A 115,343-nucleotide genomic window follows, 5' to 3' on the forward strand; every position below is an offset into this window, starting at 1 on the left:
ATTCGCTCCCTCTACGGAATTGCTGAACAGCCAGTTCTTCCGGCCTACTGCGAATGGACGGATCGCATTCTCGCTGAGATTATTGGTAAAGCTGCACCGCCCGTCTTCCAGATAGGTCTCTGCTGTATCACGCCGGTTGAGAACGTAATTCACGGCTTTATCCATCCGGGTATTCCGGACTGGCTTCTGCTGATCGAGCCACGACCAGAAAGCCTCCAGAACAGGTTTTTCCTTCTCGAGACGCAGCTGCTTCCGCTTTTCATAATCACCGGGATACTTTTTGTTAATGGAGTCCTCAATGGCGAATAACCGGCTGCAGTACTGGACTCCCTGCACTGCCGGCTGGCTGTAGTCATACTGTTTCCCTTTGGGAACGGCATCGATAAAGTATCGACGGATATGCGCCCAGCAAGAACAGCGTCGGATCCCTGGAAGATTGTTGTATCCCTGATATCCATCCGTTTCCAGGTATCCGCTGTAGCCTTCCAGGAACTCCCTTGCATGGCTGCCGCTCCTGGTCGGGGAATAGCCATACAGGATGATCGCCGGAAGCCCGTCCTCGCCGCTTCGGAACAGCCACATGAATGATTGGGTCTGTGCCCGGCGCCCTTCCTCGTTCAATACCTGAACCCGGGTTTCATCTGCCATTGCAAAGCTCCGTTTCAGCAGCTCACGGTGGAAGTAATCATACATTGGCTGGAAATAGTTCTGTGAACAGCAGATGATCCAGTTGGCAAGGGTGGTCCGGCTGATCTGAGCCCCATACTGTTTCCAGTCTTTCTCCTGCCGGTAAAGGGGAAGCCCGTTGGCATACTTCTGATACATGGTCCATGCAACAGTGGATGCTGAGGCAGGACCTTTCCCTACCAGAGCCGCCGGAACTTGAGACTTTATGATCACAGGCTTTTCTGTATCGCCGAGTCCTTCCTTGCAGGATGGGCAGCCATAACTCTGGCTGTAGTATTCAATCACTTTACAAGTAGCTGGAATGAATTCCAGTTCCCGGCGGACATACTCTTCGCCGATCAGGACCATCTGCGTGCCGCATACCGGGCAGACCTGGTCTTCTTCCGGAAGAGGGATCACTACTTTTTCAACCTTCAGGCCTTTGAAGAGATCCTCATGGGCTGCCTTCTTTTTACGGGTATGCTCCCGGATCACGGTCTCTTCTTCCGGTAAAGAGGGGTCTTGTTCCATTTCCGCTTCATCGAAGAGATTCTGTTGTCCCGGAATATCATCGGATCTTTTTTCGCTGGATGAGCCGAAAAGCTTTTTGGTCAGATAATCTACCTGTTCCTGAAGCGCTTTCTCGTGACCGGATTTTTCGTCAATAATAAGACGGAGAGACCTGATCAGCTCAGTCTGTTCAGATACCATTGTTTTCAGTTGTGATACTGTATCTTTCAGCTCTCGGAGCTGGATATCTTTTGCACTGGAAGCCATCGTTTCTCTCCTCGGATTTGATACCTTTATTGTACCAGAAACGAAACTTTTACTAAAGGGAAATGGCTCCTGAAAAATGCCGAATTTAAAAGGAATTTCTGGATTTTTCTGTGCAGGATTTTTATTGGAATCCAGATACTTTTCACTCTGCTTTGAGGGCTTTGGGCTGGTCAAGATCGATCCCCGACATCAGCCAGTCAAACTCCCGCCAGGAAAGGTTCCGGACCTCCGACTGCTTCCTGGGCCATTGATAGCCGCCGCGGACAGACAAACGCTTATAGATCAGGACGAAGCCGTCCGGTTCCTTGAACAAGGCCTTGATCCTGTCCCGTCTTCTTCCACAGAAAAGGAAGAGAGCACTGGACGAGGGATCCATCTTAAGCTGGTCCTCGATAACAGCACAGAGTCCGTCAATGGATTTGCGCATATCGGTGTAGCCGCAGACAATGTAGATCTTCTCAAGTCCGGAGATATCGCCTAACATGAGAGCTCCTGAAGCAGGCGGAATGTCCTGGTGAGCAGGACAGGATCTGCATCATTGCTGATGCGGACCGTGATCTCCTTCATAGCAACTTCGATCGTATGTGAATTGTCAAGGTACGGGGTTTGCATCCGTGATGCTGTATGCTGTTCCGGAATGTGATCCGGCACAATGTCAATGGGGACCACGTCCTGTTTCGGGCGGGGAACCGGGGGATGACCGTAATTCGCTGCCGGGATCTGATCCGCTGCGGCTTTCCGGCAGCGGCTGACCCAGTTGTAAAAAGTGCTTACTGCAATGTTATTTTCACGACACCAGTCAGCATCTGTCATGCCGCTCTGTCGGCATTCATTGATAAGCCTGATCTGTTCCGCCATTGGAACGCGGGCTTTGCGAGTACCTGCCATAACCTATCCTCCATAATTGTAGTGAAATAGTCTAAATATCTATCGACTACAATTATAGGCAAAACTTGAGGATCTGGAAATCCGCAGGAATATTTGGCGCTTACTTTTCAAGTGTTAATGCAATTAGCCATTGACCTTAGCCAAAAAACTTATACTACCGATACTTAATAACCATATCCCTAAAGCTTTCTACAAAATCAGAAACCGCTTCTTCATTGGTAACCCAGGAAGTGCAGAACCGAAGGCAGGTATGGTCCGGATCCGGCTTGCACTGGAAAGTGGTCAGATACTTACTGTTGATTTCCTCAGCCAGTTCATTGGGGAAAATGGGGAAAATCTGATTGGTAGGAGCATCGCACAGCAAGGGGATTCCGGTTTCCGCAAAGACTTCCTTGATAGGCTCCATGCGCCGGATACTTTCCTTTCCCAATTCTATGTAAAGATTATCTTTAAACAATTCTCCAAACTGAACGCCGATCATCCATCCTTTTGCCATAATAGCTCCCCGCTGTTTCATGTTAAAGCGGAAATGATCTTTAAATTCCTCCCGGATAAGGACCAGGGCCTCTCCAAACATGGCTCCTGACTTGGTACCTCCGATATAAAAGGCATCACATAATTTAGGCAGGTCCGGGAAGGTCAGGTGAGAGACCTCTTCTGCTGCCAGTGCAGCAGCCAGACGGGCTCCGTCCATATACAGATACAAATGATGGCGCTGACAGAATCCGTAGAGAACTTCCAGCTCTTCTTTTGTATATACGGTGCCGATTTCTGTAGGATTTGATATATAAACCAGCCTGGGCTCTACCCAGTGCTCATTTTCATGAAGGTCCAGAACCGGACGGATCAGGTCGGGTGTTAATTTGCCGTCTTCTGTGGAAATAGAGAAGACTTTGTGTCCGGTAGCTTCGATAGCGCCTGTTTCATGGGTGTTGATGTGCCCTGTCTGAGCACTGATCACTGCCTCATAAGGCTTTAATACATGAGAAATAAAAGTGAGATTCGTCAGAGTCCCGCCTGAGATAAAGTGGATATCTGTGCTGTAATCTTCCAATGCCTCTTGAATCAGTTCCCGGGCAGCATTGGAATGTTCATCCAGTCCGTAAGAGTTATTTTGGTGATAGTTAATGGTTTCCAGGGCCCTGAGAATATTCGGATGGGCGCCTTCGCTGTAGTCGTTCTGAAAACTATACATGAGTATACCTCTCTTCCTGTGTGAAAATTCCGGAAACTACTTCCGGATAGCCCAAAAGACAAGCTGTAGATACATTTTAACATAAAAAATCTTTTCTGCACAGAGGAAATTCTCTCCTTTGGAAACCTTCAATCCTGTATTTGACAGTCCAGGGCTCAGTGTATAAAATAACTATATCAGATATTAAAGAAAGGAATCATCTATGGAATTTTATAAATATCACAGTCTGGGAAACGATTATCTGGTATATGATATCCGGAAAAATCAGGAGGAGCTGGACCAGGAAAAAATCGTCCGGGTTTGCAGCCGGAACTTTGGTATCGGGTCTGACGGTATTGTGGCAGGTCCCTATGAAAAAGACGGGAATATGTATGTGCGGGTTTTTAATCCGGACGGCACAGAGGCGGAGCAGGGAGGAAATGCCCTGAGGATCTTTGCCCATTATCTGAAAGCTATTGGAGATATACAGAAAGAATCTTTTGAATTATACACCAAGAGCGGGATTTCCCAGATCAGATATCTGAACAGAGAGGGGAACCGGATCCAGATGACCATGGGAAAACTCCGCTTTTCCAGCAAAGCCCTGGGACTTTCAGGCCCCGACAGAGAGGCAGTCCATGAATTTTTTAATTTCGGAGGGGAAGAATATGACTGTACCTGTGTTTCCGCAGGAAATCCTCACTGTGTCATTGTGCTGGAAGATACGGACAGAGAGACCGTATGCCGGATAGGAAAATATTCTGAAAGGGCAGAATGTTTTCCTGAGGGAATCAATACCGAAATCGTGAAAATATTAGATAAAAATAATATTGAAATTGAAATCTTTGAACGAGGAGTAGGCTATACCCTGGCCTCTGCTACCGGCGCCTGTGCTGCAGCGGGAGCGGCATATAAGCGGGGGCTCATTGATTCTGACGTTATGGTCCACATGCCGGGAGGAAAACTCTGGACTCAGATTGACGAAGACTGGGAAGTAAAGATGATCGGAAGCGTAAAGCGGATATGTAAAATCCAGCTGTTTGAGGACTTTTTTCAGGGAATCTAAGTTGTTGGGGACTTGTTTTTTGAAAAAGATGTGATATACTAGCCACAGCGGGATGGTTTTAGAAACCACCGAAGAACATTGAAGTATACAGCAGTAAGGGGCGGGAGCAGTACTTTCGTCCCCTTTTCCCATGTATAAACTGCACATATCATAGCAGAAAGGAGATTTCACAATGACAAAAATTGATATTTTTTCTGGATTTCTGGGAGCCGGAAAGACCACACTGATCCAGAAGCTTTTAAAAGAAGCTTATAAAGGAGAGCAGGTCGTGCTGATTGAAAATGAATTTGGAGAAATCGGCATTGACGGCGGATTTTTGAAAGAAGCAGGCATTGAGATACGGGAAATGAATTCCGGCTGTATCTGCTGCTCTCTGGTAGGAGACTTTGGAGAAGCTTTAAAGGAAGTAATCGGAAAATACAGCCCGGACAGGATTATCATTGAGCCTTCAGGAGTAGGGAAACTTTCCGATGTGATCAAAGCTGTGCAGAAGATTGAAGATTCAGTTGACATAAAGTTGAACAGCTTTACCACTTTGGTAGATGTAACTAAATGCAAAATGTATATGAAAAATTTTGGAGAGTTCTTCAGCAACCAGATTGAATATGCAGGAACCATTATCCTCAGCCGTACAGACACAGAAAAGGCAACTCAGGAGAAAGTAGAGGCGGCAGTAGAGCTGATACGTTCCTTAAACAAGACTGCAGCTGTGATCACCACACCTATAGCACAGCTTTCAGGGGAAAAGATACTGAACACTATGGAGAATAATACTTCCCTGGAAAAAGAGCTGATGGAAGAAGAAACCTGCCCGGTATGCGGCGGCCATCACCATCATCACGACCATGAGCATCATCATGAAGGATGCGATCATGATCATCACCACCATGACCATGAAGAATGTGACCACCATCATCATGACCATGAGGAATGTGATCACGACCACGACCATCATGATCATGAGGAATGTGGCCACGACCATCATCATCACGACCATGAAGGCTGCGGCCATGACCATCATCATGGACATCACCATGCAGATGAAGTCTTTACAAGCTGGGGCAAAGAGACTGTAAAGGCTTATTCTCAGGAGGAAATCCAGAAGATTCTGGATACTCTGTCTGAGGATGGATCTTATGGAATGGTGCTGAGGGCCAAAGGCATGGTAGAAGGCAAAGACGGACAGTGGATTTATTTCGATATGGTTCCCGGTGAGGCGGATATCCGTCAGGGCGCTCCAGATTATACAGGAAGGCTTTGCGTCATTGGTTCCAAGCTTGCAGAGGATAAACTGGCCGAGCTCTTTGGCGTATAATAATTATAGAAGGGATTGGACAAAGATATGGAAGAAGAAATCAGAGTTCCCATATATTTTATGGCAGGATTCCTGGAAAGCGGCAAGAGTACCTTCCTGGATTTTACGATTGATCAGGATTATTTTCAGATAGATGGTCCCACGCTTCTTATCCTCTGTGAAGAGGGAGAGGTGGAATTTGACCCTAAAAAACTGAAGAAAAGCAGGACCAGCGTAGAAGTTATCGATAAATTTGAAGACCTGACGCCAGAGCGCCTGGTGGCTTATGATGCATTCTATCGGCCAGAGCGGGTGATCATTGAATACAACGGTATGTGGCAGGTAAGCAAGTTTGAAGAGATGCAGCTTCCAAAGGACTGGGGCCTTGTACAGCAGATCGTTACTGTAGACGCCAGTACCTTCCAGATTTACATGAACAACATGAAGTCTCTGTTTGTAGAAATGGTAAGAGGAGCAGATATGGTCCTCTTTAACCGCTGTACAAAGGACATGCCCCTGGCTTCTTTTAGAAGAAGCGTGAAGGTAGTGAATCAGTCTGCTGAAATTATTTTTGAGGATGATGAAGGTGAGATTGAAGACATTTTCGCTGAGAAAATGCCTTTTGATGTGGAAGCAGATGTCATTGACATTATGGATGAAGACTATGGTATCTGGTTTATTGACGCCATGGACCATCCGGAGACTTATGAAGGCAAAAAAGTATCCTTTACTGCCATGGTGCTGAAATCTAGAGAACTGCCCAAAAATGTTTTTGTGCCCGGAAGAATGGCCATGACCTGCTGTGCAGATGATACCAGCTTTATTGGATATATCTGCAGAACACCAGAGGCCAAAAACCTGAAAACCGGAAAATGGGTGAAGCTGGTAGCTGAGGTAGGATATGAATATGTAGAGTCTTATCATAAGGAAGGACCGGTGCTTACTGCCATTTCTCTGGAGCCTGCAGAACCTCTGGCTCAGGAGCTGGTATATTTTAATTAAGGAGAATCATATGTTTTTGATAGCAGGCCTTGGAAACCCAGGGAGACAGTATGAAAAGACCAGACATAATATGGGATTTGACACCATAGATGAATTAATTGAACGTCACAGGATTCCTCAGGGAGGGATTGCCCATAAGGCTATGTACGGCAAGGGAATTATCAACGGAGAAAAGGTGATTCTGGCAAAGCCCCTTACCTACATGAATTTAAGCGGAGACTCCCTCAGGGAATTCGTAAACTATTATAAACTGGATCCGGAATCAGAGATGATCGTCATTTATGACGATATCGATCTGGAGCCGGGGCAGATACGTATCCGCAAAAAAGGCAGTGCCGGAGGCCATAATGGAATTAAGAGCATTATCGCCCAGCTTGGCACTCAGAACTTTTACCGGGTGAAAGTCGGCGTGGGAGCGAAACCTAAGGGATGGGACCTGGCAGATTATGTGCTGGGCCGTTTTTCACCTCAGGAAAGAGAATTGGTGGATCAGGCCGTTGTACAGGCGGCAGAGGCGGTGGAGATGATTCTTTCCCAAGGGATAGAAGCGGCTATGAACCACTATAACGGAGCTGCCAAAAAGAAAAAAGCAAAAACCCAGGAAGAGGCGGAAAGCCCGCAGGAGTAGATTATGCAGGTATTTATGCAGCCATTGGAAAATTTAACAGAGTACCGGGAGATACGGTCAAGACTTCCGAAAAACCGGGGAGTCCTTCAGCTCTCCGGCTGTGTGGAATCACAGAAAGCCCATATGATGTATGGGCTTTTTCGCGGTATGCAGAAAGATGCTAAAAGAGAAAATATGAATTGTCTCATCATAGCGGAGAACGATCTGAAAGCCAGGGAAATCTACGAAGATTACCGGATGTATGACCAGGAGGTTTACCTCTATCCGGCCAAGGACCTGATCTTCTTTCAGGCCGATGTACATGGAAATCTGCTGACAAGAGACCGGATGAAGGCGGTGGCTGCCCTTTTGGAGAAGAAAGGGGTTACTGTGATCACCAGTATAGGCGGCTGCATGGACTATCTTCTTCCTCTGGAGGTTATAAAGGACCATACTCTTGTCTTTAAAAGCGACAGTCCGGTAGAACTGGGGAAACTGAGAAAACAGCTTCTGGGTATGGGATATGAGGGAAACGCCCAGGCAGAGGCTCCGGGACAGTTTTCTGTCAGAGGCGGCATCATAGATATTTTTCCTCTGACTCTGGATAATCCGGTGCGGATCGAGTTGTGGGGAGATGAGATTGATTCTATACGAAGTTTCGACCCGGAAAGCCAGCGTTCTATAGAAAATCTGGAAGAAGTTACTATTTACCCGGCAGCAGAGATGGTCCTGGACCAGGAGGTCCTGGAAAAAGGTCTGAAGGCCATCGAAAAAGAGAAAAAAGCCATGGTAAAAAAATTCCGAGATGATTTTCTGACCGAAGAAGGGGCCAGGCTTACCCGGATGGTAGAAGAGGCTGTGGATAGCCTGAAAGAGTATCAGGACTTTTCAGCAGCAGAACATTTTGTACGGTATTTTTATAAGAATGCGGTAACTTTTCTGGATTATTTTCCCGCAGAAGATACTCTGGTATTTCTGGATGAGACCAATCGACTGACGGAACAGGGGAATGCCATTGAAACAGAATTTCGGGAGAGCATGGAGCATCGGTTGGAGAAAGGATACCTTCTGGCCGGACAGACAGACCTGCTCATGCCCTGCCGCCAGGTGATCCAGAACATAAATAAGAAAAACTGCGTATCTCTGTGTACCATGGAACAGCAGAGAGGAGACTGGGATATCCGGGAGCAGTTTTATACTACAGTAAAATCTGTCAGTCCCTACAACAACAGCTTCGAGCTGCTGGTTAAGGACATGGAATACTTTAAGAAAAATGGATATCAGGTTTTACTTCTTTCTCCTTCACGTACCAGAGCTGCCAGACTGGCAAAGGACTTAAGCCAGGAAGGACTGAACAGCTTTTACACAGAAGATATGGACCGGACCATTGCTCCGGGAGAAATCATGACAGCTTTTGGCCACGCCAGGAGAGGCTTTGAGTATCCTCTCATCAAGTTTGTGCTGATCACGGAAACAGATATCTTCGGACAGGAAAAGAAGAAAAAGAGGAAGAAGACAGAATACAGCGGCAAACGTATCCAGAATTTCAGCGAGCTGAGCGTTGGTGATTATGTGATCCATGAAAATCATGGACTGGGAATCTATAGAGGAATTGAGAAGATTGATGTAGACCGGGTAGCTAAGGACTACATTAAGATTGAGTATGGAGATAACAGTACCCTGTATATCCTTCCCAATCAGCTGGACCTGCTTCAGAAATATGCAGGAGCTGACGCTAAAGCCCCTAAGCTGAATAAACTGGGAACCCAGGACTGGAATAAGACAAAGACAAAGGTAAAAGGCGCAGTCAAGAATATCGCTAAAGATCTGGTGGCCCTTTACGCTGCAAGGCAGGCCCAGTCCGGCTATCAGTATGGAAAAGATACCGTATGGCAAAGGGAATTTGAGGAAATGTTTCCTTTTGAGGAGACAGAAGACCAGCTGGCAGCCATAGAGGCCACCAAGGGAGATATGGAGAGCACTAAGATCATGGACCGTCTGATCTGCGGAGACGTGGGATACGGCAAGACGGAGATTGCCATCCGGGCTGCCTTTAAGGCGGTTCAGGAAAGCAAACAGGTGGTATATCTGGTGCCCACTACCATTCTGGCCCAGCAGCATTACAATACCTTTGTCCAGAGAATGAAGGATTTTCCTGTGCGTATTGACCTTCTGTGCAGATTCCGTACTCCGGCAGAACAGAAGAAGACCATTGAAGACCTTAAGAAAGGCCTGGTGGATATTGTCATAGGCACCCATCGTGTCCTTTCCAAAGATATAAAGTATAAAGATCTGGGACTTCTGATCATTGACGAGGAGCAGCGTTTTGGGGTTACCCATAAAGAAAAGATTAAAAAACTAAAGGAAAATGTAGACGTTCTCACACTGACTGCCACACCTATTCCCAGAACCCTTCACATGAGCCTGATCGGTATCCGGGACATGAGCGTACTGGAAGAAGCACCTATGGATAGAATGCCTATCCAGACATTTGTTATGGAATACAATGAAGAACTGGTCCGGGAGGCGATAACCAGGGAGCTGGCCAGAGGTGGTCAGGTGTATTATGTATACAATCGGGTGAATGACATTGACGAGATCGCCAACCGGGTGGCAAAACTGGTACCGGAGGCTAATGTGGCCTTTGCCCATGGGCAGATGCGGGAGCACCAGCTGGAGAAGATCATGTATGGCTTTATTAACGGGGATATTGACGTACTGGTATCCACTACTATTATTGAGACAGGGCTGGATATTTCCAATGCCAATACCATGATTGTCCACGATGCAGACCAGATGGGACTTTCTCAGCTTTACCAGCTTCGTGGCCGTGTGGGCCGCTCTAACAGAACAGCCTATGCCTTCCTTATGTACCGCAGAAATAAAATGCTCAAAGAAGTTGCAGAGAAAAGGCTCCATGCTATTCGGGAATTTACAGATCTGGGCAGCGGATTCAAGATTGCCATGCGGGACCTGGAAATCCGTGGAGCGGGAAATCTTCTGGGTGCTGAGCAGCATGGTCATATGCAGGCAGTGGGTTATGACCTGTACTGTAAAATGCTGGACGAGGCAGTGAAAGAGGCAAAAGGCATTAAACAACAGGAAGACTTTGAGACTGCCATTGATCTGGAACTGAACGCCTTTATCCCGCCGAAATATATTCCCAATGAATATCAGAAGCTGGATGTATATAAACGTATTGCAGCTATTGAGTCGCAGGAAGAGTATGAAGATATGCAGGAAGAACTTATGGACCGGTTCGGAGAGCCTCCTAAAGCAGTGGAGAATCTCCTGGCAATAGCAGCCCTTAAGGCTCTTGCCCATAAGGTTTATATTACAGAAATCAAGCAGACAGGAAAAGACGTAAAAATTACAATGTTTAAACGGGCAAAACTGGACCCTGCAGGATTTCCTGGAATATTGGAAAAATATAAGAATAATCTGAAGATGCATTTGGAAGAGCCGCCTTATTTCCAGGTTTTCCTTAAAGGAAGAAAACCAAAAGAAACCCTGGATGTGCTGGTGCTTCTGAAAAGTATCCTAACAGATTTTCTTCCATTGGCGGAGGAATAAGGCTTTCACAGTATGTTCACATTCTTCGGGGAAAATGGCTCTTGCCCCGGAGAATAAAAGCGTCTATAATGGGAAAAGGACATTTTTTGTAACTACAGGAGGAGATTATGAATAAAGCAGCTAAGAAAATAACAGGTGTTCTTCTGGCGGGAGCATTGGGAGCAGCGGCTCTGGCAGGATGTAATACTCCTATGGATGGGACCCAGCCTCTCCTTACTTCCGGGGAAGATACCATAACTGTAGGAACCGGAAACCTGATGCTGAGGATGAATCAGGCGACTATGCTATCTTATTATTCTATGATGGGAGGCAGCACCACTGGAATCTGGTCTCAGGATTCAGGAGAAGGAGAGACCTACGGAGATACGACCAAGGCAAATGTGCTGGATGAACTGGAGAACATGCTGGTCCAGAAACAGCATGCGGCAGATTATGATGTGTCCATTTCAGAGGAAGAGCAGAGTAAGATTGAAGAGGCGGCCAAGGCCTTTATGGATGCCAATACAGAAGAAACCATCCAGACTTTATCAGTTACTCAGTCAGATGTGGAGACACTTCTGGAGCTTTATACCTATCAGACAAAGATGTATGACCCGATGGTAGCAGATGTAGATACAAATGTAGAAGATTCTGAGGCTGCCCAGAGCAGGATTACTTACTGCAGGATTGATATCAGCGATACCCAGAATGACGACGGAACTACAACACCTCTTACAGACGAAGAAAAACAGGCCAAGAAAGACCAGGCCCAGGCTATCCTGGATCAGCTTCAGGCCTCTGCAGATCCGGCCAGTGCAGATATGGACGCTATTGCCAAAGGTGTCAGCGAGGACCTTAATGCAGTAGACAATACTTTCGGTGATGATGACACACTTCTGGATGATAAACTGAAAGAAGCAGCAAAAACCCTTCAGGACGGACAGGTTTATGGTGAGGTAGTGGAAGGAGAGAACGCATATTTCGTAGTAAGAATGGACAGCGTTCTGGACAGAGAGGCTACAGACCAGGAGAAAGAATCCATTGTATCTGAAAGACAGCAGGAAGCATATAATGATCTTCTGGACCAGTGGAAAGAAGAGACAGATATAACTGTTAATAACGACCAGTGGGAGAAAGTCACGCTTACAGATACAGAGCAGTATACCATTAAACAGCCTGAGACAGAAGAAACTACAGAAGACAGTACCGCCGATACCACAGAGAGTACAGGCGATACTGAGGCCGCAGAGGATACAACAGGTGAGACAGAAGAAGCTGCATCTGAAGAGAGCCAGACAGAAGGTTCTGCAGATACCCAGACAGAGGCTGGAAGTTCAGAAGACGCAGCAGCTTCTGAATAGGAGGCTTGGGCATAGAGTAGGAACTCTGACAGATATATATAGGTAATGATTATGAAAAAATTTGAAAAGCTTGTCCGGGATAGAATTCCAGAGATAATGGTTCAAAATGGACAGAACCCTCATATTCGCATTCTTGATGAGGAAGAGTACCAGAGAGAATTGGAAAAGAAACTGCAAGAAGAGACAGAAGAGTACATAATGGATAAGAATGAAGAAGAGTTAGCAGATATTCTTGAGGTTATAGATGCCATTATTGAATCTAAACATTTTTCTATGGAAGATATTTTGAAAATAAAAGAGTCAAAAAGAAAAAGCCGAGGAGGATTTCAGAAAAAAATATTTCTTATTAAGTAAATGTAGAGAAAACCTTCTCATGGCTATATAGGATAAAGTTAAAATTTTATAGATTGCCTAGTTGTATATTAAGGGCATGTACCTTACGTATGGAATTTTATTCCTCCCAGGTACATGCCCAATAATTTTATATATGATTGCGAGATTTTTCAAAAGCATGGATCCAGTCAGACTTCAGAAAATAAATTAAAAATACAATAGAGCTTAAGGTCCAGGTTAAAGGATAAGCCCAGAAGATCACCCTTATATTGGGAATCAGCCTTACTGTGACAGTTATGTAAGTTACCCGGATGATGCACCAGCATGCCAGCATGACCAGCATCGGCACGGTGGACTTTCCTGCACCCCGTAAAATTCCGGCCATACAGTGGGAAAAGGCAAGGAGAAAATAAAATAAGGTGACTACACGGGCCTGAGCTGTGCCATAGGAAATTACTTCCGGAGTGCTGCTGAAGGCAGAAATCAGCACAGGGGCCAGTCCATAAATCACCAGGCCAATAAGTTCCGCAAGGGTAATAGAACAGACAACCCCAAAGACAGCACCTTTTTTGGCCCGCTGGTATTCCTTTGCTCCTAAATTCTGGCTGATAAAAGTGGTAAGGGCCAGGGCAAAGCAGGTGATAGGAAGAAATCCGAAGCCTTCTACTTTAGAGTAGGAACCGCAGCCGGCTACAGCCATTTCTCCGAACTTGTTAATGTTGGACTGGACCACAACATTTGCCAGAGAAATAATAGAGTTCTGCAGTCCTGCCGGAAGGCCGTTTGCGATGATCTGCCGCAGGACCAGAAAATCCAGACGGATTTTGGAAAGGCGTACCCGATATTCTTCAGGACTTCTCATAAGCTGCCACAGACAGAGAAAAGCACTGATAAACTGGGAGATAATGGTGGCCAGAGCTGCAGAGCCTACTCCCAGGTGAAAGACGCCTACAAAAAGCAGGTCCAGCACAATGTTCACTATAGAGGAAATTACCAGGTAGATCAGAGGATGACGGCTGTCTCCTACAGACTGGAGGATTCCCACCATAAAGTTATACATGACGAAAGCCAGGGAACCGCTGAAGTAGATCCGGAAGTAGGTAATAGAATTGGGGAGGACTTCTGAAGGCGTACCCATAAGGACTAAAATCTGAGGCGCCGCCAGAACGCCTACAACAGTGAGAAGAATTCCGGAAATAAGCCCCAGAGCCATAATGGTATGGATGGCTCTCTGGACAATATGAAATTTCTTGGCGCCGTAATACTTGGCTACCACTACGCCTGCACCGATAGCAAGACCGTTAAAAAATCCCACCATGAGAAAGATCAGATTTCCTGAGGAGCTTACCGCAGCCAAAGCGGTGCTGCCCAGGAATCTTCCCACAATGAGAGAATCCGCTGTATTATAAAGCTGTTGGAAGAGATTGCCGAAGAAAAGCGGTATGGCAAAAAAAACGATCCTTTTCCAGATAGGACCAGTGGTCATAGAAACTGCTGAAGAATTACTGCTCATGATATAAATATCCCCCTTCTGTCTTAATAGTTCAGCTATGCATAGTATAGTTCTGCACAAGAAAAAAAGCAATCCAAAGTCATAGAATCTTGCCCCTATCCCGACGGGAGGAGTATAATATTATAAATGTTTTGAGGATTGCGGGAGCACATAGTGCGGAGCAATCAGGTATCATAATATTAAGAAAAGAAGGTTATATTCATGTATATATCAGATTTACATATTCACTCCAGGTTTTCCAGGGCTACCAGCAAGGAAGGAGACCCGGAACATCTGGAACTTTGGGCCAGGAAAAAGGGAATCCATCTGGTGGGAACGGGAGATTTTACACACCCTCAGTGGAGAGAAGAGCTTAAAGAAAAACTGGAACCTGAAGGAAACGGTCTGTACAGGCTGAAAAAGGAATATCAGATTCAGGACGGCATGACGCCGGATAACATAGAACCGCGATTTGTGGTAACCGGGGAAATCAGTTCCATTTATAAAAAGAATGACAAGACTCGAAAGGTACATAACCTTCTGATACTTCCTGGCCTGGAAGAAGCAGACCGCCTCTCTGCCAGGCTGGAAGAAATTGGAAACATTCATTCTGACGGACGGCCTATTCTGGGCCTTGACTGTCGGGATCTTTTAGAGATTATGCTGGAGACAGCAGAGACGGGAATCTTCGTTCCAGCCCACATCTGGACTCCTCATTTCGCTATGTTTGGAGCTTTCTCCGGATTTGATACCGTGGAGGAGTGCTTTGAAGACCTGACCCCTTATATTCATGCAGTGGAGACCGGTCTTTCTTCAGATCCGCCTATGAACTGGAGAGTTTCTGCCCTGGACAGATACCAGTTGATTTCTAATTCAGATGCCCATTCTCCGGGAAAACTGGGAAGGGAGGCTAATCTGATGGATACAGAGCTTTCTTATGAAGGTCTTTGGAAGGCTATTCAGACAGGAGAAGGCCTGGAGGGAACCATCGAGTTTTTTCCGGAAGAAGGAAAATATCATTATGACGGCCACAGAAAATGTCATCTCTGCTTTTCCCCTGCTCAGACCAAAGAATATCAGGGCCGCTGCCCGGTATGCGGAAGAAAACTGACGATTGGAGTGGAACACCGGGTTGAAGAGCTGGCAGACCGTCCGGAAGGCTTTATCAGGGAAAACGCCAGGGCTTTTGAATCCCTTATGCCCCTGCCTGAGCTGATCGCCCAGGCCACAGGCCACTCTGCAGGAAGCGCCAAGACTGAAAGGCTCTATGGAGAAATGTTAAAGACCCTGGGGCCGGAGTTTGAGATCCTGCGGAATGCGCCGGTGGAAGATATCCAGAGGCAGGCAGGATACTTTATAGGAGAAGGTATCCGGAGACTTCGTGAAGGCCAGGTGGAACGTCATCCTGGGTTTGATGGAGAATACGGGACCATTAAACTTTTCCGGGGAAGAGAACTTGAAGATACCCAGGGCCAGATAAGCCTTTTTGACGGCTTCGGGCTGGAAGTATCCTCCCAGACAGAAGGGGAGCAGGAGGAGAGCAAGACAGCTCTTCAGGCTGAACCAGAACAGAATCCAGACCAGTTACAACCGGCCAAAAGTTCCTCAGCCATGGAAGAAAACAGAGTGACTGGAAAAGGTGTGGAAGCCCGTCCTGTATTAAATGAGCGGCAGCAGGAAGCAGTGGAAAGTATTCATCCAGTTACTGCGGTTATTGCAGGACCAGGTACAGGAAAGACCAAGACTCTGATCGAAAAGATACTTTATCTTATAGAGAGAAGGAAAGTAAAACCCTCGGAGATTACAGCGGTGACTTTTACAAATAAAGCTGCCCAGGAGATGAGGGAACGTCTGGAGCGGGAATTGGGAAATAAAAGAGCCCTGAAACAGATTCAGATCGGAACCTTTCATTCCATCTGCCTGGATATCCTTAAAGAAGAAGGAGAAAACTTTACTCTTGCAGATGAGATTCAGGTAAAGGAACTGGCTCAGGAGACCATAGATACCTGGAATATGAGGATATCCGTAAGAGACTTTCTTTCTGAAATCTCCCTGTACAAATCTGCGCCGGAAGAACGAGGATTTAATGACCGGGTCTGGGAAGAGGCTTTTAGCCATTACCAGAAACTTTTAAAAGACAGAAATCTGGCTGATTTTGATGATCTGCTCCTGAGAGCTTTGAGCCTGGCCCGGTTTTCTGAGGATCAGGATTATAAGAAAAGATTTACATATCTCCTGGTAGATGAATTTCAGGACGTGAACCCTGTCCAGTACAGCCTTATGCTGGAATGGGCAAAAGGAGGCAGGGAGCTTTTTGTTATCGGCGATCCTGACCAGGCTATTTACGGCTTCCGTGGTTCAGATTCCCAGTGCTTTAACCGCCTCAGAGAGGACAGGCCCGATACCAGAATGATCTGCCTGGAAGAAAACTACCGGTCTGTTTCCGCAGTAGTAGATGCTGCTATGGCAGTGATTTCCCGCAATCCAGGAGAGGCAAGACATCTGAGGGCTTACAGAGGAGAAGGAGAAAAAATCCGGGTGGTGGAAGCTGCCTCAGATTTCTCAGAAGGAATCTTTGTGGCAAAAGAAATTAACCGTCAGACCGGCGGTCTGGACATGCTGGACGTTCAGAGTGGATTTCAGGCTGAGATAGAACGGAGACAGAGAAGCTTTTCCGATATTGCCGTTCTCTGCAGGACCCATCGGCAGTTCCGAATCCTGGAAAAATGTCTGTCTCAGGAAGGGATTCCCTATATGACAGTGGGAAGAGGGGATTTTCTGCTGGATTCCGCAGTAAGAGGAACAGTCAGTTTTTTCAAAAGCCTTGAGGAAGAGGAGCCTCAGACAAAGGAACTTGCATTAAAACTCCTCTGGGACTTATCTGACACAGAGGTGGGGGACAGTGTATACCAGGAGGCAAAGAAAAAATATCTGCCCCAGATAAAGAAACATAAGCCGGAAAAAATCCTGAAATCCTGGCAGGAGGACATGAACCTGAAGAAAAATGCCGCTGTGACCAGACTTTATCAGACCGCCCTTCAATATTCTACTATGGAGGAATTCCTCCGTGACCTGTCTCTTGGGGAGGAAGGAGACCTTATCCGCCGGCCTCAAAAAAACTACAGTGCCGGGGCTGTTACCCTTATGACGCTTCATGGCTCTAAGGGTCTGGAATTTCCCCTTGTATTTCTCTGCGGAACACAGGAAGGAACCCTTCCGCTGGAAAAGGCAGACTACCCCACAGACCTGGAAGAGGAGAGAAGACTTTTCTTCGTAGGCATGACAAGAGCAAAAGACCAGCTGATCCTCACTTATGCAAAAGAACCTTCCCCCTTCCTGGAAGATATACCGGAAGAACTTGCTTTAAAAGAAAAGGCAGGGAAACAGAGACAGGAAATCTCAGGGGAACAGATGAATCTCGTCGATTTTCTGAAGGAGTAAATAGATCATAAACGCAAAAGGCTGCCCCATTAAGCCGGAGTCCGGAATATTTAATTCCTGACATAGGCTTAATGGGACAGCCTTTCATCTCGTGCAGCTGAAAGAGCAGACTCTGAATTACTGCTCTGCTTTTGCCAGTTCTAGAGCTTTGGCAAGCTGGTCCGGACAGGAAGTACCTCTTCCACCGCAGTCAGTGCCCTTTAGTCTGGCAATCACATCATCAATTTTCATTCCCTGGACCAGGCTGGCAATGCCTTTTGTATTTCCGTTGCAGCCTCCGTTGAATTTTACAGATTTTATGGTATCGCCGTCCAGCTCAATATCGATAGAACGGGAACAGACCCCTTTTGTTTTATAGACCATGTTTTATACCTCCTTACCCGCATTCTTTTGACCAAGTCATTATAGCATGTGCGGAAAGAAATGTAAAACGGCTGTGGAAAAACCAGAGGAAAAAGTGTAAAATAGGTTACAGTTCACAAAGAAAATAAGAAAGAGGTATATACAATGAAAGTCATAGGAATTATCGGAGCCATGGAAGAAGAAGTGGCTATGTTAAAGGAAAAGATGACAGAGGTGACGGTTAAAGAAAAAGCCGGTATGGAATTTTTTCATGGACAGTTAAAGGGACATGAAGCTGTAGTAGTGCGTTCAGGTATCGGTAAAGTAAATGCAGGTATCTGCACCCAGATCCTGGCAGATGATTTCCAGGTAGATGCTGTGATCAATACAGGAATTGCAGGTTCTCTCAGGGCTGAGATCAATATTGGAGACATTGTCCTGTCCACAGATACCATGCAGCATGATGTAGATGCCAGAGAGTTTGGCTATCCGGCAGGACAGATTCCCAGAATGGATACTCTGGCCTTTCCGGCAGATGAAGGACTGCGGAAACTGGCGGCTAAAGTCTGCTCCCAGGTAAATCCGGAAATCGGCGTCTGGGAAGGACGGGTAGTCAGCGGGGACCAGTTTATCGCTGACAAAGGGAAAAAAGAAGAGATCATTTCCATTACCGATGGAAGCTGTACAGAGATGGAAGGGGCAGCTATCGGACAGGCTGCCTACCTGAACCATATTCCCTATCTGGTAATCCGGGCAATCTCTGACAAAGCTGACGACAGCGCCCAGATGGACTATCCCACCTTTGAAAAACAGGCCATTCTCCACAGCGTTCGCCTGGTAGAGAACATGATGGGACTGCTGGATTAGGAAAGAATTTGTCGAGCGATTTTTGTTTTCAAAAGGAATCAGGCGCTATATAATGAAACCAAAGGCCTCCCCTTACAGCCGGCCAGGGGACAAGCCTAAAAAGAGCGGACAGAGATTGGAAAAAGGGATATATCCGCCAGTCTGCCGCCGAAATCAAGGAGGAATTATGGAGCGCCTGTTTTTTTACTGGGGTGCCTGCCTTATGGGACTTTTCTGTCTTATAAGTATGCTGGCAGTTTATAACAGCAACAAAAGAGTATTGAAGGATTTGAAGCAGCCTGGAGAGGAAAAGGACAAGTGGCTGCTGGCTTTTATGCTGGAACACCAGAAACTTCTGAAAGAAAACACAAGAATACAGAACCCTTCGGTTTATGTAATAAAAAGAATGAGAGGACGAAAGATAGGAGCCTGGAGCATCCGTCAGATGAAGAATATATCCTGGGGAACTTTCATCCTCTCTTTTTTATTTGTGGGACTGCAGATTCTATATGCCTGGCCGCCCCAGACCGGACTGGAGCCCATAGCTTTTCTGGGGCGGGAGACCACAGTATTTACTTTTTCCATGGTAGCAGGAATCTGCACAGAGGTTTTTCTCCTGGCTGTGCGGCTGGTACTGGGTACAGGCTACCAGGAAGATGTAATAGAGACAAGCCTTCTGGACTATGTGGAGAACCGGTGGCGGGAGCCGGCAAAGATTATTCCCCTGGAAAATGCCCGGAATTCCGGTACTCGTGAGAACCGGACCCAGAAAAAGAAGGAAAAGGAGAAAGAAAGCCAGGCTCCCAAAGACAGCCGTGACAAGGCTGCCAGGCAGATGGAACAGGGGATCCTGGAAGCTGCCGCTGCAGACAGCAGATACAGTCATCTGCTGAATAAGGAAGAGGAGGCCATTGTAAAGGATGTAATTAAAGAATTTCTAACTTGATAAACAGATAGGGATTTGCTAAACTAAAGAAAGAAATATTTTTCGCAAAGGAGAAGATGAAAATGGGAAATAAGGTAATATTTGACTACTCTAAGGCAGCAAACGTTGTCCGTGAAGAAGAAGTAGCGGCAATGAAGAAGATGACAGAAACAGCGAAAGAAGTTCTGGTATCAAAGACAGGACTGGGAAATGATTTTCTGGGCTGGATAGACCTTCCAGTAGATTATGACAAGGAAGAGTTTGACAGGATTAAAAAAGCCGCAAAGAAAATCCAGGAAGATTCAGAAGTACTTCTGGTTATCGGAATCGGAGGTTCCTACCTGGGCGCCAGAGCAGCCATTGATTTTCTGAGCCATCCTTTCTACAACAATCTGAGCAAAGAGAACAGGAAAACTCCGGAAATCTATTATGTAGGAAACAATATCAGCGGCGCATATGTGAAGGGCCTGGCAGAGGTAGTCGGGGACAGAGACTTTTCCATTAACGTTATCTCCAAATCCGGTACTACTACAGAACCGGCTATTGCGTTCCGTTTCTTTAAGGAAATGATGGAAAACAAATATGGCAAAGAAGAGGCGGCTAAGAGAATCTATGCCACCACTGACAAAGCAAAGGGAGCTTTGAAGACTCTGGCCAACGAAGAAGGATATGAGACCTTTGTAGTGCCTGACGATGTAGGAGGCCGTTTCTCTGTACTTACCGCAGTAGGACTTCTTCCTATCGCAGTGAGCGGTGTTTCTATAGACAAGCTTATGGAAGGCGCTGCTTCAGGAAGAGAGCTGGCTTTAAATACTCCATATGAGGAGAACGATGCTATGCTTTACGCCGCAGTTCGGAATATCCTTCATAAAAAAGGCAAATCTGTAGAAATCCTGGCAGATTATGAACCTACTCTTCATTATGTGGCTGAGTGGTGGAAACAGCTCTATGGAGAAAGCGAAGGTAAAGACCAGAAGGGTATTTACCCTGCATCTGTAGACTTTACTACAGACCTTCATTCCCTGGGACAGTTTATCCAGGACGGATCAAGGATCATGTTCGAAACAGTTCTTGCAATTGAAGAGCCCAAGACAGATGTAGTGATCAAAGAAGAGGCCAGTGATCTGGACGGCCTGAACTATCTGGCTGGAAAGGGCCTGGATTTTGTAAATAAGAGCGCTATGAATGGAACGATTCTGGCTCATACAGATGGAAATACACCGAACCTTATGGTGAAAATTCCAGAGCAGAATGAGTTCTATCTGGGACAGTTATTCTATTTCTTTGAGTTTGCCTGTGGTATCAGCGGATATCTTACAGGAGTGAATCCATTTAATCAGCCTGGAGTAGAAAGTTATAAGAAAAATATGTTTGCTCTTCTGGGCAAACCGGGATATGAGGAAAGAAGAGAAGAGCTGTTAAAGAGACTGTAATTTAAGGCGGTATAAAGGTGTAAGGTTTCCTGGAAGAGATTTCTGCAGGAGGACGCTCACCCTTATCTAAAAAAATACGGGGCTGCAGTATAAAATGAAAGATCCTAAGGGATTTTACATTTTATACAGCAGTCCCGTATTTCCTATGGAAAAGAGAATGCTCAGCGACAAAGCAGAAAGGCCTCAATAGCCTTTACAGCCATATCTTCGTCTGGGCCCTCTGCAATGATATCAATAGATGTTCCCGGTGAGAGGTTAAAAGCCATTACTCCCATGATGCTCTTGGCATTTATCTGTGTTTCGCCGCATGACAATAAAATCTTGCTCTGAAACCGACAGGCAGTACCAACCAATTCAGAAAATGGGTGTTTACAGGATTTTTCTAAATCGGATATGGTGATGGTCTGTTTTTTCATCTGTTGTCCCTCCTTTTACTGGCTGCATAAATATACATTTTGCCTGTATTATATAGCAAACATCTAAATGTTTCAAGAAAAAAACTTAATCTGCATCCGTACTTTACGGATATGGATTATTATAATTTGTTATTTCCGTGGCTAAAATATCTCTGTGTAGATTTAAAGGAGGAAGACATGAGTATTGACTACAAATCTATAGGAAGGCGGATTAAAGCTGCGCGCATAAGCCTGGATATGACCCAGGAACGCCTTGCAGAGAAGGTGAATCTGTCTCCCAGTCATCTCAGTAATATTGAGACCGGTACCACAAAGGTAAGTCTATCTACCATTGTGAAGCTTGCAAATGCTCTCCATGTATCAGTAGACAGTCTGCTGGCAGATAGTGTTGTACAGTCTAAGGCAGTATTTGAACAGGATATACAGACCATTCTCAGCGACTGTGATGACTATGAAATCCGGGTGATCGCGGATATTGCAGCGGCCACTAAAAAGACGCTCCGAAAAGAAGCAAAATTAAAGAGCGCATGGAAAAAGCCGGGGTGTTGATTCCTTTGGGAAACAGTCCCGGCACATTTCTGCTCTCAGTCCTCTTCTATGATTTCCAGCTGGAAATAATCAAAATCCAGTACCTCTATAAAATTGTCCTGAGAAAACCTCACCTTGGAAAATCTCTGAAAATCTTTAATATTGGCATCCAGCCAGATGGGGGAACCAAGATCAAATTCATGACAGATCGTATCCAGGGCATGAAAAACCTTCTTAGTCCGGCTGTCCTTGGTATCATCACAGACTACCAGGCTTTTCAATATATGTGTATCTTTATAAATTGTACCCATTATGCGAAACATAGCATTTCCTTTCTTCTTTGCTTTTTCGGCTATATTATAAAAAACTGAAGGTAAAGTGTAAAGCTTCTTTGCAGTTTTTATAGCTGATTGTGCAGATTGCTTACAGAAATTACAAAAAACTGTCAAAATGACAAGGGGGCGGAGGTTTTTGTCCATGCTTACTAAGAGTCACCTCAATCTTTGTTGAATTGAACTATGGAAAAAAAAGACGGATAGGGGTATACTGAGTACAGTTCAAAAGCAGGACATATAACTATTTTAGGAGGAAATGAAAAATGGCAAGTTTATCATTGCAGCATATTAACAAAACTTACCCAAACGGATTTGAAGCAGTTAAGGATTTTAACCTTGAAATCGCAGATAAAGAATTTATCATCTTCGTAGGACCTTCAGGATGTGGTAAATCCACAACCCTTCGTATGATCGCCGGACTGGAAGAGATTAGTGGCGGTACATTAAAGATTGGCGATAAAGTAGTAAATGATGTAGAGCCAAAAGACAGAGATATCGCAATGGTATTCCAGAACTACGCTCTGTATCCTCATATGACAGTTTATGATAACATGGCATTTGGTCTGAAACTGAGAAAAGTTCCAAAAGATCAGATTGACAAAATGGTTAAAGAAGCAGCTAAGATCCTTGACCTGGAGAAACTGTTAGACCGTAAACCGAAAGCTCTTTCCGGTGGTCAGAGACAGCGTGTTGCTATGGGTCGTGCTATCGTACGTGAGCCTAAAGTATTCCTTATGGACGAGCCTCTGTCAAACCTGGATGCAAAACTTCGTGTTCAGATGCGTACTGAGATTTCCAAACTGCATGAGAGACTGGGCGCTACAATCATCTACGTAACCCATGACCAGACAGAAGCTATGACTCTTGGTACAAGAATCGTAGTTATGAAAGACGGTGTTGTTCAGCAGGTTGATACACCTCAGACATTATACAACGCTCCTTGCAACCTGTTCGTTGCAGGATTCATCGGATCTCCTCAGATGAACTTCTTAGATGCAACTGTTCATGTAAAAGGCGATGATGTTCAGCTTCAGATTGGCAAGACTGTTCTTCATGTTCCAGCTTCCAAGAAGAAAGCTCTTATTGACGGCGGATATGACGGAAAGACAGTTGTTATGGGTATTCGTCCAGAGCATGTATACGATGACGAAGCTCGTATCCAGGCATTCCCGAACAGCGTAATCGAAGGAAAGATCACTGTTTACGAATTACTTGGCGCTGAAGTTTACCTGTACTTTGATACAGAAGGATTCTCTATGACAGCAAGAGTTAATCCTCGTACAACAGCAAGATCTGGCGATACAGTTAAATTTGCTCTGGATATGGAAAAAATCCACATCTTCGACAAAGAGACAGAGCAGGTTATCACAAACTAAAAAAGAATATGGATACCAACGGGGAATTCCGTTGATGCCAATAGAGAAGGGAAACAGGATGCTCAGGCATACCTGTTTCCCTTTTTATATTTTTTTAATCTTCCAGGAGCAGGGAGCTGGGGAGAGTAGGATTGAAATTTTTCCCCATACTTTTTACAGAATGGGAGGTAAGTATATAGTTTTCGGGAAGCTCCCTGGGAGAAAAACCGGTCAATTCCCGGAATACCCGGTTAAAATGCCGGATAGTATCGAATCCGCAGCAGGAGGCAATATCAGTAATAGAGAGCTGCCTGGTATTGTGGTTTAAAAGATAGATGGCTTTTTCCAGCCGGATGATGTTCAGGTACTGAGAAAAAGTCATACCGGAAACCGTCTTAAAAAAACGTGAAAAATAGGGCTTTGATAATCCCATAAAGGCAGCGGCGTCCTCAAAAGTGATGTAGCTGCATTTTTCTTCAATCTCTCCCAGGAGATTCTTGTAATTTTCCATGGAGGTGTTGTCTCTGCTTTTTCCCCGGTGGACCAGAGGCTCCTTTCTGAAGATATCCAGCATCAGCAAGGTCAGCAGGCTGCGGACCCTCAGGTCAAAATACCGTTCCTGAAGAGAGAGTTCTTTTTTGATTTCTCGATAATAGTCTGCTATAAAAGGATGGGGAGAGAACTGAGGATGCTGGGGCCTGTGGCCAGGAGCAATCTCTTCCAGGATTCTGGAGTCAAACATGATGATTTCTGTAATACTGGATGGACTTCCCTTGATATAGTGGATTTCTCTGCTGTCAATAAAGAAAGCATTTCCTTTTTTTAGCTCATAGACAGTATTATTCAGAGAAACTGTAACCTGTCCTTTTTCTATATACAACAATTCACATTCCATGTGCCAGTGGGGAAGATTGTGGAGGTTTTCATATCTTCCTGCCCATACGCTGTCCCGGCCTTTGTTTTCCCTGAGTTCAAAATTAGCCAGCATAAAAAGATACCTGCCTTTCTGAAAATTTGCCGCTCTTTACAAAAAGGGCAGAAACGGATGCCCTGAATAGATAGGTTAAGTTCACTGTAACAAAAAAGATAATAAATGTCCATAAACAAGTAACAGATTTCTTTTCTTTTTTTCAGCAGGAGATATACTGAAATCATATCAAGGTACGTTGTGATTTTATAAAAGAAATGGGAGGTACAACATTATGTTAAAAATGAAAGAGTACAAATTCTGGTTCTGTACAGGTTCACAGGATTTATATGGCCAGGCGTGCCTGGACCATGTGGCAGAACATTCTAAGATTATTGTAGACAGGCTGAATAAGTCAGGGGTATTGCCTTTTGAAGTAGTATGGAAACCTACCCTGCTGACAAATGCTATGATCCGCCAGACTTTCAATGAGGCTAATGCCGATGAAAACTGTGCTGGTGTTATTACCTGGATGCATACTTTCTCCCCGGCAAAATCCTGGATACTGGGACTTCAGGAGTACAGAAAACCTTTACTCCATCTTCACACCCAGTTTAACAGAGAGATTCCTTATGACACCATTGACATGGATTTTATGAATGAAAACCAGGCAGCTCATGGCGACAGAGAGTACGGACATATTGTGAGCCGCATGGGAATTGAAAGAAAAGTAATCGTAGGATTCTGGGATGACAAAGAGGTTCAGGAGAGAATCGCATCCTGGATGAGGACTGCTATCGGTGTTATTGAAAGCAGCCATATCCGTGTTATGAGAGTTGCAGATAACATGCGTAATGTAGCTGTTACTGAAGGCGATAAAGTAGAAGCCCAGATCAAATTTGGCTGGGAAGTAGACGCTTATCCGGTAAATGAGATTGCAGAAGCAGTGGAAGCTGTGTCTAAAGCAGACACAGATGCTCTGGTTGAAGAATACTACAGCAAATATGATATTCTCCTGGAAGGAAGAGATCCGGAAGAATTCAAAAAACATGTTGCTGTTCAGGCTCAGATTGAGCTGGGATTTGAAAGATTTCTGGAAGAAAAGAATTATCAGGCCATTGTAACCCACTTCGGAGATCTGGGCAGCTTAAAACAGCTTCCAGGTCTGGCTATCCAGAGACTGATGGAAAAAGGCTATGGATTCGGCGGCGAAGGAGACTGGAAGACAGCAGCTATGGTACGCCTGATGAAGATCATGACACAGGGCAAGAAAGATGCCAAAGGAACTTCTTTCATGGAAGACTATACTTACAATCTGGTTCCGGGAAAAGAGGGAATTCTGGAAGCCCATATGCTGGAAGTCTGCCCGACCATCGCAGACGGCCCTATCAGCATTAAATGCCAGCCTCTTTCTATGGGAGACAGAGAAGATCCTGCAAGACTGGTATTTACTTCTAAGACAGGCAAAGCAGTGGCTACTTCCCTGATCGACCTGGGAGACAGATTCCGCCTGATCATTAATGATGTAGACTGCAAGAAAGTAGAGAAACCAATGCCGAAACTTCCAGTAGCTACAGCTTTCTGGACACCACAGCCCAACCTGCAGACAGGAGCCGAGGCATGGATACTGGCCGGCGGAGCTCATCACACAGCTTTCAGCTATGACCTGACTGCAGAACAGATGGGTGACTGGGCAGCCGCAATGGGTATCGAAGCAGTATATATTGACAAAGACACAAATATTAGAGATTTCAAAAATGAACTCCGCTGGAATGCAGCAGCATTCAGACTTCATATCTAGAAAATATAAGTACATTACAGACCGGGAGACTGCCTGCATAAAGGCGGCCTCCCGGTACTGTGTATAAATGGACAGATATTGGATTGATATGAAATCTGAGATTTTCTCCTCAGGTTCTGTTGCGATTTCAAAAAAAATACGGTATTATTATAAGTAAAAAGATTCGTGAAAAGCCAGATAAAGGAGAAAAACATGATTTCAAGTCAAATTATACAGAAAACATTAGATGAATTACGGACGATTACCAGAATAGATTTGTGCGTTATGGACGTTGACGGGAAAGTAAATTCTTCAACTTTTCCTGTGGAAAATGAAGACTTCGGAGATGTGAGAGCATTTGCAGATTCTATGGCTGACAGTCAGGTGATGAGAGGATACCATTTCTTTAAGATTTTTGACAATCAGGCGGTAGAGTACGTGCTTATTGCAAAGGGAAGCAATGAGGACGCATATATGATCGGCAGGGTTGCGGTTGCTGAAATCCAGAACCTGATCGTAGCGTACAAAGAGCGTTTTGATAAGTCAAACTTTATTCAGAATCTTATACTGGATAACCTGCTTTTAGTAGATGTTTATAATCGGGCAAAAAAGCTTCACATTGCCGTTGAAGCAAAACGGGTGGTCCTGCTTATAGAGACCAAAAATGAGAAGGACCAGGATTCTATGGAAATCCTGAAAAATCTTTTTGTTTCCAGAACAAATGATTTTATTACTGCCATTGATGAAAAAAATATCATTATTGTCCGCAGTTTGGAGGAAAACGAGGGATACGAGGAAATCGACAAGATTGCCAATACCATTGTAGACATGCTCAATGCTGAAGCCATGTCCCAGGTCCGTGTTTCCTATGGAAATATTATCCATGAAATCAAAGATGTATCCAGATCCTACAAAGAAGCCAAGATGGCTATGGACGTAGGAAAAATCTTCTATGTAGACAAAACAATCGTAGGATACAACAATCTGGGCATTGGACGACTGATTTATCAGCTTCCTATGCCCTTGTGCGAAATGTTTATAAAAGAGGTATTTGGAGGAAAGCTGCCAGACGCTCTGGATGACGAAACACTGAATACTATCAACAAATTCTTTGACAACAGCCTGAATATTTCTGAGACTTCCAGGCAGCTGTTTCTTCACAGAAATACGCTGGTTTACAGGCTGGAGAAAATCCAGAAAAGCACAGGTCTTGATATCAGAGTATTCGATGATGCCTTGACATTTAAGATTGCCCTTATGGTGTCCAGTTATATGGACTTTATGAAAAAACAGGATATGTAACCAGGAAAACAGCTCGGAGACAGGGGAGTTCTGCTTTCGGGCTGTTCTTTATCCCTGACGATTGTACTATTGTATACAAATGATTTATTGTGCTAAACTGCTTGCTTTTTAAAGCAATAGATTCTATAATAGTAGAAAACCTTTGAAATTGGAGGAAAGTATCATGATAAAATTATACGACGGTGGTGCGTGGCTGATCGATGGCAAAGAACTTCTGCCTGACAGCCCTCAGGCCGGAGAAATCATTCAGAATAAATATGGTAAAACAGCCCTGGATAAGAAGGAGGCTGCTAAGAATACCATTGCCTATTCTATTTTAAAAGCTCATAATACTTCAGACAATATGGACGAACTGAAGATTAAATTTGACAAGCTCACCTCCCATGATATCACTTTCGTGGGAATTATTCAGACAGCCAGAGCTTCAGGCCTGGAAAAATTCCCGATTCCCTATGTATTGACCAACTGCCATAACTCTCTCTGTGCAGTAGGAGGTACAATTAATGAAGATGACCATATGTTTGGTCTTACCTGTGCAAAACGATATGGCGGAGTTTACGTACCCCCTCATCAGGCGGTTATCCATCAGTTTGCAAGAGAAATCCTGGCAGAAGGCGGAAAAATGATCCTGGGCTCTGACAGCCATACCCGTTACGGAGCTTTGGGTACTATGGCCATGGGAGAAGGGGGACCGGAGCTGGTAAAACAGCTGCTGGGAAGAACCTATGATATTAAATGTCCTGAAGTAGTGGGAATCTATCTCACCGGAAAACCGGTTCCCGGCGTAGGACCTCAGGATGTGGCGCTGGCCATTATCGGTGCTGTTTTTGCAAACGGCTATGTGAAAAATAAAGTAATGGAATTTGTAGGCCCAGGCGTAGAAAACCTCAGTGCTGATTTCCGTATCGGCGTTGATGTTATGACTACAGAAACTACCTGTCTTTCCTCTATCTGGAAGACAGATTCCGCTGTGAAAGACTTCTATGATATCCATGGAAGAGGCCAGGATTACAAAGAACTGAATCCTGGGGCAGTGACCTATTACGATGGTCTTGTATATGTGGAATTGGATAAGATCCGCCCAATGATCGCCATGCCTTTCCATCCAAGCAATACCTATACAATAGAAGAGCTGAACGCAAATCTCATGGATATTCTGGATGATGTGGAGAAGAAAGCCCAGGTCAGCCTGGACGGCAAGATTCCGTATACATTGAAAGATAAAGTGAAAGACGGAAAACTGTATGTAGAGCAGGGAATCATCGCCGGCTGTGCGGGCGGCGGCTTCGAAAATATCTGTGATGCAGCAGATATCCTCAGAGGAGCAAGCATAGGTTCCGATGCCTTTACTTTAAGCATTTATCCTGCAAGTACGCCGATTTATATGGAGCTGGCCAAGAACGGGGTTCTGGCTGATCTGCTTCAGACAGGAGCAGTAGTGAAAACTGCTTTCTGCGGTCCATGCTTTGGAGCAGGAGATACACCTGCCAATAATGCACTGAGCATTCGTCATTCTACCAGAAACTTCCCTAACAGAGAAGGCTCTAAGATACAGAACGGCCAGATTTCTTCTGTGGCCCTTATGGATGCCCGTTCAATCGCCGCTACAGCAGCAAATAAAGGGCGGCTTACGCCAGCTACAGAATTCGCAGGAGAATACAGACATCCCCAGTATTTCTTCGACAAGACTATTTATGAAAACAGAGTGTTCGACAGCAAAGGAAAGGCAGATCCTACAGTAGAGATTCAGTTTGGTCCCAATATTAAAGACTGGCCGGAAATGCCTGGACTTACAGATAATCTTGTACTGAAAGTCGTTTCCGAGATTCATGATCCGGTAACAACTACCGATGAGCTGATCCCATCTGGTGAAACTTCTTCTTACCGTTCCAACCCGCTGAAGCTGGCAGAGTTTGCTCTTTCCAGAAAAGACCCGGACTACGTAGGGCTTGCCAAAGAAGTTCAGGTGGCAGAAAAAGCCAGAGAAGCAGGAGAGAACCCGGCAGATGCTTTTTCAGAGCTGAAACCGGTGTGGGACAAGATTGCAGAGTCTTATCCGGATGCCGATAAGGACAATACAGGAGTGGGAAGTACGATTTTTGCAGTGAAACCTGGAGACGGTTCTGCAAGAGAGCAGGCAGCTTCCTGCCAGAAAGTATTGGGCGGATGGGCCAATATTGCCAACGAATATGCGACAAAGCGTTATCGCTCAAACCTGATCAACTGGGGTATGCTTCCTTTCCTGATTCCGGAAGGAGAGCTTCCATTTAAGAAAGGGGATTATCTCTTTATTCCGGATATCCGCAGAGCGGTAGAAGAGGGAAGAAAAGAGATCAAAGCCTATACAGTAGGTGATCAGATGAAAGAATTTACACTGGCCCTGGGAGACATGACAGAAGATGAGAGAGAAATCATCCTGGAGGGATGTCTGATCAACTATTACAGATCCGGCAAATGATTTTCAGACTGACCGTAAAACAATAAACAAAAGAGTGCCGCCGTATAAAGCAGAGCTGGAGCAGAAGAACTTTCAGCAGCATTTATGCGGCGGTTTTCTGTTGATGGAAAGAAACTCCCCAGGGACTTCTTTTTGAGATAGTTCAGCATTTTCTCAAAAATTATAATTGTGCATATAATTTGAAGAATTACATTTAATTTACAGCATAAATTAATATAAAAAAGATAATATAAAAAAATAAAACTTTTTTTGAAAAATAGGTTGACAAATCTCGGACTGTGTTGTATTATAATATCAACAAAAAACAAAACACCAAATCAAAACTTCATAACCATTTCAAAATTAGAAACGAGAAATCAATTTTGAAGATGGCCACAAGGAATAAAGATTAAAAAGTAATTGTTGTTTATAAAACTTTAGGTGTATGGAGAATACAAAATAAGACTTATAGATAATAATTAAAAGTTAATCGTCCAAGGAAAAAAAGTAAAAGTTTGGTGAAAGGTTTTTTAATAAAGATAAGGAGGTTTAGTCCAATGGGAACGGATGAATCAAATTATCAATATGAGAGTGGTAAGACATTACTCCCCTAAAGAAAGACCTGAAATAGAGAATAATCAGAAGAATCCTTAAAAAGCAGAAATGAGATAGGATAAAAAGTTTCAGGTAAATATATCAAGGATGTCCTCATATTGAATATTTACCACAAAAATAATAGAAAGATTTTAAAATATATGTAAAGAAATATATTTTAAAAAAACAAAGTATTTATATATCAATTGAAAGTGTATAGAAGTTGAAGAGATAAGAAGATATGATGAGTTGTATTCGTAGAAATAAGCCTGTTGTATTCGAGAATCTTAGGGAAAAAGATTCGATACACTGATAAGAAATATATAAAGAAATGTTTGAAAAACAAAATAGCCCGAACTATTTGTTGGAAACTTTTTATTATCCTATATAGAGATTGATATAAAACTTTCAATAAGTTCTGAATAGAATTTATCAAGGGGATAAAAATAAAGATACATGGTAACTAAAAACCATACAAATGATACTGATATTAAAGAAAATTTAAAAGAGCATCAATCAGAATATTGATACTGAATAAAGAAAATATCTTTAAAGAAAAGTATCAGAAAAGAAAGCAAGAAAACGAGGTTTAAAAATTGAATAAAGAAGAGCATTAGGACAACCGTTGTATCGGAAAAAATTTGAAGATATGGCGGTTGTTCCTTTGTGAAAAAATAGTTGTATAAGAGGTATTATGGGAAGGCTAAGTATCGAAGAAACAATTTTATATGAAGACAAAGATATTATCGTATGCAGGAAACCAGGAGGAGTACCAGTTCAGACCAGAAGAACGGGAATGATGGATTTGGAAAGCTGGATAAAAAATTATCTGGCTGCAAAAGGAGAGGATAGTTATCTGGCAGTTATTCACAGACTGGACCAGCCTGTTCAGGGAATCCTGGTATTTGGAAAAAATCAGAAAAGTGCCGCCGGCCTTAGTCAGCAGGTGCAGACAGGGCAGATGAAAAAAACTTATCTGGCCTGTGTCCAGGGAGTGCCAGAAGAAAAAGAGGGAACACTGGAAAACCAGATGGAGAAAATCCCTGGGAGCAATTTTTCCAGGGTTGTGGAAGAGAAAACAAAAAACAGTAAAAAAGCTGTGTTGAAATATAAAGTTTTGAAAGAAAAGGAAGGCCAAAGTCTTTTGGAAATTGATTTAAAGACCGGAAGACATCATCAGATCAGGGTACAGTTAGCTCATGCTGGCTTTCCAATCATAGGAGATACAAAATATAACGAAAAAGAAGATGGCAAAGGTGAATGGAAGGAAATGGGGCTGTGTGCCAGTAAGCTGTCTTTCCGTCATCCCCAGACCGGGAAAAAGATGGAATTTCAGGTAAACCCAGATGGGAATTTTCCTATAGTATAAGTATTTGCTCTTTCCCCATACTAAGAAAAAAGAGATGGGGTGAGGGTCAGATGAAAATAAAGAAACTTGCTTTGCAAATGGGAGTTATAGCAGGAGTGATTTTGGGCATGAAATATGTCTTTCCTGTAATGCTCCCTTTTTTCATGGGCTGGCTTTTAGCAGAGGCTGTCCATCCTCTGGCCCGATATTTTGCGGAAAAGAGGTGGAGTAAAAAACTCCATATCAGAGAAAGCGGATTCGGCGGCTTTTTTATCCTGGTTTTTACAGTTATAGGAATAGGACTGTTACTTATGGGAGCCCAGTATGTAACCAGTAAAATAGGGGATTGTATGAAATACTATCCTCAGATAAAAGCCGAAGCAGTAGAGCTGGTGGGGCAGTGCTGCCAGGGTGTGGAAAGTCTTACCGGTATACCGGCTGTGGAAAGCAGAGATTTTATTTTCAGGCAGGTGGGAGAGTTTCAAGACTATCTTATGGAAGATGGGATAAGCATGAACCATGCAATGGATTCAGTAAAAATCTGCATTACAGTTTTGAGCGTATTTATCGTAGGAATTGTTTCTGCTATTTTATTTCTCCAGGAAAGAGAGAAAATCAGGAGTGTTTTAGAGAAAAAAAGATTTTTTCAAAAGGCGGGAAAACTGGGAAGAGAATTACTGGAGGGGACCAAAGGGTATTTAAAAGCCCAGTTTAAAATTACCTCTTTGATCAGTCTGATATGTATTGCCGGATTCTGGATGCTGAAAGTCCCATACTTCTTTGGCTGGGGGCTGGCAACGGGAGTCATGGACGCCTTGCCGATACTGGGGACTGGGACATTTCTTATACCTGGGGGGATATTTCTGCTTTTTCAGGGGAAAACGGCTGTGGGCATTGGATTTTTTCTGCTTTATATCCTTACGGCAGGAATCCGGCAGATCCTGGAACCAAGACTTATAGGAAGCCAGGTGGGACTTTCTCCCCTGCTGGTCCTTCTTTCGGTATATTTGGGAGTAATCCTATACGGGGGATTAGGATTTGTGCTGGGGCCACTGTCCGCCCTGCTTTTATATGGAATATTCAGGGAATGGGATTTGCTGCGGGAATGAATAATTACAAAGACTTTTCTAAGACTTTAAAAAATTTTTATAAACAATGTGAAATTTTATAGACTAATAAAAAGTTTCGTGTATAATGAAAGCGTAGTTTTGAACAGGATGATAAACATGTAAAGGCAGGGTAAAAACATGAAAAAGGCAATAGCGGCCTTTCTGTGTATCATGCTGACCACAGGAATGATCAGCGGCTGCGCAGAAAGGGAACCGGAATCTGAAGCTGCTCAGGAAAATACTGGGGCAGAAGAATCCCAGGAGACACAGGATTCCCAGGAGGAACCAGAAGAGAGCCAGGAAGAAACCGCTGAAAAGGAAGAAAATGCCCAGGTCGCAGAAAGTACTGGAGAAGAGGATCAGGAAGCCGGAGACCAGGAAGACAGCCAGGATCGGGATATGACAGAAGACCTGACTATGTCGGTTCTTAAAGACCAGGCAGGAACCGTGGACTATACATCACTTGAAGAATTGACGCCAGAGGCAGGGAGCAGGATTGCTGTAGTGCTAAAGAGTACCAGAGATGAATTCTGGACAACTGTCAGGGACGGAATAGAGGATGCTGTAAAAGCTCTTAACGAAAAAATGGGGTATACGGGAGAAGATCAGATAATGGTTTCTTTTGACGGACCCACGGATGACTCAGATGTAGAAAAGCAGATTGACTTGATCGACACAGTGCTTTCCGAGAATCCTACAATTTTATGTATTGCAGCGATTGACAGACAGTCCTGTGAGGCCCAGCTGGAGATGGCAGCGGAAAATGATATTCCAGTAGTGATGTTAGATTCAGGAGTGGAGAGCGGACCTATCTCGGCACTGTGCGCTACGGACAATTATGCAGCGGGCACAGAAGCTGCCAAGAAGATGGCGGAAGCAATAGGAGATGAAGGCCAGATAGCAGTGATGACGCATACAGAAAGCACTCAGACCAGTCAGGACAGAGAAAAGGGATTTACTGATGAGATCAGCAAGAATCACCCCAATATAGAAATTGTAAATATTTCCCATGAAAATGATGATTTTACCATGGAAAAGATGGCAGATGCTGTTTTTACACTTTATCCTGAAGTGGAAGGATATTTCTGCACCAATGAAGATGCGTCAGGGGCTGTGCTGGATGCGTTAGACGCTGCAGGAAAAGAGATTACAGTAATTGGATTCGACTCCGGTGAGCAGCAGCAAAACGCAGTGAAAAATGGCACGGAATTGGGATTTTTTGCCCAGAATCCTTACGGCATGGGATATGCAGCGGTGATAGCAGGCGTTCGCGCAGACCAGAATCTGGAGGTGGATACTTTTATCAACACCAGTTACCAGTGGATTGACAGCAGCAATCTGGAAAATGAGGAGTACAGCAATTATTTATATGGGTAATCCGTTAAAGTATATAGAAAAATTGAGAGAGATTGAAAGAAATTGTTCAATCTCTCTTTTTAAATGGGTAAAAAACGTCGGTTGAGGGATAATAGTAGTGGAAAATGCCGCAAAAAACTGTTAATAAATTGACAAAATGCATAATCCATAGTAATATCAGGTTATATGAAGGTGGTGATATTTTGGTAAAGGACACGATTCAGGTGATCAAGGACACTGAGCAGAAGGCAGAAGAACTTATAGAAAAAGCCAAAAAAGAGGCTGCTAAAATGACAGAATCTGCCAAAACAGAAGCTGCCCAGATAAAAAACGATATGATTGCCAAAGCCAGCCGACAGGCAGAAGAAGCTTTAAAAGAGGCTGAAAGCGCCGCTGCAAAAAAAATGGAGGCAGCAAAGAAAGAAGCGGGAGAAGAAGCCGGACGGCTGAGAGAAAAGGCCAGTGAGCTGGAAAAGACAGCAGTAGATGGTGTAATACAGAAACTGCTGTGATGAAAAAACGGTAAGTAAAGGAGGGATGCAAGTATGGCAGTTTTGCAGATGCAAAAGGTAAGTATCTGCGCACTGAAAAGAGACAGAAAAGCCATTTTGGAAAAAATACAGGCTATGGGAGTAATGGAGGTGTCCCAGATCCAGGAGGATATGGATGGCCTTGAAAAAATGAATACCCAGACGGCAAGGAGCATGTTTGAGAAAAATGCGGCTTCAGCGGATATGGCATTAGGGATTCTGGCAGAGTATGTGCCGGAAAAGACCTCTATGTTTGCCGGCCTGGAAGGAAAGAAGCTGGTGGACAAAGATGTGTTTGAGCAGGCAGTGGAACGAAAAGATAAGGTCATGAGTGTGGCCGCTACTGTGATCAGCCAGCAGAAAAAAATCGGAGAATACAGGGCAAATATCCAGAAGCTGGAAAACCAGATTGAAAGCCTGGAACCCTGGATGAACCTGGATGTGCCTATGGCTTACCGGGGAACCAGGACAACCGCTTTTCTTTTGGGAACTTTCTCCCAAGAGCTTTCTCTGGAAGAAATTTATGGGATGATCCTGGAGGGAGACGCTGAAGGGGCAGGAGCAGATGTGACAATCCTGTCTGCCGGAAAAGATGGTACTTACGTGGCTGTTCTGTGCCTTAGAGAAGACGAAGAAAAGGTAGAAGAAGCTCTGCGAAAAGGCGGCTTTTCCAAACCCTCGCAGCTGACAGCACAGGTTCCTGCACGGGCAAAGGAAAGCCTTCTGAGCCAGATACAGGGACAGAAGGCAGAAATTGAAAGCTGTCAGGAAGAGATACGGAGATACGCCTATGAAAGGACGAATCTGAAGCTGGTTTCTGACTATTTCAGAGCCAGAGCGCAGAAGTATGAGGTTTTGGGCACCTTACCTCAGTCCAAATCAACCTTTCTTATCAGCGGATATGTGCCGAAAAAAGCAGTAGGGGTTCTTGATAAGGCTCTTAATGAAAAATTTGTTATGAGTATGGAAGTGGAGGAAATACCTGAGGAGGAAGACGCACCGGTTCTTCTGAAGAACAATAAGTTTACAGAGTCAGTGGAAGGAATCGTGGAATCCTTCGGACTGCCGGCTAAAGGAGAGATAGATCCTACGGCCATTATGTCCTTTTTCTATGTGTTTTTCTTTGGACTGATGCTTTCCGATGCAGCTTATGGACTTCTGGTCTTCCTAGTGTGCTTTATCCTGGTAAAGAAATTTCCGAGGATGAGCAGCTCCATGAGGAAATCACTGAAGCTGTTTATGTATGGGGGAATTTCCACTTTGATATGGGGTATTCTTTTCGGAGGATATTTCGGAGACGCTATTGATGTGGTGGCAAGAACCTTTTTCCATGTGGATGTTCCCGAAGGAGGCTTAGTAAAGGCTCTGTGGTTTGTTCCTTTGAACGACCCCATGAAGCTGCTTCTGTTTTCTATGGCCTTTGGTCTGATACACCTTTTCACCGGATTGGGAATCAAGGGATATCTCCTTGTGCGGGATAAGAAATATCTGGACTTTTTCTGTGACGTAGTGCTTTGGTTTGTATTTTTGATCGGTCTGCTCCTTATGCTGATACCGAGCAGCCTGTTTGCTTCTATTTCACAGATGGACCCCAGCGTTTTCCCGCCGGTCATGAGCAGTGCAGGAAAAGTATTGGCAGTTATCGGTCTCGTGGGACTGGTCCTTATGTCAGGACGCTCCAGTAAAAATGTGGTGATACGCCTGGCCCTGGGACTTTATGACGTGTATAACGTAACAGGCTGGCTCAGTGATGTACTTTCCTATTCGCGTCTGCTGGCCCTGGGACTTGCCACAGGTGTTATCGCCTCTGTGGTAAACCAGATGGGAAGCATGTTTGGAGACGGCATCCTGGGAGCGATAATATTTATTTTAGTATTTATTATAGGACATGCCATGAATCTGGCAATCAATCTTCTGGGGGCGTATGTGCATACAAACCGTCTTCAGTACGTGGAATTTTTCGGTAAATTTTATGAGGGCGGCGGAAGGCCCTTTGAACCATTTTTTGCAAACACCAAATATGTAGATGTTAAGGAGGAAACACAGTTATGAGTCAGTTAGGAATTGTTTATGCATTATTGGGAGCTGCATTGGCAGTGTTTTTGGCTGGAGCAGGTTCTGCTATCGGCGTAGGTATTGCCGGTCAGGCGGCTTCAGGCGTAGTATCTGAAGATCCATCTAAATTTGCAAAGGTGCTGGTTATCCAGCTGCTGCCTGGTACACAGGGTATTTACGGACTGCTGGTAGGATTTATCACTCTGTCCAAGATCGGACTTCTGGGAGGCGGAGTTTTGGATTTAACTCCTCAGCAGGGACTTCTGGTCCTGGCGGCCTGCCTGCCTGTTGGTATCGTCGGCCTGATTTCAGGAAGAGCCCAGGGCCAGACAGCTGCAGCTGCTATCGGCATTGTAGCAAAGAAACCGGATCAGTTTGGTAAAGCCATGCTTTTCCCGGCAATGGTAGAAACTTATGCTATTCTGTCCCTTCTGATCTCTATTCTGGCTGTAACGAACATTCAGCTTTAAGCAGTCGGCGGAAAGACGGATAAAAGAAATGTTCAGGAAAGGGAGAATGAGAGAATGACTGGATTGGAAAAAATGAAGAGCCAGATTCTTGATGAAGCCCAAAAGAATGCAGATGAAATCCTGGAAGAGGCGAAGAAAGAAGCGGTGGAAATCAGAGAAGCGGCTCAGGAAGAAGCTCAGGCAGAATGTACCCGCATCCTGGAAAGATCCAGGGCAGAGGTAAAGAATGCTGAAGAGCGGTCCGTATCTTCCTGTGCTCTTCAGAAGAGAAAAGTACTTCTGGAAACCAAACAGGAGATCATTGCTCAGGTGCTGGAGAAAGCCTACAATACCCTGGCAGAGGCTGATGAGGAAACTTATTTCCGGATCATCCGGAAGATGATCGGAAAATACGCAGCCAGCCAGGCGGGAGAAATCTGCTTTTCGAAAAAAGATCTGGAGCGAATGCCTAAGGGCTTTGAAGAGGAAATTCAGAGGATTGCCAAAGAGAATGGAGGGGCCTTGGTCCTTTCAGAGGAAACCAGAGATATAAACGGCGGTTTTATCCTGATATATGGAGGAATCGAAGAGAACTGCAGTTTCCAGGCAATGTTTAATTCCAGAAAAGATGAGCTTTCGGATAAAGTTCATGAAGTATTATTTTCATAAGCGGTAACCGCAGAAGGAGGAATCGATTTGAGTAATACCAAATACACCTATGCGGTTGCGCGAATCCGGGCTTTGGAGACAAAGCTGTTTAACCAGGCGGTGATCGATCAGTTAATAGGCTGTGCCACAGAGGAAGAGTGCATCCAGTTTCTGGAAGAAAAAGGCTGGGGAGATCAGGAGACTTCCGGAAACGGAGAGGCTATTCTGAACAGAGAGGAAGAGAAGACCTGGGAGACTATCCAGGAGATGGGCGTAGATATGTCGGTATTCGATGTGCTGTCCTACCCCAATCTTTTCCATAATCTGAAAGCGGCTATTAAAGAAGCCTGCACCCCGGAAGGGAGCCGGCCTACGAATATTTATTATGAGGATACCAGTATTCCTCCCCAGGAGATGCTGGAGATCATTCAGAATAAGGAATTTTCCAGGCTGCCTCAAATCATGGCGGAACCTGCCAAAGAAGCCTATGAAGCCCTTCTTCATACCAGAGATGGGCAGCTCTGCGATGTGATCATAGACCGGGCGGCGCTGGATGCTATTTATCAGGCGGGGCAGAAGGCCAGGGACAAGATCATTAAAGATTATGCAGAATCGGTAGTGGCAGTGGCAGACATCCGGATTGCCGTCCGTTCCCAGAAAACCGGGAAGACAGTGGAGTTTATGAAGCGTGCAATGGCAGAATGTGAATCATTAAATGTAGATCAGCTTGCCAGAGCTGCAGCAGGGGGCATAGAGGCGGTGACAGAATATCTGTCTCAGACAGCCTACGCCCAGGGTGGCCAGGCTATTGCAGAGTCCCCCTCAGCTTTTGAGCGGTGGTGTGACAATCGTCTGATGCAGGATATGCAGCCGCAGAAATATGAGGTGTTTTCTGTAGGCCCTCTGGTGGCCTATGTGCTGGCAAGGCAGAATGAGATTAAAACGGTACGGATCATCTTGTCAGGAAAGCAGAATGGTTTTTCTGATGATTCTATCCGGGAAAGGGTAAGGGATATGTATGTATAAGATTGCAGTGATCGGGGATTACGACAGCATTTACGGTTTCGCCGCACTGGGTCTTGACATTTATCCAGCAGCCAACCGTAAAGAAGCGGAAGAAAAATTAGAAGCTCTGGCAGGGAAAGGATATGGGATCATCTATATCACAGAAGCCCTGGCAGCAGAGTGCAAACAGACTATCGAGAAATATCAGGAACAGGTACTGCCGGCTATTATCCAGATCCCCGGAGTTTCCGGGAATACGGGAATGGGAGTTCAGGGTGTGAAAGACTCTGTAGAGCGGGCAGTAGGTTCTGATATTTTATTCAGTAATAATTAGAAAGCAGGTGATTCGTTCCAATGAGCAAAGGTACGATTAAGAAAGTGGCGGGGCCGTTGGTTATCGCAGAGGGCATGCGGGACGCAAATATGTTTGACGTGGTCCGCGTAAGCAGCCAGCGCCTTATCGGTGAGATCATTGAGATGCATGGGGATGAAGCCTCTATCCAGGTATATGAGGAGACTTCAGGACTGGGACCGGGAGAACCGGTAGAGTCTACAGAAGCGCCTCTGTCCGTGGAACTGGGACCGGGCCTGATCACCAGTATCTATGATGGAATCCAGCGTCCCCTGGATGATATTATGAAGATTTCAGGAACCAACTTAAAAAGAGGAGTTGAGGTTCCTTCTTTAAAGAGAGATTTAAAATGGAATTTTGTTCCCACAGCGCAGGTGGGAGATGAGGTAGAAAACGGGGACGTGATCGGAACCGTTCAGGAAACCCAGATCGTGAACCACAAGATCATGGTGCCTTACGGAATAAAGGGAAAGGTAAAGGAGATCAAAGCAGGAGAGTTCACCGTGGAAGAGGTAGTGGCAGTGATCGCTACGGACCAGGGGGACAGAGAACTGACTTTGATGCAGAAATGGCCGGTACGCCAGGGCCGTCCTTACCTGAAAAAACTGCCTCCTGAGAAACCATTGATCACAGGACAGCGTGTAATTGATACCTTCTTCCCTATTGCAAAGGGAGGAGTTGCTGCCGTTCCGGGACCTTTCGGAAGCGGCAAGACCGTTATTCAGCACCAGCTGGCAAAATGGGCGGAAGCGGATATTGTGGTTTATATCGGCTGCGGAGAACGCGGAAATGAGATGACCGACGTTCTTAACGAGTTCCCGGAACTGAAAGACCCCAAGACCGGACAGTCCCTGATGCAGAGGACGGTGCTTATCGCCAATACCTCAGATATGCCTGTGGCAGCCCGTGAGGCTTCTATCTATACAGGTATCACCATTGCAGAGTACTTCCGCGATATGGGATATTCGGTAGCGTTGATGGCTGATTCTACATCTCGTTGGGCAGAGGCTCTCCGTGAGATGTCAGGCCGTCTGGAAGAGATGCCCGGTGAGGAAGGCTACCCCGCATACCTGGGTTCCCGTCTGGCACAGTTCTACGAGAGAGCAGGCCACGTAATTTCTCTGGGCAAGGATAAGAGAGAAGGGGCCCTGTCCGTAATCGGCGCCGTGTCTCCTCCGGGAGGAGATATTTCCGAGCCGGTATCTCAGGCTACCCTTCGTATTGTAAAGGTATTCTGGGGACTGGATTCTTCCCTGGCTTATAAGAGACATTTCCCGGCTATTAACTGGCTGACCAGTTACTCTCTGTATCTGGACAATATGGAGAAATGGTTTAATGAGAATGTAGCTTCTGACTGGATGTCTGACCGCCAGAAAATGATGAGTCTTCTTCAGGAAGAGGCAGAGCTGGAAGAAATTGTAAAAATGGTAGGTATGGATGCCCTTTCTGCCGGTGACCGGCTGAAGATGGAAGCAGCCAGATCCATCCGTGAGGACTTCCTTCACCAGAACTCGTTCCATGAGGTAGATACCTACAGTTCTCTGAAAAAGCAGTATCTGCTGATGAAGCTGGTGCTGGCATACTATGACCATGGTGTGGAAGCCCTTAACCAGGGCGCTTCCATTCAGGATCTGGTGAAACTGGAAGTAAGAGAAAAAATCGGACGTTTTAAATATACTTTAGAGGATAAGCTGGATGAGGAATACAAGAATATCATGGACCAGCTTGCCAAGGAAATATCCAATGTATTAGGAAAGGAGGGCTTCTAAATGCCAAAAGAATATAGAACCATACAGGAAGTTGCCGGCCCTCTGATGCTGGTACGGGGAGTTGAGAACGTACATTACGATGAACTGGGAGAGATCGAGCTGGCAAGCGGAGAGACCAGACGATGCAAGGTGCTGGAGATTGATGGAAGCAATGCCCTGGTACAGCTCTTTGAAAGCTCTACAGGTATCAACCTTTCCAACAGCAAGGTACGGTTCCTGGGAAGGAGCATGGAGCTGGGCGTATCGGAAGATATGCTGGGCCGTGTATTTGACGGCCTGGGCCGTCCCATTGACGATGGTCCGGAAATCCTTCCTGATGAGAGAAGAGACGTAAACGGCCTTCCTATGAACCCGGCAGCCAGAAGCTATCCGGAGGAATTTATCCAGACAGGGGTTTCCGCCATTGACGGTCTGAATACTTTGGTAAGGGGCCAGAAGCTGCCGATCTTCTCAGCTTCCGGTCTGCCTCATGCCCAGCTTGCAGCCCAGATTGCCAGACAGGCCAAGGTAAGAGGTTCAGGAGAAAACTTCGCCGTAGTATTTGCAGCTCTTGGTATTACTTTCGAGGAAGCTAACTTCTTTACAGAAAGTTTCAAGGAAACCGGAGCTATTGACAGAACTGTGCTTTTTATCAATCTGGCTAACGACCCGGCAGTTGAGCGTATCGCCACTCCGAAAATGGCCCTGACTGCTGCAGAGTATCTGGCTTTTGAAAAGGATATGCATGTACTGGTCATCCTGACAGATATTACTAACTATGCAGACGCTCTCCGTGAGGTTTCTGCAGCCCGCAAAGAAGTACCGGGACGCCGTGGATATCCGGGATATATGTACACAGACCTGGCGACCATGTATGAAAGAGCCGGAAGACAGAAGGGCAAAAAGGGAAGTATTACCATGATCCCTATCCTGACCATGCCTGAGGATGACAAGACCCATCCGATTCCTGACCTGACAGGTTACATCACAGAGGGACAGATCATCTTAAGCCGTGAGCTTTACAGAAAGGGTGTCACACCGCCTATCGATGTACTTCCTTCCCTGTCCCGTCTGAAAGATAAAGGTATCGGTGAAGGGAAGACAAGAGCAGACCACTCTAACACTATGAACCAGCTGTTTGCAGCCTACGCAAGAGGAAAAGAGGCCAAGGAGCTGATGGTGATCTTAGGAGAAGCGGCCCTTTCCGACATTGACCTGATCTATGCTAAATTTGCAGACGCCTTTGAACAGGAGTATGTATCCCAGGGATATAATACGGACAGAGATATTGAGGAGACCCTGAATATTGGCTGGAAGCTGTTATCCATTCTTCCAAGAAGCGAGCTGAAACGTATTGACGACAAATTCCTTGATCAGTACTATGGGAAATAAAGGAGGTGACGGCTTTGGCAGCTACCCAGGTGAATCCTACCAGGATGGAGCTTACCAGGCTGAAGAAAAAGCTGGTAACGGCTACCAAGGGACACAAACTTTTAAAGGATAAACGGGATGAGCTGATGCGTCAGTTCCTGGATCTGGTAAGAGAGAATATGGCTCTCAGACAGAAAGTGGAGGCAGGGATCCTGTCTGCCAATAAGAACTTTGTCATTGCCAAAGCTGGAATGTCAGAGCAGATCCTGAACACGGCTCTTATGTCTCCCAAACAGGAGGTATATCTGGAAGCCAGTAAGAAAAATGTTATGAGCGTGGATATTCCGGTGTTTAAGACCAGGACCAGGACCGCAGACGCAAACGACATTTATTCTTACGGATTTGCTTTTACTTCCGGAGATCTGGATGATGCAGTAAAATCTCTGGCAGATATCCTTCCGGATATGCTCCGCCTGGCCGAGGTAGAGAAATCCTGCCAGCTTATGGCGGCGGAGATCGAGAAGACCAGAAGAAGGGTAAACGCTCTGGAACATGTGATCATTCCGGAGACCCAGGAGAATATCAAATATATTACCATGAAACTGGACGAGAATGAGAGAAGTACCCAGATCCGTCTGATGAAGGTAAAGGATATGATGCTGGAAGAGGCTCATCATTATAAAGATAGAGAATACTAAAATTGATAAAATTTTGTCCGGATACGAGACAGTAGGACTGGGACAAAAATGAAAGAGCTGTTGCATTAAAGTCGAGAATATTCTTAGTTAATGCGGCGGCTCTTTTTATCCCCAAAAATATGCTGCAGGAACTTTATTGGAAAGAGTTCTTCATAGCTAGTTTGAAGTTTGCACTCATTCACAGCCCTAATCATGTGTTTGCCGTAACTTCATGGCTGGAAGATATTGAGGGCAGGGGAATGGTATGCTAATATAATGAATAACAGAGCGGAAATCTTTTAATTTGATATTGAAAAGTACAGGGGACGTTTTCTATATATAAATGGGGGGATCAAAGGAAAATATGAAAAATACTAAATTGGAAATTACCATAGCGATATTAGGAGCTTTACATGGTCCTTCGTTTGGCTTAGGGACAGATTCGGAAGTTAAAAATCTAAAATTATATGAAGGGAGAAGACTATGAAAGGATATCAACTAAAGATAACGATTAAGGGCAGTTCCCCTCCCATCTGGAGAAGAGTGATCGTGCCGGAGAAAATAAGTTTTGAAGATCTGGACAATGTGATTGAATACATATTCGGCTGGACCCATGACCATCTTTTTAGTTTTGTGATCCCCAAGGAAAGAATTTATTTTAATGGTCCTTCGGAAGCCGGAGATGAAGAGGCCGTACAGGAAGGGATTGACCGGTGGTTTTATGAGAAGGCTAAGATTATTTATACATATGATTTTGGAGATGACTGGGAGCATACCATACTGGTGGAAAAAATCCTGGATTATGATAAGCGTTATCCCCAGGTAGTGAAATTTAAAGGCCCCAATATGATCGAGGACTGCGGCGGGATCTGGGGTTTTTATGACGTGATAGACCAGGCGGAGCCTTTTGAAATGGAAAAGGTCAATGAATATTTAAAGGCCCATATGAAATTCTCGAAGTTTGAGGGAAGTACGTATCCGGAAGATTATGGTCTTCCTTATAGTGAAAAGGAAATGTACGAGGAACTCCGGAAATACCTGAAAACTATGGCAGGGGCCGGAGGAGAAGAGAATTTTGAGGACTTTGGAGAGTTAGAGCCGGAAGAGTCTCTGGAGGAGGTTTTCAAAAATTATAAAAAGGATGATCTTCTGGAAATCGCACGAGACGCCAATCTGCCAAAACCGGCAAGATTCAAAAAGGCAGAGCTGGCCCAGTGGCTGAAAAACAGTCTTCTGGAGTCCGGACAGTTCAGGAAAGTACTGACGGAATCAACCCAGGAGGAAGTGGGATTTTTCCAGGAGGCGATAGAGGAAAAAGGGATTTATATCCAGGCAGAACTGGTTTCCGTATCACCTCTCCTGTCTTTTTACTGCGGCCTTAGAGACGGAGAGTTTCTTACAGTGCCAAAAGATGTAGAAGAAAAGTTCCGAAAAATTTATACGGGAAGTTTTCAGAGGGAATTGGAGAGACACTGGGAGCTTTCCGGATACTGTAAAAGCGCTGTATATCTTTACGGAGTGATAAGCCTTGAAGATCTGGCGAAGATTTACCGGGGATATGAGCATAAGAAGATCACAGCAAAAGAACTGGCAGATATAGCTGCCCGGTATCCCGGGGAAATGACAGTAAAAGACGGATATCTTATGGAAGAAGAATTGGAAGAAGTGGATCTATATGTACGACTTTTAGAAGACCAGGAGAAGTTGCCTTATTATTTGCCCATGGATAAAGAAGACTTTCTTCGGTACGGAGAAGTAGAATGCCAGGAACCAGACGAACATACCCTGCCTATGCTGGAATTTTTTTCTGAGGAGATGGATCAGGATATGCCTCACAGTCTAATTCTATACTATGCGGTTCTGGATTCCCTGCAGAAGAATGGAGAGCCGGAAGAATGTGCTTCTCTGGCTATGGAATACTGTAAAGAAACCAGGAAAGGCCGGAAGATAAAGCTGACAAAGATCATTAAAAATCTGCAGCCATATGTCCGCACCTGGGAGAACCGGGGATTTACGGATTATGAGGTGGAAGCAATGAGAACGGAAAAACAGGATGCCAGCCGTGTGCTGGCAGATTCTAAGAAAGAGACGGATAAGGATTGTAAGGTAGTCGCTTTTCCCGGAACAAAAAAGATCTATCCCAATGATCCATGCCCCTGCGGAAGCGGGAAGAAATATAAGTACTGCTGCGGCAGAAAGAAAAAATAAAGAGAAATTAAAATCGGACAGAAAGGGCCAGACGGCTGCCTTTTCTGTCCGGTTTTTCTACGATATCGAGGTGAGCTCTAGGCCTTGCACCTACTTATGAGAAAGCTCAGATGATACAACAGGTTTGCCATCTTTGTCAAGCAATGGTGTTAAACCTGATGCATTTCCATTTCGGTGAAACAGATAATTGACACCTGTCTCGGTATCGACCCAGATTTCAACCACTTCAATAGTGCCCTGCCGGTACACTTTCTTAAAACGATCCATCGGTAGTCCTCCTTAATGAAAATTTTAATAAAATCCAGCCTTTTGCTGCCGGTAAAGATAAAAGCAGAAACTGGACAGGAGGGAAATCTTATCTGCTCAGTTTTTTCCAGTATTTCCAAAACTGACGGCCAAGTACCAGAAAAAGAAAGAGATACAGGATAAAAAGTATCCAGAATCCCCAGTTCAGCGCATACCCTGCTAAGGAATGATTCGTACTTTGGGTATACAGGTTGGGAATAATCAGCAAAAAGAAAATGGCTATAAGGGGAACCATACGGCTGAGAAAAATCCGCTTTACCATCTCCAGCCTGGATTCGTCATCACAGAAGATTTCTTCATCCCCGGCCATTTCAGAAGCCGGCTTCCGGAAATAGCTGTAGCCGAAATAATCCTGGATATATTCCCAGCCGCAGTCCCGGAACATCTGGACATATTGTTCTTTGTGAGCAATTCCGTCAGGATTATAGTCCAACTGATAAACCACGTCTTCTGGCTCGCATTTCTCAAAGTGATAGATCCCCAGTAATGTGGCTTTTGTAAAACGCCAGCCTTTTAATCCCTCCTGGCGGAGGAAGTCCTGCTCTTTTTCCCATTCCATAATAGTAAAATACCGGAATTTTATTTTACGATCTTTCATTTTCACGCACCTCCATCATATTCTGATACAGCCGTTCTATCCGTTTCATTTCCAGGTCCAGGACCTGTCTTCCTAAATCTGTAATCTTGTAGATCTTCCGTTTCTCTTCCTCCCGTATGAATTGGATCAGGCCGTCTTTTTCCATTTTGGAGAGACTGCCGTAAAGGGTTCCGGGACTTAAACGTATTTCTCCGTGGGTCAGAGACTCTACCTTCTGGACAATGCCGTATCCATGAGATTCTTCCAGAAGACATAGCAGGATATAAAACCCGGTCTCGGTCATAGGTACATAGACTTTTTTGATATGTGTATTCATATAGGGTCACCTCGGAGATTAGATAAATAGTTTTTAGTGCGATGTATCGCACTGCGATATTATAATTTTAATATAGCACTGGGATATATAGATGTCAACTGAAAATGGAACTTTTCTGATCTGAGCAGCTGCTTTCTCCGGCTTTTTCCTGTATGGACAGAGAAAGGGATTTTCGATATACTGAATTTTATATAAGTAAATTTGTGAGCAAAACATCGGAAGTTTACCAGGAGAGAAGGAGGACGCATATGAATATAGAAAACTTTACCGTTTATCAGAAGACCGTGCCAGAGCGAAAGGCAGTTTTTCAGGAGTTTCCATCTTCTCTCCATCCGGATATCCGGGAGTTTCTGAAACTGGAAGGAATTCCCAGCCTGTACAGCCATCAGGCAGAAATGTTTGAGAGGGCCCGGGAGGGAAAGAACGTGGTGATCACCACTTCCACGGCCAGTGGGAAGACCCTCAGCTTTCTTTTGCCGGTACTCCAGGAGATTTTAAAGAATCCTCTGACCAGAGCAGTTTTTGTCTATCCTACCAAAGCCCTTGCCAGCGACCAGTACCGGGCGTTGCAGCCTGTTCTGGAATATTTCGGAAATGGACGGATCAACGCTGGGGTTTATGATGGAGATACTATGCAGGCGGAACGGAGCAGGATACGGAAAAGTGCCAACATTATCCTTACCAATCCGGAAATGCTGAATTCTGCTTTTCTTCCAAATCACAGCAGCTATGGGTTCGACTTTATTTTCTCCAATCTGAAATATGTGGTCACTGATGAACTCCACACCTACCGGGGTGCTTTCGGGGCTCATCTGGCCAATATTTTCCGGCGGATGAAGCGTGTCTGCGGCTACTACGGATCAAAACCTCAATTCCTGTGCAGTTCGGCCACCATTGCCAATCCCGCAGAGTTGGCGGAGAGGATCTGCGGGGAAAAATTTGTTCTGGTGGATAAGGACGGGTCAGCCGCTCCAGAAAAAGAATACCGGCTGCTCCTTCCACCGGAAATTAAGGGAAAGAATGATAAGATTTACGGCAGAAGGCCGGCCTCCTGGCTGGCAGCGGAGTTGGTACCGGCTCTGGCAGCAGGGAATCATCATTTTATTGTGTTTGGAAAATCCAGGAGAAATGTGGAGGTTATCCTGAAGGAAGCCAGAGATAAAATGGAGGAAAACGGGATTTCCAGGAAAATTGCCGGGTACAGAGGGGGATATACCCCTGTGGAGAGGAAGAGCATTGAGGAGAAAATGATCACAGGAGAACTGGCCGGCCTGGTATCTACCAATGCCCTGGAACTGGGGATTGATATTGGCAGTCTGGACTGTACGGTACTGGCAGGGTATCCGGGAACACGGGCTTCATTCTGGCAGCAGACGGGAAGAGCCGGAAGAAACGGGGAAAAATGCGTAAACTATCTTATCCTGGAAAATCAGCCTTTTGACCAGTATATTGCTCTGGACCCGGAGTGGCTGTTTTCCAAAAGCAGCGAAAATGCTATTGTGGACCCGGACAATCTTCTCATTGAACTGGCCCATATCCGGGCGGCTGCGGCGGAGATGCCCCTGTCTTTAGATGATGCGGGCCTTTTTCCGGATCTGGGGGAGATTATCCCGGTGCTTTTAAATGCAGGAGAAGTGGAGAGTATGGCTGGACGTTTTGCCTGGACGGGAGAGGTATTTCCAGCAGGGGACTACAGTCTGCGGAATATGGACAAGTCCAGATATAAGCTGCTTCTTGAAAAGGAAAACCGGGAGATTACTCAGATGGATGAAACCCAGGCTTTCCATGAGCTTTACCCGGGAGCGGTATATATCCATGAAGGGGAGCTGTATGAGGTGCTGAAGCTGGATCTGGAGTCCAGGACCGCCTATGGAGTTCCCTTTTCCGGAAATTATTACACGGTACCCTCAGGGACCCAGGAGACCAGGATCCTTCAGACTTTCAGAGAGGAAGAGCTGGGAAGGTGCAGGATCCATTTTGGGGATATTAACGTGGAGGAAGTCATCTCCATGTACAAGAAGCTCCAGTTCCATAATCATCAGAATCTGGGCTATGTAAGCCTCCTAAGGCCTTTGCGGAAGGATTATGATACGGAGAGTACCTGGATCCATATTCCGGAGAATGTCACAAGAGTTTATCGAAATCTGCTGGTGCCTGCGAAAAGTGGGGAGCTGATGCTGAATAACCATTTTGAGGGACTGGCCTTTGCGGTAAAGAATGCTGCCATGATGGTGACTATGACAGAAAGTTCAGATATTGATACAGTGATTTCCAACAATGCCAGGATACCGGATATTTTCCAGGAAGAAAAGGTGTCCCTCTTTATCTATGACCGGTATGAGGGGGGACTGGGATACTCGGAAAAAATTTATGATCTGGTACCTGAAATCCTGGAAAAGGCCATTCATATGGTAAAGGGATGTTCCTGCGAGGATGGCTGCCCCGCCTGCGTGGGAGATTATACCCTGGATAAAGCCATGGTTCTGTGGGGCCTGGAAAATCTCCTGGAGGAAAGCCTTCCTCCGGAACAAGTAAAAGTGCCGGAACAAGAGGCCAGGCCGGTAATGGAAAAGGAATATTCGTTCTTTACCCTTCCTATACAGTGGCAGGAGTTCTGCCAGAGCGTGAAAGAAAACGGAGAGAAGGGGGGAGACTTTTTAAAAACTATCCAGGAGGTAGGAGTGGAGGACCATACTCTGGTACTTACGGTGAAAAATGGATTTTACCGGGACTGGCTTCTGGAAGGAGAGAATCTCAGGGAACTGGAGAACACCCTGAGATGGCATGCAGTGTGCCCCTCTGATATGAAAATAGAAGTCCGGGCAGAGGAAGACCGGGAAAATGCAGAAAAGATAAAAGGAAGGCTGCGCAGAAAATATGGAGACAAGGGAGAATAAGGACTGGGAAAAACTTAATGAATACCAAAAGGAGGCAGTGCTGGATGACAGTCCGGCCTGTGTGGTAAATGCCAATGTAGGCAGCGGGAAGACCACGGTGCTCATTGCAAAGGTTTTGTATCTTTATTTAGAGAAAAAAGTGCCTCTGGAAGATATGCTGGTGCTGACTTTTACTAACAAGGCAGCCCAGGAGATCCTCAGCCGCCTTTTGCTCAGAGAGCCAGAACTTTCTCCGGAGCAGAGAGCCGGGTTCGGAACCTTTCACAGCGTGGCCCTGAGGCTTTTAAAAGAAAAGCTCCCTGTGGAAAAAGCCGGCTGGGACAGGGACTTCTCTGTAATGGAACCTGAAGAAGAAACAGAGCTGGCCCAGAGGATCATTAAAGAAGAAAAATTGAATATCAAATATAAGAACCGGCTGAAAAAGCGCCTGGAGCAGGAATACAAGGCTTATCTGGAAGGAAGAGAAGCTTCCAGGTATGGGGACGACCTGTTCCGGCTGTACCCTCTGCTGAAACAGGAGAAACAGCGGGAGAACAAAATGAGCTTTTCGGACTTGCTTCTGGTAAGCACCGAGCTGATAAAAGAGGAAGGGTTTCACCCCGCCTGGGTGATCGCAGATGAAATCCAGGACAGCGATAACCTCCAGCTGGAATTTCTGGAAGCTCTGGTGGGAGAGGAGACCAGGCTTTTTGCCGTGGGGGACCCAAACCAGGTAATCTACAGCTGGAGAGGTTCCAGCGACAGTACCTTTTTTGCCCTGAAAAGGAGGTTTTCGGCAAAAGAACTTTCCCTGCCGGTAAATTACCGTTCTAACGCAAGGATTCTGGAAGCGGCTAACCATTTCCGGCAGTTTGGAACCAGGATCCAGGGCTGCCGGGAAGAGGGAAAGCTTATTAAGGTAAAACGGCAGTATGACCCTTTTACAGAGGCAGAATATCTGGCGGAACAGATTGAAAGTTTACATAAAACAGGAGAGAGCTATGAGGATACCGCAATCCTTTACCGTCTTCAGAGGCAGGGGGAGCTTCTGGAGAAGGTTTTTGAAAAGAGGGGAATTCCTTATCAGATTTCGGTAAAACAGACGGTAAAGGATATTCCTGCCCTGGACTGGGTGGTGAAAATCCTTCGGTTTTCTGTAAATCCCAGAGACCGGCAGACAGGGGAAGAGGTGCTGCTGAATCCGGGATTCGGGGAGAAGCTTACGAAAAAGAAAGTCCGGGACCTTCTGGAGGAGGGAAAAGGGAAGAGTTTTTTATATGAGCAGATGAGAAGCTTTCAGGCCTGGTCTTCCAGCCAGACAAAGATTCCCAAGTGGAGGGAAATCTTTGATTATTTCGGTCTTGGAGAAGCCTTTGGTCCCACTTCGGCTGGCTATAAGGAAAGAGAAGAACAGGCAGGGAAACTTCTGGAATGGCTGAGAGTGTACTGTGAGAAAAAAGAATTGTCTCTCTGGGAAGGGACCAGAGCTTTTTTAAATGATGGGGCCCTCTATGGCATGGACCTTGGAGAAATCATGGGGGAGAGAGAAGAATCTTTAAAGGGCGTCCGGCTGATGACCCTCCACGCCTCAAAGGGACTGGAGTTTCACCGGGTATATCTGATCGGTGTGAATCAGGGGCTGATTCCTCTTCGCTGTAAAACTATGGAGCAGGAGGAAGAGGAGCGGCGGCTGTTTTTTGTAGGCATGACAAGGGCAAAAGAGGAGCTGGAACTTTCTTATTATGTCAACCCAAGAGAGCCGGGAGTTTTCGGAGAAGGAAGCCGGTATCTTCTGGGCATCCCTCCGGAGCTTCTGGACTGGGAGGAAGACGTCAGGAGAGAAAAAGGGGAAGAAAATCTCCGAAAACTGGGAAGAAAAGTCCGGGAAGAACTGCGGAAGAAGAAAGAAGCAGAAAAGGAATTGGCTCCAGACAAGAGGAATACAGATGCTGAGCCAGAGGGCAGAAGAGAAGAACTTTCGGAGAAACCAGATGAAAGGGAAACTGGAAATGTGGTACCTGGCCCAAGGGTCCGTCACAGAAAGTATGGGGAGGGAATACTGCTCTCTCAAAATGAACTGACTGTAGAGGTGGAATTCCCTGGCTATGGACGGAAACAGTTTTTGAAAGCTCTGGGAGAGATAGAGTTCCTTTCTCAGGAGACAGGTGAGACTTATGGAAAGTAAAATGGATTTTTATAAAAGAGGAGCCCTGGTATTAAAAAGCATTCCTCAGGGGAAAGTAGCCACTTACGGACAGATTGCCCTGCTCTGCGGAAAACCGGGAAATTCCCGGCAGGTGGGATATGGCCTGGGGAGAAATCTCATGGGGGAGGATATTCCCGCATATAAAGTGGTAAACGCCCAGGGGATTCTGTCAGGAGCGGCGGCCTTTGAGACTTTTGATATGCAGAAACTTCTTCTGGAGCAGGAAGGGGTGGAGGTCAGACTGACAGAAAAAGGGTGGAAAGTAGATTTAAAACGATATCAATGGAAAAATACTCTGGAGGAAGCAGAAGCCTTTCGGGAAGAATTTCAAAAGAGAGGAATCTGACAGGAGAAGAGGTGGAACAAGTGAAGATTACATGTATTGCCTTAGACTTGGACGGAACAACTTTAAACCCTCAGGGGAGACTTGGCAGAAGAAATCGGGAGGCGATTAAGAAGGCTCTGGATGCAGGAATACAGGTAGTGGCGGCCAGCGGCAGGTCCCTGGATTCTCTGCCAAAGGACATTCTGGAAATTGAAGGTATCCAATATGGGATCACATCTAACGGAGCTGCAGTGTACAGGCTTTCTGACAGAAAATGTCTGAAACAGTCCAGGCTTTCCGGTGATTCCGTAAACGAGATTCTGGTCTGTGCAGAGAAGGAAGAGGTAGTTTTTGAGGCTTTTATTAAGGGAAAGCCCTATGCTCAGAAAGAGTATGTGGAGGACCCGGTAAGTTTTGGGGCCAGTGAAAGAGCTATTCCCTATATCCAGAGTACCAGGGAGCCTGTGGCAGATATGGAAAGCTTTATCAGGGAAAACCAGGAGATGCTGGACTGTTTGGACATTGTGGTGAAAAGTGAGGAAAAGAAGAGAGATTTGTGGAAAACTCTTCAGGAAAATGTAAAAGATGTGTATATCACTTCTTCGGTCCCTCAGCTTTTGGAGATTTCTCACAGAGATTCGGGAAAGGATGCAGGAATCCGTTTTCTGCTGGAATATCTGGGCTTAAACAGAGAAGGCCTGGCGGCTTTTGGCGACGGGGACAATGATAAAGAGCTCCTTGCTTATGCCCGGATAGGGATTGCTATGGAGAACGCCTCTCCGGAGTGCAAAAGGACAGCAGACTGGAGCGCGCCTTCCAATGACAGAGACGGGGTGGCCTGGGGAATTGAAAAATTGCTGGGTATAGGAAGTTTTGAATTATAAAAATTTTATAGTTCTTTACTCGACAAAAAGGGAAAAAAAGTTTAAAATTTTAATATAGATAATATATCTTAACAGGCATAAAAATGTAATAAATGTAAAATACAGGGGGCAGTAAAGTATATATTAAATTTATCATTTATATAACTTTATAAGGCCCCTTTTACTATGATAGCGGGAAGGAAGGATGGCGGGTGAGAAAGAAAGCATTACATAAAGATATACGCCAGGAAATCAAAAGGACTTTACCCAGGTTCCTTTCCCTGTTCCTCATGTCGGCGCTGGGAGTGTCCTTTTTTTCAGGGGTGAGGGCCTCCATGCCGGATATGCTCAGCACTACAGACGGATATCTGGATGACACGGGATTATTTGATCTTCAGGCAGTAAGTACCATGGGCCTTCAGGAGGAAGATCTGGAGGCTGTGCTGGACACAGAAGGAGTGCAGGAAGCAGAACTGTCTTATTCCTCGGATCTTCTGTGCGACAGTGAGGGAGAGCAGTATGTAGTCCATCTGATGGCTCAGAGTGATATGGCGCAGTGCCAGGCAGAGGAAGGCAGGCTGCCGGAAAAGGCAGACGAAATATTTTTGGATACGGAACTTGCCCAGGCTCTTGGCTGCCAGATCGGAGACAAGATCACTCTTTATGAGGAAGATCAGGAGGGAGATAAACCGGAAGGGCTGGCATATGGGGAGTTTGAGATCACCGGTATAGGATCCAGCCCTATGTATCTCTCAATAAACCGGGGCAGCGCCTCTGTAGGAAATGGCCAGGTCACCGGATTTGCCGTGGTTCTGCCGGAGGCCTTTGATATGGAGGTCTATACCCAGATGAATATCCGTCTGGAGGGCGCAGGAACCCTGGAATGTTACTCCGATGAATACAAGGAGTTGGTGAGCAGCGTCCAGGCTGCTCTGGAGGAGACTGCAGGGGTCCAGTGTGAGTGGCGGTATGAACAGATTTACGATGAGGCACAGGGCGAGCTTGCGGATGCCAGAGCCGAGCTGGAAGATGGAAGGGCTACTGCCCAGCAGGAGCTTGCAGATGCCAGAAAGACTCTGGATGACGGCTGGGCCAAGGTCAATGATGGAGAGAAGCAGCTGGCAGATGGAAAACAGCAGCTGGCAGACAGCGAAGCTCAGCTGAACCAGAGCCAGCAGGAGATTGACGATGCAAAAGCCCAGATGGAATCAGCCAAAGCCCAGGCGGAAGATGGTGCAGCTCAGGTAAGCGCCGGATGGGCAGAGATTGAGGCAAATGAAGCCCAGCTTAATGATTCAGAACAGCTGCTGTCAGAGAAAAAGGCTGAACTGGAACAGGGAGCGGCAGAATTAGAGGCCGGGAAGGCCCAGCTGTCTGCCCAGGAGGAGGTTTTAAACCAGTCTCAGTCAGAACTGGAAGCCGGAAAGACCCAGCTTGCACAGATGGAAGGGGCATTGGAAACTCTCAGAACAGCAGTGTCAGAACAGGAAGGGGCTATAGGAGGACTGGAAAGCCAGGCGGCGGCTATCCAGGGGCAGATCGATCAGCTTCAGGCATCTCTTGGAACCTCTTCAGACCCTGAAAATCCAGATGGAGACAGCTCAAATGATGAAGAAATCCTGGCTCAGATTGGAGAACTGGAAGCACAGAAAGCTGCTCTGGAGACAGAAATTCAGAATCTTACAGTGTCTTTGGAAGAGACAAGAGCCCAGCTGTCTGCCCAGGAGACTGCTCTGACTCCCCAGATACAGCAGCTTCAGCAGGTAATCGCCCAGGGGGAAGCCCAGCTGTCAGAAGGAAGGAATCAGTTGGAGACAGCCAGGGCTCAGCTGGAGGAAAGCGAAGCTCAGATTACTGCCGGCAGGGAAGAGATCGCTCAGGGCGAGGCAGCGATTGCCCAGGGACGCCAGGAACTGGAGGCTGCTAAGGCCCAGCTGCAGGCGGCCCAGGCTGAAGTAGACAGCGGCCAGGCTCAGATTGCAGCCTATGAACAGCAGATTGCAGATGGAGAGGCCCAGATTGCTTCCGGCAGAGCCCAGCTTGAAGAAGCCAGGGTTCAGCTCCCTGAACAGGAACAGGAGCTTGCAGATGCCAGAAAAGAGCTGGAAGATGGAGAGGCGGATTATTTAGAAGGAAAAGAAGAAGCAGAGGCCCAGATTGCTGATGGAGAACAGCAGATTGCTGATGCAGAGGCAGAGCTGGCGGACCTGGAACAGCCGGAATGGTATCTGAATACCAGAGATGACGTGGTGGAAGATTATGGTGAAATGGAGGACAATGCAGCTCAGATCGGTGCAATCGGCAGGGTCTTCCCGCTGATGTTTTTCCTGGTGGCAGCCCTGGTAAGCCTTACTACTATGACCAGAATGGTAGAAGAGCAGCGGGGCCATATCGGAACTATGAAGGCCCTTGGATACTCCAAAAAAGATATCGCCATGAAATATCTCTTTTATGCAGGCAGCGCTACTTTAAGCGGCGGCGCTGTGGGGATCCTGGTGGGACAGAAGCTGTTTCCTTATGTTATCCAGGTCAGCTATGGAATTATGTATGACTGTCTGAAACAGCCGGATATTCCATACCGTCCGGTGTTTGCTATTCAGGCCATGTTAATATCCTTTGTCTGCATTATGCTGGCAACAGGCTTATCTTGCATGAATGAACTGAGAGAGAGCCCGGCAGAACTTATGCGTCCGGCAGCTCCAAAGGTAGGAAAGCGGGTACTGCTGGAGTACATACCACTTATCTGGAAACGACTGAATTTTACTATAAAGTCTACTTTCCGGAATATTTTCCGGTATAAAAAACGGCTGTTTATGACAATCTTTGGAATCTCTGCCACTATGGCTCTGCTGGTCACCGGATTTGGGCTGCGGGATTCCATAATCGATCTGGCCGAAATTCAATACGATAATATCCAGCTTTACGATGCAATGATAACTTTCAGCGGTACGGATGAAGAAAAAGAAGACCTGGGACAATGGCTGGAGGATGAGAAAGATGTGGCGGCATCTACTATGGTCCATATGGAAATGGTGGATGTAAGTACGGAAGAAGGAAATGGAGAAGTCTATCTTTGTGTTCCGGAAAATAAGGAAGATTTCCAGGCCATGACAGTCTTGCAGAACAGGACCTCAGAGGAAGTCTACACCCTGGACGGCGAAGGGATCCTTCTTACGGAATGGATGGCAGATACCCTGGGGGTAAGTGCAGGAGACAGTATTACCATGGAAAAAGAGGACGGCAGCAGCAGTCAGGAAGTACAGGTCATGGGCGTGGTAGAAAATTACATTATGAACTATGCATACATGTCGCCCCAATACTATGAGAAAATCTATGGAGAACCGGCAGAGTTTGAGGTAATGTATGCAGAGTTTACTCCGGAGGGGCAGGAGAGAGAGAATGAGCTTGGCTCAGAAATCCTTCAGCAGCCAGGTGTGTATAATGTAAGTTATACTTCTGATACCAAAAGAGAGATTAACGATATGCTTCAGGCCCTGGTGCTGGTAATTATTGTACTGATCGTAACAGCAGCCCTTCTGGCCTTTGTGGTACTGTATAACCTGAACAATGTAAATATTACGGAGCGGCGCCGGGAACTGGCCACATTAAAAGTCCTGGGCTTTTATGATCAGGAAGTGGCGGCTTATGTGTACCATGAGAATATTATCCTTACTCTCATGGGCATTGTGGTGGGTGTAGGACTGGGAACTCTCCTTCACCAGTATATCATTCATACTATCCGGGTGGATATGGTTATGTTTGGTCAGCATGTATCCCTGGTCAGCTTCCTGATCAGCGCAGTGCTAACGGCAGTATTCTCAGCTTTTGTAAACTTTGTTATGTATTTTAAACTGAAAGAAATCAATATGGTAGAGTCACTGAAGAGTGTGGAATAGGAGCCGGACAGAAAATAATGAAGATGGGGCTGTTGCATTAATTGCGACAGCTCCATTTTCTTAGAAAAACAAAATGCTTACTAAAGCATTTGGAAACTTTTGTAAAGAAAGAATAAATTCTAAGAGGGCTGCGTATACAAGCCATGATGTGTTGTGTATAATGAGGAAAAATTACGAAGAAAGGAAATTACTGAAACTACTATGAACAAAAGAAGAACTTCTGAAAGTCCCAGAAACTCCAGATCTACCAGGGCTTCCCAGCAGGTCAGAAAATCAAGAACACAGTATAGTTCAGGAAATCCTGGAAGTTTCCGAGATTCCAGAGGCTCTCGCTGCAGCGGTTCATTGCAGAAGCCCATGAACAAAAGACGCCAGGAAAAATTAAGACGGCAGAGAAGAAAACGCAACTTGTGTTATGGAATTTTGGCGGCGATAACGCTCCTTGTGTTTTCGTTGACAGTTCTTGGGATCAGCAGGCTGCTGCCGGATAGAGTCCGTGACGGGGCGGAACAGGTCAGTGAAGATTCAGGAACACAGGTGACGACAACTTTAAGCCAGCCGGAGATGAACGCCTCCGGCACGAAGGATTTTTTCAAAGAAATCACGTTAAGAGGCTGGCAGTCGGATTCCCAAGGCATTAGGTACATTGCTGCAGACGGAACTTCTTATGGGAAGGGCTGGCATGATATTGACGGAAGTCAATATTACTTTGATGAAAATGGTTATGTAAAGACAGGCTGGCATGTTATTGATGGAAAAGATTGCTATTTCGATGAAAGCGGAAAATACGACAGTGAGAAAGTAAGGCCCATGATTGCGCTGACTTTTGACGACGGACCGGGGAAGTATACGGAAGAATTATTGGAATGTCTGGAAGAGAACAATGCTAAAGCCACGTTTTTCATGCTGGGCCAGAATGCAGAACGATATCCGAATACGGTCAAACATATGGAGAAACTGGGAATGGAACTGGCAAATCATACTTATGACCATCCGATTCTCACCAACCTTTCCAGTACCCAGATCTCAAATGAGATTGAGAAGACAAGTAGAATTATTGAGAGGATAGCGGGAAAGGCGCCTGCAAGCATGAGACCTCCGGGAGGCGCTTTTAATCATACAGTAAGGTCAGTCTCCGGCCTTCCTATTATCATGTGGAGCATTGATACGAAAGACTGGAAAACTAAGAGTGAGGATATGACCTATCGATGCGTTATGGATAATGCCAGGGATGGTTCCGTGGTATTGATGCATGACATTCACCAATGGTCTGCAAAAGCAGCCATCCGCATGATACCAGAGCTGGTGGCAAAGGGATTCAAGCTGGTGACCGTAGAGGAACTTGCCAGGGCAAAGGGAATTACTCTGGAGAATGGAAAAGCATATTACTATTTCGGCGAGGGAACACAGCAGGTAGAATAAAAAATTTTATATGGGTGACAAGAGCAGAAGTTCCAAACAGCATTATGGAATGGGATTGTATATTGCAAATACTATTGTGATACAGCATAAGGGAACACTGACCCTGGGAAATTCCAGGAAAACCGGGGGAGCAGAGGTGGTAATAGAGATACCGCTGTGAGAGGTCTCTGTCGCTGAAAAGCAAATATGCCGGGAAAGGAGAGACCTGTGCTGCTTACCACAGAGGAAATCTTCCTTACCAGCGGGATAACCTTATATAATTACAAAAAGATTAAAGGGGCAAGTTATATGTCAGGAACCTTTATACATTTTATGCGAATTTGCCGAGCATAGCTTTGAGACCATAGGCTCAAAGCAGCACAGACTGAGGAGTAAAATGTATAAAGGTTCCTGGTTTTGATTAATGCGTCAGCTTCTTTTATGAAAAAGCAACGAATGTTGTAATGCATAACAGAAGGAATAAGCCGCCCAGAAGCAGCAGTGTGCTGATACCCATCAGGTACAGGAAGACCAGGGTAACGCCTGTGCCCAGGAGCATAAGGATGCCATAGGCTTTCCGGCTGGTATTGTCTTTTCTGTCCAGGACAAAAAGGACCAGCCCCACCACAGCAAGGGCTGTGAGACCGCCTAAAAGAAGTCCGGCCAGCAGACTTCCGTGTCCCGTGAATCTTGTCAGAAATGCAGTGATAAGGGCCACAGGGACTGGGATCCAAGTGATAAGATGATCATCTCTCTGGTTTTTCTTTTCTATTGCAGCAACATGGATTACCATGTCTTTGATATTTTCTTCTGAAAAATCTTCCATTCTTTTTTCCCTCTTTTCGGAATTCATAAGTTCTAAAACCGTAATATCCAAAGCTTCAGCCAGTGGGACAAGAAGGCTGATATCCGGAAAGCCTTTGCCCCTTTCCCAGCGGCTTACGGCTTTATCCGTAACCTTTAATTCCTGAGCCAGCTCCAGCTGAGTCATATTTTTTTCTTTGCGGCAGAGAGCCACAAAAGCGCCGAATTTTTCCGGGTCCATTTCGTCACCTCCCGGAATAAGGATACCGCAAAACCGTGATTTTTAAAACCGATGGATCGTTTACCTGGGGTTTTTTCGTGTCTAATTCAGAAAAAAATGCTGTATTCCACTTATTATCGACCAACCGCTGGTGAAAATTCTTCCGGGTGTACGCAGGTGCGGCAAATCTACAATTTTTGAAATGCCTGTGGAGGAACTTAGGAACCGGGGAATTCCAGATGACCACATTATCCAGAATCGGTATACAGAAATGGACCAGCCGGCAGGACCTTTTTGACCGTGTTGTAAAATATATCATTGAGAATATGGGAAAAACTTTTTCCGCCAGTTCTATTGCCAAGTTTTTGAAAAACGAGCACCGCAACCGGAAAATACTGGACGGCGTATTGGAGAATCTATGGTAATGAGTATAATTACTTTTAGTTTATGCAGCAGTATGCTATAATTTTCAGGAAATCATACGAACTTGAAAAACATCTTTTGGTGACATCATGTTCAATGATTTCCTGACATAACGAGCAAAGTATTGAAATGGATTAAAATACGGTTACCGAGAAAAGCTCGGTAACTGCATTAGATGATAAAAGGCTTTGTGATGGAAGATGGGTGTTTGAAGGAGTTCATTCTATCCGTGTAAGTGGGAAAAATATCAAATTCTCTGCTAAATTGATATGGAGAGAAAGAACAATGGAATTTAAAGTTTTCATGCAGGCGGTATATGCCAGGGATTACCAGTCGGCCAGCACAGAGCATTTAAGAAAAAGATAGACATATTTTTGTAAAACGTAATAGATACAGACAGAGAAAGGAGCAGAAAATGGAATTATTGATCATCAGACACGGAGACCCGGATTATACTATAGATTCTCTTACGGAAAAAGGCTGGAAGGAGGCGGAGTACCTTTCAGAAAAGCTGGTAAAAATGGACATTCAGGATTTTTACGTATCTCCCCTTGGAAGGGCCAGGGATACCGCTTCCTGCACGTTGAAAAAATTAAACAGAGAGGCTGTTGTCTGCCCATGGCTGCGGGAATTTAGCCCCAGGATCAACAGACCGGATGTAACGGAGAAGAAAATGATCTCCTGGGACTGGCTGCCTCAGGACTGGACGAAGAATCCGGAATTTTATGACTATGATAACTGGTGGAAGGCACCGGTATTTCAGGAGGAAGATGTTAAAGCTGAGTATGACTGGGTAACAGAAAATTTTGACAAGCTATTAAAGGAACACGGTTATGTGAGAGAAGAAAATTATTACAGGGTTGAAAGGGCTAATAAGGATAAGCTGGCTTTCTTTTGTCACTTTGGTCTGGGATGCGTACTTTTAAGTCACCTTTTGCATATTTCTCCGATGATCCTGTGGCACCATTTCGTGGCGGCACCCAGTTCTGTAACGTCGGTGATCACTGAGGAAAGACGGGAGGAAATTGCATTATTCCGTATGAGGTCCTATGGGGATGTATCTCATCTCTATGCAAAGGGGGAAGAACCGGCTTTTGCCGCCCGGTTCTGCGAAACTTTCGATGATCCTTTCCAGCGCCATGACTGAAAGGAAAGATAAGGATATGACAGACAGCATGGAAAAACTTGCCGGAGTTACTCCGGACATGGAGGAAGGATTTCAAAAGCTGAAAGAAATCTTTGATAAAGAGGTATTTGAGCTTTATATCCGCCAGGGGCAGGGGTATGTCCCCTATATGATGAACGATGCTCTGGAATGTTATCTGGTCCTTACAGACTGCAGATGTACCGGAGGATATCTCACCGGATATGAGTCATGTACTGTGGGATATCTTTCTTTTAAGGAAGAGGAGAAAGTTCTGGTGGTACATCAGGGAGAAGAAAATATTTTTACCCTCTGGTTTCGGGAAATCCAGGTAAAACTGGAAGGATACCAATACCATCAGATCGGACATTTCTGGCTGAAGGAAAAGGGTCAGGAGCAGTGGCGGCAGCTGGTCTATATGCTGGGAACAGTCTATGATAAATATGAGTATTTTGGGGAAGCCATGTGTACCTCAAGGGAACAGGAACTGATGCGGCTTATGGAATTCCGGCCTTTCCGGTATTGGAGTCCTATAAAAGAATCTCTGGATCCTTATTATCCAGATACTGTCCAGGGAGCAGCAGAGATGAGGAGAATCGCCGGTCTGGCGGGAGACAAAGCTATGGCATTTCTGGCAGGAATCTATGAGAAAGTGCCCCTGATTTTCCTGGAAAAGGTGATTATCTACAGAATGGAAAGTCCCTGCAGCCAGAAGCTTTATGAAAAGATCAGAGAGCTGGTCTGCCAAGAATCCATCCAGTACAAAAAGCGGGATTATGGAAAAGAAATGAATGAACGGATAGAAAAGGAACGGCTCCATGTGGAAGAAGAGCTGTACCGCCGGGGATTTCGGGGAAAATACCCCAGATTTTCCAAGGAAGGCATGGAGATCCTGGCAGTGGAGGAACATCCCTTTACAGTAGGATTTATGGAGTGGGAGAAATTTGATTTCAGGATCCAGCTTATGGTCAGTGAAGACTTTTCAGGAAAGAAAAAGAGCCTGGGACTGAATGGAGGATTCTTCAAAGGTAAAGGGAGACAAGGACGGATAGAGAGCGTGGATCGCTGAGCGCCTTTGCATGAGTAATCTACCTGTGAAAAAGAGGAAACAGGAATGGAAAGGTAGAAATTCTGACTGCTGCGGCCTGAGATGGGAGAAATAGAATTTGAGGGGTAGGAAATGCAGGGGCAGTACCGCCCGGAATGGGAGAAGTGGGATTTTAGTGGTAGAAAATGTCGAGCTGGTACCGCCTGGGAGGGGAGAAGTGGAAACTGAGGGGTAGAAAGAGCCGGGATACTACCGCCCGGAATGGGAGAAGTGGGATCTGAGGGGTAGAAAGAGCCGGGATACTACCGCCGGGCATGGAAAAGTGGAATCCGGGAGGCAGAAAGCGCCCCACACTGCTGCTTGAAACGAGAAAACATGATTTATTCCCAGAGAAGATCATTCCCCCCATTTACAGAGGAGATAAAGTATTTGTATGGAAGTATTCTGGATTATAATTTTGGTATTGATAATATATGTTCCAGTGATTACACTAATTTCATTTGTACGGGCGCTTTTTTGCCTAAGAAAGGGAAAAACATATGCCAAAGAAAAACTCAAGGATACTTTCCTGCATTTTTTCTTTGAACTGTTGAATCCTTTTAATTGGTTCCTGTAAAATATATAGGAATCCTAATTTGCAAAGGAGGACTTACTATGAAAAAGATAGGATTAGGCATTGCGATATTACTCTTTGCTATCGTAATTTCTCTTTCTTCATCAGGAATGGGATTGCTTACTATGGGAATAGGCGTTGTGGGATTGATTTTTTCATTCATTGGCTTTATAGAACATGAGTAAAGCAACTTCCAGTTTTTACAGCAAAATGACAGGATTAAAAAATACAGAGAGCCTCAGGGTGAGAGTAACCTTGCCGGGGGCTCTTTTTCTGTCTGAAAAACTTTTCTGGAAAAAGTGAGATTTTTTCCTGGCCTTTCGGGTATTATAGGTGAAAGGCTTTTCACAATAGGAAAAGAACAGGGCGCCTGCGAGGTATGAAACAGTGGAAGAAATCAGATATATTGAAATTGTGGCTCAGTATCAGGATATGGTTTACCGGATTGCTCTCCATGACTGCAGAAACACCCATGACGCAGAGGACGTTATGCAGACAGTTTTTATGAGGCTTTATCAGAAAAATCCGGAATTTGACAGCCAAGAGCATCTGAAGCACTGGTTGGTCCATGTTACGGTGAATGAATGTAAAAGGCTGATCGCCTCTCCATGGAAAAAGCGAATGGATTTTTGTCAGGAGGAAGAGGAAAAGGAACAAGGACAGGCTGGGGCAGAGGGATATGAAAGAATAAGGGAAAAAGAACTTCTAGAGCAGATTTTCCGGTTGCCCAGAAAATACCGGGTTCCCATCTATCTGTATTATTATGAAGAGTATTCAGTAGCAGACATTGGGGATATGTTAGGAAAAAGTCCTTCCACCATTCAGACCTGGCTTTCCAGAGCACGTAAAAAATTGAAAAAACTGCTGGAGGAGGTTAAATATTATGAATGAAGAGTTTCCAAAAAAAATTTATCAAAAGGCCTGCGGCCATCTGACACCTTCCAGTGGAGCTGTGAAGGAGGTTTATAAAATGACAAAGCCGAAAAAATATCCAAGATTGAAAAGAAAAGCATTTGCAGGTGCAGCTGCTTCTCTGGCACTGACGTGTTCTCTGTCTGTGGGAGTTCTGGCGGCTTCTGATACAGATGTCAGGCAACTGGCAGGGGAGGCGGCCCAGCAGATTGCTATGGTGTTTAAGAATCTGACGGTAGACAAAGAGGCTTCCACTCCCTATGAGACGGTGCTTCACGCCGAGGACGGTACCCAGATCACTGTGGTCCATGAATATGGTGAAGATGGAGAATATTATGTGACGCTGGTCTATCATGAAGACAGCAGGCGGCTGGGCCTGAACATAGGTGATACGGAGATTGATATTACAGATCAGCTCAGGGAAAACGGAATTTATACCCAGGACTATACTTTTGAGGGGCAAGAGAGAAGACTAACCGTCACCGGAACTCCGGAAGAGCCTCAGTTGGAAACAGAGATATTGGTTAAGTAATAAAGGGGGATTCTTTGGGGAATACTGTTTTTACAGGCGGCATCAGGCTATACACAGGGCTGTCATGACCTGGCCGATGCTGTAAAAAGAGAAAACAGGAAAGAAGGGATTATGATGGACGCACAGACCAGAGGACTTCTGCGGGAGTGCAGCCTGGGCTGTAAAATGGCAATCAACAGTTTTGATCAGATGAGGGATTATGTAAAGAACGAAGAGCTGAAAGAACTTATGGATACCTATGACAAGAAACATAAGGCATATGAAGAGAAAGCTGCCAAGATGCTTCTGGAAGAGGGCAGTCAGGAGAAAGAACCGGGAATGATGGCTTCGGCTTTTTCAAAATTGACTACAGAGATGAAACTGATGATGAAAGATGATAGCAGCCAGGTGGCAAAACTGGTCATGGACGGCTGCAATATGGGAATCCAGACTCTGGGAGGCTATATCAATGAATACAAAAATGCCTCGGGACAGAGCATGAACCTGGCAAAGGATATTGTGCGTACAGAGGAATCTTTAATGAAGGATATGCAGAAGTTTCTGTGATCAGTGCAGGGCGCTATTTCTAGCGCCCTGTAAACATTTCCATATCTTGTATAAGGTTTTTCAGATTGGTTTTCAAAACTTTGACGATTTCCAGAATAATATATTTTTCCTGAGGAGAACAGTCTTCTAAAAGTTCTTGTATCTCCTTGTCCAAAATTACAGAAGAAGCGGATACATTTCCGCATACCAGTTCGTCTATAGATATTTGAAGCGCATTGGCAATGGAAAGGATACATTGCAGACTAGGCTTTGTCTGGGCATTTTCCACTTTGCTGATATGCTGAGGGGAATAATGGCTGGCTTCCCCCAGGTTTTCCTGAGTCATTTCCGCAGCCTCTCGATATTTTTTGATTCGTTTGCCAATCTTTTCATAATCCATCTTTTGCACCCCTGGGAGTTTTTTATATTATATGCATAAATTCTTCTTATGGTGAATGTACTATAAGGAGAGATTCTCTATATAGTTTAAAAAAGGGATAAAAATAGAATTTCAGCTTTTCTATTCTTTAAGGGATTTTTCTGCTACAATAGGATTTGTACATGATGCGTTTGGAGATATCTAAGGAGGATTATGAATAAATTTGAAATACTAAAACAGATTTTTGGATATGATACTTTCCGGGAAGGGCAGGAAACTTTGGTAGACAGTACCCTTTCCGGACGGGATGTGCTGGGGATCATGCCTACGGGAGCAGGCAAGTCCCTTTGCTTTCAGGTGCCGGCTCTTCTTTTTCCGGGCATTACTGTTGTGGTCTCGCCCCTGATTTCCCTGATGAAGGACCAGGTGTCTGCCCTGAATGCGGCAGGAGTCCATGCAGCTTACATAAACAGCTCCCTTACAGAAGGACAGTACAGGAAAGCTATGGAGCTGGCCAGACAGGGCAGATATAAGATTATCTATGTGGCCCCGGAGCGGCTGATGACAGAGTCTTTTCTTTCTCTGATCCAGGCAGTGGAGATTTCTATGGTGGCAGTAGACGAGGCTCACTGTATTTCCCAGTGGGGTCAGGATTTTCGCCCAAGCTATTTAAAAATTGTGGATTTTATCAGCCAGCTTCCCCGTCGCCCGGTAATCGGGGCTTACACAGCCACGGCTACGAAAGCAGTAAGAGAAGATATTCTCTGTATCCTGGGCCTCCAAAATCCCAAGGTTATGGTTACGGGCTATGACAGGAAGAACCTGTATTTTGCGGTGGAAAAGCCTAAAGATAAAATGAATGCCCTGCTGGAATATCTGAGGAAAAATCCGGAGAAAAGCGGCATTATCTACTGTAATACCAGGAAGACAGTGGAAGAAGTACAGGAAGCCCTTCTTGGGGCAGGTTACTCGGCAGTACGTTATCACGCAGGGCTTTCTGACAGGGAAAAGAAGGAAAACCAGGAGGAGTTTATCTATGACAGAAAGCCCATCATGGTGGCTACCAATGCCTTTGGCATGGGAATTGACAAATCAAATGTGCGGTTTGTGATCCATTATAATATGCCTAAGGATATTGAGAGCTATTACCAGGAAGCAGGCAGGGCCGGACGGGATGGAGAGCCTGGAGAATGTATTCTTTACTATAAAGCTCAGGACGTAAAGATGAATGAATTTCTGATCCAGCAGCAGGGAAATGAAGAACTGGATTTTGAAGAACAGGCTCTTATCCGGGAGCGAAATATGGAGAGGCTGCGGAAAATGACTTTTTACTGCTTCACCAATGAATGTCTCAGAGAATACATCCTCCGATACTTCGGAGAATACGGAGGCAATTACTGTGGAAATTGTAAGAACTGCCTTACGGAATTTGAAGATCTGGATGTGACGGAAGAGACAAGAAGTATCCTGGGGCTTGTAAAATCTACAGGAGAGCGGTATGGGATCGTGGCCGTCTGCGATGGAGTACGCGGGGCCAGGACAGAAAAAGTCCGGCAGTTTGGACTGGAGGAAAATCCGCATTACGGGGAACTGAATAAAACAACTAACGCCCGTATCCGCCAGATCATCAATGATCTGCTGGTGAAAGATTATCTGGTTCTTACTTCAGGAGATTATCCAGTGCTGAAATTGGGAGAAAAGGGAAGGGATTTCCTGAAAGGGGAGAAGCCGGAAACAGTAGTCTTGAAACTTCCCAGGCAGCAGGAAAAAGAAGAGAGCAGACCGAAAAAACAGAAGGCAAAGAGAAACGAAGAAACCAAATATCCTCAGCTCTTTGAAATGCTGCGGCAAAAACGGTATCAGATGGCCCAGGAGGCTCATATACCGCCTTATATTATTTTCTCCGATAAGACTCTTCGGGAAATGAGCTCCTATCTTCCCGTAACAAGAGAAGAGATGTTAGAGATCAATGGCGTGGGAAATAATAAATACCAGAAGTATGGCAAAGTATTTTCTGATATTATTAAAGAATTTATAGAAGAAAACCATATTGAAAAAGAGTAGCGGATATAGAAGTTTATTCCCGCGAGGTTTTTGACTACAAGGAACAGGAGATAAAAATGGAAAAGGAATATCTGATTCGGGAGAAGCCTTTAAAAGCTTTGTTATTTTTTGCTTTTCCTATGATCATAGGAAATTTGTTTCAGCAGTTTTACACCATGGTGGACTCTGTTGTGGTGGGAAGGTTTGTGGGGGAGAATGCCCTGGCGGCAGTGGGAGCCTCTTACTCTCTGACTAATGTGTTTATATCCATTGCCATTGGCGGCGGAATGGGGGCTTCGGTGCTGACCAGCCGGTATTTCGGCGGCAGAAACTATAAAAGAATGAAGACTTCTGTGAGCACGGCACTGCTTTCTTTTCTGGCGGTGAGCATTGTGCTGGGAGGAGCGGGACTTCTCTTGGGAAAAGAGATCATGGAACTTCTGAACACGCCGGAGAATATTATGGAGGATGCCACGGAATATCTGAATATTTATTTTATTGGGCTGCCTTTCCTGTTTATGTATAATGTGCTGGCATCTATGTTCAACGCTTTGGGAAAATCCAGGATTCCGCTGTATCTGCTTATTTTTTCCTCGGTGTTTAATGTAGTGCTGGATGTGATCATGGTGTGCAGCTTTCACATGGGGGTGGCAGGTGTGGCCTGGGCAACTCTGATCGCTCAGGGAATCTCTGCGGTTATGGCTTTTTTGATTTTTGCAGGGGAAATGAAAAGCTATGAAGGGGGAGAGCAAAGCCAATGGTTTGACAAAAGGGAATTGGGAGAAATGTGCAGGATTGCCCTTCCCTCCATCCTCCAGCAGTCTACAGTCTCTATCGGCATGATGCTGGTCCAGTCTGTGGTGAATAGTTTTGGGGCCCAGATGCTGGCAGGATACTCTGCGGGAATGCGGATTGAAAGCATCTGTATCGTACCCATGGCCGCCATGGGAAATGTGATGTCTTCCTATACTGCCCAGAACCTGGGGGCAGGGAAACAGGAACGGGCAGTGAAAGGGTATCATACGGCTTATGGGATTGTTTTTGGATTTGGAATCCTTCTCTGTGTGATCCTGGAACTATTCTACAGACCTCTTATAGCCATGTTTCTGGGAGAAGAGGGAACGGTCCTTGCCATGAACACCGGTATGTCCTATATGCGGTTTATTGGATTTTTCTTCAGCTTTATCGGTCTGAAGATGATTACAGATGGTCTTTTAAGAGGTGCAGGAGATATGAAGGTGTTTACCATTGCCAACATGGTGAATCTCTGCATCCGGGTAGTGGTGGCGGTAACCATGGCCCCCAGATTCGGTATTGCTTTTGTGTGGTATGCGGTTCCTATGGGATGGCTGGCAAATTATCTCATATCTTTTGCCAGGTACCGGACAGGAAAGTGGAAAACAACAGGAAGAGGATAGAAAATAATGGAGCAGAAGATAAAAATACAGCTGGAAAATTTTGAGATTGCTCAGATCCACCGTTCAGGACAGTGTTTCCGCATGGAAGATCTGGGAGAGGAAAGGTTCGGGATTCTGGCGGCAGAAAAGTATCTGGAAATCTGCCAGCATGGACAGGAATGTGAATTTTACTGTTCCCGGGAGGATATGGAAGGATTCTGGAAGGACTATTTTGACTTGCAAACAGACTATGGAAAGTTTATACGGGAGATTGACGAAAAAGATCAGTATCTTGCAAAGGCGGCCCGGCTGGGACAGGGCATCCGTATTCTTCACCAGGACCTGTGGGAGATGATCGTGTCATTTCTTATTTCCCAGCAGAACAATATCCCCCGGATACGCAGGTGCATTGCCAATATCTGCGAAAGATACGGGGAGAGGCGGCAGAACAGTCAGGGGAGAACTTATGATACATTCCCCAGGCCGGAAGCCCTGGCAGAGGCCAGGGAAGAGGATCTGAGGGACTGTAATCTGGGATATCGGAGCCGGTATATAAAGAAAACAGCCAGAATGGTCATGGACGGAGAAATTTCTCTGGAGGCAGTCCGGAATATGAAGTATCCGGAAGCCAGAGAAGAACTGCTGAAACTTTACGGAGTGGGAGAGAAGGTGGCAGACTGTATCTGCCTCTTTGCCCTTCATCAGATGGAGGCTTTTCCTGTAGATACCCATATACGTCAGGCCCTGGAAAAACACTATCCCCAGGGATTTCCTTTTGACAGATACAAAGACTGCAGCGGCGTGATGCAGCAATACATATTTTATTATGAACTTTTTCAGTAGACATAAAAGAGGACCAGAAAAATATTTGGAGGCGAGAGAGATGAAAAATGACAGGTCGATCCACCGACGGGTTTTTCACTATGCACATACAGGAATCGATATATTATATCGTGATCTTCAAATTTCCGGGAAGGGATATGACACTGAGCAGATTGAAAAAAGACGCCGTCAGTATGGCAGTAATCTGTTAGCAGGACGAGCCAGGGACTCTGTTTTATATCGACTGAAGAGAGCCTTTATCAATCCGTTTACAATTATTTTATTTATTTTAGCGGTTATTTCATTTATAACAGATGTGATTCTTGCATCAAATTTCAGCCGGGATCTGACTACAGTTATGATAATCCTGTCTATGCTGCTGGTCAGCGGAATACTGCGCTTTATCCAGGAAATGCGTGCAAAACGTATTGCAGATCATCTGACAAGTCTGCTCCATTCTACTGTGACTGTACGCAGAGATGGAGAATGGAAGGAGATTTCTTCTTCAGAGCTGGTGGTGGGAGATGTAGTCCGTCTTTTTGCCGGAGACCGTATTCCGGCAGATATACGTCTGACATGGACAAAGGATTTGTTTGTCTCACAATCGGTTATTACAGGAGAAAGTGCCATACTGGAAAAAGATGCCGGTATCCTGCCCATGGAAAAATCCAAAACTTATAACCAATACAGCAATATTGGATTCATGGGCTCCTCTGTGACTGGGGGAGCGGCAGAAGGGGTGGTACTGGCAGTAGGACAGGATACGGTTTACGGAGGCTTCTCCGGGGAAGAATCAAATCGAAAAAACAGATTTGACCAGGGCGCTAACTCTATTGCATGGGTACTGATCCGCTTTATGGCAGTATTGGTCCCGGTTGTTTTCGCAGCCTGGGGACTGACAAAAGGAAATTGGTTTTCTGCATTCTTGTTCGGGCTGTCTGCAGCGGTGGGACTGACGCCAGAATTGCTGCCTATGGTTATTAATGCCTGTCTTGCAAAGGGCTGTGCTGCCATGGGACAAAAACAGACTGTAGTGAAAAACATCAATGCCATGCAGGGATTCGGCAGCATGGATGTACTTTGTGTAGATAAGACAGGTACCTTGACAGGTGACAGGATTTTGCTGGAATACTATATGGATATTCTGGGAAATGAAAGTGAAATGGTGCTGGACTATGGTTACCTGAACAGTCTGTATCATACTGGAGTGGCCAACCATCTGGATACCGCCGTCCTCAGATGCCGGGAGATGCCAGAGCATGAAACTCATTTTGCTGAACTTGCCCGACAGTATCTGAAACTGGATGAGCAGCCATTTGATTATGATAGAAAGTTTGCCAGTGTCCTTGTAAAGCACAAAGGTCAGAACCTGCTGATCGTCAAAGGGAGTATAGATGATGTATGCAGACGCTGCCGTTATATTGAGTACAGGGGAAAACGAAGCCTGATGGAAACGGACGGTTTTTCCAGTATCCATGCCATTGTGGATGAAATGCTGGAGGACGGCATGAAGGTTCTGGCAGTGGCTTATAAGAAAACAGATAGAGAAGAAATGGATGCAGGAGATGAACAGGAACTGACTCTTTTGGGGTATCTGGCATTTTTTGACGCGCCTAAAAAAACAGCCACTGACGCAATCCAAAAGCTGAAAAACCTTCATGTGGAAATCAAAGTACTGACGGGAGACCAGAAGGATGTTACGGCGTCTGTCTGCCGGCGTCTGGGAATCCAGGAGGGACAGATCCTGACTGGCAGGGAAATGGATACCCTGTCAGAAGACGAAAAGATGATCCGCATTGAAAATACAGCGGTTTTTGCAGAACTGTCTCCGAAACAAAAGGTCACAATCCTCCAAGTCTTGCAGGAAAACGGACATACCATCGGATTTTTGGGAGATGGAATGAATGACCTGCCTGCGATAGTGGAATCAGATGTGGGAATTTCTGTAGATACGGCGGCAGAAGCTGTTAAAGAGAGTGCAGATGTAATTTTATTGAAGAAGGATCTGAATGTATTGGAGGAGGGGATTTTGGAAGGACGAAAGGCCTTTTCCAATATGTCCAAATATATCAGGATTACGGCCTCTTCCAACTTTGGCAATATTTTATCCATTGTAGCTGCAGGCATATTGCTGCCCTTTTTTCCAATGACTTCTGTGCAGCTTCTGCTCCTGAATCTTCTTTACGATACCCTTTGTCTTGTCCTTCCCTGGGATCATGTGGACCAGGATGCCTGCTCAAAGCCCTTAGAGTGGTCCGGACGGACTTTAGGGCGTTTTATGAGATTTTTTGGCCCTATCAGTACGATCTTTGACCTTCTGACTTTTGTATTCCTGTTTTTCGTCTGCTGTCCTGCAGTATGCGGCGGCAGTTACTGGTCATTATCCGGGACTGCTGAACAGGCCAGATTTATAGCTCTTTTTCAGACCGGATGGTTTTTGGAATCTATGTGGTCTCAGACCCTGATCCTGCATTTGCTGCGGACGAAAAAAATACCTCTGTTCCAAAGTAAGCCCTCCCCTCCCATGATGCTGGTCACTACACTGGGAATCCTGCTTTTTACTGTTTTGACCTTTACCCCTCTGGGAGAGCTGATCGGTCTGACAGCTTTGCCGCTTTTCTATTTTGGCTTTCTGATAGGGGCCGTACTTTTGTATTTACTGCTGGTTACTCTGGCAAAAGGCTGGTATGTAAAAAAATACCATGAACTGTGTTAAGGAAAGGAGGAGTCTCACATGAAAAAGAACATTGGCCTGATCAGTCTGGATTCCTCCCTGCTTAAATGGCTTCATGAAAAACTGCGGATTTCCGCACCAGATATTCAGGGGAAAGAAGAACTGGCAGAAGGGATTGAAGACTTACTGAGCGGAGCCTCCAGCTCCCTTATGCTGGAACTGGGAGATGGAGAAACGCCGCTGCCTGTAAATGATGTCATCCAATGCGGAAATCTGGCCATTTATGCAAGATCTCGAAAGGTAACCCGGGATAACGGGGAAATATCACTGACACCTAAGGAATTTGATATTTTATATTTTCTGGCCCGGAACCGGGGAGAGGTTTTTACAAAAGAGCAGATATATCAGGCAGTATGGGAAAGCAGTTACCTGCTGGATGACAGCAATATTATGGCGTTTATCCGAAAACTCAGGAAAAAGATTGAACCAAATCCAGACGCTCCCGAGTATATTTTGACCATCTGGGGCATAGGATATAAATTCAACGACAGGCTTTAAACTTTAATTCTTAACAAATCGCAAGGAAATCGCAAGATTTTAGTCATGTGATCTTCCCTGCGGTTTTTTTATACTATTTTCAGATAATAGGGGAAGGAGGTAAGAACCAATGAATATGAAAAAAAATCCTCAGGCTGCTGACATGACCTTAGAAAAAGTAATCCTGGACAGAGAAGAAAATCGCTGCATTCAGACTGCAGCCATGAGCTCTGTTAAGGCAGTGCTGAAAAATCTGCATACCACGCTGCGGGGACTGGATGAGGAGGAGGCAGCCGCCAGCCGCAGTAAATATGGGACGAACAGGGTGACCCACGAAAAGAAAAAATCTCTGCCAAAACGCCTGGCCGGTGCGTTTCTGAATCCATTTACGGCTATTTTACTCTGTCTGGCAGCGGTATCGGCTATTACGGATATGATATTTCCCTGGTTTTCTATGTTTGGCAATACGCCGGCAGATTTTGACTGTCTGACGGTAGTCATTATTCTCACAATGGTATTGATTTCCGGTACTCTTCGATTTATTCAGGAATCCAGAAGCGGCAGCGCTGCTGAAAAGCTGCTGGCTATGATTACCACTACTTGTACGGTCAGCCGCAAAGGAGAAAAAGCAATGGAAATTCCTATGGATGACCTGGTAGTCGGTGATATTGTACACTTGTCAGTAGGAGATATGATCCCTGCAGATATAAGGATTTTGGATGCAAAAGACTTATTTGTCAGTCAGGCAAGTCTTACCGGCGAAAGTGAACCTGTTGAGAAAACACCTGAAATGATAAAGACGGAGCAGGACGCCATTACAGACTACAGCAATATAGCCTTTATGGGGAGCAACGTTATTTCCGGCAGCGCAACGGCAGTTGTCGTCCGTGTAGGGGACCATACCCTCTTTGGGACAATGGCTTCTGCAGTAGCTGAAGAGGCAGTAGAAACCAGTTTTACCAAAGGGGTTAATGCAGTTTCCTGGGTACTGATCCGTTTTATGATGGTCATGGTCCCTCTGGTGTTTTTTGTTAATGGCATAACAAAAGGAGACTGGCTGGAAGCCTTCCTGTTTGGCATTTCTATTGCAGTTGGCCTGACACCGGAAATGCTCCCCATGATCGTGACCACCTGCCTGGCTAAGGGAGCCGTATCTATGAGCAAGAAACAGACGATTGTCAAAAACCTTAATTCTATCCAGAATTTCGGTGCCATAGACATTCTCTGTACAGATAAAACCGGAACTCTGACCCAGGATCAGGTTGTGCTGGAATACCATTGGAACGTAGACGGAAAAGATGATGCAAGGGTACTGCGCCATGCTTACCTGAACAGCTATTTTCAGACAGGATATAAAAACCTGATGGACCTGGCGATCATCCGCAAGACTGAAGAAGAGGAATCTGAAAATCCCCAGCTTGCAGATCTGTCTGAAACCTATGTGAAAGTGGATGAAATCCCTTTTGACTTCAACCGCCGCCGTCTGAGCACTGTGGTACAGGATAAAAAAGGAAAGACACAGATGGTTACTAAGGGTGCAGTAGAAGAAATGCTTTCTATCTGTACATTTGCAGAACGGGGAGGACAGGTAAGGCCCTTGACGGATGAAATCCGCAGAAGGATTCTAAGAACAGTAGATGATCTGAATGATAATGGATTCCGTGTTTTAGCCATTGCGCAGAAGAGCAATCCTTCTCCGGTGGGAGTATTGGGCGTCAAGGATGAATGTGATATGGTATTGCTTGGCTACCTGGCTTTCCTTGACCCTCCTAAGGAATCCACAGCAGATGCGATCAGGGCTCTCAAAGAGTATGGCGTCACAACAAAGATCCTGACAGGAGATAATGATAAAGTCACCCGCACGATCTGTAAACAGGTAGGTCTAAAAGTCCGTAACATGCTTCTTGGCCCGGATATAGACAATATGAAAGACGAAGAGCTTGCGAGAGCAGCAGAATCAACAGATGTATTTGCAAAACTGACGCCAGATCAGAAAGTCCGGGTGGTTTCCATCCTCCGGGAAAGCGGACATACCGTAGGCTATATGGGAGACGGAGTGAATGATGCAGCCGCTATGAAATCAGCGGATATCGGTATTTCCGTTGACACTGCCGTAGACGTAGCAAAAGAATCGGCAGACATTATTTTGCTGGAGAAAGACCTGATGGTCCTGGAGCAGGGAATTATCGAGGGTCGAAAAACCTACGCAAACATGATCAAGTACATTAAGATGACAGCCTCTTCAAATTTCGGAAATATGTTTTCTGTTCTGGCAGCGTCAGCGCTGCTGCCGTTTCTTCCCATGATGAGCGTGCAGCTGATTTTCCTCAATCTGATCTATGATCTGTCCTGCACGGCAATTCCCTGGGATAATGTAGATGAAGAGTTCCTGCGTATACCTCGTAAATGGGACGCTTCTTCTGTGGGCAGTTTTATGGCCTGGATCGGGCCTGCCAGCTCTATCTTTGACTTTACAACTTATATTTTCATGTACTTTATATTCTGCCCATTGTTTGTGTCCGGAGGTGTTTTGTATAACAACCTGGAAAATCATTTCAGCGGTGCCGAATTGACTCAAATGCAGACTGCTTACGCTGCTATGTTTCAGGCTGGATGGTTTGTGGAATCTATGTGGAGCCAGACACTGGTTATCCATATGATCCGTACACCCAAGATTCCTTTTATACAGAGCAGAGCTTCTGTTCCTTTGACTATGCTTACCTGTGCGGGAATTGCAGTGCTTACAATCATTCCATTTACAGTTTTTGGCACTTTGCTGGGATTTGCACCCCTGCCCATAAGCTATTTTGCTTATCTGCTCCCGTGTATCCTGCTGTATATAGCATTGGCGACCAGCCTGAAGAAGGCATATGTACGGCACTATGGTGAACTGCTTTAAGAAATAGAGGATAAAATATGGTCTTTCCGCGTAAAATAAAAGAAAAGGCCGGAAGGTGAAACATGAAGATTTTAGTTTTCCTTTCCCAGATCAGTATCCCTCTGGTAATTTTTTACATTGTGTCCTATGGACTGCTGAATAAATGCAAAGTATATGAGGAATTTGTAAAAGGAGCGAAAGATGGGCTGAAAACAGTAGTGGGAATCCTTCCTACCCTGATCGGGCTCATGGTGGCCGTGGGAGTCCTCAGGGCTTCCGGATTTCTGGATCTCATAGGAGAGGGAATCGGGAAGATCACAGAATATGCTGGTTTTCCAGGAGAACTGGTGCCTCTGACTATCGTACGGATGTTTTCTTCCAGTGCAGCTACCGGCCTGGTCCTGGACATTTTTAAGGAGTTTGGAACCGACTCCCGGATAGGCCTCATCGCTTCGATCATGATGTCATGTACAGAAACTATTTTTTATACAGTTTCTGTATACTTTATCGCAGCCAGAGTGAATAAGACCAGATATACCATAGTAGGGGCCCTATTGGCTACTTTTGGAGGAATTGCAGCCAGTGTGGTCCTGGCGGGGCTGATGCTCAGGTAAACAGATCAGAGATATAAAAACTGAGAGACAGGTGGATTCCTGGCTCTCAGTTTTTTGCTATACAATAAAATCTGATTCTGCTATAATAAAAACATAGTTGTGCCGCGTTAACATAGTAAAAATGAAAAATATTGACATAAAAACTCTATAATGATAATATGGTAGCACGTTAAAGCGAAGGGGACAAAATCATGAGATATTATGACAAAATAACACCAGACGGAACCAGGGACCTTCTTTTTGGAGAGTGTGACCAGCGTTCTCAGGTGACAAAAACATTAAAAGACCTGTTTGTGGCTCAGGGTTATCGCAGAGTAATGACGCCGGCCCTTGAGTTCTATGATGTCTTTGGGAAAGCGGCGAAATACCTGCCCAAGGAATCCATGTATAAGCTGACAGACGCCAAAGGAAGACTGATGGTGCTCTGCCCGGACTGTACGGCTCCGGTAGCCAGACTGACAGCTACAAGGCTGAAAGGACTGCCGAAACCGCTGAGACTTTACTATAACCATAATATATACCGGGGATTTCCTGAGAGAAAAAGCAAGAGCGTAGAGATTAACCAGGTGGGGATCGAACTTATCGGCGGCTCGCCTCTGCGGGGAGACCTGGAGGTGGTAGAGCTGGCGGCCAGAAGTCTGGATAAAGTCAGCGAAGGAAGATACCGTCTGGAGCTTTGCCATATCGGATATTTTAAGGCTATCATGGACAGCCTGGATGCTGACGACGATACCAAAGAAGAAATCCGCCAGCTGGTGGAGCAGAAGAACTATGCAGCTCTGTCGGATATTCTCGGAAAAGCCAAAGATAACAAGGCGGCCAGAGCTCTCAGAAGGCTGCCAAGACTTTTCGGAGGAGCAGAGGTTTTCCAGGAAGCCTACGAACTATTTGACGAAAACGGCGCCAGAGAAAGCCTGGATTACTTAAAGCAGATTTACGAATACCTTCAGGAACTGGGACTGGGTGACAAGGTACTGATTGACCTGGGTCTGGTAAATCTGGCAGAGTACTATACAGGGATCATATTCCGGGGATATTTCCGGGGACTGGGAGAACAGGTTCTGTCAGGAGGCAGATATGATACACTCCTGGGACAGTTTGGAGAAGACCACTGTGCCATTGGATTTGGTTTTAATGTGGATCTTGCCAGCCAGGGAAAAGAGCCGGAACCGGAGCCTGTGCCGAAAATCCTGGTCTTTACCCAGGATCTGAAGTATATTCCAGCCAGCGTTCAGTACCGGAAAGAACTGGAGGAGAAGGGGATCATGGCGGAAAACAGTGTCTTTGACACATTGGAGGAAACTCTGGAATACGCCAGAAAAAGAGGAATCCTCCGTGTCCATCTGGTAGGGGAGAAGATTGAAGAACATCAGATGGAGAAAGGAACCGGGGAAAATGAGACCAATTAGAATCGCACTGACAAAAGGACGTTTGGAAGATAAAACCGTAGAGATGCTGGAGCGTCTGGGATACGACTGTACCAATGTAAGAGAAAAAGGAAGAAAACTGATCATGCCTGTAGGGGACGGGTCACTGGAAATCGTTCTGGCAAAGGCGGCAGATGTAGTCACCTATGTGGAGACGGGAGTCTGCGATATGGGCGTGGTGGGAAAAGACACCATTATGGAAAAGGGAGGCACCTTTTATGAGGTAGCGGATCTGGGATTCGGCAGATGCCGTTTTGCCCTGGCCGCTTTAAAAGGAACTGATATTTATCAGGGGTACCGGACCAGGACTATTGCCAGCAAATATATGAATGTGGCAAAAAGTTTTTTTGAAGGGAAAAATATGGACGTGGACCTTGTGAAGATTGAAGGCTCTGTAGAGCTGGCCCCTGTCCTTGGTCTGGCCGATGCCATTGTAGACATTGTGGAGACGGGAACCACATTGAGAGAGAATGGATTGGAAGTTATTGAGGACATCTGTCAGGTCAGCGCCAGACTGATCGTAAATATTGCCAGTATGAAACTGCGGAAGAAAGAAATCGAAGAACTGATCGGCAAGGTGGAAAAAGATATAAAAGCAAAAGAAAAAAACTGAAAGGAGATAGTCCCATGAGCTATGAATTGCCTGAAAAGCTGAAGAATCTGCCAAAATATGACCCGGTGACAGAGATTTACCGGGTGCGGCTGGATGCTAATGAAAGCTTTTTGGAAATGCCGGAAAATATAAAACAGGAAATCCTGAAGGCGGTTTCTGAAGTGGAGTTTAACCGCTATCCGGATCCCAATGCTACAGAACTGTGCCGAAAATTCGGAGAGCTGTTTCATGTTAAGCCGGAACTGCTCACAGCAGGAAATGGTTCAGACGAGCTGATCTCCATTATAGTTCCAAATTTTCTGGGAGAGGGAGACTGTATGCTGACCATCCTTCCGGATTTCAGTATGTATACTTTTTATACCCGTATGGTGGGGGCCAGAGCAGAAGCTCTGAACAAAGATGAAAATATGGAAGTGACCCCAGAAGAAATTATCGAAAAAGCGGCTCAGTGCAATGCTAAGCTTCTGGTATTTTCAAATCCCTGCAATCCCACAGCGGTGACCATGAGCAGAGAAGATATCCTGAAGATTGTAGGCGCCGTAGATGCCATGGTAGTGGTGGATGAAGCCTACATGGAATTCTCAGAGGGCTCTGTACTGGATGAGATTGAAAACTATGAGAATCTGATCGTACTGAAGACCTGTTCCAAGGCCTTTGGAATGGCGGCTATCCGCCTGGGATTCGCTGGGGCAAATGCCAGAATAACAAATATCCTGAAAACTTTGAAGGCGCCTTATAATGTAAATTCCATGACTCAGGCTGTGGGCTCTGTGATTCTGGGGCATAAAGAGTACTTAGAGAACTGTACCACTCAGATAAAGGCCTCTGCCCAGGAACTTTATCAGGCTATGAAAGTTCTGGCAGAGAAAAAACAGGATATCCAGAAGCTGTACCCTACAGCTACCAATTTTCTGTATATAAAAACAGACCGGAGCAGCGAAATCTATGAAGCCCTGAAAAAAGAAGGCATCTCTATCCGGAACATGAAGGGTTATCTGCGTATATCTGCCGGATCCAGGGCAGAAAACCAGGAACTGGTCCAGGCCTTAGACAGACTGCTTGCATAGAGAAGAAAGGAGTGGAGTGCCGTGAGAGTGGGAAAGATACAGCGGAATACCCGGGAGACCCAGATATCCCTGAGCTGGGACCTGGATGGAGAGGGAGTCTATAAGGGGAGCTGCGGCGTGGGATTTTTTGACCATATGATGCAGGCTTTGTGTGTCCATGGCGGTTTTGACATTGAACTTGCCATGAAGGGAGATCTGGAGGTAGACTGTCACCACAGCATTGAAGATCTGGGGATTGTTCTTGGAATGGCTTTAAAGGAAGCCCTGAAGGATAAAGGGGGCATCCGGAGATACGGCAGCTTCTACATACCTATGGACGAAGCCCTTGGATTTTGTGCCCTGGATGTCAGCGGAAGAGCCTTTCTGGTCTTTGACGCCAGCTTTGAGAATCCTTCTGTGGGAACTCTGGACTGCTGCATGGTCAAAGAATTTTTCCGGGCTCTGGCTTTCCAGGCGGGGATTACTCTTCATCTGAAAGTGTTGTATGGAGAAAATGACCATCATAAAATAGAAGCCATATTTAAAGCCTTTGCCCATGCCCTGAGGGAAGCGGTAACAGAGACAGACAAAGGCGTGCTTTCTTCAAAGGGAGTGTTGTGATGATAGGAATCATAGATTATGGAGCAGGGAATCTGTTCAGCGTAAAAAATGCTCTGGACTATCTGGGTGTGGAAAACTGTGTCACAGGTGACAGAGAAGAAATTGAAAAAGCGGATGGGCTGATCCTTCCCGGGGTGGGAGCCTTCCCTGACGCTATGGAGATGCTGGAGAAAAAGGGACTGGCAGAAGTAATTTCCAGGGAGGCCTTAAAGAAACCTCTTCTGGGAATCTGTCTGGGCATGCAGCTTCTTTTTGAAAAGAGCTGCGAGTTTAAAGAGACGAAGGGCCTGGGACTGATACCCGGACAGGTAATCCAGATTGAGGCTAAGGGGCTGAAAATCCCCCATATGGGCTGGAACGACCTGCAGGTGCTGAATCCCTGTGCGATGACCGAAGATATGGAGAAAAATCCTTATGTATATTTTGTCCACTCCTTCCGGGCAGACACAGCAGATGAAAATATATCCTGCTATACAGTATATGGAGAAAAGATCCCGGCTTTAGTGCACCGGGGAATGGTTTACGGAGCTCAGTTTCATCCGGAGAAAAGCGGAAAGACGGGACTCAGAATGTTAGAAAATTTTGCAAGGCTGGTGAGAGTATGATAGTATTACCTGCAATTGATATTAAAGATAAGACCTGTGTCCGTTTGCTTAAAGGTGACTACGGCACAGCCCAGAAAGTAGCGGAAGATCCTTTTGAAACAGCCAGGAAGTTTGCCCGTGAAGGGGCCAAGTGGGTACATATGGTTGATTTAAACGGCGCCAAAGACGCCTATCCGGTAAACCGGGATATTTTCCTGAGGATTGCCAAAGAAACCGGCATGAATACAGAGCTGGGCGGCGGGATCAGAGATATGAAGACCATAGAATCCTACCTGGAAGAGGGAATTTCCAGGATAATCCTGGGTTCTGCGGCAGTGAAAAATCCCGGACTGGTGGCAGAGGCGGTGAAAGAATTCGGAGATAAGATTGCCGTGGGAATTGATGCCAGAGACGGCATGGTGGCCACAGAAGGCTGGATGGAGACCAGTGCCGTATGCTACCTGGAGCTGGCTATGGCTATGGAACAGATGGGAGTTAAGACTTTGATCTACACGGATATTTCCAGAGACGGAACCCTTACCGGGGTAAACCTGGATCATCTGGAACAGTTAAATGATGCGGTGTCCTGCCGGGTTATCGCCAGCGGCGGAGTCCGGTCTATAGAAGATATTGAAAACTGTGCGAAACTGGGGCTGTATGGCTGTATCTGTGGAAAATCCATTTATTCCGGCGCTATTAACCTGAAAGAAGCCATTGAGAAGGCAGGTGAATTCTGATGCTGGCCAAAAGAATCATTCCCTGCCTGGATGTCAGGGACGGAAAAGTAGTAAAAGGTGTAAACTTTGTGGGGATAAAAGAAGTAGGAGACCCAGTGGAGTGCGCTATAGAATATGACAAACAGGGAGCAGACGAAATCTGCTTTCTGGATATTACTGCTACTCATGAGGGAAGAAAGACCATGACCGATGTGGTCAGAAAAACTGCCCAGCATGTGTTTGTTCCCCTTACTGTAGGGGGAGGAATCCGCACAGTGGACGATTTCCGGGAAATCCTTCGGGCAGGTGCAGACAAGGTTTCTGTAAACTCTGCGGCGGTAAAGAACCCGCAGCTTATTGCTGATGCGGCAAAAATCTTTGGAAGTCAGTGTGTGGTAGCAGCCATTGATGCCAGAAGAGATGAAGATGGCGTCTTTCGTGTGGTGGTCCATGGCGGAAGAAAAGATACGGGACTGGATGCTCTGGAATGGGCGAAAAGGTGCCAGGAACTGGGAGCAGGAGAGATTCTGCTGACCTCTATGGATACAGATGGATGCCGGGATGGCTTTGACCTGGAACTGACCCAGGCAGTCTGTGACCGGGTTTCGATTCCCGTGATCGCCAGCGGCGGCTGCGGAAAGCTGGAACATTTTTCAGAGGTTTTTGAGAAAACCGGAGCAGATGCGGCTCTGGCGGCTTCCCTGTTCCATTTCCGGGAACTGACTGTAGAGCAGGTAAAAGAACATTTGAGAGAGCAGGATATCCCTGTGAGAAGGAATTGAACATGATAGATATGGAAAATTATTTTAAGAAAAGTGAGCTTCTCCCGGCTATTATTCAGGAAAAGGATACGGGAGAAGTGTTGATGCTGGCTTATATGAACCGGGAGAGTCTGAAGAAAACTCTGGAAACCGGCTACACCTGGTTTTACAGCCGTTCCAGACAAGAGCTGTGGAATAAAGGGGCTACATCCGGCCATGTCCAGAAGGTGATTGACATAAAAGGTGACTGCGATGAGGATACGCTGCTGGTTACAGTGATCCAGACAGGGGCGGCCTGCCATACCGGAGCTCACAGCTGCTTTTTCAGAGAATTATGGGAGGAAGAGAAAAAATGATGGATGTTATGGAAGGGCTGTATCAGGTAGTCCAGGAAAGAAAAGAAGAAAAAAGAGAAGGATCCTATACCTGCTATCTTTTTGAACAGGGGCTGGACAAAATCTTGAAAAAATGTGGCGAGGAGTGCAGTGAAGTTATTATCGCAGCAAAAAACGGGAAAAATGAAGATACGGCAAATGAAATCTGCGATCTTATCTATCATCTCCTTGTTATGATGGTGGAGTCTGGCATCCCTCTGGAAGATGTGGAAAAAATCCTGGCAGAGAGACGGCAGAAAATCGGAAATCTGAAAAAATTTCATGTAAGTGATCACAATACCTGAGATTTGAATCAAGAAAATTATTTTGTTAAAAATTTGTCCTGTGAAAATCATGCCAGATATGGTAAACTAATCCTGTAGAGAAAATCGCCCTGTAGGGCGGATTATGAATGTTTTTAGAAATGCAGGTAAAAAGATGGAGAAGATTGACGGCAGACGTATACTAAAGATTTTACTGATCATTTTAAAGGTGATTCTTGCGATTCCTCTGGCAGCAGCTTTTATTCTGATTCGCTGTGTACAGTACTTTCTAAAAATTTCCGGAACCGTGGTTTCTTTTGTTTGCATACTATCCTCAGTAGTAGTATCTTTGGCAGCATTGATGGAAATTTTCCTTCAGATTCAGGGAAACGGCCCTGGCGTTGCTGCTATTGTTCTGACAATCTGTGTGGCAGGAGGCCTGATTTATGTTCCTGTTGCCGGCGTAGGTCTGGTAATGGTAGTCCTGGAGGCAGCCTGCAGCTGGATATGGCGGTTTTATATGGGAAATTTTAAGAACTGGAAGGCCTTTTACAAAAGACCAGATTTTCAGTGGTCCACATTTGACGGCGGATACAAAGGAAAAGACACGGAGGAAAGCGAGGCAGGAGGCCGTTATTTCAAGGGACTGAAGACAGTGGAAGAGCTGGATAAAAGATATTTCGCTCTGCTTCGGATCTATCATCCTGATGATGAACAGGAGGAAGACGAGATTACCAGAGGTATTGTGGAAGAGTATCAGTATCTGAAAAACAAATTTACAGAAAATGAAAAAGAGAAAGAACCAGAAGCGGGAGCTGACTGAAAAGGGCAGCGGGACTTCTGGTTTTTCTGCTCTCAGGCAGAAATATCAGAGCACCATGTATCCTGAAAAATGCAAAAAACCAAGGAAGAAATCCCCCTATATGCGTTGACAAGCTTATGGAAAAAGCTATAATTATAGGTAATGAATGATTATTTACAATTATCAAGTGGAGGATTTCAAAATGAAAGTATTAGTAGAAACATCTGCAAGACACGTACATTTATCACAGGAGCATCTGGAAATTCTGTTCGGCAAAGGCCATGAACTGACAGTGAAAAAAATGTTAAGCCAGCCGGGACAGTTTGCCTGTGAAGAAAAGGTAGAGGTAGTAGGAACAAAGGGAAGCCAGAAAATGTCTGTTCTGGGTCCTGTAAGAAAAGATACACAGGTAGAGGTTTCTCTTACTGATGCAAGAAGTCTTGGCGTTACAGCTCCTATCCGTGAGTCTGGCGACATTGCTGGTTCCGGCGCATGTAAGCTGGTTGGCCCTGCAGGAGAAGTAGAGCTGACAGAAGGCGTTATCGCTGCAAAACGTCATGTGCATATGACACCAGAAGATGCTGAAGCAGCAGGCGTAAAGGACAAACAGATCGTAAGCCTTGAAATCGAATCTCCTAACGGACGTTCTTTAACATTTGGAGACGTAGTTGTACGTGTAAGCGCATCTTACGCTACAGCAGCTCATATTGACACAGATGAGTCTAATGCTCTGGCTCCTGGAAAAGAATGCTACGGTGAAATGATCGTGAAATAATTTATAGAGGCGGCTGACCTTTATATTTAGGAAAACAGGGAACTTCTTATGTAAAGTAAGAGGGCTCCCTGTTTTTTTCTATGGCGTTGTTGCATTAGTCATATGTCCGGAATATTTATACATTTTATGCGAATTTGTCGAGCATAGCTTTGAGACTATAGGCTCAAAGCGGCACAGACTGAGCAATAAGATGTATAAATATTCTTGATTTTGATTCACGAGCTAACGTCATAGAATAAAAATATTTTGATTATCAAAAAATTTGATTGTAATTGATACTTGAATCGGATATAATAAAACCATCAATGAAAAGCGTGGGGAAATGGCTGGAAGGAGTGATGGCATGAGTAATTATGAAGTGCTGCATGACATCCTTGTGAAACTTTTCCAGGAAATCCTGGATATAGAGAGCAAGGCACTGATTACTTCAGAGTTCAAAGATATTTCTGTTAATGATATGCATATTATTGAAGCGATTGGAGAGAGAGAACCCAAGAATATGTCTTCTGTGGCAAAGATCATGTCGGTTACAGTGGGAACTCTTACCATTGCTATTAATAGTCTGGTGAAGAAGGGGTATGTACACAGGGAAAGAAGTGAGGAGGACCGGCGTGTAGTCCTTATTTCCCTGACAGAGAAAGGTAAGAAAGCCAATGCCCATCATATGAAATTCCACGATGGGATGATACAGGCTGTGCTGAAGGACCTGAATGAAGAGCAGCAGGAAGTCCTGGTAAAAGCATTGATGAATCTGAGAACTTTTTTTGACTCTTACAGATGAGCATAAAAATGAGAAGAAAAAGCCGTTTGGGAAAGGCGATAGAGAAGACAGCCTTTCCAGAACGGCTTTTTCAGCACCTTATTTATATTCTGCAAGAAGATATTTTTCTACAACGGGAAAGGGAGCCGGACCGATATCCAGAAGGTTTTTGTGAAATTCTTTCAGATTAAAGCTGCTGCCTGTTTCCGTCTGGACAGTATCTTTTAAGGAAATAAAATTCAGATATCCCAGATAGTATTTCAGGTAGTTGGCGGGATTTTCTATGATGTACTGGAAAATTTCCTGGCAGGTCTCCTGGTCTGTAATTCCGAATACTGCCAGGGTATCGGCTGTGGTATCCATGTTCCAGCCCTGATAATGAATGCCCAGATCTAAAATGGAGTAAAGGCATAGGCTGATGGAACGATTCAGACATAGAAAATCCATGATATCCTGGTCAATAGCAAGGAAAGGAGAGGCATAGCCATAGGCCAGAGATTCTACATAAGTGGCCCATCCTTCTATATAGCCGCTGCAGCTTAAAAGTTCCCGTATAGGATGATGATCCTGGCCGGCAAAATATACGGTCTGATATAAATGTCCGGGAAAACCCTCATGGGCCAGGGTGGTAAAAAGTTCTGCCTGAGATACCTGACTGGACTGATTGATATAGATGGTATTAGGCGTAAGGGTATCCATGGGGGGAGTCAGGTAAAAAGCAGGACTTGAAAATTCTTCCATGGATTCCGGTACATATTTCACCTCATATTCCTTTACTTCCAGCTCAGGAAAGTCATCTGTGAAAATATGCTGGAGATAATCCAGCATCTGCTCTGGGGAAAGACCAGAGGAGGGAAGACTGTATGCGCTGGAGATAATCGCAGGATTTTCTGTAAGAAGTTCCTGAACTTTGCTGTAATCTTCCTGAAGCTGGAGAAGGAGGCTTTGGAGGATTTCATCTAAGGAGCGGTAGTCTCCTACCGTACTCTGAACCAAATATTTATAATAATCTTTTCCACCGTCCAGATAAGCCAGACCGCCGGTGTTTTTTCCCCTTCCTTTCAGTTCTTCCAGTCCTTGGGAGAGGGAGAGATAAGCAGGAAAAACAAACTGGTCCATGAGTTTGTCATGCATTTCAATAAAAGAGTCTGCCTGGTGCCGGGAAATCCTCCTGGAGTTTAAGAGTTCCTCTACTCTTTGATTGAACATGGAATACAGGTAATTCTCTGTACCTGTTTCCATAAAGCTCTGGCACTGCTGAATGATTCTGTCTGCACTGACATCACTCATAAACAGCCCTTCTTCAGCCTTCTTTTCTTCAAATTCCAGGATACTCTGGAAGTATTCCGGAATATCTGCCAGAAGAGAAAAATAATCCTTGATATCTGAAGAAGTGCGGAAGGTATATTCTGCCAGAAGTATGGGAAGCTGGGCCTGGATGCCCAGATTTGGCCCAAGGGGTTCCTGGAGAAGATAGGAACTGCCCAGAGAAAGCTGGGAGGAAAATTCAAGGGAAAGGATGTCGTAGATAATCTGATTTTCTTCCGAAAGCTGGGAGAGATCAAATTTTTCTAATTCTCTTTGGAGTTTTTCTGCCTCTTTCTGATTTTTTTCCAGAGCATCCGGCTCCATGGTTCCCAGAGTGACCTGGTATTCATCGATGCCGTAATCCTCCGGATAGGCCAGGGTATAGTGAAGATTCAGGGTATTTGTTTTCATTTCCTGCTGGAAAATATCTTCTATGTAGCTTTCAAACTCCTTATTTTCAGAAGAGGGAAGGCAGGTTTTCAGGAAAAAGAAAGCTGCGCCGGATACCAGTAGAAGGGCTGCTGCGCAGATGAAATACTTTCGCTTCAGAGATAAAATTTTTTTCAAGGGTATTTCCTCATAAAAGGGATACTTCTTTACAGTTTATGAAAAAAGAAAAAGGGTATGTATATTTTCTTGGAAAAATATGCTATGATAAATACGATAATGCAGAAAAACAGGAGGGAAAAAGATGAAGGACTCCAGAATATTAAAAGAGGAACTTTTACAGGGAAATTATGAAGAACTTTTCCGGGAGATCTATCAGGATGATTCCGAAGCCAAGAGGCAGAATGCCAGATACGCACAGGCTGTAGAAAAATTTGAAGAGCTGTTTGGTGAAAAACAGGTGGAGATTTACAGCGCTCCGGGAAGAAGTGAAGTAGGAGGAAACCATACAGATCATCAGCATGGTATGGTGCTGGCAACGTCTATTAATCTGGATGCTGTTGCAGTGGTCAGTCCAGTGGACTCCCCTGTGATCCAGCTTGTATCAGAAGGTTACGACATGGTAGAAGTAGACACCAGAGACCTTGAAGAAAAATATGAAGAAGAGGGCACCACAACAGCTCTTATCCGTGGCGCTGCGGCTGCTCTTACAGAAAAGGGATATAAAATAGGCGGCTTTCAGGCCTATATTACCAGTGACGTGCTGATTGGAGCGGGACTGTCGTCTTCAGCAGCTTTTGAGGTAATTGTAGGAACGATTCTTTCAGGGCTTTTCAATAATATGGAGATTGACCCGGTGGAAATCGCCAAAGCCGGTCAGTATGCGGAAAATGTATATTTCGGCAAACCCTGCGGCCTGATGGACCAGATGGCCAGTGCAGTAGGAGGACTGATCCATATTGATTTCCAGGACCCACAGACACCGTCAGTAAAAAAAGTACCTTCTGATTTCCAGGCTTACCAGTACAGTCTCTGTATTGTAGACACCAAAGCTTCACATGCGAATCTGACAGATGACTATGCAAAGATTCCGGAAGAGATGAAGAAAGTTGCAGCCTTCTTTAAGAAAAAAGTCCTCAGAGAAGTGGACGAGCAGGAATTCTTTGAGCAGATTCCAGGCCTGAGAAGTATCCTGGGAGACCGTCCGGTGCTTCGTGCCCTGCACTTCTTCGAGGAAGAAAAGCGAGTGGAAAAACAGGTGGAAGCTCTGGAACAGGGAGACTTCAGAAGATTTCTGGAGCTGGTGAAGGAGTCAGGAAATTCTTCTTTCAAATATCTTCAGAATATTTACATAAACAGAGATGAGCAGAACCAGGCTATGTCTGTTGCTCTGGGAGCCAGTGAAAGCATTCTTCAGAATCATGGTGTCAGCCGTGTTCACGGAGGGGGCTTTGCAGGAACAATCCAGGTATTTGTAGAAAACAGTTATGTGGAAGAATACAGGAAGAAAATTGACCATATCTTCGGAAAGGATTCCTGCCATGTTCTGAAAGTACGTCAGCTGGGTGGAATTAAAGTAATCTAATAAAAGGGCAAAAAGCAACAAAAAGATGCTGTATGTGATGACAGAAGCTGTGGTCACATGCAGCATTTTTAAATTTACATAATTGTGAGGCCTGGATTTATATGTTGTCGAGGACAGAATTCCTTGGAAAAGTTCAGAAATTTACCTTTAAATTTTCAGAATATTCACGATTGTAAAATATATACAAAGATTGTCGAAGGCTGGGAAGTTTCCCACATTTTATCCTCAAAGTTATACACATTGAAAATAGTGGAAAACCTTGAGAAAGTGGAGTTATACACCGAGTTATCCACATTGTCCACAAAAATCACTGTGGATTTCTTTGATTTACATAATGAAATAAAGAACATAGGTTTTGTGAAGTTGTTATAAAATGGGATTTTTTGAAGAAAAAAGTGGAAAAAGGGTTGACATTTTTGAAATCAAATATTGGTCTGAAGCAGGAAGAATTTGACAAAACCAGACAAAAATTAAACAAATTATCTGAAAATAATGGTTTACAATAATATCGCATGAGTATGCAACAAATCAACAATTAAAAAAAACAAATGAGATAGAATCTTTCAAAAGGGGAGGATATAATAGGACACAGAAATCAAGGAATGAAATGAACAAAGGAGGACGTTATGCCGATTATTTATCATGAACAAGCTAAAGAGTTTCACCTGTTTAACGATGAAGTAAGCTATATCATTGGAATTATGGAAAACGGGCAGATGGAGAATCTGTATTATGGGAAGGCTCTCCGGGACAGAGAAGACTTTTCTCATTTTCATGAAGAAACTATGAGATCTCAGATGTCCGTCTGTGTTCCGGAACCGGGACTGCTGTCTATGCATTATACCAGACAGGAATATCCTGTTTATGGAACGGGAGATTATAAGAGCCCTGCTCTGTGCATTCGTCAGGAGGATGGAAGCAGGATTACAAATTTTGTCTATAAAGATTACAAGATCCTGAAGGGGAAACCATCCCTGGCTCCTCTGCCGGCTACTTATGTAGAAGATGACGGCGAAGGAGATACTCTGGAGATTACTCTCCATGACGATAAAATCAATACAGATATGGTACTGTCTTATACAATCTATAAAGACTATCCGGTAATCACCAGAAATACCAGATTTCTGCACAAAGGAGAGAGCTCTATCGTACTGGAGAAAGCTATGAGCGCATGTGTGGAATTTTTGGATATGGACTTTGAGATGGTACAGCTTTCCGGAGCCTGGGCAAGAGAGCGATATGTAAAAAGCCGCAGACTGGAGATGGGAATCCAGTCTATATATGGCATGAACGGTACCTGCGGCGGAGCAGAGCATAATCCATTTATGGCCCTGAAAAGACCAGATGCAGGGGAATACAACGGGGAAGTTTACGGATTCAGTTTCGTATATAGCGGCAATTTCCTTATCCAGACAGAAGTGTCTACCTTTGATATGACAAGAGTTACTGCAGGCATCCATCCAGAGAGTTTTTCCTGGGTGCTCCAGAAGGGAGAAAGCTTCCAGACACCTGAAACTGTCATGGTGTACAGCGACCAGGGACTGAATAAAATGAGCCAGACATACCACAGGCTTTACAGGAAGCGCCTCATGAGAGGCACATGGAGGGATAAAGCCCGTCCTATCCTTTTAAATAACTGGGAGGCCACATATTTTGATTTTAATGAAGAAAAAATACTGAACATTGCCAAAAAGGCAAAGGAAGCCGGAGTGGAACTGTTTGTTCTGGATGACGGATGGTTCGGGGTCAGAAATGATGATTACAGAGGCCTGGGCGACTGGTATGCAAATCTGGAAAAACTCCCTGAGGGAATTTCCGGATTGTCCAGAAAAATAGAAGATATGGGATTAAAGTTCGGACTGTGGGTAGAGCTGGAAATGGTAAACAAGGACAGCGACCTTTATCGTCAGCATCCAGACTGGCTTGTTGCAGCTCCCGGCAGATTTGAGTCCCATGCCAGACATCAGCATGTCCTGGACTTTTCCAGAAAAGAAGTGGTGGACTATATCTATGAGATGATAGCAAAAATTCTCCGCGAGTCCTCTATTTCCTATATCAAATGGGACATGAACCGGTACATGACAGAACCTTACAGCAGAGGGGCAGAGCCAGCCCGTCAGGGAGAGGTTATGCACAGATACATCCTGGGAGTCTATGACCTTTACACTCGTCTGACTGAAGAATTCCCGGAGATTCTCTTTGAATCCTGTGCCAGCGGCGGCGCCAGATTTGACCCGGGTATGCTGTACTTTGCTCCCCAGACATGGACCAGTGATGACACAGATGCCAATGAGAGAACAAAAATCCAGTACGGAACTTCCTATGTGTATCCAATCGTAGCTATGGGCTCTCATGTGTCTGCAGTGCCTAATCATCAGGTGTTCAGAAAGACTCCTATCAGTACAAGAGCCAATATTGCATATTTCGGTACCTTTGGATATGAATTGGACCTGAATCTTCTTTCTGACCAGGAAATGGAAGAGGTGAAGAAACAGGTAGCATTTATGAAAGAGTACAGAGAGCTTATCCAGGTTGACGGGGATTTCTTCCGCCTGTTAAGTCCCTTTGAGGGAAATGATACTGCATGGCAGGTGGTATCTCAGGATAAGAAACAGTCAGTTGCCATGTTTTATCAGAAACTGAACAAGGTAAATGCTTCCTGGCTCCGGCTGAAAGTAAAAGGACTTCAGGAAGACGGCCTGTATCAGGTGATCCTGGTCGATGAACCTGCAAAGACCTATGAGGCTTATGGCGATGAGCTGATGTATGGGGGAATTCCCATTGACAGAATGGAACTGAACAGAAGAGGCGGAGATTTTGCCTCACTGCTGTTTGTGATAAAGAAGGTAAATTAAGAAAAATGAAAAGCCCTGTTCTGCGGCGTGCTCGGATGAGTTACACTGCGGGACAGGGCTTTTTCTAATCCAGATATTTTTTGAAGAAGCGGTATAAAATATGAGAGTTTATCAGTGCGGTCAGGCCGAAACCGAAGAAAAACCAGCAGCACGCATATAGAGGCAGCAGGCTGAGATCCTGATAGGTCATAAACATGGGCAGGATCGTAATCACAGCCAGCAGCAGAGTGGAGGGAAAATGCATGAAAGCAAAAATGTAAGAATTTTTCACCAGGTTTTTCAGGGTATTGGAGAAAGCGGCAATCACCGGGAAGATATAAAGTCCCCCGATCACCAGGAACACCGCTGCGGCCTCGGACAGATAAAGAAGGACCTGAGAGATATCCGTACCCTGGAAGGACAGGAAACGGATATTCAGGAGTAATATGAGCAGAAGAAGGAGAAACAGCAGCCAGGCGGCCAGTGACTGGAAAAAATTTTCTTTAAAAGAGCGGAAAAAGGTTCTGGCCGCTCCGTTTAGATTTCCTTTGACGCTGCGCAGCATACAGTGGTACAGAGCAGTCAGCGCCGGGCCGATGGTAAAAATTGGAATTGAGCAGAGCACAAAGAGAAGATTGCACACGACCACATCTCCAATCTTATTTAATCCAATGTTAAGAAAATTATCTTCATTAAAAAGATTCATGTCAATTTTCCTTTCTATGGCAAGCTTTCTGGTACTGCTCTGACAGCAGAGGGCCATGTAGTAAAGGGTAACATCGAATATAGGAAATTACTATGGAAAAATTAAAAAAAATAACGAAAATACAAAAAAATAGTACGAAAAACAGTAAAAATGAAAGAGGAAAATTTGATAAAAATTAGAAAAACATAAAAAAACTAGGAAAAAACAGCAAAAAATATTGTGAAATTGTCTATAGTTGGTGCCGATTTCAGGGTGTTTTCCATGCACTTAAACGAAAAAACAACATTATGACATATATTTAAGACATAACGCCATTTATCATTTTTCTATATGCAATTATAATAAAAAATACATTGAGGTTCAAAGATTTAAGTGCAAAATTACTAATTAAAGGAGGAAGTGACTATGAAATTGAGAAAAGTAATGGCATTGTCATTGGCAGGAGCTATGGCTGTATCATTAGGTGCCTGTGGAGGCGGCGGAGGCAGTGAAAGCGGTGGAGACAGCGGCTCCGGCGGTGGAGATGGTTCTCTTTCCGTTATGATCTGGGATACCTACCAGGAGCCGGGCCTGACAGAAATACTGAATGATTTTACAGAAGAGACAGGTATTGAAGCTGAGATCCAGGTTGTTACCTGGGATGATTACTGGACACTGTTATCTGCTGGCGCCCAGGGCGGTTCTATGCCGGATGTATTCTGGATGCATTCCAATGAGGCTGAGAGATATATGTCTAATGAGATGCTGCTGGATCTTACAGACCGGATTGCAGAGAGCGATTCTATTGATATGTCCAAGTATCCGGAGGATATCACAGAACTGTATACATATGATGGTAAAAATTATGCCATCCCCAAAGATGTAGATACAATTGCTCTGTGGTACAACAAGACTCTCTTCGACGAGGCGGGACTTGCATATCCTACTGCAGACTGGGCCTGGGACGATCTGTATGAGGCTGCTAAAGCTCTGACAAAAGACGGCGTATATGGATTCGGCTGTTCTGCAACTAATAATCAGGCCGGATACTACAATCTGATCTATGATATGGGCGGCTATGTAATTAATGATGACAAGACGGCATCCGGATATGATGATCCGAATACCATCAAAGCTATGCAGTATTTTGAAAAGATGATTCAGGAAGGCATTATGCCAAGTCAGCAGACTATGTCTGAGTCAGCAGAAGATGTTCTTCTGGGATCCGGCACGCTGGCTATGGCTACACAGGGATCCTGGATGCTTTCTGCATTCAAGGAGAACGAGTATATTGCCCAGAATTGTGATTGTGTAGAGCTTCCAAAAGATGCGGCTTCAGGTAAGAGAGTTTCTATCTACAACGGACTTGGCTGGGCAGCTTCTGCAGATTTCAATCTTCAGGCATATCTGAATATGATGGACGATATGGTAATCCGTCCATACTCCAGAGAGACTGTTACCTGGGAAAATGATGTAAATGAAGAGCTGAAGAAAGGCTGGACCCAGGAAGTAACTATGGAAGAGGCCTGCATGAACGCCGCAGCAACTATGAATGAGACCCTGGACGAAGAAAACGCAGGATAAAGGCAAACAAAAATCTGTTAATAAAATTGTCAGGCAGACCGCAGGTCTGCCTGCGTTTCAAAGACACACAGTAAGGGGGTAGCCAAATGGCAGGAAAGCAGCAGAAAGTAAAAGGAACTGCCCGGGCCCGCAGCGAGAATATCTGGGGCTGGCTGTTCGTTTTACCCACTATGATTGGTTTGATCGTACTGAATATTTACCCGATCATTAATACTATCAAACAAAGCTTCTTTAAGACCGGTGATTTTGGCCGGGGAGATATCTTTATCGGAGTGGATAACTACGTGAAGATGTTATCGGATTCTGAAACCTGGGATGCATTGCTTGCAACCTTTAAATATGCGATTATTGAGGTTCCGTTCTCCATTGCCATTTCTCTGGTTCTGGCCGTTCTTCTGAACCGGAAAATGAGAGGAAGGTCTGCATATAGAACGATCTTCTTCCTTCCTATGGTCTGTGCTCCGGCAGCAGTTGCCATGGTTTGGAGATGGCTGTTTAACTCCGAGTTCGGTCTTATCAATCACATTTTCGGAGTTAAGGTTCAGTGGGTATCTGATCCCAATATTGCCATATACGCTATCGCTGTAATAGGTGTATGGTCTATCATCGGATACAATATGGTACTTTTTATCTCAGGACTTCAGGAGGTTCCCCGTGATTATTACGAGGCGGCTTCTATTGACGGCGCGTCTGGTGTGCGGCAGTTTTTCAGTATTACGATTCCACTGATTTCTCCCACTATATTTTTTGTATGTGTGACCCGTATTATCGGCGCCCTTCAGGTATTTGATCTGATATTTATGGTTATGGATGCCGGAAATCCTGCTCTTCAGAAGACCCAGTCTCTGGTATATCTGTTCTACCAGTCCTCCTTCGTAGAGAGAGATATGGGATACGGATCTACTATCGTAGTATTCCTTCTGGTAATTATTATGATCCTCACGGTATTCCAGATGATCGCCCAGAAGAAATGGGTTTATTATAGCTAAGAGGGGGGTTAGATATGACACCAAGAGAAAAAACTATGCGGGTAGTTATCCAGATTTTTTTGATCCTGGCCTCTATCACCATGCTGGTACCATTTATCTGGATGATCCTTACCGCTTTCAAAACAGTTACTGAGTCTACACAGGTAAATCCTTTTGTGATTTTACCTACAGAGTGGATCACAGATAACTTTACAGAAGTTGTCACTAATATGAATTTTTTCCTGCTGTATAAGAATACGCTTCTGATGATTTTCTTTAGAGTTGTATGCGCTGTACTGACCGCTACTCTTGCAGGATATGCACTGGGACGCCTGAACTTCAAAGGAAAAGGTATCTGCTTTGCTCTGGTGCTTTTCCAGATGATGGTTCCGGCACAGATTTTCATTATTCCACAGTACCTGATGATTTCCAGCATTAATATGACAAACACTATTTTTGCTTTGGTGTTCCCAGGTCTGGTAACCGCTTTCGGTACTTTCCTGCTGCGGCAGTCCTATATGGGACTTCCAAAAGATCTTGAAGAGGCCGCCCGTCTGGATGGATGTAATATCGGACAGACATTCCTGTTTATTATGGCTCCTCTGACAAGGTCTGCTATGGTTGCCCTGGGTATCTTTACGGCAGTATTTGCATTTAAAGATCTGATGTGGCCTATGATCATTAATACAGATAAGGATATGCTGGTTCTTTCCTCTGCTCTGGCAAAGATGCAGGGTCAGTATACCGCCAACTATCCTCAGCTGATGGCAGCATCCCTGATTTCCTGTCTGCCGATGATCGTGATCTATCTGATTTTCCAGCTGGCTGGGGTTTTGCGGAGTGAAAGCAAAAGCATGTATGGACAATGCAGGTTTTTCTTTAACACAGCCTGTACGCCGGCTGTCCTGCCTTTCACAGATCCAGGAACTTATAAAGAAGATTCTGGAAGAACATCAGCTTACCTACAAATGTGAACTGAGAAGAAATGCCTGTTTAATGGAGATTATGGCAGAGCTTGTTGAAGAATACATGAAGGATGCACCTGGCATGGTCCGGATGTATCCGGGGACACTTTATGTCCGGCATGCCATAGACTATATCAATGACCATTATAGCGAAAAAATACGGATATCAGATATGGCTACGCATATAGGAGTGAACAGGAGCTATCTGACCAGCAGCTTTAAGAAAGCCACAGGCTATTCACACCAGGAATATCTGATATTGCTGCGCATGGAAAAAGCGGCGGAACTCTTGAAGAAGACGGATCTGTCCGTCAATGATGTGGCGGCTTCCGTAGGATACGGAGATCAGCTTGCATTTTCTAAAATATTCAAGCAGTATTACGGTGCAAGTCCAAAGGCTTTTCGCGAAAGCAAGGAACAGCTGGTATTATGTGTACATAAAGGAGAATTTCCCCGGACAGGTATTTTTTAAGAGAAGACTGTCTGCGGCACATAGTTTACATTAGAAAATAATACAACAAAATAACAATTTAAAAAAACAAATAAGAAAGACAGCCCTAAGGCCCAAAGGTATAATGAATTACATAAAACAAAAGGGAAGAGAATGAGCATTTCGATGACTCATTCTCAGGATTAGGAGGTAAAAAATGGCAAAAATTACATTTATGGGAGCTGGCAGCACGGTGTTTGCCAGAAATGTGCTGGGAGATTGTATGTGTTCTGAAGCATTGAGAGACAGTGAGATTGCATTGTATGACATTGACGGAAAAAGACTGGAGGACTCCCAGGTCATCCTGAGTGCAATCAACAAAAACGTAAATCAGAACAGAGCCAAAATCAAAACTTATCTGGGAGAGGAAAACCGAAAAGAGGCATTAAAAGGTGCGGATTTTGTAGTAAATGCCATCCAGGTAGGGGGTTACGATCCCTGCACCATTACAGACTTTGAAATTCCGAAAAAATATGGTCTTCGTCAGACTATTGCAGACAGTCTGGGTATCGGCGGCATTATGAGAGGCCTTCGTACCATTCCAGTATTAGAAGGCTTTGCCAGAGATATGGAAGAGGCATGCCCTGACGCCTGGTTTTTAAATTATACCAATCCTATGGGTATCCTTTCAGGATACATGCAGCGGTATACAGGAGTGAAAACTGTAGGGCTGTGCCATAGTGTACAGGTCTGCTCTAAGACGCTTTTGGAAGAACTGGGAATGGAAGACAAACTGGAAGGCCGTGTGGAGACCATTGCAGGAATCAATCATATGGCCTGGCTGCTGAAAATCCAGGACAAAGAAGGAAAGGATCTGTATCCGGAAATCAGAAAAAGAGCTGCTGAAAAAAATGCAAATGAAAAGCACACGGATATGGTACGTTTTGAGTATATACGGAGACTGGGATATTACTGTACAGAATCCAGCGAACATAATGCTGAGTACAATCCTTTCTTTATTAAAAATAAATATCCGGAACTGGTTGACCAGTATAATATTCCTCTGGATGAATACCCCAGAAGATGTATTAAGCAGATAGCAGAATGGGAAGAGGAGAAAAAGAATATCCTCAATAACGGTGAGATCACTCATGAGAGAAGCCGGGAATATGCTTCTTATATTATGGAAGCAATGGTAACAAATGAGCCTTATAAGATTGGAGGAAATGTGATCAATAAAGGTCTCATTGAGAACCTTCCTTCTGATGCCTGTGTGGAGGTTCCCTGCCTTATCGATGGCAGCGGTGTGACTCCCTGCAGAGTAGGAAAACTTCCTGTACAGCTTGCAGCTATGAATATGACAAATATTAATACCCAGCTTCTGACGATTGAGGCTGCCCGCACAAAGAAAAAAGAGGCCATTTATCAGGCGGCTATGCTGGATCCTCATACAGCGGCAGAACTGAGCATTGATGACATTGTAAAGATGTGTGATGAACTGATAGAAGCCCATGGGGATTATATGAAGATGTATCGCTGAGAAAAAGAGGTAGGCTATGAAGAAAAAGCTTTTTGATCTGGGGATTCCCCATTATATTACAATAGAAACAGAAGAGGGGAGCTGTATACTGAAGGGAACAGGAGAAACTGTCCAGAGGCAGGATGTGACAGTGGAGATTACCGGGGGCGTAAACTGCCGGAAAGTATCGATCACAGCCCGGGATTCCAAAGTACGGAGCGTAAAGCTGAGATGGAACTCTCCTCTTGATAAAAGCTCCAGACTTCTGGGAAGCAGCTGGGAAAGGACTTTTGGAGACGCTCAGTGGAAAGGAATAAGCGGAAGAGCTTTTATGCCCTGGTATTTTCTTGCCTCCTGTCAGGAAAAAACCAGAGGGTATGGGGTAAAGGTAAGACCTTCTGCCATGTGTTTCTGGCAGGCAGATACCAGAGGCATTACTCTGGTTCTGGATACCAGATGCGGCGGGGTCGGTGTAGAATTAAATGGCAGAAAACTGGAGGCTGCAGAAATTATCTGTATGGAGGCAGAAGACTGTACTTCTTTCCAGGCTGCCCAGGCTTTCTGCAGAGAGATGTGTACGGACCCCATCTTGCCGGCCTATCCTGTATATGGAAGCAATAACTGGTATTATGCCTATGGGGACAGCTCAGAGAAAGAAATCCTTCAGGATACAGAATATCTTATGGAGCTGACAAAAGGGGCAAAAAATCCTCCATACATGGTAATTGACGACTGTTGGCAGGAGCATCATCGCCTGAATGAGTATAATGGAGGCCCCTGGAGAAAGGGAAATGAAAAATTCCCGGATATGGCCGGGCTGGCAGAGAAGATAAAGGAAAAGGGAGCCAGGGCAGGTATCTGGGTACGGCTGCTGCTGAACGAAGATGAGAAAATCCCTGAAAAATGGAGAATTTCTCATAATGGATGCCTGGACCCCTCCCATCCGGAGGCATTGGCCTATATCCAGGAAGATGTAGAAAACATCTGCAAATGGGGCTATACCCTGATTAAGCATGATTTTTCCACCTACGACATTTTCGGAAGATGGGGATTTGAGATGAATCCATATCCCACCCAGGATGGATGGAGCTTTTATGATAAGGGAATGACCAGTGCGGAAGTGGTGAAACTGCTGTATGGAAAAATTTATGAGACAGCAGCTAAATATGATACACTGCTCTTAGGCTGCAATACCATAGGTCATCTGGGAGCCGGTCTGATGCATATGCAGAGGAGCGGAGACGATACCAGCGGTATTACCTGGGAGAGAACCCGGGTTATGGGTGTGAATACCCTTGCCTTCTGTCTGCCCCAGCACGGAGCTTTCTATGAAATCGATGCAGACTGCGTGGGAATTATGGGAAATATTCCATGGAGCCTGAATCGCCAGTGGGCAGAGGCTGTGGCCAAATCTGGCACGCCTTTGTTTGTATCGGCTAAGCCGGGTCTGCTCAGTGAAGAAGAGAAGGAAGAGCTTCATCAGATTATGCTGGAGGCCTCTGAACAGGAAGCCCATTATATTCCCCTGGACTGGGAGTATACAGACTGCCCGGAAATCTGGGGAGATGGTAGGGAAAAAATAGAGTACAACTGGTACGAAGAGGCAGGAACCTGCGCAAAGGGAAATACTTTGAAGTATTTTGCCTATATTCCTCTGTCCTGATAGGTAAAAGGGCGGGGGGACTTATCCGGGGCTTCTTGCTTTACAGAGGCAGGAAAGATATAATGACGGTATGATGATTTTGAGAAAAGAGGAAACAAAATGATATACGTCAGTCATCTTCTGCCTGACAGAGAAATGGCAGAAGTCCTGGAACAAACGGGAGCAGGAATAGAAAGTATAGATTTTTCTATTGCGGAAAATCTGGATAACCTGAAAGAGAATATTTTGGACTACAGAGGGAGACTGAGGGCCATGGGGGCAGAACATCTTACCATCCATGGCCCGTTTCTGGATCTGAATCCCATGACCTTTGATTCACGGATACGTCAGGCGACTATGCTGCGCTACGCACAGGCATACGAGGCGGCGGCAGAACTGGGAGCAGAAAAAATCGTTTACCATACCTGCTATCACCCGGATATTTATCTTCTTACAGGCTGGGCCCAGCGCACGGCAGAGTTTTATCAGGAGTTTCTGGAAAACAGAAAAGAGCTAAAAGTAGTCCTGGAGAATGTTTTTGACAGAGAGTGGGAGCCGATCCTGGAAGCCATTGAGGAGGTGGACGCTCCCGATTTTGATTTTTGCCTGGATATAGGACATGCCCACTGCTATTCTCCAAGACCGGTTGAGGAATGGGCAAAGGCTATGAAAAAGCATATTTCCCATGTGCATATACATGATAATCTGGGGGATAAGGATTCACATATGGCGCTGGGCCAGGGAAATATTTCCCTGGAAAGAACACTGAACCTTCTTCTTTCGGAAAAACGCCCTCTTACCTTTACCATAGAGTGCGGAACAAAAGAGGCCGTGCTGACTTCCTGGGAGACCTTTCAGAAACTGTCCGGGAAGTCACCAGCGCTTATATGAATGACTGCTCATGATCTATGGCAGGTTTTTCTGTATACGGCGTTTCATACGCCTTTGCCGGAGGGCTTTCTTCAGGGTGAGATACAACTTTCGGAAACCGTAGGTGATCGGATTACGTCCACGGATAAGAGGAATAGCCAGTATCTCCTGGAAAACATGGATCAGGGGCCCTGTGAAAAACATGGTGATCACCGTTCCCAGACCTACCTGGGCCCCGAAGATAAATCCTACCACAACACAGACAACGTCGCTGCCAATGCGGCAGTACTGGAATTTTATGGGGGTACGTTCTGACAGGCACAGGGCTATGGCATCATAGACGGATACCCCCATATTGGCGGTAAAATATAAAGAAGCGGCCAGACACATGATGGTTATGCCGATCAGCAGCATAATGAGCCGGAAGAAAAAGCCTCCGCCTGGAAACAGGGTGGCAAAGAGCCAGGAAAAAAACTCTGTAATATATCCCAGAAGGAACATATTGATCACTGTTCCCAGACCAATCTTTTTACGGTCCATGACCAGGGTAAATACGAAAAGCAGCAGGCTGAATATGGTATAGAAAGTTCCGTAGCCGATTGGCGTCAGGTTCCAAAGTCCGTGGGCCAGGACCTGGAAAGGATCCATACCAAAGGCAGAATAGTTGAAAAATCCTACGGCCACGCCGCTGGCAGTGACCCCCGCCACAGTCATCACCACACGTCTTAATTTCTCTGATGTAAATTCCATTGACATAACAATTCCCCTCAAAATACAAAAATATTTATAATCCGCTTACATCCATGCTAGAATAGAGTAAAGAAAAAAGAAAAAGAAAACTATTACAATACTTTCAAAAAATATTAAAATCGTACCAAAAGGAGGAGACGAAAATGCTTCTGATAAAGCCGGAGGAATTTTCTGTAAATGATTCAATGTTCGAGATTCAGGTCCATGGCACCAGAGATTTTCCTTTTCAGGGCTATATGAATGAGGACAGAACCCTTCAGGGGGAAGGATGGCACTGGCATAAGGAGGCAGAGTTTCTCCTGGTGCTGGAAGGCAATATACGGTGCGGAAGCAACGGAGAGCAGTATGTGCTGGAAAAAGGAGAGGGAATCTTTATAAACTGCGGAGCCCTTCATATGGCCGGAACCCATAGTGGTGACTGCAGGGGACGGTCTGTATCTTTTGTATTTTCTCCCAAATTTATTTCCGGGGAGGAGCGGGGCCTGCTCTATCAGAAATATGTTAAACCCATGGCGGAAGATCCGGATTTTAAGGGCTGTGTGTTAAGATTGGAGACTGACTGGCAGAAAGAGGTTCTGGAGTGTCTGAAACAAGTTTATATTTTCTGTAAAGAAGAAAAATGGGACAGCGAGCTTATGGTGCGGAATGCCCTCAGCAGAGCCTGGGCCATACTGGCCCGTCAGGAGAAACCGGACAGCGGGATCTATGCGGAGAAAGCTTCTGACACTAAGTATGAGCAGAGAGTCAAGAAAATACTGAAGTATATAGAAGTCCATTATGGAGACTATATTACTATAGAAGATATGGCCCGACAGGTGAATATCAGCCGGACAGAATGCTTCCGCTGCTTTCAGAAGATCACAGGTCAGACGCCATTGGAATATCTGACCTTCTACCGACTTTCTCAGGCTGCCTATAAGCTGCACAATACAGACAGCAGCATCACAGAGATCTGTATCAGCAGCGGCTTCAGCCAGCCCAGCTACTTTGGAAAAAAATTTCGGGAATATTATGGGGTATCCCCATTAAAATACAGAAAACAACGTATAAATCAAGGAAAATAAGGAAATGTTAAATCTGAGCCTCGGAATGTAAAGCCCTTTATGTGAAATGTTAAATCTGTATTTTACATACATTTAACAGAAAGAAGATTGGTGATTTTACAAAACTTCTTTATATTTAATCCTGTCAAAAATAAATCAAGAAAGCAAAAAGCAAACACAAGGAGCGAGTATAATAATGAAGAAGAAAGTATTAGCAGCAGTATTAATGGGAGCAATGGTATTCAGCATGGCAGCCTGCGGTTCAAACGATTCAGGCAGCAGTTCAGACAGTACAACAACAGAAGACAACGCATCTTCTGACAGCGGTTCTGATGCTTCCGCACCAAGCGGAACAATTTCCGTACTTTCCCGTGAGGAAGGTTCCGGTACAAGAGGAGCTTTTGTAGAACTGTTCGGTGTAGAGGAAGAGAATGCTGATGGGGAAAAAGTAGATAACACTACCGTAGACGCCCAGGTAACAAACAGCACCGCCGTTATGATGACAGGCGTTGCTCAGGATCCTCAGGCTATCGGCTATATTTCCCTTGGTTCCTTAGATGACAGCGTAAAAGCTCTGAAAGTAGATGGAGCTGAAGCATCTGCTGAGAATGTAAAGAACGGTACATACAAAGTATCCCGTCCTTTCAATATTGTAACAGGTGACGGTCTCAGCGATGTGGCTCAGGATTTTGTTGATTATATCCTCAGCTCTGACGGACAGGCTATTGTAGGAGAAGATTATATTCCTGTAGATGATGCGGCAGAAGCTTATGCAGGAACATCACCGGAAGGCAGCGTAGTAGTTGCAGGATCCTCTTCTGTATCTCCTGTAATGGAAAAACTGAAAGAAGGATATGAAGCTGTAAATCCAAACGCTTCTATCGAGATCCAGACAAGCGATTCTACAACTGGTGTAGAATCTACTATCAGCGGTATCTGTGACATCGGTATGGCTTCCAGAGAGCTGAAAGACACAGAGACATCTGAAGGCGTTACAGGAACTCAGATTGCTATTGATGGTATTGCAGTTATCGTAAACAATGAAAACAGCATGACAGATATTACATCTGACCAGGTAAAACAGATTTACACAGGTGAGGTTACAAACTGGGAAGATCTTCAGTAATCGTAATCTGAAAAAAGAGGAGTAGGAGCAAAGTACAATGAAAGACGTTAAAGAAACAGTTATGAAATATGTGTTTCTGGTATGTGCATGCGCTTCCATCCTGGCAGTAATTTTGATTTGCGCATTCCTATTTGCCAATGGCGTACCTGCCATTGGCAAAATAGGAGTTTTTAATTTTCTGCTGGGGGAGACATGGAAACCGGGAAATGATCTGTATGGAATCCTTCCCTTTATTCTGGGAAGTATTTATGTAACGGCAGGAGCCATCGTCATCGGTGTTCCTATCGGACTTCTGACGGCTATTTTTATGGCAAGATTCTGTCCAAAATCTATTTACAGATTTATGAAGCCTGCAGTTGACCTGCTGGCAGGTATTCCTTCAGTTGTATATGGTTTCTTTGGTATGGTGGTGCTGGTACCTTTTGTCCGGAATTTCTTCGGACAGACTCTGGGATTCGGAGGAAACGGATCCAGCATGTTTACAGCTTCCGTAATGCTGGGGATCATGATCCTTCCTACTATCATCAGCGTGGGCGAATCTTCTATCCGTGCGGTGCCAGACAGCTATTATGAAGGTTCTCTGGCTCTGGGGGCCACCCATGAGAGAAGTGTGTTCTGCACCATCGTACCTGCAGCAAAATCAGGTATCATGGCCGGGATCATTCTGGGAATCGGAAGAGCTATCGGCGAGACCATGGCAGTTATCATGATCGCCGGAAACCAGCCACGTATGCCAAAGGGAATTTTTGAAGGCGTCCGTACCCTGACTTCTAATATCGTTATGGAGATGGGATATGCCACAGACCTTCACAGAGAGGCCCTGATCGCTACAGCGGTTGTACTCTTTGTATTTATTCTGATCATTAACCTGTTATTCTCACTGGTGAAGAGGAGGAGCGCAAATGGATGAGGCAATAAGACCAATTAATGTGCAGACTACAAAGCAGCGTATCAAATCTTATTCCAGCAATCCCGGCTCTCTGATCCTTGCCGTGCTGGTGGGACTTGCTGCACTGATCACTTTCTTGACTTTAGTATTTATTATCGGATATATTCTGGTTATGGGAATCCCGAACCTGAAACCCAGCTTATTCCAGCTGGAGTATAATTCAGACAATGTTTCTATGCTGCCTTCGATTATCAATACCGTTGGTATGACCCTGCTGTCTCTGGTGATCGCAGGACCTCTGGGAATCCTGGCAGCTGTATACCTGGTAGAGTATGCGAAAAAGGGCAACAAACTGGTAAGCGTTGTCCGTGTGACTGCTGAAACCCTGACAGGTATTCCTTCTATCGTATATGGACTTTTCGGTATGCTGTTCTTTGTAACTGCACTGAAGTGGGGCTATTCCATGCTGGCAGGCGCCTTTACCCTGGCTATTATGGTCCTTCCAGTTATCATGAGGACCACAGAGGAAGCTCTGCTGGCAGTGCCGGATATGTATCGTGAAGCCAGCTTCGGTCTGGGAGCCGGAAGACTGCGGACAATTTTTGTGGTAATCCTTCCTTCCGCTGTACCTGGTATTCTTTCCGGTGTTATCCTGGCTATCGGACGTATCGTAGGTGAGACGGCAGCTTTGATGTATACAGCCGGTACTGTTGCAGAAATGCCAAAGAGCGTTATGTCTTCTACAAGAACACTTTCCGTACACATGTATACTCTGGCAAGTGAGGGACTTCATATTGATGCAGCCTATGCCACAGCAGTAGTGCTTCTGATCGTGGTACTCTTTATTAACTGGGTATCCGGAAGAGTGGCCAAGATGATAAAGAAAGGATAATTAAGGAACATGAGTAAATTTTCAATTTCTAATTTGGATCTTTATTATGATAACGGAGCTTTCAAAGCTTTAAAAAATATTAACCTGGAAATCCAGGCAAATGAGATCACAGCATTTATCGGTCCTTCCGGATGTGGTAAATCAACCCTGTTAAAATCCCTGAACCGTATGAACGACCTGGTAGAGGGATGCAAGATCACCGGACAGATTCTTCTGGACGGAGAGGATATTTATGGTAATATGAATGTAAACCTTCTGAGAAAAAGAGTAGGTATGGTATTCCAGAAGCCTAATCCTTTCCCCATGAGCATCTATGATAACATTGCTTACGGACCCAGAACCCACGGCATCCGTTCTAAAGTAAAACTGGATGATATCGTAGAGCGTTCTTTAAGAGGCGCAGCCATCTGGGATGAAGTAAAAGACAGACTGAAATTAAGCGCTCTGGGAATGTCCGGCGGACAGCAGCAGCGTCTCTGCATCGCCAGAGCTCTGGCCGTAGAACCGGAAGTCCTTCTTATGGACGAGCCTACTTCCGCTCTTGACCCGATTTCTACTTCTAAGATCGAGGAACTTGCAGTAGAGTTAAAGAAGAATTATACTATTGTCATGGTTACTCATAATATGCAGCAGGCAGCCAGAATTTCTGACAAGACCGCATTCTTCCTTCTTGGAGAAGTTATTGAATACGGTGAGACTGAGCAGATCTTCTCTATGCCGAAGAATAAGAAAACTGAGGAATATATTACAGGGAGGTTTGGCTGATGAGACCAAGATTCGACCAGCAGCTTGAAGAATTAAATCTGGAACTGATTAAGATGGGTTCTCTCTGTGAGAGAGGGATCCGCAAAGCGGTAGATCTTCTTATGGAAGAGAATACAAATGCCAGCATTAAAGATGTGGATATTATAGAAGAAGAGATCAATCAGAAGGAGAGAGATATTGAAACTCTCTGTATGCGCCTTCTCCTTCAGCAGCAGCCAGTGGCAACAGATCTGCGGAATATTTCTTCTGCTTTAAAGATGATCTCAGATATGGAAAGAATCGGAGACCAGGCCCAGGATATCGCGAATATGGCAGAGTTTGTGAAAGTACAGGAGATTGCTCATAAGATTCATATCGGGGAGATGGCAGAAGCTGCTATCAAGATGGTAACCGGAAGTATAGATTCTTTTGTAAAGAGAGATTTAGAGGCTGCCAAAGAAGTAGTGAAATCTGACGATATTGTAGATAATCTGTTCCTTAAAGTAAAAGGAGAACTTCCTGAACTTATGCAGAAGGATGCTAAGAACGCTGAATACTATATTGACCTGATTATGATCGCAAAATATTTAGAGCGTATCGGTGACCATGCAGAGAATATTGCCCAGTGGGTGGAATATTCCATAACAGGGGTACATGAGGCTCTTGGACAGGAGTAGAGGATACATGATTTATTTAGTAGAAGATGATGAGAGCATCCGGGAACTGGTAGTCTATACCCTGAACAGTCAGGGTATGGAGGCAGAAGGTTTCGGAACACCCTCCGACTTCTGGAAAGCTTTAGACAATAAAGTGCCGGATCTGATCCTTCTGGACATTATGCTTCCAGAGGAAGACGGACTGGATATTCTGGCGAAACTGAGAAAAAGAGGAGATACGAAAAATCTTCCCATTGCCATGCTGACTGCAAAGGGCAGCGAATATGATACGGTAAAAGGGTTGGACAGCGGTGCAGATGACTATATACCTAAGCCTTTCCGTATGATGGAACTGGTCTCCAGGATCAAAGCTCTTCTCAGAAGAAGCGGTAAGACAGGGCAGACAGATAAAGAATACACTATAGACGGTCTGTACGTGTCTCAGAAAAAACATCAGGTAAAAGTAGGAGACCGGGAGGTTGTCCTTACTTTAAAGGAATTTGAGCTTTTGCTTTTGCTGCTTTCTAATCCTGGTATAGTATTTACCAGAGCACAGCTCCTGGATAAAATATGGGGATATCAGTTTGACGGTGAAAGCAGAACCGTGGATGTGCATATCCGTACTCTCCGGCAGAAGCTGGGAGAGGCGGGACACTATATTGAGACAGTAAGAGGTATGGGCTATAAGATAGGAGGACCTTCATGACAAAAAGGATTTTTAAATCTATAATCCTGGCGTCTGTGATCGTGCTTCTGGCCAGCGGAGGGCTGACCATAGGTGTACTGTATAACCATTTTGGAAATCAGCTGGAGGAGGAACTCCGCACAGAGGCGGAGTTCCTTTCTATTGCTGTAGAGGACGAGGGCATGAACGCTTTTGACTCTATTCCTTCAGAGGCAGAGAGGATCACCTACATTGACACAGACGGCACTGTACTTTTTGATAATCGTTCAGATGCAGCAGATATGGAAAACCATATGGACAGAGAAGAAATCCAGGAAGCTATGGAAGAGGGAAGCGGAATGGCAGTAAGGGAATCGGACACCCTTTCCCGCAGGACCCTGTACTATGCTGTACGTCTCAGTGACGGCACAGTGCTTCGAGTTTCCAGTGTGCAGTATAACCTGACTGGACTTTTAGGGGGTATGATCCAGCCCCTGTTGATCATTCTGATCCTTGCATTGGTTCTGGCAGGAGTGCTGGCGTCCAGACTGGCAAAACAGATCGTAAATCCGTTAAATGGGCTGGATCTGGACCATCCGGAGGAGAACCAGACTTATGAAGAGGTGGCCCCTCTCCTTTCAAGGATTAATCGGCAGCAGAAATCCCTTCAGGCAGAGATTACTGAGGCAAAGCGTCAGCAGGAAGAATTTTCCATGATCACCGACAACATGGAAGAGGGATTTCTGGTCATAGATTCTCACACGGAAGTTCTGTCTTATAATTCTAGTGCATTGAGACTTCTGGGAGCTAAAGACAAGGATGCCAGACAGAGTGTATTGGCACTGAATAGAAGCGAAAATTTTCAGAAGACAGTGGAAAAGGTACTGAGTGGACAGCATGTGATATCCTATCAGGAATTCCAGGGCATCACCTGCCAGGTAGCTGCCAATCCCGTGTTCCAGGATGAAAAAGTCACCGGGGCAGTGATTTTGATTCTGGATGTGACGGAAAAGATGAAAGGGGAGCAGATGCGCAGGGAGTTTACAGCAAATGTATCCCATGAGCTGAAGACCCCTCTTACTTCAATCTCAGGTTTTGCTGAGATTATAAGCGACGGTTTTGTAAAACCAGAAGATACGAAAAAGTTTGCGGGACGTATCTTTAAAGAAGCTCAGCGGTTGATCGTTCTGGTCAATGATGTGATCAAGATTTCTCAGCTGGACGAGGGAAAACTTCCTTATGAAAAAGAGAGTGTGGATTTGTACGAAATGGTAAGAGAGATTTTTGTGCGGATGGAAGACCATGCCAAGGCAGAAGGCGTCCACTGCTATCTCTATGGCCCGCATATTAAGGCAGATACGGTAAAAACGATACTGGATGAGATTATTTATAATCTCTGCGATAATGGAATCAAATATAATAAGAAAGGTGGAAGCCTCACTGTAACCATATCTCAGGATGGAGAGCGTCCTGTGATTACTGTGGAAGATACGGGAATCGGAGTTTCCGAGGAAGATCAGAAACGAATCTTCGAAAGATTCTACCGGGTAGATAAGAGCCATTCCAAAGCTATCGGCGGAACTGGACTGGGACTTTCCATTGTAAAACATGGTGCAATGTTCCTGGGAGCAGATATAAAAGTAGAGAGTACCCTGGGAGAAGGCAGCAAGTTTATCCTTACACTGCCGGAATAGCACTAATAGATGCTGAAAAAAAATAGTATCCTGTAAAATCCAGGTTTTATAGACCAGGATTCTACAGGATACTATTTTTTTCATTTTAATATTCTCAAGTGAAGTTTCAAAATGAAAATTAAATTTCATAAAAGCAGAATTAAGAAAATTTAATTACATTTTACAAAAACATGCTATCAGATTTAAACTGCCGTTGCTATCATATTCCTGTAAAAAAGAAAATCATTATTTTTCAGGAGGAGTAACGACAATGAAAACACAAAGACTGACGCAGTCGCAGAAATTAATGGTATTTGTACTTACCATGTCTCTTTATGGATTAGCAACGCTGTTTACAGAACTGATCCCTTCCTTCCAGGTGGGAATCGTAGAGTTTTCTGTAGAATATTTCCTGTTTATCCCTTTAGTGCTGGCAATGCTCTTTGATCCTATGTCAGCGGCTCTGGGAGCAGCTACAGGAGAACTGGTCTTCAGTGAGATCATGCTTGGTCAGTTTGGCGGACTTGGAGAGCTGGAAAAATTTATTACAGTTACCATCGGCGTATATATTGCAGGACGTCTGGTGAGAAATCCGAAAAACCGGAAAATGGTAGGGATCGCCGCTATCAGCGGTGTAGCCATTCAGCAGATCCTGGGTATGATCGTGGATATCCTGAAAGTTCAGTTTGCAGTACAGGATTTTGAAGCGGTTCCCGGACTTCCCCAGAGTGTGTTTGCCACAGAAGGCTTTGCCTGCCTCAATGATATCGTATTTTCAGGAATCCTGTTTTGTATGCTTCCTACCCTTTTCCTGGTGCCGAAGCTTTATGGAAAAATCGAACCGCTTCTGGGAATGGAGCCAAGAACCGAGAAGACAGCTCTGGACCCTATCGGGCTGAAGGTACTGGTCTGTTCACTGGCTGCCTTTGCAGTGGCTATTGCATCGGAGATGCTGGCAGAAAGCGGCATGTCTCTCATCGATTGGGAAGCAAGCTGGGCCGAAAGCGGTACAGCAATGGCGGCAGGAATGGCAGTGGCTGCTGCTGTGGCTATTATAGCGATTCTGGTTATCAAGAAAAAAGCAGACAGTGCTGCTGAGCGTGCATAGAGAGTGTGATTATGAACAGTATAGAAATAAAAAATCTTACCTATTCTTATCCGGGGGCCCAGGCCCCCACTTTAAAAGATGTAAATTTAGAGATTGAAAAAGGGGACTTTCTGGCTATCGTGGGTAATAATGGCTGCGGAAAGTCCACTCTTTGTAAAGTTATGAATGGGCTGATCCCCCATTTTATTACCGGTGATTTCCAGGGGGAAGTGCTGGTGGGAGGAATCTCCACGCTGGAGGCAGATATCGGGACGCTGGCTCAGAAAGCAGGCTATGTATATCAGGATTTCGAGAATCAGATCGTTCGTCCGACAGTTTTGGATGACGCCTCTTATGCATGCATGAACTACGGCATGAAGGATTATAAGGAGAGAGGTCTGGAGGCCCTGGATCTCTGCGGTCTTACAGGGAGAGAAAATGATTATGTGTTCCAGTTGTCCGGGGGCCAGACCCATCTTCTGGCTTTGGCGGGAGCGGTTTCCCTCCAGCCGGAGGTTCTGATCCTGGACGAACCTATTGCTCAGCTGGATCCCCACCATGCAGACAGGATCTATGAGATCCTGCGGGAATTAAACGAGAAGCAGGGAAAAACGATTATTGTCATTGAGCATCATACAGAATATATTGCAGACTACTGTAAACATGTGATGCTTTTGAAGGACGGGCATGTGGAATGGAAACTTCCGGCTAAGGAAGCTTTGAGCAGGGTAGAAGAGCTTCAGGCCTGCAATATCTTTCCGCCTCAGGTAACTCTGGCAGCCTATGGGCTGGAGAAAAAAGGGGCCATACCCCATGAAAAGGAATACCCTTCTACTGTAGAAGACGGGAAAAAGGCTTTTCAGAATCTGACTTTTGATAAACGCTATATGGAGTTTCGAATCAGACAGAAGCAGACAGAGCCTTCTGTGGAATACCGGCATGCGGCAGTTTCCTACCGGTCTGTGAAAGGAGAACCCAGAAAGATCTTTGAGGATCTGGATCTGGAAATCTGCCGGGGGGAGAAGATCGCTCTCATAGGTTCCAATGGAGCGGGAAAGTCCACATTAATGAAAATGATGACAGGGCTTTTAAAGCCCTCGTCCGGTGATGTGTTTATCAAGGATATCAACACCAGAAAGGCTAAGCCGGAAAATCTTTCCAAATATGTGTCTCTGGTATATCAGAATCCGGAGGATATGTTTATCAAGGACTCTATAGAAAATGACATTTCCTTTGCCATGAAGGTCCGGGGAGTGAAAGACTGGGAGGAGAGGACAGGAAAGCTTCTGGAACGGTTCCGCCTTACTTCCCTGAAAGACCGGGATGGCCGTCTCCTTTCCGGAGGGCAGATGCGCAGAGCCAGCCTGGCCATCGGCATTGCTCTGGATCCGGAGATCCTTCTTCTGGACGAGCCTACGGCAAATCTGGACATTGCCACCAGAAAGGAAATCATGAGGACGCTGAATGATATGAAAGACATTACAGAAACGGTTATGATCGCCACCCATGATATGCAGCTGGTATGCGAATGGGCCCAGAGGATCATAGTTCTTTCACAGGGAAAGATCATCGCAGACGGAACCAGAGACGAGATCTTCGGCAATGAGGAAGCTGTCCGCAGAGCCGGGATCCGTCCGCCGGAAATCTTTACTATGGGACAGGCCCTTGATAAGGAGGCTTATTGCTACACGGTGGATGAGTTTGTAAAGGGATTTGGAGGTTGAGAAAATGGAAAAAGTAATGAAAAAGCTGACAGACAGCGTAGTAGATAAAATTTCCATGGATTTCCTGCGGAATCAGGTGCTGAAAAACGCCTATGGGAATGATGATACGGTCATTGCCATGCTGGACCCCAGGATACTCCTGGTATGGTACGTGTTTTTTGCCCTGGCGCCCTGGTTTGTCAATGATCTGGTATTCCTGCTGGGATGCTTTCTCCTGGTGGCAGCGACCACCATTATGGCAAGGGTGGCAGGACTTGTCCTTTTCCTGTTTATCCTGGGGGTGTTTTCCCAGACCGGCTATCTCTTTGTGGTATCCCTGCTTTTCGGAGGAAATGCAGAGACGATCCTGCCTCTTCTGATCCTTACCCTGAAGGTGGCAACCGTATCCCTGGCTTCCATTACAGTGTTTTCCGGCCTGGATCCGGATCGGCTTTCTAACGGTCTGATGTGGTACGGCTGTCCGGAAAAACTTTCTTTTTCCATCTCCTATGCGTATCGTATGCTCCCTATGCTTATGGAGGAGTTTCAGAACGTGCTTCTGTCTTACAGGCTGAGAGGAAATGCGCCGGATACAGACACATTTATAGGAAAAATCCGGTATCTGATCTACCAGATCAAGATGATCATCCATTCTTTTTATCCTCTTATGCTGAATACGGCCAAGCGGTCCCGGACAACAGTGGAAGCCCTGGAGATCAAAGGCTACCGTTATGGAGCGGCCAATAAGGAAGTTAAAAAAATGAAGCTTTCCGGACTGAAGGTCACCTACAACGACCTGCTGTTTCTGGCAGTGTCCTTTTTGTGGGTTTCCCTGACAGTTCTGGCAGCCACAATACTTTAGGAGGTAAACAGAATATGTATATGGATTTTCATACACACGGGAAGCTGGCAAAGCGGCTTCCTTTCTCCACTGTGTATACAGACTGGCTTTTTGGAGAAGCGAAAGGAGCAGGGCTGGATGCTTTGTGCCTGACAGAGCATTTTAATACTTTGGGATTCGATCAGGTTTACGGATATCTTCTGGATAAATACCACAGAGATGGAGACACCCTGCTTACAGACCAGGGACTGCGGATCTTCGCTGGAATGGAGACCGATATTGCAGAGGGAGGCCATATCCTCTGTATGGGTGTGCCGGAGGAAATTCTGGAATTAAATAAACGTCTGGAGCCCCACAAGGAAAAAGATACCTTCCTCCCTTTTGAGAAACTTCGGGATCTTTTTGATGAGTATCATGTGATCGTAGGCGCAGGCCACCCTTTCCGGGAAGGAGGCCACATTCCCCAGCTGCCTCTGGAACAGCTGAGACGACTGGACTTTCTGGATCTCAACGGTAAAGACATTGCCGCAGACCGGGCAGCCACAGAAAAGAAAACCGGAGAACTGGGAAAATTGCTGGACATTCCCGTAGTGGCAGGCAGCGACACCCACCAGGCTGTCCAGTATGGCTGTATCCGGACCGATTTTACAAAAGAAACCAATCGTGTGGCAGACCTGTACGAAGAAATGAAAGCAGGAAGATATAGCATTAAAATCTCCGACTACGCCGGTTTCCAGGTGAAAACCGCCGGCCTCTTGAAAAAAGCTCTGAAAGAAATCCACGCCATCGGCGGAGATTATGTCTCTGTATTGATCAGCCAATAAGAGACAGTACACTAGGGAGAAAGTCTGTGGTATTATATAAGGAAAGGGAAAATGCAGGAGCGGAGGGATGAAGATGGATTTATTCAGTGAAGCAATTAAGATCGTTCTGGAAGCCGGAAGGCAGCTGACAGAGCGGAAGGGCATTGATGATATTTCAGAAAAGGGCCCTACAGATTATGTGACGGCAGTGGATATCCGGGTGCAGAAAATGATTTTTGAGAAACTGTCCCAGATAGATCCGGATGTCCAGTTTTTAGGGGAAGAAAAAGATAATGAAGAGATCGATCCTCAGGGGAAGATCTGGATTCTGGATCCGGTGGATGGGACCACAAATCTCATTCATGATTTTCAGCATAGTGTGATCTCTCTTGCCTATAAAGAGGCAGGAGAAGTCCAGTTCGGGATTGTTTACAATCCCTTTTCCCGTGAACTTTTCTCCGGAAAAAAGGGCTCCGGAGCGTTTTTAAATGACAGGAGGATTTCTGTCAGCAATGTCCGGTCTCTTTCCCAGAGCCTGATCAGTATAGGGACGGCCCCTGGCTGCAGAGAAGACGCAGACCGGGCTTTTGCCCGTATGCGGAGGATCTATGACCGTTGCCAGGACATCCGGAGAGTGGGAACGGCGGCCCTGGAGCTGGCCTATGTAGCCTGCGGCAGATTAGACGGATTTTATGAAGGGCATTTGCATATCTGGGACTATGGGGCAGGGAAGCTTCTTGTGGAAGAAGCCGGAGGAATCGTACTTGCTGATCAGGAAAGAGTTTTTGCATCAGCACCGGGAATCGCAGAAGAGTTCCGCTGTATTGCGGAAGAAGAGGAGAATGTTCTATGACCATCACGGTACCGGGGAGAGAAGGGAAATATACAAAGTCAGACGAGAAGATCCTGGAGTTTATGGAGTCTCATACAGATGAGTTTCTGTTTATGAGTATCGGAGAAGTGGCAAAGCGTCTGGAAGTATCAGAAGCTACGATTTCCAGAGCAGCCAGACATCTGGGATACCGGGACTTTAAGGAAATGAAAAATGAGATCATCGGACAGAAGACCGGAAAAGGAGCTGCAGGGAAAATTGCAGGGACTCTCCTGAAGACTCAGGGATTTGATATAGGAAAATGGTTTGCCATGCAGCAGGAATGTTTGAGCAGTACTCTGGAAAATTTTGATCAGAAGGAATTTTCCAGGGCAGTTTCCCAGATCCAGAGCGCCAGGAATATTTATATCCATGGGAAAAATGCTTCGGCATCCTCCGCCCAGCTTCTTTACTTCCGCCTGCGGAGATTGGGGTATAAAGTATTTATGGTGCCCTCGGGAGGCTCAGAAGTCATCGAAGGGATTGTCCATGCGGGAGAAGGAGACCTGGTGATCATTTTCAGCTATTCAAAAGTTTCTGTAGAAGGAAAAATGATCCTGGAGTATGCCAAAATAGCAGGATACACCACCATGGCCTTTACCAGCCGTCTGTACGCCCCCCAGGAGCAGCGGGCAGATATTAATCTGTATGTATACAGAGGAGAAAAAGAAGAATTTCATTCCATGACGGCTCCGGCAGCCATGATCGACGCCCTGATTCTGGCCCTTTCCGAAAAAGACCAGGGCGATACCGCCGAGAATCTTCTGAAGATACAGAAACTGAAAGAGAAGTTTAAGCAGAAGTAAAGGAGTTCCTTTGACAGAAAATTGTTTTTTAGACTTTGGATTCGGATTTGGCAAATGGAACGGTTAAAAAAGAAGACTCTACTAAAATAACCGTCCCTCCGGTATATCTGCTACCGGAAAGGACGGTTATCAGGTTTATTTTTTATGAAAGTTTTTCAGTTGCTCAGTTACCCGCTCTGCATCCGCTTGATTACTTTCAAACGGGTGAATTCTTCCCTTTCTTTCTCTTCCAGAGCATTGGAAATGCTCTTTGTAAGAGCCTCGAATTTGGGAATGGTAATGTTTTTCAAAGCATTTGCCCGTTTCTGGGTTTTCTTGATATTTACCGCCAGCCGGTAGGCAGAATTTTCTACCATAGACAGACGGATAGTCAGCTCCTTCACCTTTTCAAAGGCAGCCTTGGCCTCATCCAGAGAGGCTTTTGTGCCGTAGTAGGCATAGGTGGGAGCTCCCGAGTCCGGTTCATAGCGGACCAGGGGGATTTCTGTTCCCATAACGCTTCGGGTTTTGATCTCAATAGAATTTTCAATGGGAACTGTCCGGGAGATTTCCTGTACATTGCTGATGCCGATTTCCATATTTGCTTTCTGAAGAGCGGCGTAGGCGGTACGGAAAGTAATATCGATCTGAGACTGGATATCTTTGGCCTGGTCGATAAGCTCCATGAGCTCCCGGATAAGAATATTCCTTTTTTTATCCATGAGGTCGAAGCCCTGCCTGGAAAGAGCCAGGGAATTCTTTGCCAATATCAGGTTTCCTTTAGTGGGAAAGGTATTGGGATCCATATCATCACCTCTCTTTTGGGAAACATTTACTTATTCTTCCTCTGTGGGTTTGTAGTATTTGTCCAGTATCTTAGTATCGATTCTGTCCAGTTCTTCTTTTGGTATCATACCCAGCAGTTTCCAGCCTTTGTCCAGAGTTTCGGTGATGCTCCTGTTCTCATCGGCACGCTGGCCTACAAATTCGTGTTCAAAAGCCTCTCCAAATTTCAGATAGATCTTATCTATAGGGGAGAGCTCATCTTCGCCGATTACAGAGGCCAGGGCTCTGGCGTCTCCTACCTTTGCATAACAGGAGAAAAGCTGGTTGGCCACATCCTGATGATCTTCTCGCGTAAAGCCTTCTCCAATACCATCCTTCATCAGACGGGAAAGAGAGGGCAGTACGTTAATAGGGGGATAGATAGCCTGTCCATGAAGCTGACGCTCCAGA

The 115,343-nt window shown here is 45.3% G+C and carries 104 protein-coding genes (1 of these 104 running past the window's edge); 85 read left to right on the top strand and 19 right to left on the bottom strand.

Features of this window, described 5'->3' with window-relative positions:
• From tnpC to B5G00_RS04460, 4 genes are all read right to left on the bottom strand, one after another.
• Positions 1-1,443: IS66 family transposase (gene tnpC / locus B5G00_RS04445; protein WP_087269157.1), on the bottom strand; the 1,443-nt coding region annotated here is incomplete at its 3' end.
• A 142-nt stretch (positions 1,444-1,585) separates the two neighbouring features.
• Positions 1,586-1,927, bottom strand: a complete 342-nt coding sequence (tnpB, locus tag B5G00_RS04450) for an IS66 family insertion sequence element accessory protein TnpB (protein WP_070090177.1) — start codon at positions 1,925-1,927, stop codon at positions 1,586-1,588.
• Entirely contained in the window at positions 1,921-2,331 is a 411-nt protein-coding gene (tnpA, locus tag B5G00_RS04455; RefSeq protein WP_070090178.1) for an IS66 family insertion sequence element accessory protein TnpA, read from the bottom strand. The genes tnpB and tnpA overlap by 7 nt, the downstream gene beginning before the upstream one ends.
• A gap of 154 nt (positions 2,332-2,485) precedes the next feature.
• Positions 2,486-3,526, bottom strand: coding sequence for a threonine aldolase family protein (locus B5G00_RS04460; protein ID WP_087269160.1), 1,041 nt, complete (start codon positions 3,524-3,526; stop codon positions 2,486-2,488).
• 202 nt (positions 3,527-3,728) lie between these two features.
• On the opposite strand from B5G00_RS04460, the gene dapF reads away from it, so the two are divergent.
• The 7 genes from dapF (at position 3,729) to B5G00_RS04495 (ending at position 12,741) form a co-directional block, all read left to right on the top strand.
• Positions 3,729-4,571 carry a diaminopimelate epimerase gene (gene dapF, locus B5G00_RS04465; RefSeq protein ID WP_087269163.1) on the top strand — a complete coding sequence of 281 codons (843 nt, stop codon included), beginning with the start codon at positions 3,729-3,731 and terminating at the stop codon, positions 4,569-4,571.
• A 172-nt stretch (positions 4,572-4,743) separates the two neighbouring features.
• A complete protein-coding gene (locus B5G00_RS04470; RefSeq protein ID WP_087269166.1) occupies positions 4,744-5,886 on the top strand; it encodes a CobW family GTP-binding protein in 1,143 nt (380 codons plus the stop codon).
• Positions 5,887-5,913: 27 nt separating this feature from the next.
• Positions 5,914-6,867, top strand: a complete 954-nt coding sequence (locus tag B5G00_RS04475; RefSeq protein ID WP_087269169.1) for a TIGR03943 family putative permease subunit — start codon at positions 5,914-5,916, stop codon at positions 6,865-6,867.
• 10 nt (positions 6,868-6,877) lie between these two features.
• Positions 6,878-7,495 carry an aminoacyl-tRNA hydrolase gene (pth, locus tag B5G00_RS04480; protein ID WP_087269172.1) on the top strand — a complete coding sequence of 206 codons (618 nt, stop codon included), beginning with the start codon at positions 6,878-6,880 and terminating at the stop codon, positions 7,493-7,495.
• A 3-nt stretch (positions 7,496-7,498) separates the two neighbouring features.
• Complete coding sequence (mfd, locus tag B5G00_RS04485) at positions 7,499-11,047, top strand: transcription-repair coupling factor (protein WP_087269175.1); 3,549 nt, start codon at positions 7,499-7,501, stop codon at positions 11,045-11,047.
• A 107-nt stretch (positions 11,048-11,154) separates the two neighbouring features.
• The gene (locus B5G00_RS04490) at positions 11,155-12,387 is read left to right on the top strand and encodes a peptidylprolyl isomerase (protein WP_087269178.1); all 1,233 of its coding nucleotides are present in this window, start codon (positions 11,155-11,157) and stop codon (positions 12,385-12,387) included.
• Positions 12,388-12,438: 51 nt separating this feature from the next.
• A complete protein-coding gene (locus tag B5G00_RS04495; RefSeq protein WP_087269654.1) occupies positions 12,439-12,741 on the top strand; it encodes a nucleoside triphosphate pyrophosphohydrolase in 303 nt (100 codons plus the stop codon).
• Between the two features lie 127 nt (positions 12,742-12,868).
• Here B5G00_RS04495 and B5G00_RS04500 read toward each other — a convergent pair whose 3' ends face one another.
• Complete coding sequence (locus tag B5G00_RS04500) at positions 12,869-14,233, bottom strand: MATE family efflux transporter (RefSeq protein ID WP_087269181.1); 1,365 nt, start codon at positions 14,231-14,233, stop codon at positions 12,869-12,871.
• A gap of 201 nt (positions 14,234-14,434) precedes the next feature.
• Here B5G00_RS04500 and B5G00_RS04505 point away from each other — a divergent pair, with 201 nt between their 5' ends.
• A complete protein-coding gene (locus B5G00_RS04505) occupies positions 14,435-17,653 on the top strand; it encodes a UvrD-helicase domain-containing protein (RefSeq protein ID WP_087269184.1) in 3,219 nt (1,072 codons plus the stop codon).
• 117 nt (positions 17,654-17,770) lie between these two features.
• Here the strand turns inward: B5G00_RS04505 and B5G00_RS04510 are convergent, their stop codons facing one another.
• Positions 17,771-18,016, bottom strand: coding sequence for a TIGR03905 family TSCPD domain-containing protein (locus B5G00_RS04510; RefSeq protein ID WP_087269187.1), 246 nt, complete (start codon positions 18,014-18,016; stop codon positions 17,771-17,773).
• Positions 18,017-18,160: 144 nt separating this feature from the next.
• Between B5G00_RS04510 and B5G00_RS04515 the strand changes: the two genes are divergently transcribed.
• The 3 genes from B5G00_RS04515 to B5G00_RS04525 all read left to right on the top strand — a co-directional run bounded on the left by B5G00_RS04515 (position 18,161) and on the right by B5G00_RS04525 (position 21,199).
• Positions 18,161-18,862, top strand: coding sequence for a 5'-methylthioadenosine/adenosylhomocysteine nucleosidase (locus B5G00_RS04515; protein WP_087269190.1), 702 nt, complete (start codon positions 18,161-18,163; stop codon positions 18,860-18,862).
• A gap of 166 nt (positions 18,863-19,028) precedes the next feature.
• Positions 19,029-19,787, top strand: a complete 759-nt coding sequence (locus tag B5G00_RS04520; RefSeq protein ID WP_087269657.1) for a hypothetical protein — start codon at positions 19,029-19,031, stop codon at positions 19,785-19,787.
• A 62-nt stretch (positions 19,788-19,849) separates the two neighbouring features.
• Positions 19,850-21,199 carry a glucose-6-phosphate isomerase gene (locus tag B5G00_RS04525; protein WP_087269192.1) on the top strand — a complete coding sequence of 450 codons (1,350 nt, stop codon included), beginning with the start codon at positions 19,850-19,852 and terminating at the stop codon, positions 21,197-21,199.
• A gap of 161 nt (positions 21,200-21,360) precedes the next feature.
• On the opposite strand, the gene B5G00_RS04530 is transcribed toward B5G00_RS04525, so the two are convergent.
• Positions 21,361-21,615 carry an HPr family phosphocarrier protein gene (locus B5G00_RS04530; protein ID WP_087269195.1) on the bottom strand — a complete coding sequence of 85 codons (255 nt, stop codon included), beginning with the start codon at positions 21,613-21,615 and terminating at the stop codon, positions 21,361-21,363.
• Positions 21,616-21,792: 177 nt separating this feature from the next.
• Here B5G00_RS04530 and B5G00_RS04535 point away from each other — a divergent pair, with 177 nt between their 5' ends.
• Positions 21,793-22,164, top strand: coding sequence for a helix-turn-helix domain-containing protein (locus B5G00_RS04535; protein ID WP_087269199.1), 372 nt, complete (start codon positions 21,793-21,795; stop codon positions 22,162-22,164).
• Between the two features lie 35 nt (positions 22,165-22,199).
• On the opposite strand, the gene B5G00_RS04540 is transcribed toward B5G00_RS04535, so the two are convergent.
• Complete coding sequence (locus B5G00_RS04540) at positions 22,200-22,466, bottom strand: hypothetical protein (RefSeq protein ID WP_087269660.1); 267 nt, start codon at positions 22,464-22,466, stop codon at positions 22,200-22,202.
• Between the two features lie 275 nt (positions 22,467-22,741).
• Between B5G00_RS04540 and B5G00_RS04545 the strand changes: the two genes are divergently transcribed.
• On the top strand, positions 22,742-23,854 hold the full coding sequence (locus B5G00_RS04545) for an ABC transporter ATP-binding protein (RefSeq protein ID WP_087269202.1): 1,113 nt from the start codon (positions 22,742-22,744) through the stop codon (positions 23,852-23,854).
• A 94-nt stretch (positions 23,855-23,948) separates the two neighbouring features.
• Here the strand turns inward: B5G00_RS04545 and B5G00_RS04550 are convergent, their stop codons facing one another.
• Positions 23,949-24,821: an AraC family transcriptional regulator gene (locus B5G00_RS04550; protein ID WP_087269206.1), complete on the bottom strand. Its 873-nt coding sequence runs from the start codon at positions 24,819-24,821 to the stop codon at positions 23,949-23,951.
• Between the two features lie 214 nt (positions 24,822-25,035).
• Between B5G00_RS04550 and araA the strand changes: the two genes are divergently transcribed.
• From araA to B5G00_RS04630, 16 genes are all read left to right on the top strand, one after another.
• Complete coding sequence (gene araA / locus B5G00_RS04555; RefSeq protein ID WP_087269209.1) at positions 25,036-26,541, top strand: L-arabinose isomerase; 1,506 nt, start codon at positions 25,036-25,038, stop codon at positions 26,539-26,541.
• A gap of 192 nt (positions 26,542-26,733) precedes the next feature.
• Positions 26,734-27,822, top strand: coding sequence for a PucR family transcriptional regulator (locus B5G00_RS04560; RefSeq protein ID WP_087269211.1), 1,089 nt, complete (start codon positions 26,734-26,736; stop codon positions 27,820-27,822).
• 163 nt (positions 27,823-27,985) lie between these two features.
• Complete coding sequence (locus B5G00_RS04565; protein WP_087269214.1) at positions 27,986-30,280, top strand: hydratase; 2,295 nt, start codon at positions 27,986-27,988, stop codon at positions 30,278-30,280.
• A gap of 1,267 nt (positions 30,281-31,547) precedes the next feature.
• On the top strand, positions 31,548-32,222 hold the full coding sequence (locus tag B5G00_RS04570; protein ID WP_087269217.1) for an RluA family pseudouridine synthase: 675 nt from the start codon (positions 31,548-31,550) through the stop codon (positions 32,220-32,222).
• A 50-nt stretch (positions 32,223-32,272) separates the two neighbouring features.
• Positions 32,273-33,310, top strand: coding sequence for an AI-2E family transporter (locus B5G00_RS04575; RefSeq protein ID WP_087269219.1), 1,038 nt, complete (start codon positions 32,273-32,275; stop codon positions 33,308-33,310).
• Positions 33,311-33,448: 138 nt separating this feature from the next.
• The gene (locus B5G00_RS04580) at positions 33,449-34,687 is read left to right on the top strand and encodes an ABC transporter substrate-binding protein (RefSeq protein ID WP_087269222.1); all 1,239 of its coding nucleotides are present in this window, start codon (positions 33,449-33,451) and stop codon (positions 34,685-34,687) included.
• A gap of 182 nt (positions 34,688-34,869) precedes the next feature.
• Positions 34,870-35,178: a hypothetical protein gene (locus tag B5G00_RS04585; protein ID WP_087269225.1), complete on the top strand. Its 309-nt coding sequence runs from the start codon at positions 34,870-34,872 to the stop codon at positions 35,176-35,178.
• A 33-nt stretch (positions 35,179-35,211) separates the two neighbouring features.
• Positions 35,212-37,248 (top strand): V-type ATP synthase subunit I, encoded by a 2,037-nt coding sequence (locus tag B5G00_RS04590; protein ID WP_087269228.1) that lies wholly within the window; start codon positions 35,212-35,214, stop codon positions 37,246-37,248.
• Positions 37,245-37,721, top strand: a complete 477-nt coding sequence (locus B5G00_RS04595; protein ID WP_087269231.1) for a V-type ATP synthase subunit K — start codon at positions 37,245-37,247, stop codon at positions 37,719-37,721. The genes B5G00_RS04590 and B5G00_RS04595 overlap by 4 nt, the downstream gene beginning before the upstream one ends.
• Positions 37,722-37,775: 54 nt before the next feature.
• A complete protein-coding gene (locus tag B5G00_RS04600; protein WP_087269234.1) occupies positions 37,776-38,369 on the top strand; it encodes a V-type ATP synthase subunit E in 594 nt (197 codons plus the stop codon).
• 27 nt (positions 38,370-38,396) lie between these two features.
• Positions 38,397-39,374 (top strand): V0D/AC39 family V-type ATPase subunit, encoded by a 978-nt coding sequence (locus tag B5G00_RS04605; RefSeq protein WP_087269237.1) that lies wholly within the window; start codon positions 38,397-38,399, stop codon positions 39,372-39,374.
• Positions 39,367-39,687: a V-type ATP synthase subunit F gene (locus tag B5G00_RS04610; protein ID WP_087269239.1), complete on the top strand. Its 321-nt coding sequence runs from the start codon at positions 39,367-39,369 to the stop codon at positions 39,685-39,687. Before B5G00_RS04605 ends, B5G00_RS04610 begins: the two co-directional genes overlap by 8 nt.
• Before the next feature lie 20 nt (positions 39,688-39,707).
• Positions 39,708-41,474, top strand: a complete 1,767-nt coding sequence (locus B5G00_RS04615) for a V-type ATP synthase subunit A (protein WP_087269241.1) — start codon at positions 39,708-39,710, stop codon at positions 41,472-41,474.
• Positions 41,475-42,845 (top strand): V-type ATP synthase subunit B, encoded by a 1,371-nt coding sequence (locus B5G00_RS04620; protein WP_087269244.1) that lies wholly within the window; start codon positions 41,475-41,477, stop codon positions 42,843-42,845.
• 14 nt (positions 42,846-42,859) lie between these two features.
• Entirely contained in the window at positions 42,860-43,522 is a 663-nt protein-coding gene (locus B5G00_RS04625) for a V-type ATP synthase subunit D (protein WP_087269247.1), read from the top strand.
• A gap of 462 nt (positions 43,523-43,984) precedes the next feature.
• Positions 43,985-45,709 (top strand): IS1096 element passenger TnpR family protein, encoded by a 1,725-nt coding sequence (locus tag B5G00_RS04630; protein ID WP_087269250.1) that lies wholly within the window; start codon positions 43,985-43,987, stop codon positions 45,707-45,709.
• A gap of 90 nt (positions 45,710-45,799) precedes the next feature.
• Here the strand turns inward: B5G00_RS04630 and B5G00_RS04635 are convergent, their stop codons facing one another.
• From B5G00_RS04635 to B5G00_RS04645, 3 genes are all read right to left on the bottom strand, one after another.
• On the bottom strand, positions 45,800-45,976 hold the full coding sequence (locus B5G00_RS04635; RefSeq protein ID WP_087269253.1) for a DUF6440 family protein: 177 nt from the start codon (positions 45,974-45,976) through the stop codon (positions 45,800-45,802).
• A gap of 88 nt (positions 45,977-46,064) precedes the next feature.
• Positions 46,065-46,613, bottom strand: a complete 549-nt coding sequence (locus B5G00_RS04640) for a DUF2812 domain-containing protein (RefSeq protein WP_087269255.1) — start codon at positions 46,611-46,613, stop codon at positions 46,065-46,067.
• Entirely contained in the window at positions 46,600-46,929 is a 330-nt protein-coding gene (locus B5G00_RS04645; RefSeq protein WP_087269257.1) for a PadR family transcriptional regulator, read from the bottom strand. Before B5G00_RS04645 ends, B5G00_RS04640 begins: the two co-directional genes overlap by 14 nt.
• Before the next feature lie 248 nt (positions 46,930-47,177).
• Between B5G00_RS04645 and B5G00_RS04650 the strand changes: the two genes are divergently transcribed.
• The 7 genes from B5G00_RS04650 to B5G00_RS19245 all read left to right on the top strand — a co-directional run bounded on the left by B5G00_RS04650 (position 47,178) and on the right by B5G00_RS19245 (position 58,677).
• Positions 47,178-49,826 carry a DEAD/DEAH box helicase gene (locus B5G00_RS04650; protein WP_087269260.1) on the top strand — a complete coding sequence of 883 codons (2,649 nt, stop codon included), beginning with the start codon at positions 47,178-47,180 and terminating at the stop codon, positions 49,824-49,826.
• On the top strand, positions 49,807-51,990 hold the full coding sequence (locus B5G00_RS04655) for an ATP-dependent helicase (RefSeq protein WP_087269263.1): 2,184 nt from the start codon (positions 49,807-49,809) through the stop codon (positions 51,988-51,990). Before B5G00_RS04650 ends, B5G00_RS04655 begins: the two co-directional genes overlap by 20 nt.
• Position 51,991: 1 nt before the next feature.
• Entirely contained in the window at positions 51,992-52,357 is a 366-nt protein-coding gene (locus B5G00_RS04660; protein ID WP_087269662.1) for an MGMT family protein, read from the top strand.
• A 20-nt stretch (positions 52,358-52,377) separates the two neighbouring features.
• Positions 52,378-53,220: a Cof-type HAD-IIB family hydrolase gene (locus B5G00_RS04665; RefSeq protein ID WP_242971281.1), complete on the top strand. Its 843-nt coding sequence runs from the start codon at positions 52,378-52,380 to the stop codon at positions 53,218-53,220.
• Between the two features lie 191 nt (positions 53,221-53,411).
• Complete coding sequence (locus B5G00_RS04670; protein WP_087269269.1) at positions 53,412-57,095, top strand: ABC transporter permease; 3,684 nt, start codon at positions 53,412-53,414, stop codon at positions 57,093-57,095.
• A gap of 201 nt (positions 57,096-57,296) precedes the next feature.
• Entirely contained in the window at positions 57,297-58,517 is a 1,221-nt protein-coding gene (locus B5G00_RS19485; RefSeq protein WP_275532361.1) for a polysaccharide deacetylase family protein, read from the top strand.
• 10 nt (positions 58,518-58,527) lie between these two features.
• Positions 58,528-58,677 carry a hypothetical protein gene (locus tag B5G00_RS19245; RefSeq protein ID WP_330396312.1) on the top strand — a complete coding sequence of 50 codons (150 nt, stop codon included), beginning with the start codon at positions 58,528-58,530 and terminating at the stop codon, positions 58,675-58,677.
• Between the two features lie 258 nt (positions 58,678-58,935).
• On the opposite strand, the gene B5G00_RS04680 is transcribed toward B5G00_RS19245, so the two are convergent.
• On the bottom strand, positions 58,936-59,541 hold the full coding sequence (locus B5G00_RS04680) for a helix-turn-helix domain-containing protein (RefSeq protein WP_087269272.1): 606 nt from the start codon (positions 59,539-59,541) through the stop codon (positions 58,936-58,938).
• Positions 59,542-59,759: 218 nt separating this feature from the next.
• Between B5G00_RS04680 and B5G00_RS18860 the strand changes: the two genes are divergently transcribed.
• The 7 genes from B5G00_RS18860 (at position 59,760) to B5G00_RS04715 (ending at position 64,738) form a co-directional block, all read left to right on the top strand.
• The gene (locus B5G00_RS18860; protein ID WP_087269274.1) at positions 59,760-59,945 is read left to right on the top strand and encodes a hypothetical protein; all 186 of its coding nucleotides are present in this window, start codon (positions 59,760-59,762) and stop codon (positions 59,943-59,945) included.
• Positions 59,946-60,358: 413 nt separating this feature from the next.
• Complete coding sequence (locus B5G00_RS04690) at positions 60,359-61,090, top strand: histidine phosphatase family protein (protein ID WP_087269277.1); 732 nt, start codon at positions 60,359-60,361, stop codon at positions 61,088-61,090.
• Positions 61,091-61,106: 16 nt separating this feature from the next.
• Positions 61,107-62,156 (top strand): DUF3878 family protein, encoded by a 1,050-nt coding sequence (locus tag B5G00_RS04695; protein WP_162613482.1) that lies wholly within the window; start codon positions 61,107-61,109, stop codon positions 62,154-62,156.
• A gap of 633 nt (positions 62,157-62,789) precedes the next feature.
• Positions 62,790-62,933, top strand: coding sequence for a hypothetical protein (locus B5G00_RS18980; RefSeq protein ID WP_164496685.1), 144 nt, complete (start codon positions 62,790-62,792; stop codon positions 62,931-62,933).
• 202 nt (positions 62,934-63,135) lie between these two features.
• Positions 63,136-63,639 carry an RNA polymerase sigma factor gene (locus B5G00_RS04705; protein WP_242971282.1) on the top strand — a complete coding sequence of 168 codons (504 nt, stop codon included), beginning with the start codon at positions 63,136-63,138 and terminating at the stop codon, positions 63,637-63,639.
• Positions 63,632-64,192, top strand: coding sequence for a hypothetical protein (locus B5G00_RS04710; RefSeq protein WP_087269284.1), 561 nt, complete (start codon positions 63,632-63,634; stop codon positions 64,190-64,192). The genes B5G00_RS04705 and B5G00_RS04710 overlap by 8 nt, the downstream gene beginning before the upstream one ends.
• A gap of 111 nt (positions 64,193-64,303) precedes the next feature.
• Positions 64,304-64,738, top strand: coding sequence for a hypothetical protein (locus B5G00_RS04715; RefSeq protein WP_242971283.1), 435 nt, complete (start codon positions 64,304-64,306; stop codon positions 64,736-64,738).
• A 19-nt stretch (positions 64,739-64,757) separates the two neighbouring features.
• Here B5G00_RS04715 and B5G00_RS04720 read toward each other — a convergent pair whose 3' ends face one another.
• Positions 64,758-65,117 (bottom strand): helix-turn-helix domain-containing protein, encoded by a 360-nt coding sequence (locus tag B5G00_RS04720; RefSeq protein WP_087269287.1) that lies wholly within the window; start codon positions 65,115-65,117, stop codon positions 64,758-64,760.
• Positions 65,118-65,309: 192 nt separating this feature from the next.
• Here B5G00_RS04720 and recQ point away from each other — a divergent pair, with 192 nt between their 5' ends.
• The 19 genes from recQ (at position 65,310) to B5G00_RS04815 (ending at position 84,824) form a co-directional block, all read left to right on the top strand.
• A complete protein-coding gene (gene recQ, locus B5G00_RS04725) occupies positions 65,310-67,160 on the top strand; it encodes a DNA helicase RecQ (protein WP_087269290.1) in 1,851 nt (616 codons plus the stop codon).
• 56 nt (positions 67,161-67,216) lie between these two features.
• Positions 67,217-68,557 carry an MATE family efflux transporter gene (locus B5G00_RS04730; RefSeq protein ID WP_087269293.1) on the top strand — a complete coding sequence of 447 codons (1,341 nt, stop codon included), beginning with the start codon at positions 67,217-67,219 and terminating at the stop codon, positions 68,555-68,557.
• Between the two features lie 6 nt (positions 68,558-68,563).
• The gene (locus tag B5G00_RS04735) at positions 68,564-69,379 is read left to right on the top strand and encodes a DNA-3-methyladenine glycosylase family protein (protein WP_087269296.1); all 816 of its coding nucleotides are present in this window, start codon (positions 68,564-68,566) and stop codon (positions 69,377-69,379) included.
• 40 nt (positions 69,380-69,419) lie between these two features.
• Complete coding sequence (gene mgtA, locus B5G00_RS04740; RefSeq protein ID WP_087269299.1) at positions 69,420-72,074, top strand: magnesium-translocating P-type ATPase; 2,655 nt, start codon at positions 69,420-69,422, stop codon at positions 72,072-72,074.
• 18 nt (positions 72,075-72,092) lie between these two features.
• Positions 72,093-72,590 (top strand): winged helix-turn-helix domain-containing protein, encoded by a 498-nt coding sequence (locus B5G00_RS04745; RefSeq protein WP_087269302.1) that lies wholly within the window; start codon positions 72,093-72,095, stop codon positions 72,588-72,590.
• A 109-nt stretch (positions 72,591-72,699) separates the two neighbouring features.
• The gene (gene mgtA, locus B5G00_RS04750) at positions 72,700-75,468 is read left to right on the top strand and encodes a magnesium-translocating P-type ATPase (RefSeq protein ID WP_087269305.1); all 2,769 of its coding nucleotides are present in this window, start codon (positions 72,700-72,702) and stop codon (positions 75,466-75,468) included.
• A 62-nt stretch (positions 75,469-75,530) separates the two neighbouring features.
• Positions 75,531-76,061 carry a spore maturation protein gene (locus B5G00_RS04755; RefSeq protein ID WP_087269308.1) on the top strand — a complete coding sequence of 177 codons (531 nt, stop codon included), beginning with the start codon at positions 75,531-75,533 and terminating at the stop codon, positions 76,059-76,061.
• 191 nt (positions 76,062-76,252) lie between these two features.
• Positions 76,253-77,470 (top strand): ATP phosphoribosyltransferase regulatory subunit, encoded by a 1,218-nt coding sequence (hisZ, locus tag B5G00_RS04760; RefSeq protein WP_087269311.1) that lies wholly within the window; start codon positions 76,253-76,255, stop codon positions 77,468-77,470.
• Complete coding sequence (gene hisG / locus B5G00_RS04765; RefSeq protein WP_087269314.1) at positions 77,457-78,101, top strand: ATP phosphoribosyltransferase; 645 nt, start codon at positions 77,457-77,459, stop codon at positions 78,099-78,101. The genes hisZ and hisG overlap by 14 nt, the downstream gene beginning before the upstream one ends.
• 14 nt (positions 78,102-78,115) lie before the next feature.
• On the top strand, positions 78,116-79,168 hold the full coding sequence (locus B5G00_RS04770; protein ID WP_087269317.1) for a pyridoxal phosphate-dependent aminotransferase: 1,053 nt from the start codon (positions 78,116-78,118) through the stop codon (positions 79,166-79,168).
• A 21-nt stretch (positions 79,169-79,189) separates the two neighbouring features.
• Positions 79,190-79,768 carry an imidazoleglycerol-phosphate dehydratase HisB gene (hisB, locus tag B5G00_RS04775; protein WP_087269320.1) on the top strand — a complete coding sequence of 193 codons (579 nt, stop codon included), beginning with the start codon at positions 79,190-79,192 and terminating at the stop codon, positions 79,766-79,768.
• Positions 79,768-80,373 (top strand): imidazole glycerol phosphate synthase subunit HisH, encoded by a 606-nt coding sequence (gene hisH / locus B5G00_RS04780; RefSeq protein ID WP_087269323.1) that lies wholly within the window; start codon positions 79,768-79,770, stop codon positions 80,371-80,373. The genes hisB and hisH overlap by 1 nt, the downstream gene beginning before the upstream one ends.
• Positions 80,370-81,089 carry a 1-(5-phosphoribosyl)-5-[(5-phosphoribosylamino)methylideneamino]imidazole-4-carboxamide isomerase gene (gene hisA, locus B5G00_RS04785; protein ID WP_087269326.1) on the top strand — a complete coding sequence of 240 codons (720 nt, stop codon included), beginning with the start codon at positions 80,370-80,372 and terminating at the stop codon, positions 81,087-81,089. The genes hisH and hisA overlap by 4 nt, the downstream gene beginning before the upstream one ends.
• Positions 81,089-81,850, top strand: coding sequence for an imidazole glycerol phosphate synthase subunit HisF (gene hisF, locus B5G00_RS04790; RefSeq protein WP_087269330.1), 762 nt, complete (start codon positions 81,089-81,091; stop codon positions 81,848-81,850). The genes hisA and hisF overlap by 1 nt, the downstream gene beginning before the upstream one ends.
• Before the next feature lie 2 nt (positions 81,851-81,852).
• Positions 81,853-82,185, top strand: coding sequence for a phosphoribosyl-AMP cyclohydrolase (hisI, locus tag B5G00_RS04795; protein WP_087269333.1), 333 nt, complete (start codon positions 81,853-81,855; stop codon positions 82,183-82,185).
• On the top strand, positions 82,182-82,508 hold the full coding sequence (gene hisE, locus B5G00_RS04800; protein WP_191385956.1) for a phosphoribosyl-ATP diphosphatase: 327 nt from the start codon (positions 82,182-82,184) through the stop codon (positions 82,506-82,508). Before hisI ends, hisE begins: the two co-directional genes overlap by 4 nt.
• Before the next feature lie 133 nt (positions 82,509-82,641).
• Entirely contained in the window at positions 82,642-83,289 is a 648-nt protein-coding gene (locus B5G00_RS04805) for a hypothetical protein (protein WP_087269675.1), read from the top strand.
• Between the two features lie 181 nt (positions 83,290-83,470).
• Positions 83,471-84,043: a PduL/EutD family phosphate acyltransferase gene (locus B5G00_RS04810; protein ID WP_087269335.1), complete on the top strand. Its 573-nt coding sequence runs from the start codon at positions 83,471-83,473 to the stop codon at positions 84,041-84,043.
• A gap of 343 nt (positions 84,044-84,386) precedes the next feature.
• Entirely contained in the window at positions 84,387-84,824 is a 438-nt protein-coding gene (locus B5G00_RS04815; protein ID WP_087269338.1) for a MarR family winged helix-turn-helix transcriptional regulator, read from the top strand.
• 78 nt (positions 84,825-84,902) lie between these two features.
• Here the strand turns inward: B5G00_RS04815 and B5G00_RS04820 are convergent, their stop codons facing one another.
• A complete protein-coding gene (locus B5G00_RS04820) occupies positions 84,903-86,678 on the bottom strand; it encodes a DUF885 domain-containing protein (RefSeq protein WP_087269341.1) in 1,776 nt (591 codons plus the stop codon).
• Positions 86,679-86,802: 124 nt separating this feature from the next.
• Between B5G00_RS04820 and B5G00_RS04825 the strand changes: the two genes are divergently transcribed.
• Both B5G00_RS04825 and B5G00_RS04835 read left to right on the top strand, forming a co-directional pair.
• Positions 86,803-88,083 (top strand): galactokinase, encoded by a 1,281-nt coding sequence (locus tag B5G00_RS04825; protein WP_087269344.1) that lies wholly within the window; start codon positions 86,803-86,805, stop codon positions 88,081-88,083.
• Between the two features lie 626 nt (positions 88,084-88,709).
• Complete coding sequence (locus tag B5G00_RS04835) at positions 88,710-90,938, top strand: alpha-galactosidase (RefSeq protein WP_087269349.1); 2,229 nt, start codon at positions 88,710-88,712, stop codon at positions 90,936-90,938.
• A gap of 64 nt (positions 90,939-91,002) precedes the next feature.
• Here B5G00_RS04835 and B5G00_RS04840 read toward each other — a convergent pair whose 3' ends face one another.
• A complete protein-coding gene (locus B5G00_RS04840) occupies positions 91,003-91,623 on the bottom strand; it encodes a YesL family protein (protein WP_087269352.1) in 621 nt (206 codons plus the stop codon).
• A gap of 405 nt (positions 91,624-92,028) precedes the next feature.
• Here B5G00_RS04840 and B5G00_RS04845 point away from each other — a divergent pair, with 405 nt between their 5' ends.
• The 7 genes from B5G00_RS04845 (at position 92,029) to B5G00_RS04875 (ending at position 99,601) form a co-directional block, all read left to right on the top strand.
• Complete coding sequence (locus tag B5G00_RS04845; protein ID WP_087269356.1) at positions 92,029-93,186, top strand: ABC transporter substrate-binding protein; 1,158 nt, start codon at positions 92,029-92,031, stop codon at positions 93,184-93,186.
• Between the two features lie 86 nt (positions 93,187-93,272).
• Positions 93,273-94,175 carry a carbohydrate ABC transporter permease gene (locus B5G00_RS04850; RefSeq protein ID WP_087269359.1) on the top strand — a complete coding sequence of 301 codons (903 nt, stop codon included), beginning with the start codon at positions 93,273-93,275 and terminating at the stop codon, positions 94,173-94,175.
• Positions 94,176-94,189: 14 nt separating this feature from the next.
• On the top strand, positions 94,190-95,128 hold the full coding sequence (locus B5G00_RS04855) for a carbohydrate ABC transporter permease (RefSeq protein ID WP_087269362.1): 939 nt from the start codon (positions 94,190-94,192) through the stop codon (positions 95,126-95,128).
• A 31-nt stretch (positions 95,129-95,159) separates the two neighbouring features.
• Positions 95,160-95,591 (top strand): helix-turn-helix transcriptional regulator, encoded by a 432-nt coding sequence (locus B5G00_RS04860; protein ID WP_162613483.1) that lies wholly within the window; start codon positions 95,160-95,162, stop codon positions 95,589-95,591.
• A gap of 175 nt (positions 95,592-95,766) precedes the next feature.
• Complete coding sequence (locus B5G00_RS04865) at positions 95,767-97,089, top strand: alpha-glucosidase/alpha-galactosidase (protein WP_087269368.1); 1,323 nt, start codon at positions 95,767-95,769, stop codon at positions 97,087-97,089.
• 16 nt (positions 97,090-97,105) lie between these two features.
• Positions 97,106-98,731: an alpha-galactosidase gene (locus B5G00_RS04870; RefSeq protein WP_087269371.1), complete on the top strand. Its 1,626-nt coding sequence runs from the start codon at positions 97,106-97,108 to the stop codon at positions 98,729-98,731.
• A 99-nt stretch (positions 98,732-98,830) separates the two neighbouring features.
• Positions 98,831-99,601 (top strand): sugar phosphate isomerase/epimerase family protein, encoded by a 771-nt coding sequence (locus B5G00_RS04875; protein WP_087269374.1) that lies wholly within the window; start codon positions 98,831-98,833, stop codon positions 99,599-99,601.
• Between the two features lie 15 nt (positions 99,602-99,616).
• On the opposite strand, the gene B5G00_RS04880 is transcribed toward B5G00_RS04875, so the two are convergent.
• Positions 99,617-100,336: a YczE/YyaS/YitT family protein gene (locus B5G00_RS04880; RefSeq protein WP_087269377.1), complete on the bottom strand. Its 720-nt coding sequence runs from the start codon at positions 100,334-100,336 to the stop codon at positions 99,617-99,619.
• Between the two features lie 137 nt (positions 100,337-100,473).
• Here B5G00_RS04880 and B5G00_RS04885 point away from each other — a divergent pair, with 137 nt between their 5' ends.
• The 14 genes from B5G00_RS04885 (at position 100,474) to B5G00_RS04950 (ending at position 114,128) form a co-directional block, all read left to right on the top strand.
• The gene (locus tag B5G00_RS04885) at positions 100,474-101,394 is read left to right on the top strand and encodes an AraC family transcriptional regulator (protein ID WP_087269380.1); all 921 of its coding nucleotides are present in this window, start codon (positions 100,474-100,476) and stop codon (positions 101,392-101,394) included.
• A 175-nt stretch (positions 101,395-101,569) separates the two neighbouring features.
• A complete protein-coding gene (locus B5G00_RS04890; protein ID WP_087269383.1) occupies positions 101,570-102,499 on the top strand; it encodes a substrate-binding domain-containing protein in 930 nt (309 codons plus the stop codon).
• A 37-nt stretch (positions 102,500-102,536) separates the two neighbouring features.
• Positions 102,537-103,409 carry a phosphate ABC transporter permease subunit PstC gene (pstC, locus tag B5G00_RS04895; protein ID WP_087269386.1) on the top strand — a complete coding sequence of 291 codons (873 nt, stop codon included), beginning with the start codon at positions 102,537-102,539 and terminating at the stop codon, positions 103,407-103,409.
• Positions 103,402-104,280: a phosphate ABC transporter permease PstA gene (pstA, locus tag B5G00_RS04900; protein WP_087269389.1), complete on the top strand. Its 879-nt coding sequence runs from the start codon at positions 103,402-103,404 to the stop codon at positions 104,278-104,280. Before pstC ends, pstA begins: the two co-directional genes overlap by 8 nt.
• 9 nt (positions 104,281-104,289) lie before the next feature.
• Positions 104,290-105,045: a phosphate ABC transporter ATP-binding protein PstB gene (pstB, locus tag B5G00_RS04905; RefSeq protein ID WP_087269392.1), complete on the top strand. Its 756-nt coding sequence runs from the start codon at positions 104,290-104,292 to the stop codon at positions 105,043-105,045.
• Positions 105,045-105,701, top strand: coding sequence for a phosphate signaling complex protein PhoU (gene phoU, locus B5G00_RS04910; RefSeq protein WP_087269394.1), 657 nt, complete (start codon positions 105,045-105,047; stop codon positions 105,699-105,701). The genes pstB and phoU overlap by 1 nt, the downstream gene beginning before the upstream one ends.
• Positions 105,702-105,708: 7 nt before the next feature.
• Entirely contained in the window at positions 105,709-106,386 is a 678-nt protein-coding gene (locus tag B5G00_RS04915; protein WP_087269397.1) for a winged helix-turn-helix domain-containing protein, read from the top strand.
• Positions 106,383-108,038, top strand: a complete 1,656-nt coding sequence (locus B5G00_RS04920; RefSeq protein WP_087269400.1) for a sensor histidine kinase — start codon at positions 106,383-106,385, stop codon at positions 108,036-108,038. The genes B5G00_RS04915 and B5G00_RS04920 overlap by 4 nt, the downstream gene beginning before the upstream one ends.
• 250 nt (positions 108,039-108,288) lie before the next feature.
• A complete protein-coding gene (locus tag B5G00_RS04925; RefSeq protein WP_087269403.1) occupies positions 108,289-109,125 on the top strand; it encodes a cell division protein FtsQ in 837 nt (278 codons plus the stop codon).
• 11 nt (positions 109,126-109,136) lie between these two features.
• Positions 109,137-110,828 (top strand): ABC transporter ATP-binding protein, encoded by a 1,692-nt coding sequence (locus B5G00_RS04930; protein WP_087269406.1) that lies wholly within the window; start codon positions 109,137-109,139, stop codon positions 110,826-110,828.
• Between the two features lie 4 nt (positions 110,829-110,832).
• The gene (locus B5G00_RS04935; protein WP_087269408.1) at positions 110,833-111,669 is read left to right on the top strand and encodes an energy-coupling factor transporter transmembrane component T family protein; all 837 of its coding nucleotides are present in this window, start codon (positions 110,833-110,835) and stop codon (positions 111,667-111,669) included.
• 14 nt (positions 111,670-111,683) lie between these two features.
• Positions 111,684-112,472 (top strand): PHP domain-containing protein, encoded by a 789-nt coding sequence (locus B5G00_RS04940; protein ID WP_087269411.1) that lies wholly within the window; start codon positions 111,684-111,686, stop codon positions 112,470-112,472.
• Between the two features lie 67 nt (positions 112,473-112,539).
• Positions 112,540-113,304: an inositol monophosphatase family protein gene (locus B5G00_RS04945; RefSeq protein ID WP_087269414.1), complete on the top strand. Its 765-nt coding sequence runs from the start codon at positions 112,540-112,542 to the stop codon at positions 113,302-113,304.
• A complete protein-coding gene (locus B5G00_RS04950; protein ID WP_087269417.1) occupies positions 113,301-114,128 on the top strand; it encodes a MurR/RpiR family transcriptional regulator in 828 nt (275 codons plus the stop codon). Before B5G00_RS04945 ends, B5G00_RS04950 begins: the two co-directional genes overlap by 4 nt.
• Before the next feature lie 167 nt (positions 114,129-114,295).
• Here B5G00_RS04950 and B5G00_RS04955 read toward each other — a convergent pair whose 3' ends face one another.
• Both B5G00_RS04955 and B5G00_RS04960 read right to left on the bottom strand, forming a co-directional pair.
• Entirely contained in the window at positions 114,296-114,913 is a 618-nt protein-coding gene (locus B5G00_RS04955) for a V-type ATP synthase subunit D (protein WP_087269421.1), read from the bottom strand.
• A gap of 30 nt (positions 114,914-114,943) precedes the next feature.
• Positions 114,944-115,343: the 3' portion of a V-type ATP synthase subunit B gene (locus B5G00_RS04960; protein WP_087269424.1), read on the bottom strand. 986 nt of this gene lie beyond the right edge of the window; 400 of the gene's 1,386 nt are visible here — the last part of the coding sequence; the start codon falls outside the window, past its right edge; it ends in the stop codon at positions 114,944-114,946.

It is taken from the genome of Blautia sp. An46 (assembly GCF_002161645.1).
Classification (GTDB): domain Bacteria; phylum Bacillota; class Clostridia; order Lachnospirales; family Lachnospiraceae; genus Blautia; species Blautia ornithocaccae.

Coding starts and splice junctions, on each gene's coding strand:
- B5G00_RS04940 (WP_087269411.1), top strand. CDS start 111,684: ATGTATATGGATTTTCATACACACGGGAAGCTGGCAAAGCGGCTTCCT.
- mgtA (WP_087269299.1), top strand. CDS start 69,420: ATGAAAAATGACAGGTCGATCCACCGACGGGTTTTTCACTATGCACAT.
- B5G00_RS04860 (WP_162613483.1), top strand. CDS start 95,160: ATGGCAGAGCTTGTTGAAGAATACATGAAGGATGCACCTGGCATGGTC.
- hisF (WP_087269330.1), top strand. CDS start 81,089: ATGCTGGCCAAAAGAATCATTCCCTGCCTGGATGTCAGGGACGGAAAA.
- B5G00_RS04510 (WP_087269187.1), bottom strand. CDS start 18,016: ATGGTCTATAAAACAAAAGGGGTCTGTTCCCGTTCTATCGATATTGAG.
- B5G00_RS04935 (WP_087269408.1), top strand. CDS start 110,833: ATGGAAAAAGTAATGAAAAAGCTGACAGACAGCGTAGTAGATAAAATT.
- pth (WP_087269172.1), top strand. CDS start 6,878: ATGTTTTTGATAGCAGGCCTTGGAAACCCAGGGAGACAGTATGAAAAG.
- B5G00_RS04885 (WP_087269380.1), top strand. CDS start 100,474: ATGCTTCTGATAAAGCCGGAGGAATTTTCTGTAAATGATTCAATGTTC.
- B5G00_RS04470 (WP_087269166.1), top strand. CDS start 4,744: ATGACAAAAATTGATATTTTTTCTGGATTTCTGGGAGCCGGAAAGACC.
- B5G00_RS04805 (WP_087269675.1), top strand. CDS start 82,642: ATGGAGAAGATTGACGGCAGACGTATACTAAAGATTTTACTGATCATT.
- B5G00_RS04660 (WP_087269662.1), top strand. CDS start 51,992: ATGGATTTTTATAAAAGAGGAGCCCTGGTATTAAAAAGCATTCCTCAG.
- B5G00_RS04595 (WP_087269231.1), top strand. CDS start 37,245: ATGAGTCAGTTAGGAATTGTTTATGCATTATTGGGAGCTGCATTGGCA.
- B5G00_RS04870 (WP_087269371.1), top strand. CDS start 97,106: ATGAAGAAAAAGCTTTTTGATCTGGGGATTCCCCATTATATTACAATA.
- B5G00_RS04640 (WP_087269255.1), bottom strand. CDS start 46,613: ATGAAAGATCGTAAAATAAAATTCCGGTATTTTACTATTATGGAATGG.
- B5G00_RS04810 (WP_087269335.1), top strand. CDS start 83,471: ATGAAAGTATTAGTAGAAACATCTGCAAGACACGTACATTTATCACAG.
- B5G00_RS04915 (WP_087269397.1), top strand. CDS start 105,709: ATGATTTATTTAGTAGAAGATGATGAGAGCATCCGGGAACTGGTAGTC.
- B5G00_RS04580 (WP_087269222.1), top strand. CDS start 33,449: ATGAAAAAGGCAATAGCGGCCTTTCTGTGTATCATGCTGACCACAGGA.
- hisE (WP_191385956.1), top strand. CDS start 82,182: ATGATGGATGTTATGGAAGGGCTGTATCAGGTAGTCCAGGAAAGAAAA.
- B5G00_RS04505 (WP_087269184.1), top strand. CDS start 14,435: ATGTATATATCAGATTTACATATTCACTCCAGGTTTTCCAGGGCTACC.
- B5G00_RS19485 (WP_275532361.1), top strand. CDS start 57,297: ATGAACAAAAGAAGAACTTCTGAAAGTCCCAGAAACTCCAGATCTACC.
- B5G00_RS04475 (WP_087269169.1), top strand. CDS start 5,914: ATGGAAGAAGAAATCAGAGTTCCCATATATTTTATGGCAGGATTCCTG.
- B5G00_RS04620 (WP_087269244.1), top strand. CDS start 41,475: ATGCCAAAAGAATATAGAACCATACAGGAAGTTGCCGGCCCTCTGATG.
- dapF (WP_087269163.1), top strand. CDS start 3,729: ATGGAATTTTATAAATATCACAGTCTGGGAAACGATTATCTGGTATAT.
- B5G00_RS04720 (WP_087269287.1), bottom strand. CDS start 65,117: ATGGATTATGAAAAGATTGGCAAACGAATCAAAAAATATCGAGAGGCT.
- B5G00_RS04745 (WP_087269302.1), top strand. CDS start 72,093: ATGAAAAAGAACATTGGCCTGATCAGTCTGGATTCCTCCCTGCTTAAA.
- tnpA (WP_070090178.1), bottom strand. CDS start 2,331: ATGGCAGGTACTCGCAAAGCCCGCGTTCCAATGGCGGAACAGATCAGG.
- B5G00_RS04650 (WP_087269260.1), top strand. CDS start 47,178: ATGAATATAGAAAACTTTACCGTTTATCAGAAGACCGTGCCAGAGCGA.
- hisG (WP_087269314.1), top strand. CDS start 77,457: ATGAGACCAATTAGAATCGCACTGACAAAAGGACGTTTGGAAGATAAA.
- araA (WP_087269209.1), top strand. CDS start 25,036: ATGTTAAAAATGAAAGAGTACAAATTCTGGTTCTGTACAGGTTCACAG.
- B5G00_RS04615 (WP_087269241.1), top strand. CDS start 39,708: ATGAGCAAAGGTACGATTAAGAAAGTGGCGGGGCCGTTGGTTATCGCA.
- B5G00_RS04950 (WP_087269417.1), top strand. CDS start 113,301: ATGACCATCACGGTACCGGGGAGAGAAGGGAAATATACAAAGTCAGAC.
- B5G00_RS04525 (WP_087269192.1), top strand. CDS start 19,850: ATGGGAAATAAGGTAATATTTGACTACTCTAAGGCAGCAAACGTTGTC.
- hisH (WP_087269323.1), top strand. CDS start 79,768: ATGATAGGAATCATAGATTATGGAGCAGGGAATCTGTTCAGCGTAAAA.
- B5G00_RS04530 (WP_087269195.1), bottom strand. CDS start 21,615: ATGAAAAAACAGACCATCACCATATCCGATTTAGAAAAATCCTGTAAA.
- B5G00_RS04955 (WP_087269421.1), bottom strand. CDS start 114,913: ATGGATCCCAATACCTTTCCCACTAAAGGAAACCTGATATTGGCAAAG.
- B5G00_RS04520 (WP_087269657.1), top strand. CDS start 19,029: ATGGAGCGCCTGTTTTTTTACTGGGGTGCCTGCCTTATGGGACTTTTC.
- B5G00_RS04635 (WP_087269253.1), bottom strand. CDS start 45,976: ATGGATCGTTTTAAGAAAGTGTACCGGCAGGGCACTATTGAAGTGGTT.
- pstC (WP_087269386.1), top strand. CDS start 102,537: ATGAAAGACGTTAAAGAAACAGTTATGAAATATGTGTTTCTGGTATGT.
- B5G00_RS04560 (WP_087269211.1), top strand. CDS start 26,734: ATGATTTCAAGTCAAATTATACAGAAAACATTAGATGAATTACGGACG.
- B5G00_RS04945 (WP_087269414.1), top strand. CDS start 112,540: ATGAAGATGGATTTATTCAGTGAAGCAATTAAGATCGTTCTGGAAGCC.
- B5G00_RS04825 (WP_087269344.1), top strand. CDS start 86,803: ATGAAGGACTCCAGAATATTAAAAGAGGAACTTTTACAGGGAAATTAT.
- B5G00_RS04865 (WP_087269368.1), top strand. CDS start 95,767: ATGGCAAAAATTACATTTATGGGAGCTGGCAGCACGGTGTTTGCCAGA.
- B5G00_RS04655 (WP_087269263.1), top strand. CDS start 49,807: ATGGAGACAAGGGAGAATAAGGACTGGGAAAAACTTAATGAATACCAA.
- B5G00_RS04515 (WP_087269190.1), top strand. CDS start 18,161: ATGAAAGTCATAGGAATTATCGGAGCCATGGAAGAAGAAGTGGCTATG.
- B5G00_RS04735 (WP_087269296.1), top strand. CDS start 68,564: ATGGAGCAGAAGATAAAAATACAGCTGGAAAATTTTGAGATTGCTCAG.
- recQ (WP_087269290.1), top strand. CDS start 65,310: ATGAATAAATTTGAAATACTAAAACAGATTTTTGGATATGATACTTTC.
- B5G00_RS04490 (WP_087269178.1), top strand. CDS start 11,155: ATGAATAAAGCAGCTAAGAAAATAACAGGTGTTCTTCTGGCGGGAGCA.
- B5G00_RS04535 (WP_087269199.1), top strand. CDS start 21,793: ATGAGTATTGACTACAAATCTATAGGAAGGCGGATTAAAGCTGCGCGC.
- B5G00_RS04500 (WP_087269181.1), bottom strand. CDS start 14,233: ATGAGCAGTAATTCTTCAGCAGTTTCTATGACCACTGGTCCTATCTGG.
- B5G00_RS18860 (WP_087269274.1), top strand. CDS start 59,760: ATGACCACATTATCCAGAATCGGTATACAGAAATGGACCAGCCGGCAG.
- B5G00_RS04590 (WP_087269228.1), top strand. CDS start 35,212: ATGGCAGTTTTGCAGATGCAAAAGGTAAGTATCTGCGCACTGAAAAGA.
- B5G00_RS04845 (WP_087269356.1), top strand. CDS start 92,029: ATGAAATTGAGAAAAGTAATGGCATTGTCATTGGCAGGAGCTATGGCT.
- B5G00_RS04835 (WP_087269349.1), top strand. CDS start 88,710: ATGCCGATTATTTATCATGAACAAGCTAAAGAGTTTCACCTGTTTAAC.
- B5G00_RS04920 (WP_087269400.1), top strand. CDS start 106,383: ATGACAAAAAGGATTTTTAAATCTATAATCCTGGCGTCTGTGATCGTG.
- B5G00_RS04460 (WP_087269160.1), bottom strand. CDS start 3,526: ATGTATAGTTTTCAGAACGACTACAGCGAAGGCGCCCATCCGAATATT.
- B5G00_RS04850 (WP_087269359.1), top strand. CDS start 93,273: ATGGCAGGAAAGCAGCAGAAAGTAAAAGGAACTGCCCGGGCCCGCAGC.
- B5G00_RS04565 (WP_087269214.1), top strand. CDS start 27,986: ATGATAAAATTATACGACGGTGGTGCGTGGCTGATCGATGGCAAAGAA.
- B5G00_RS04495 (WP_087269654.1), top strand. CDS start 12,439: ATGAAAAAATTTGAAAAGCTTGTCCGGGATAGAATTCCAGAGATAATG.
- B5G00_RS04730 (WP_087269293.1), top strand. CDS start 67,217: ATGGAAAAGGAATATCTGATTCGGGAGAAGCCTTTAAAAGCTTTGTTA.
- B5G00_RS04755 (WP_087269308.1), top strand. CDS start 75,531: ATGAAGATTTTAGTTTTCCTTTCCCAGATCAGTATCCCTCTGGTAATT.
- B5G00_RS04815 (WP_087269338.1), top strand. CDS start 84,387: ATGAGTAATTATGAAGTGCTGCATGACATCCTTGTGAAACTTTTCCAG.
- mgtA (WP_087269305.1), top strand. CDS start 72,700: ATGAATATGAAAAAAAATCCTCAGGCTGCTGACATGACCTTAGAAAAA.
- hisA (WP_087269326.1), top strand. CDS start 80,370: ATGATAGTATTACCTGCAATTGATATTAAAGATAAGACCTGTGTCCGT.
- B5G00_RS04875 (WP_087269374.1), top strand. CDS start 98,831: ATGATATACGTCAGTCATCTTCTGCCTGACAGAGAAATGGCAGAAGTC.
- B5G00_RS04930 (WP_087269406.1), top strand. CDS start 109,137: ATGAACAGTATAGAAATAAAAAATCTTACCTATTCTTATCCGGGGGCC.
- B5G00_RS04540 (WP_087269660.1), bottom strand. CDS start 22,466: ATGTTTCGCATAATGGGTACAATTTATAAAGATACACATATATTGAAA.
- B5G00_RS04890 (WP_087269383.1), top strand. CDS start 101,570: ATGAAGAAGAAAGTATTAGCAGCAGTATTAATGGGAGCAATGGTATTC.
- B5G00_RS04545 (WP_087269202.1), top strand. CDS start 22,742: ATGGCAAGTTTATCATTGCAGCATATTAACAAAACTTACCCAAACGGA.
- tnpB (WP_070090177.1), bottom strand. CDS start 1,927: ATGTTAGGCGATATCTCCGGACTTGAGAAGATCTACATTGTCTGCGGC.
- pstB (WP_087269392.1), top strand. CDS start 104,290: ATGAGTAAATTTTCAATTTCTAATTTGGATCTTTATTATGATAACGGA.
- B5G00_RS04600 (WP_087269234.1), top strand. CDS start 37,776: ATGACTGGATTGGAAAAAATGAAGAGCCAGATTCTTGATGAAGCCCAA.
- B5G00_RS04880 (WP_087269377.1), bottom strand. CDS start 100,336: ATGTCAATGGAATTTACATCAGAGAAATTAAGACGTGTGGTGATGACT.
- B5G00_RS04550 (WP_087269206.1), bottom strand. CDS start 24,821: ATGCTGGCTAATTTTGAACTCAGGGAAAACAAAGGCCGGGACAGCGTA.
- hisI (WP_087269333.1), top strand. CDS start 81,853: ATGATAGATATGGAAAATTATTTTAAGAAAAGTGAGCTTCTCCCGGCT.
- B5G00_RS04645 (WP_087269257.1), bottom strand. CDS start 46,929: ATGAATACACATATCAAAAAAGTCTATGTACCTATGACCGAGACCGGG.
- B5G00_RS04570 (WP_087269217.1), top strand. CDS start 31,548: ATGGGAAGGCTAAGTATCGAAGAAACAATTTTATATGAAGACAAAGAT.
- B5G00_RS04610 (WP_087269239.1), top strand. CDS start 39,367: ATGTATAAGATTGCAGTGATCGGGGATTACGACAGCATTTACGGTTTC.
- B5G00_RS04680 (WP_087269272.1), bottom strand. CDS start 59,541: ATGGACCCGGAAAAATTCGGCGCTTTTGTGGCTCTCTGCCGCAAAGAA.
- B5G00_RS04575 (WP_087269219.1), top strand. CDS start 32,273: ATGAAAATAAAGAAACTTGCTTTGCAAATGGGAGTTATAGCAGGAGTG.
- B5G00_RS04630 (WP_087269250.1), top strand. CDS start 43,985: ATGAAAGGATATCAACTAAAGATAACGATTAAGGGCAGTTCCCCTCCC.
- pstA (WP_087269389.1), top strand. CDS start 103,402: ATGGATGAGGCAATAAGACCAATTAATGTGCAGACTACAAAGCAGCGT.
- B5G00_RS04715 (WP_242971283.1), top strand. CDS start 64,304: ATGATGGACGCACAGACCAGAGGACTTCTGCGGGAGTGCAGCCTGGGC.
- B5G00_RS04690 (WP_087269277.1), top strand. CDS start 60,359: ATGGAATTATTGATCATCAGACACGGAGACCCGGATTATACTATAGAT.
- B5G00_RS19245 (WP_330396312.1), top strand. CDS start 58,528: ATGGGTGACAAGAGCAGAAGTTCCAAACAGCATTATGGAATGGGATTG.
- B5G00_RS04840 (WP_087269352.1), bottom strand. CDS start 91,623: ATGAATCTTTTTAATGAAGATAATTTTCTTAACATTGGATTAAATAAG.
- mfd (WP_087269175.1), top strand. CDS start 7,499: ATGCAGGTATTTATGCAGCCATTGGAAAATTTAACAGAGTACCGGGAG.
- B5G00_RS04925 (WP_087269403.1), top strand. CDS start 108,289: ATGAAAACACAAAGACTGACGCAGTCGCAGAAATTAATGGTATTTGTA.
- B5G00_RS04855 (WP_087269362.1), top strand. CDS start 94,190: ATGACACCAAGAGAAAAAACTATGCGGGTAGTTATCCAGATTTTTTTG.
- phoU (WP_087269394.1), top strand. CDS start 105,045: ATGAGACCAAGATTCGACCAGCAGCTTGAAGAATTAAATCTGGAACTG.
- B5G00_RS18980 (WP_164496685.1), top strand. CDS start 62,790: ATGAAAAAGATAGGATTAGGCATTGCGATATTACTCTTTGCTATCGTA.
- B5G00_RS04695 (WP_162613482.1), top strand. CDS start 61,107: ATGACAGACAGCATGGAAAAACTTGCCGGAGTTACTCCGGACATGGAG.
- B5G00_RS04770 (WP_087269317.1), top strand. CDS start 78,116: ATGAGCTATGAATTGCCTGAAAAGCTGAAGAATCTGCCAAAATATGAC.
- hisZ (WP_087269311.1), top strand. CDS start 76,253: ATGAGATATTATGACAAAATAACACCAGACGGAACCAGGGACCTTCTT.
- B5G00_RS04710 (WP_087269284.1), top strand. CDS start 63,632: ATGAATGAAGAGTTTCCAAAAAAAATTTATCAAAAGGCCTGCGGCCAT.